At 62.3% G+C, this 113,012-nt stretch carries 113 protein-coding genes, 1 tRNA gene, 2 pseudogenes and 2 riboswitches (2 of these 118 cut by a window edge); of the genes and pseudogenes, 79 read left to right on the top strand and 37 right to left on the bottom strand.

The features are described from left to right. The 3 genes in view from NVV77_RS02110 to nagA are tightly spaced (each overlapping or abutting the next) and all read left to right on the top strand, a layout consistent with a single transcriptional unit that may run on beyond the window. Positions 1-522, top strand: the 3' portion of a protein-coding gene (locus NVV77_RS02110; protein ID WP_295410258.1) for a GntR family transcriptional regulator. The gene continues 264 nt to the left of window position 1, outside the view; 522 of the gene's 786 nt are visible here — the last part of the coding sequence; the start codon falls outside the window, past its left edge; the stop codon is at positions 520-522. Further along, on the top strand, positions 519-1,550 hold the full coding sequence (locus tag NVV77_RS02105; RefSeq protein WP_295410256.1) for an SIS domain-containing protein: 1,032 nt from the start codon (positions 519-521) through the stop codon (positions 1,548-1,550). The genes NVV77_RS02110 and NVV77_RS02105 overlap by 4 nt, the downstream gene beginning before the upstream one ends. Next, positions 1,547-2,707 (top strand): N-acetylglucosamine-6-phosphate deacetylase, encoded by a 1,161-nt coding sequence (gene nagA / locus NVV77_RS02100; RefSeq protein WP_295410253.1) that lies wholly within the window; start codon positions 1,547-1,549, stop codon positions 2,705-2,707. Before NVV77_RS02105 ends, nagA begins: the two co-directional genes overlap by 4 nt. 178 nt (positions 2,708-2,885) lie before the next feature. Here the strand turns inward: nagA and NVV77_RS02095 are convergent, their stop codons facing one another. Continuing rightward, a complete protein-coding gene (locus tag NVV77_RS02095; protein ID WP_295410251.1) occupies positions 2,886-3,626 on the bottom strand; it encodes an SDR family oxidoreductase in 741 nt (246 codons plus the stop codon). A 402-nt stretch (positions 3,627-4,028) separates the two neighbouring features. Here NVV77_RS02095 and NVV77_RS02090 point away from each other — a divergent pair, with 402 nt between their 5' ends. The 3 genes from NVV77_RS02090 (at position 4,029) to NVV77_RS02080 (ending at position 7,011) form a co-directional block, all read left to right on the top strand. Beyond that, on the top strand, positions 4,029-5,495 hold the full coding sequence (locus tag NVV77_RS02090; protein ID WP_295410249.1) for a hypothetical protein: 1,467 nt from the start codon (positions 4,029-4,031) through the stop codon (positions 5,493-5,495). A 149-nt stretch (positions 5,496-5,644) separates the two neighbouring features. Next, positions 5,645-6,865: a hypothetical protein gene (locus NVV77_RS02085; protein WP_295410246.1), complete on the top strand. Its 1,221-nt coding sequence runs from the start codon at positions 5,645-5,647 to the stop codon at positions 6,863-6,865. Further along, entirely contained in the window at positions 6,748-7,011 is a 264-nt protein-coding gene (locus tag NVV77_RS02080) for an OmpA family protein (protein WP_295410244.1), read from the top strand. Before NVV77_RS02085 ends, NVV77_RS02080 begins: the two co-directional genes overlap by 118 nt. Positions 7,012-7,014: 3 nt before the next feature. On the opposite strand, the gene NVV77_RS02075 is transcribed toward NVV77_RS02080, so the two are convergent. Beyond that, the gene (locus tag NVV77_RS02075; RefSeq protein WP_295410241.1) at positions 7,015-8,067 is read right to left on the bottom strand and encodes an alpha/beta hydrolase; all 1,053 of its coding nucleotides are present in this window, start codon (positions 8,065-8,067) and stop codon (positions 7,015-7,017) included. Positions 8,068-8,192: 125 nt separating this feature from the next. On the opposite strand from NVV77_RS02075, the gene dapA reads away from it, so the two are divergent. Further along, positions 8,193-9,068 carry a 4-hydroxy-tetrahydrodipicolinate synthase gene (gene dapA / locus NVV77_RS02070; RefSeq protein WP_295410594.1) on the top strand — a complete coding sequence of 292 codons (876 nt, stop codon included), beginning with the start codon at positions 8,193-8,195 and terminating at the stop codon, positions 9,066-9,068. A gap of 5 nt (positions 9,069-9,073) precedes the next feature. Then, positions 9,074-9,574, top strand: a complete 501-nt coding sequence (gene smpB / locus NVV77_RS02065) for an SsrA-binding protein SmpB (RefSeq protein ID WP_295410238.1) — start codon at positions 9,074-9,076, stop codon at positions 9,572-9,574. Between the two features lie 174 nt (positions 9,575-9,748). Here the strand turns inward: smpB and NVV77_RS02060 are convergent, their stop codons facing one another. Beyond that, positions 9,749-10,300 (bottom strand): NYN domain-containing protein, encoded by a 552-nt coding sequence (locus NVV77_RS02060; protein ID WP_291420536.1) that lies wholly within the window; start codon positions 10,298-10,300, stop codon positions 9,749-9,751. Positions 10,301-10,524: 224 nt separating this feature from the next. On the opposite strand from NVV77_RS02060, the gene rpoZ reads away from it, so the two are divergent. The 7 genes from rpoZ to era all read left to right on the top strand — a co-directional run bounded on the left by rpoZ (position 10,525) and on the right by era (position 16,833). Beyond that, positions 10,525-10,893, top strand: coding sequence for a DNA-directed RNA polymerase subunit omega (gene rpoZ, locus NVV77_RS02055; RefSeq protein WP_056309918.1), 369 nt, complete (start codon positions 10,525-10,527; stop codon positions 10,891-10,893). A gap of 146 nt (positions 10,894-11,039) precedes the next feature. Further along, positions 11,040-13,325: a bifunctional (p)ppGpp synthetase/guanosine-3',5'-bis(diphosphate) 3'-pyrophosphohydrolase gene (locus NVV77_RS02050; protein ID WP_295410234.1), complete on the top strand. Its 2,286-nt coding sequence runs from the start codon at positions 11,040-11,042 to the stop codon at positions 13,323-13,325. Further along, positions 13,312-13,902 (top strand): orotate phosphoribosyltransferase, encoded by a 591-nt coding sequence (pyrE, locus tag NVV77_RS02045; RefSeq protein WP_295410232.1) that lies wholly within the window; start codon positions 13,312-13,314, stop codon positions 13,900-13,902. The genes NVV77_RS02050 and pyrE overlap by 14 nt, the downstream gene beginning before the upstream one ends. Before the next feature lie 31 nt (positions 13,903-13,933). Beyond that, positions 13,934-14,353, top strand: coding sequence for a holo-ACP synthase (gene acpS / locus NVV77_RS02040; RefSeq protein WP_295410230.1), 420 nt, complete (start codon positions 13,934-13,936; stop codon positions 14,351-14,353). 31 nt (positions 14,354-14,384) lie between these two features. Beyond that, the gene (gene lepB, locus NVV77_RS02035) at positions 14,385-15,209 is read left to right on the top strand and encodes a signal peptidase I (RefSeq protein ID WP_295410228.1); all 825 of its coding nucleotides are present in this window, start codon (positions 14,385-14,387) and stop codon (positions 15,207-15,209) included. After that, positions 15,206-15,910, top strand: a complete 705-nt coding sequence (gene rnc / locus NVV77_RS02030; RefSeq protein WP_295410226.1) for a ribonuclease III — start codon at positions 15,206-15,208, stop codon at positions 15,908-15,910. Before lepB ends, rnc begins: the two co-directional genes overlap by 4 nt. Beyond that, on the top strand, positions 15,910-16,833 hold the full coding sequence (era, locus tag NVV77_RS02025) for a GTPase Era (protein WP_295410224.1): 924 nt from the start codon (positions 15,910-15,912) through the stop codon (positions 16,831-16,833). The genes rnc and era overlap by 1 nt, the downstream gene beginning before the upstream one ends. Positions 16,834-16,843: 10 nt before the next feature. Here the strand turns inward: era and NVV77_RS02020 are convergent, their stop codons facing one another. Continuing rightward, the gene (locus tag NVV77_RS02020) at positions 16,844-17,182 is read right to left on the bottom strand and encodes an antibiotic biosynthesis monooxygenase (RefSeq protein WP_295410222.1); all 339 of its coding nucleotides are present in this window, start codon (positions 17,180-17,182) and stop codon (positions 16,844-16,846) included. Positions 17,183-17,273: 91 nt separating this feature from the next. Here NVV77_RS02020 and NVV77_RS02015 point away from each other — a divergent pair, with 91 nt between their 5' ends. The 6 genes from NVV77_RS02015 (at position 17,274) to NVV77_RS01990 (ending at position 23,036) form a co-directional block, all read left to right on the top strand. Next, positions 17,274-17,717: a MarR family winged helix-turn-helix transcriptional regulator gene (locus tag NVV77_RS02015; RefSeq protein ID WP_295410219.1), complete on the top strand. Its 444-nt coding sequence runs from the start codon at positions 17,274-17,276 to the stop codon at positions 17,715-17,717. A 6-nt stretch (positions 17,718-17,723) separates the two neighbouring features. Then, positions 17,724-18,368: a Pr6Pr family membrane protein gene (locus NVV77_RS02010; RefSeq protein ID WP_295410217.1), complete on the top strand. Its 645-nt coding sequence runs from the start codon at positions 17,724-17,726 to the stop codon at positions 18,366-18,368. A 1-nt stretch (position 18,369) separates the two neighbouring features. Further along, positions 18,370-19,077: a DNA repair protein RecO gene (recO, locus tag NVV77_RS02005; RefSeq protein ID WP_295410215.1), complete on the top strand. Its 708-nt coding sequence runs from the start codon at positions 18,370-18,372 to the stop codon at positions 19,075-19,077. A gap of 55 nt (positions 19,078-19,132) precedes the next feature. Continuing rightward, entirely contained in the window at positions 19,133-20,119 is a 987-nt protein-coding gene (locus tag NVV77_RS02000) for an ABC transporter substrate-binding protein (protein ID WP_295410212.1), read from the top strand. 136 nt (positions 20,120-20,255) lie between these two features. Beyond that, entirely contained in the window at positions 20,256-22,556 is a 2,301-nt protein-coding gene (parC, locus tag NVV77_RS01995) for a DNA topoisomerase IV subunit A (RefSeq protein WP_295410210.1), read from the top strand. 171 nt (positions 22,557-22,727) lie between these two features. Continuing rightward, positions 22,728-23,036, top strand: a complete 309-nt coding sequence (locus NVV77_RS01990) for a Dabb family protein (protein ID WP_295410208.1) — start codon at positions 22,728-22,730, stop codon at positions 23,034-23,036. Between the two features lie 133 nt (positions 23,037-23,169). Here NVV77_RS01990 and NVV77_RS01985 read toward each other — a convergent pair whose 3' ends face one another. After that, entirely contained in the window at positions 23,170-23,901 is a 732-nt protein-coding gene (locus NVV77_RS01985; protein WP_295410206.1) for an arginyltransferase, read from the bottom strand. Between the two features lie 59 nt (positions 23,902-23,960). Beyond that, complete coding sequence (locus NVV77_RS01980) at positions 23,961-24,476, bottom strand: RDD family protein (RefSeq protein WP_295410203.1); 516 nt, start codon at positions 24,474-24,476, stop codon at positions 23,961-23,963. A gap of 146 nt (positions 24,477-24,622) precedes the next feature. Between NVV77_RS01980 and NVV77_RS01975 the strand changes: the two genes are divergently transcribed. After that, positions 24,623-25,561 (top strand): DMT family transporter, encoded by a 939-nt coding sequence (locus NVV77_RS01975; RefSeq protein WP_295410201.1) that lies wholly within the window; start codon positions 24,623-24,625, stop codon positions 25,559-25,561. A 7-nt stretch (positions 25,562-25,568) separates the two neighbouring features. On the opposite strand, the gene hemB is transcribed toward NVV77_RS01975, so the two are convergent. Continuing rightward, positions 25,569-26,582, bottom strand: a complete 1,014-nt coding sequence (gene hemB, locus NVV77_RS01970; RefSeq protein ID WP_295410200.1) for a porphobilinogen synthase — start codon at positions 26,580-26,582, stop codon at positions 25,569-25,571. 178 nt (positions 26,583-26,760) lie between these two features. Between hemB and NVV77_RS01965 the strand changes: the two genes are divergently transcribed. Then, entirely contained in the window at positions 26,761-27,150 is a 390-nt protein-coding gene (locus tag NVV77_RS01965) for a hypothetical protein (RefSeq protein ID WP_295410197.1), read from the top strand. On the opposite strand, the gene NVV77_RS01960 is transcribed toward NVV77_RS01965, so the two are convergent. Next, complete coding sequence (locus tag NVV77_RS01960) at positions 27,147-27,878, bottom strand: helix-turn-helix domain-containing protein (RefSeq protein WP_295410195.1); 732 nt, start codon at positions 27,876-27,878, stop codon at positions 27,147-27,149. The genes NVV77_RS01965 and NVV77_RS01960 overlap by 4 nt on opposite strands. A 128-nt stretch (positions 27,879-28,006) precedes the next feature. Here NVV77_RS01960 and NVV77_RS01955 point away from each other — a divergent pair, with 128 nt between their 5' ends. The 4 genes from NVV77_RS01955 (at position 28,007) to NVV77_RS01940 (ending at position 31,199) form a co-directional block, all read left to right on the top strand. Beyond that, the gene (locus NVV77_RS01955) at positions 28,007-28,414 is read left to right on the top strand and encodes a hypothetical protein (protein WP_295410192.1); all 408 of its coding nucleotides are present in this window, start codon (positions 28,007-28,009) and stop codon (positions 28,412-28,414) included. Between the two features lie 238 nt (positions 28,415-28,652). Beyond that, positions 28,653-29,162, top strand: coding sequence for a winged helix DNA-binding protein (locus tag NVV77_RS01950; protein WP_035081594.1), 510 nt, complete (start codon positions 28,653-28,655; stop codon positions 29,160-29,162). A 232-nt stretch (positions 29,163-29,394) separates the two neighbouring features. After that, positions 29,395-30,708: a L,D-transpeptidase family protein gene (locus tag NVV77_RS01945; protein WP_295410188.1), complete on the top strand. Its 1,314-nt coding sequence runs from the start codon at positions 29,395-29,397 to the stop codon at positions 30,706-30,708. A 281-nt stretch (positions 30,709-30,989) separates the two neighbouring features. Next, complete coding sequence (locus tag NVV77_RS01940) at positions 30,990-31,199, top strand: hypothetical protein (protein ID WP_295410186.1); 210 nt, start codon at positions 30,990-30,992, stop codon at positions 31,197-31,199. Here the strand turns inward: NVV77_RS01940 and NVV77_RS01935 are convergent. Together NVV77_RS01935 and NVV77_RS01930 are read right to left on the bottom strand one after the other, a co-directional pair. Then, positions 31,196-31,648 carry a BA14K family protein gene (locus NVV77_RS01935; RefSeq protein WP_295410183.1) on the bottom strand — a complete coding sequence of 151 codons (453 nt, stop codon included), beginning with the start codon at positions 31,646-31,648 and terminating at the stop codon, positions 31,196-31,198. The genes NVV77_RS01940 and NVV77_RS01935 overlap by 4 nt on opposite strands. A 135-nt stretch (positions 31,649-31,783) precedes the next feature. Further along, entirely contained in the window at positions 31,784-32,230 is a 447-nt protein-coding gene (locus tag NVV77_RS01930) for a BA14K family protein (RefSeq protein ID WP_295410181.1), read from the bottom strand. 185 nt (positions 32,231-32,415) lie between these two features. After that, positions 32,416-32,499, top strand: a riboswitch (ZMP/ZTP riboswitch). A gap of 121 nt (positions 32,500-32,620) precedes the next feature. Between NVV77_RS01930 and glyA the strand changes: the two genes are divergently transcribed. From glyA to nusB, 4 genes are all read left to right on the top strand, one after another. Further along, positions 32,621-33,919, top strand: a complete 1,299-nt coding sequence (gene glyA / locus NVV77_RS01925) for a serine hydroxymethyltransferase (RefSeq protein WP_295410179.1) — start codon at positions 32,621-32,623, stop codon at positions 33,917-33,919. 20 nt (positions 33,920-33,939) lie between these two features. After that, positions 33,940-34,419 (top strand): transcriptional regulator NrdR, encoded by a 480-nt coding sequence (gene nrdR / locus NVV77_RS01920; RefSeq protein ID WP_295410177.1) that lies wholly within the window; start codon positions 33,940-33,942, stop codon positions 34,417-34,419. A 70-nt stretch (positions 34,420-34,489) separates the two neighbouring features. Further along, positions 34,490-34,963 carry a 6,7-dimethyl-8-ribityllumazine synthase gene (ribH, locus tag NVV77_RS01915; protein ID WP_295410174.1) on the top strand — a complete coding sequence of 158 codons (474 nt, stop codon included), beginning with the start codon at positions 34,490-34,492 and terminating at the stop codon, positions 34,961-34,963. Further along, entirely contained in the window at positions 34,964-35,455 is a 492-nt protein-coding gene (gene nusB, locus NVV77_RS01910) for a transcription antitermination factor NusB (protein WP_295410173.1), read from the top strand. A gap of 318 nt (positions 35,456-35,773) precedes the next feature. On the opposite strand, the gene NVV77_RS01905 is transcribed toward nusB, so the two are convergent. Continuing rightward, positions 35,774-36,223, bottom strand: a complete 450-nt coding sequence (locus NVV77_RS01905; protein ID WP_295410171.1) for an outer membrane protein assembly factor BamE — start codon at positions 36,221-36,223, stop codon at positions 35,774-35,776. 162 nt (positions 36,224-36,385) lie between these two features. Here NVV77_RS01905 and NVV77_RS01900 point away from each other — a divergent pair, with 162 nt between their 5' ends. The 7 genes from NVV77_RS01900 to iolG all read left to right on the top strand — a co-directional run bounded on the left by NVV77_RS01900 (position 36,386) and on the right by iolG (position 41,865). Next, the gene (locus tag NVV77_RS01900; protein WP_295410170.1) at positions 36,386-36,910 is read left to right on the top strand and encodes a ubiquinol-cytochrome C chaperone family protein; all 525 of its coding nucleotides are present in this window, start codon (positions 36,386-36,388) and stop codon (positions 36,908-36,910) included. Further along, on the top strand, positions 36,907-37,452 hold the full coding sequence (locus tag NVV77_RS01895; protein ID WP_295410167.1) for a DUF177 domain-containing protein: 546 nt from the start codon (positions 36,907-36,909) through the stop codon (positions 37,450-37,452). The genes NVV77_RS01900 and NVV77_RS01895 overlap by 4 nt, the downstream gene beginning before the upstream one ends. Positions 37,453-37,534: 82 nt before the next feature. Next, the gene (gene plsX / locus NVV77_RS01890; protein ID WP_295410165.1) at positions 37,535-38,605 is read left to right on the top strand and encodes a phosphate acyltransferase PlsX; all 1,071 of its coding nucleotides are present in this window, start codon (positions 37,535-37,537) and stop codon (positions 38,603-38,605) included. Continuing rightward, entirely contained in the window at positions 38,602-39,579 is a 978-nt protein-coding gene (locus NVV77_RS01885) for a beta-ketoacyl-ACP synthase III (RefSeq protein WP_295410163.1), read from the top strand. The genes plsX and NVV77_RS01885 overlap by 4 nt, the downstream gene beginning before the upstream one ends. A gap of 209 nt (positions 39,580-39,788) precedes the next feature. After that, positions 39,789-40,100: an integration host factor subunit alpha gene (locus NVV77_RS01880; protein WP_035081618.1), complete on the top strand. Its 312-nt coding sequence runs from the start codon at positions 39,789-39,791 to the stop codon at positions 40,098-40,100. A 27-nt stretch (positions 40,101-40,127) separates the two neighbouring features. After that, the gene (locus NVV77_RS01875; protein WP_295410161.1) at positions 40,128-40,583 is read left to right on the top strand and encodes a MerR family transcriptional regulator; all 456 of its coding nucleotides are present in this window, start codon (positions 40,128-40,130) and stop codon (positions 40,581-40,583) included. Between the two features lie 244 nt (positions 40,584-40,827). Continuing rightward, on the top strand, positions 40,828-41,865 hold the full coding sequence (iolG, locus tag NVV77_RS01870) for an inositol 2-dehydrogenase (RefSeq protein ID WP_295410159.1): 1,038 nt from the start codon (positions 40,828-40,830) through the stop codon (positions 41,863-41,865). Between the two features lie 116 nt (positions 41,866-41,981). Here the strand turns inward: iolG and iolB are convergent, their stop codons facing one another. The 9 genes from iolB to NVV77_RS01825 form a co-directional block, all read right to left on the bottom strand. Beyond that, the gene (iolB, locus tag NVV77_RS01865) at positions 41,982-42,782 is read right to left on the bottom strand and encodes a 5-deoxy-glucuronate isomerase (RefSeq protein WP_295410157.1); all 801 of its coding nucleotides are present in this window, start codon (positions 42,780-42,782) and stop codon (positions 41,982-41,984) included. Next, the gene (locus NVV77_RS01860) at positions 42,727-42,978 is read right to left on the bottom strand and encodes a hypothetical protein (RefSeq protein ID WP_295410155.1); all 252 of its coding nucleotides are present in this window, start codon (positions 42,976-42,978) and stop codon (positions 42,727-42,729) included. The genes iolB and NVV77_RS01860 overlap by 56 nt, the downstream gene beginning before the upstream one ends. A gap of 95 nt (positions 42,979-43,073) precedes the next feature. After that, a complete protein-coding gene (gene iolE / locus NVV77_RS01855) occupies positions 43,074-43,991 on the bottom strand; it encodes a myo-inosose-2 dehydratase (protein WP_295410153.1) in 918 nt (305 codons plus the stop codon). A 264-nt stretch (positions 43,992-44,255) separates the two neighbouring features. Then, a complete protein-coding gene (gene iolD / locus NVV77_RS01850) occupies positions 44,256-46,103 on the bottom strand; it encodes a 3D-(3,5/4)-trihydroxycyclohexane-1,2-dione acylhydrolase (decyclizing) (protein WP_295410151.1) in 1,848 nt (615 codons plus the stop codon). Positions 46,104-46,312: 209 nt separating this feature from the next. After that, the gene (iolC, locus tag NVV77_RS01845) at positions 46,313-48,214 is read right to left on the bottom strand and encodes a 5-dehydro-2-deoxygluconokinase (RefSeq protein ID WP_295410148.1); all 1,902 of its coding nucleotides are present in this window, start codon (positions 48,212-48,214) and stop codon (positions 46,313-46,315) included. 91 nt (positions 48,215-48,305) lie between these two features. Further along, positions 48,306-49,145: a MurR/RpiR family transcriptional regulator gene (locus NVV77_RS01840; protein ID WP_295410146.1), complete on the bottom strand. Its 840-nt coding sequence runs from the start codon at positions 49,143-49,145 to the stop codon at positions 48,306-48,308. An 80-nt stretch (positions 49,146-49,225) separates the two neighbouring features. Beyond that, positions 49,226-49,471, bottom strand: coding sequence for a hypothetical protein (locus NVV77_RS01835; RefSeq protein ID WP_295410144.1), 246 nt, complete (start codon positions 49,469-49,471; stop codon positions 49,226-49,228). Then, positions 49,471-50,196: an EamA family transporter gene (locus NVV77_RS01830; protein ID WP_295410142.1), complete on the bottom strand. Its 726-nt coding sequence runs from the start codon at positions 50,194-50,196 to the stop codon at positions 49,471-49,473. Before NVV77_RS01830 ends, NVV77_RS01835 begins: the two co-directional genes overlap by 1 nt. 99 nt (positions 50,197-50,295) lie before the next feature. Next, positions 50,296-50,444: riboswitch (FMN riboswitch) on the bottom strand. A gap of 177 nt (positions 50,445-50,621) precedes the next feature. Next, positions 50,622-52,625 carry an aldo/keto reductase gene (locus NVV77_RS01825; protein ID WP_295410140.1) on the bottom strand — a complete coding sequence of 668 codons (2,004 nt, stop codon included), beginning with the start codon at positions 52,623-52,625 and terminating at the stop codon, positions 50,622-50,624. A gap of 160 nt (positions 52,626-52,785) precedes the next feature. On the opposite strand from NVV77_RS01825, the gene NVV77_RS01820 reads away from it, so the two are divergent. Both NVV77_RS01820 and NVV77_RS01815 read left to right on the top strand, forming a co-directional pair. Beyond that, on the top strand, positions 52,786-53,700 hold the full coding sequence (locus NVV77_RS01820; RefSeq protein ID WP_295410593.1) for a helix-turn-helix domain-containing protein: 915 nt from the start codon (positions 52,786-52,788) through the stop codon (positions 53,698-53,700). Between the two features lie 11 nt (positions 53,701-53,711). Next, entirely contained in the window at positions 53,712-55,850 is a 2,139-nt protein-coding gene (locus NVV77_RS01815) for a CHASE2 domain-containing protein (protein ID WP_295410138.1), read from the top strand. Here the strand turns inward: NVV77_RS01815 and NVV77_RS01810 are convergent. The 5 genes from NVV77_RS01810 to NVV77_RS01790 all read right to left on the bottom strand — a co-directional run bounded on the left by NVV77_RS01810 (position 55,779) and on the right by NVV77_RS01790 (position 61,060). Next, positions 55,779-56,462 carry a GntR family transcriptional regulator gene (locus tag NVV77_RS01810; RefSeq protein WP_295410136.1) on the bottom strand — a complete coding sequence of 228 codons (684 nt, stop codon included), beginning with the start codon at positions 56,460-56,462 and terminating at the stop codon, positions 55,779-55,781. The genes NVV77_RS01815 and NVV77_RS01810 overlap by 72 nt on opposite strands. Before the next feature lie 85 nt (positions 56,463-56,547). Continuing rightward, entirely contained in the window at positions 56,548-58,068 is a 1,521-nt protein-coding gene (locus NVV77_RS01805; RefSeq protein ID WP_295410133.1) for an MmgE/PrpD family protein, read from the bottom strand. A 27-nt stretch (positions 58,069-58,095) separates the two neighbouring features. Beyond that, the gene (locus NVV77_RS01800; protein WP_295410132.1) at positions 58,096-59,583 is read right to left on the bottom strand and encodes a tripartite tricarboxylate transporter permease; all 1,488 of its coding nucleotides are present in this window, start codon (positions 59,581-59,583) and stop codon (positions 58,096-58,098) included. A gap of 3 nt (positions 59,584-59,586) precedes the next feature. Next, the gene (locus tag NVV77_RS01795) at positions 59,587-60,114 is read right to left on the bottom strand and encodes a tripartite tricarboxylate transporter TctB family protein (protein WP_295410130.1); all 528 of its coding nucleotides are present in this window, start codon (positions 60,112-60,114) and stop codon (positions 59,587-59,589) included. Then, the gene (locus NVV77_RS01790) at positions 60,104-61,060 is read right to left on the bottom strand and encodes a tripartite tricarboxylate transporter substrate binding protein (RefSeq protein ID WP_295410128.1); all 957 of its coding nucleotides are present in this window, start codon (positions 61,058-61,060) and stop codon (positions 60,104-60,106) included. Before NVV77_RS01790 ends, NVV77_RS01795 begins: the two co-directional genes overlap by 11 nt. Positions 61,061-61,365: 305 nt before the next feature. Between NVV77_RS01790 and NVV77_RS01785 the strand changes: the two genes are divergently transcribed. Further along, positions 61,366-63,024: a Na+/H+ antiporter gene (locus NVV77_RS01785; RefSeq protein WP_295410127.1), complete on the top strand. Its 1,659-nt coding sequence runs from the start codon at positions 61,366-61,368 to the stop codon at positions 63,022-63,024. A gap of 38 nt (positions 63,025-63,062) precedes the next feature. On the opposite strand, the gene NVV77_RS01780 is transcribed toward NVV77_RS01785, so the two are convergent. Continuing rightward, positions 63,063-64,043: an aldo/keto reductase gene (locus NVV77_RS01780; RefSeq protein ID WP_295410126.1), complete on the bottom strand. Its 981-nt coding sequence runs from the start codon at positions 64,041-64,043 to the stop codon at positions 63,063-63,065. Between the two features lie 303 nt (positions 64,044-64,346). On the opposite strand from NVV77_RS01780, the gene NVV77_RS01775 reads away from it, so the two are divergent. The 11 genes from NVV77_RS01775 (at position 64,347) to NVV77_RS01725 (ending at position 77,009) form a co-directional block, all read left to right on the top strand. Next, a complete protein-coding gene (locus NVV77_RS01775) occupies positions 64,347-65,732 on the top strand; it encodes a M20/M25/M40 family metallo-hydrolase (protein ID WP_295410125.1) in 1,386 nt (461 codons plus the stop codon). 3 nt (positions 65,733-65,735) lie between these two features. Beyond that, positions 65,736-67,535 (top strand): adenine deaminase C-terminal domain-containing protein, encoded by a 1,800-nt coding sequence (locus tag NVV77_RS01770; protein WP_295410124.1) that lies wholly within the window; start codon positions 65,736-65,738, stop codon positions 67,533-67,535. Between the two features lie 13 nt (positions 67,536-67,548). Next, complete coding sequence (locus NVV77_RS01765; protein ID WP_295410123.1) at positions 67,549-67,899, top strand: DUF2200 domain-containing protein; 351 nt, start codon at positions 67,549-67,551, stop codon at positions 67,897-67,899. 239 nt (positions 67,900-68,138) lie between these two features. After that, positions 68,139-69,482 carry an ABC transporter substrate-binding protein gene (locus NVV77_RS01760; RefSeq protein ID WP_295410121.1) on the top strand — a complete coding sequence of 448 codons (1,344 nt, stop codon included), beginning with the start codon at positions 68,139-68,141 and terminating at the stop codon, positions 69,480-69,482. 76 nt (positions 69,483-69,558) lie between these two features. Further along, the gene (locus NVV77_RS01755) at positions 69,559-70,560 is read left to right on the top strand and encodes a DUF2804 domain-containing protein (RefSeq protein ID WP_295410118.1); all 1,002 of its coding nucleotides are present in this window, start codon (positions 69,559-69,561) and stop codon (positions 70,558-70,560) included. 138 nt (positions 70,561-70,698) lie between these two features. Then, the gene (locus tag NVV77_RS01750; protein WP_295410116.1) at positions 70,699-71,628 is read left to right on the top strand and encodes a carbohydrate ABC transporter permease; all 930 of its coding nucleotides are present in this window, start codon (positions 70,699-70,701) and stop codon (positions 71,626-71,628) included. Further along, complete coding sequence (locus tag NVV77_RS01745; RefSeq protein ID WP_295410114.1) at positions 71,625-72,488, top strand: carbohydrate ABC transporter permease; 864 nt, start codon at positions 71,625-71,627, stop codon at positions 72,486-72,488. Before NVV77_RS01750 ends, NVV77_RS01745 begins: the two co-directional genes overlap by 4 nt. Further along, the gene (locus NVV77_RS01740) at positions 72,485-73,489 is read left to right on the top strand and encodes a DUF2804 domain-containing protein (protein ID WP_295410112.1); all 1,005 of its coding nucleotides are present in this window, start codon (positions 72,485-72,487) and stop codon (positions 73,487-73,489) included. The genes NVV77_RS01745 and NVV77_RS01740 overlap by 4 nt, the downstream gene beginning before the upstream one ends. After that, positions 73,483-74,496, top strand: coding sequence for a DUF2804 domain-containing protein (locus tag NVV77_RS01735; RefSeq protein ID WP_295410110.1), 1,014 nt, complete (start codon positions 73,483-73,485; stop codon positions 74,494-74,496). The genes NVV77_RS01740 and NVV77_RS01735 overlap by 7 nt, the downstream gene beginning before the upstream one ends. 33 nt (positions 74,497-74,529) lie before the next feature. After that, the gene (locus tag NVV77_RS01730) at positions 74,530-75,582 is read left to right on the top strand and encodes an ABC transporter ATP-binding protein (protein WP_295410108.1); all 1,053 of its coding nucleotides are present in this window, start codon (positions 74,530-74,532) and stop codon (positions 75,580-75,582) included. After that, positions 75,579-77,009 (top strand): NAD-dependent succinate-semialdehyde dehydrogenase, encoded by a 1,431-nt coding sequence (locus tag NVV77_RS01725; protein WP_295410107.1) that lies wholly within the window; start codon positions 75,579-75,581, stop codon positions 77,007-77,009. The genes NVV77_RS01730 and NVV77_RS01725 overlap by 4 nt, the downstream gene beginning before the upstream one ends. On the opposite strand, the gene NVV77_RS01720 is transcribed toward NVV77_RS01725, so the two are convergent. After that, positions 76,996-77,607: a TetR/AcrR family transcriptional regulator gene (locus NVV77_RS01720; RefSeq protein WP_295410105.1), complete on the bottom strand. Its 612-nt coding sequence runs from the start codon at positions 77,605-77,607 to the stop codon at positions 76,996-76,998. The genes NVV77_RS01725 and NVV77_RS01720 overlap by 14 nt on opposite strands. Before the next feature lie 115 nt (positions 77,608-77,722). Between NVV77_RS01720 and NVV77_RS01715 the strand changes: the two genes are divergently transcribed. The 8 genes from NVV77_RS01715 to NVV77_RS01685 are packed head-to-tail and all read left to right on the top strand — an operon-like array spanning position 77,723 to position 86,047. Next, positions 77,723-78,880: a CoA transferase gene (locus NVV77_RS01715; protein WP_295410103.1), complete on the top strand. Its 1,158-nt coding sequence runs from the start codon at positions 77,723-77,725 to the stop codon at positions 78,878-78,880. After that, positions 78,877-80,043, top strand: a complete 1,167-nt coding sequence (locus tag NVV77_RS01710) for an acyl-CoA dehydrogenase family protein (protein WP_295410100.1) — start codon at positions 78,877-78,879, stop codon at positions 80,041-80,043. The genes NVV77_RS01715 and NVV77_RS01710 overlap by 4 nt, the downstream gene beginning before the upstream one ends. Before the next feature lie 5 nt (positions 80,044-80,048). Further along, positions 80,049-81,119: an acyl-CoA dehydrogenase family protein gene (locus NVV77_RS01705; RefSeq protein WP_295410098.1), complete on the top strand. Its 1,071-nt coding sequence runs from the start codon at positions 80,049-80,051 to the stop codon at positions 81,117-81,119. Further along, positions 81,116-82,303: an acyl-CoA dehydrogenase gene (locus NVV77_RS01700; RefSeq protein ID WP_295410096.1), complete on the top strand. Its 1,188-nt coding sequence runs from the start codon at positions 81,116-81,118 to the stop codon at positions 82,301-82,303. Before NVV77_RS01705 ends, NVV77_RS01700 begins: the two co-directional genes overlap by 4 nt. Next, positions 82,304-83,317, top strand: coding sequence for an enoyl-CoA hydratase/isomerase family protein (locus NVV77_RS21845; RefSeq protein ID WP_367178577.1), 1,014 nt, complete (start codon positions 82,304-82,306; stop codon positions 83,315-83,317). Further along, positions 83,212-84,357 carry a 3-hydroxyacyl-CoA dehydrogenase NAD-binding domain-containing protein gene (locus tag NVV77_RS21840; RefSeq protein ID WP_367178583.1) on the top strand — a complete coding sequence of 382 codons (1,146 nt, stop codon included), beginning with the start codon at positions 83,212-83,214 and terminating at the stop codon, positions 84,355-84,357. The genes NVV77_RS21845 and NVV77_RS21840 overlap by 106 nt, the downstream gene beginning before the upstream one ends. Beyond that, positions 84,354-85,103, top strand: a complete 750-nt coding sequence (locus NVV77_RS01690) for an electron transfer flavoprotein subunit beta/FixA family protein (protein ID WP_295410094.1) — start codon at positions 84,354-84,356, stop codon at positions 85,101-85,103. The genes NVV77_RS21840 and NVV77_RS01690 overlap by 4 nt, the downstream gene beginning before the upstream one ends. Positions 85,104-85,108: 5 nt before the next feature. Then, positions 85,109-86,047, top strand: a complete 939-nt coding sequence (locus NVV77_RS01685) for an electron transfer flavoprotein subunit alpha/FixB family protein (RefSeq protein ID WP_295410092.1) — start codon at positions 85,109-85,111, stop codon at positions 86,045-86,047. 12 nt (positions 86,048-86,059) lie between these two features. Here the strand turns inward: NVV77_RS01685 and NVV77_RS01680 are convergent, their stop codons facing one another. The 3 genes from NVV77_RS01680 to NVV77_RS01670 all read right to left on the bottom strand — a co-directional run bounded on the left by NVV77_RS01680 (position 86,060) and on the right by NVV77_RS01670 (position 87,850). Continuing rightward, entirely contained in the window at positions 86,060-86,731 is a 672-nt protein-coding gene (locus NVV77_RS01680) for a DUF1345 domain-containing protein (RefSeq protein WP_295410090.1), read from the bottom strand. Between the two features lie 18 nt (positions 86,732-86,749). After that, positions 86,750-87,379 carry an SH3 domain-containing protein gene (locus NVV77_RS01675; protein WP_295410088.1) on the bottom strand — a complete coding sequence of 210 codons (630 nt, stop codon included), beginning with the start codon at positions 87,377-87,379 and terminating at the stop codon, positions 86,750-86,752. Positions 87,380-87,478: 99 nt separating this feature from the next. After that, positions 87,479-87,850 (bottom strand): hypothetical protein, encoded by a 372-nt coding sequence (locus NVV77_RS01670; RefSeq protein WP_295410086.1) that lies wholly within the window; start codon positions 87,848-87,850, stop codon positions 87,479-87,481. A 155-nt stretch (positions 87,851-88,005) separates the two neighbouring features. On the opposite strand from NVV77_RS01670, the gene NVV77_RS01665 reads away from it, so the two are divergent. Continuing rightward, positions 88,006-89,001, top strand: a complete 996-nt coding sequence (locus tag NVV77_RS01665) for an SH3 domain-containing protein (RefSeq protein ID WP_295410084.1) — start codon at positions 88,006-88,008, stop codon at positions 88,999-89,001. Between the two features lie 112 nt (positions 89,002-89,113). Beyond that, positions 89,114-89,190: transfer RNA gene (locus NVV77_RS01660), tRNA-Pro, on the top strand. A 59-nt stretch (positions 89,191-89,249) separates the two neighbouring features. Here NVV77_RS01660 and NVV77_RS01655 read toward each other — a convergent pair. The 4 genes from NVV77_RS01655 to NVV77_RS01640 all read right to left on the bottom strand — a co-directional run bounded on the left by NVV77_RS01655 (position 89,250) and on the right by NVV77_RS01640 (position 93,810). Beyond that, a complete protein-coding gene (locus NVV77_RS01655; protein WP_295410082.1) occupies positions 89,250-90,527 on the bottom strand; it encodes an O-antigen ligase family protein in 1,278 nt (425 codons plus the stop codon). Continuing rightward, a complete protein-coding gene (locus NVV77_RS01650; RefSeq protein WP_295410079.1) occupies positions 90,524-92,047 on the bottom strand; it encodes an undecaprenyl-phosphate glucose phosphotransferase in 1,524 nt (507 codons plus the stop codon). Before NVV77_RS01650 ends, NVV77_RS01655 begins: the two co-directional genes overlap by 4 nt. A 78-nt stretch (positions 92,048-92,125) precedes the next feature. Further along, positions 92,126-93,253, bottom strand: coding sequence for a glycosyltransferase family 4 protein (locus tag NVV77_RS01645; RefSeq protein ID WP_295410077.1), 1,128 nt, complete (start codon positions 93,251-93,253; stop codon positions 92,126-92,128). Positions 93,254-93,258: 5 nt separating this feature from the next. Beyond that, positions 93,259-93,810 carry a polysaccharide biosynthesis/export family protein gene (locus NVV77_RS01640; RefSeq protein WP_295410075.1) on the bottom strand — a complete coding sequence of 184 codons (552 nt, stop codon included), beginning with the start codon at positions 93,808-93,810 and terminating at the stop codon, positions 93,259-93,261. 152 nt (positions 93,811-93,962) lie between these two features. On the opposite strand from NVV77_RS01640, the gene NVV77_RS01635 reads away from it, so the two are divergent. Together NVV77_RS01635 and NVV77_RS01630 are read left to right on the top strand one after the other, a co-directional pair. Continuing rightward, the gene (locus NVV77_RS01635) at positions 93,963-96,269 is read left to right on the top strand and encodes a Wzz/FepE/Etk N-terminal domain-containing protein (RefSeq protein WP_295410072.1); all 2,307 of its coding nucleotides are present in this window, start codon (positions 93,963-93,965) and stop codon (positions 96,267-96,269) included. 184 nt (positions 96,270-96,453) lie between these two features. Next, complete coding sequence (locus NVV77_RS01630; protein ID WP_295410069.1) at positions 96,454-97,488, top strand: polysaccharide deacetylase family protein; 1,035 nt, start codon at positions 96,454-96,456, stop codon at positions 97,486-97,488. Between the two features lie 121 nt (positions 97,489-97,609). Here NVV77_RS01630 and NVV77_RS01625 read toward each other — a convergent pair whose 3' ends face one another. Beyond that, positions 97,610-97,822, bottom strand: a complete 213-nt coding sequence (locus tag NVV77_RS01625; protein WP_295410067.1) for a DUF2842 domain-containing protein — start codon at positions 97,820-97,822, stop codon at positions 97,610-97,612. Positions 97,823-97,900: 78 nt separating this feature from the next. On the opposite strand from NVV77_RS01625, the gene NVV77_RS01620 reads away from it, so the two are divergent. From NVV77_RS01620 to NVV77_RS01585, 8 genes are all read left to right on the top strand, one after another. After that, positions 97,901-98,962 (top strand): COX15/CtaA family protein, encoded by a 1,062-nt coding sequence (locus NVV77_RS01620; protein ID WP_295410065.1) that lies wholly within the window; start codon positions 97,901-97,903, stop codon positions 98,960-98,962. A gap of 148 nt (positions 98,963-99,110) precedes the next feature. Further along, positions 99,111-99,575, top strand: a complete 465-nt coding sequence (gene rplM / locus NVV77_RS01615; protein WP_295410062.1) for a 50S ribosomal protein L13 — start codon at positions 99,111-99,113, stop codon at positions 99,573-99,575. A 1-nt stretch (position 99,576) separates the two neighbouring features. After that, entirely contained in the window at positions 99,577-100,059 is a 483-nt protein-coding gene (gene rpsI / locus NVV77_RS01610) for a 30S ribosomal protein S9 (RefSeq protein ID WP_295410059.1), read from the top strand. 49 nt (positions 100,060-100,108) lie between these two features. Further along, positions 100,109-100,777 (top strand): hypothetical protein, encoded by a 669-nt coding sequence (locus NVV77_RS01605; protein ID WP_295410057.1) that lies wholly within the window; start codon positions 100,109-100,111, stop codon positions 100,775-100,777. A 169-nt stretch (positions 100,778-100,946) separates the two neighbouring features. Then, entirely contained in the window at positions 100,947-102,320 is a 1,374-nt protein-coding gene (locus NVV77_RS01600; protein WP_295410055.1) for a dicarboxylate/amino acid:cation symporter, read from the top strand. Positions 102,321-102,446: 126 nt separating this feature from the next. Continuing rightward, positions 102,447-102,713: a metalloregulator ArsR/SmtB family transcription factor gene (locus tag NVV77_RS01595; RefSeq protein ID WP_201772915.1), complete on the top strand. Its 267-nt coding sequence runs from the start codon at positions 102,447-102,449 to the stop codon at positions 102,711-102,713. After that, on the top strand, positions 102,710-103,372 hold the full coding sequence (locus NVV77_RS01590; RefSeq protein ID WP_295410051.1) for an SdpI family protein: 663 nt from the start codon (positions 102,710-102,712) through the stop codon (positions 103,370-103,372). The genes NVV77_RS01595 and NVV77_RS01590 overlap by 4 nt, the downstream gene beginning before the upstream one ends. A gap of 50 nt (positions 103,373-103,422) precedes the next feature. Further along, entirely contained in the window at positions 103,423-103,788 is a 366-nt protein-coding gene (locus NVV77_RS01585; protein ID WP_295410049.1) for a hypothetical protein, read from the top strand. Between the two features lie 9 nt (positions 103,789-103,797). Here NVV77_RS01585 and NVV77_RS01580 read toward each other — a convergent pair whose 3' ends face one another. After that, positions 103,798-105,120: a glycosyltransferase gene (locus NVV77_RS01580; protein WP_295410046.1), complete on the bottom strand. Its 1,323-nt coding sequence runs from the start codon at positions 105,118-105,120 to the stop codon at positions 103,798-103,800. 417 nt (positions 105,121-105,537) lie between these two features. On the opposite strand from NVV77_RS01580, the pseudogene NVV77_RS01575 reads away from it, so the two are divergent. The 5 genes and pseudogenes from NVV77_RS01575 (at position 105,538) to NVV77_RS01555 (ending at position 110,023) form a co-directional block, all read left to right on the top strand. Next, a pseudogene (locus NVV77_RS01575) lies at positions 105,538-106,760 on the top strand (LL-diaminopimelate aminotransferase). Between the two features lie 52 nt (positions 106,761-106,812). Further along, the gene (locus tag NVV77_RS01570; RefSeq protein WP_295410045.1) at positions 106,813-107,967 is read left to right on the top strand and encodes a methyltransferase domain-containing protein; all 1,155 of its coding nucleotides are present in this window, start codon (positions 106,813-106,815) and stop codon (positions 107,965-107,967) included. A gap of 76 nt (positions 107,968-108,043) precedes the next feature. Beyond that, positions 108,044-108,385 carry a hypothetical protein gene (locus NVV77_RS01565; protein ID WP_295410043.1) on the top strand — a complete coding sequence of 114 codons (342 nt, stop codon included), beginning with the start codon at positions 108,044-108,046 and terminating at the stop codon, positions 108,383-108,385. Continuing rightward, complete coding sequence (locus NVV77_RS01560; RefSeq protein WP_367178582.1) at positions 108,280-109,014, top strand: ABC transporter substrate-binding protein; 735 nt, start codon at positions 108,280-108,282, stop codon at positions 109,012-109,014. The genes NVV77_RS01565 and NVV77_RS01560 overlap by 106 nt, the downstream gene beginning before the upstream one ends. A gap of 25 nt (positions 109,015-109,039) precedes the next feature. After that, a complete protein-coding gene (locus NVV77_RS01555; RefSeq protein ID WP_295410041.1) occupies positions 109,040-110,023 on the top strand; it encodes an ABC transporter substrate-binding protein in 984 nt (327 codons plus the stop codon). Here NVV77_RS01555 and NVV77_RS01550 read toward each other — a convergent pair. Then, a complete protein-coding gene (locus NVV77_RS01550) occupies positions 110,017-110,832 on the bottom strand; it encodes a hypothetical protein (protein ID WP_295410039.1) in 816 nt (271 codons plus the stop codon). The two genes, NVV77_RS01555 and NVV77_RS01550, sit on opposite strands and share 7 nt — an antisense overlap. 232 nt (positions 110,833-111,064) lie before the next feature. Here NVV77_RS01550 and NVV77_RS01545 point away from each other — a divergent pair, with 232 nt between their 5' ends. Further along, positions 111,065-112,405, top strand: a complete 1,341-nt coding sequence (locus NVV77_RS01545) for a homoserine dehydrogenase (RefSeq protein ID WP_295410591.1) — start codon at positions 111,065-111,067, stop codon at positions 112,403-112,405. A 32-nt stretch (positions 112,406-112,437) separates the two neighbouring features. Then, positions 112,438-113,012: pseudogene (gene glpX, locus NVV77_RS01540) on the top strand (class II fructose-bisphosphatase); it runs 411 nt beyond the window's last position.

Genomic DNA, 113,012 nt, shown 5'->3' with positions numbered 1-113,012 from the left:
ACGCAACGCGTCGAGCAGTCGCTTTCCCAGCTGACCTCCTTCACCGAAGACATGGCCCGCCGCGGCATGGCCGTGCGCGCCGAATGGCTCGATCGTGGTCTCTATATCCCCTCGCCGGAAGAAACGGTCATTCTCGGCCTCTCCTCGGGCGAAAAGGTCGCGCGCATTTCGCGTCTGCGTCTCACTGGCGATATGCCGCTCGCCATCGAGCGCGCCAGTCTCTCCGGCTCAATCCTGCCTGATCCAGCAGCAATCGGGGATTCGCTCTACAAGCACCTCGATCTCTCGGGCAATCGTCCGGTCCGCGCCATCCAGCGCATCCGCGCTGCCCATCTCAACGACGATGATGCGCACTTGCTGCAGGTGCCGGTCGGGTCCGCGGGCCTTCACATCGAGCGCACGTCCTACCTGGCTTCGGGCCGCGTTATCGAATTCACCCGCTCCATCTATCGGGGCGATACGTACGACTTCGTCGCCGAGCTCCGGCTGGGCGAAGCACCTGTCAATGGAGCGATAAAATGACGACCAACCAAACGCATATGCGCCGCGAAGTGGATGAAATCCCACAGGTTGTGTCCCGCTTCCTCACCGAAGCTGCTCCGACCCTCGACGCCGCCGCCACGCGCCTGCGCGAAGTCGATCCGTCCGTTGTCGTCACCGTGGCCCGCGGCTCGTCTGACCATGCCTCGGCTTATCTGAAATATGCCATCGAGCTGACGCTCGGCCTGCCGGTTGCATCCATCGGTCCGTCCATCGCCTCGATCTACGGCAAGGATCTGCGCCTTTCCAACGCCGTGGCCATCGCCATTTCCCAGTCCGGCAAGAGCCCCGACATTGTCGGCATGGCCCAGTCGGCCCGTCGCAGCGGCGCGACCACCATCGCCATCACCAATACCGCCGGCTCGCCCATTGCCGAAGCCAGCGATTTCACCATTGATCTGCATGCCGGCCTCGAAAAGAGCGTCGCGGCCACCAAGAGCTTTGTGACCTCCGTGGTCGCTGGCCTTGCGCTGCTGGCGCGCTGGAGCGGCGATGCTGATCTCGCCCGCGCCGTTGCCGCCCTGCCGGAAAGCCTCGCCAAGGCCGTCACCTGCGATTGGTCCGAATTGATCACCGCACTAGACGGTCATAACGCGCTCTATGTTCTGGGCCGCGGCCCGGGCTTTGCCATTGCCAATGAAGCTGCGCTGAAATTCAAGGAAACCTGCAATATCCAGGCCGAATCCTATAGCGCTGCCGAAGTCATGCACGGCCCCGTCGCGATCGTGACCCCGGGCTATCCCGTCCTCGGTCTTGCCGCGCGCGACGCTGCCGAAGCCTCGGTTGCCGACATGGCGCACAAGCTCGCAGGGCAGGGCGCTCTCGCCTTCCTCACCAGCACCCGTGCTGGCGCCGCCAAGCCGCTGCCTTTCGCGGCGACCGGTCATCCGATCACCGACCCGCTGGCGCTGATCGTCTCCTTCTATGGTTTCGTCGAGGCGCTTTCCCGCCATCGCGGTCTCAATCCCGACGTGCCACCGGCCCTCAAGAAAGTCACGGAAACGGTATGAGCGATCTTCTCGCCATCACTGGCGCCCGCATTTTCGACAGCGCCACCTGGCATGACGATGCAGCATTGCTGATCGAGTTCGGCTATGTCGCCGGCATCGTCCCGGCGAGCGAAATTCCGGCCAATGCCGAGCGCGTCACCCTCGACGGCGGCATGATCGTGCCCGGCTTCATCGACCTCCAGGTCAATGGCGGCGGCGGCATCCTTTTCAACAACGACACCTCGCTCGGCGCCATCCGCACCATCTGCGCCGCCCACGCCCAGTTCGGCACCACGGCACTCCTGCCGACGCTGATCACCGACACGGCCGAGGTCAACGAAAGGGCCATTGCTGCCGGCCTCGCGGCCGAAGAGGCTCGCGTGCCGGGCTTCATCGGACTGCACCTTGAGGGCCCGCACTTGTCGCTGGCGCGAAAGGGCACGCACGATCCGGCCCTGATCCGCCCCATTGACGATTCCGATCTCGCCCGTCTCAAGCGCGCCGCTGAAACGCTGCCCAATCTCATCTGCACCGTTGCCGCCGAAACGGCGACCCCGCAGCAGATTGCTGTTCTCTCCGAAGCTGGCGCCGTGGTCAGCATCGGCCATTCCGACGCCGACTACACGACCGCCGTGGCGGCTTTCGAAGCCGGCGCCACCATGTCGACGCATCTCTTCAATGCCATGAGCCAGATGGGCAATCGCGAGCCCGGCGTTGTCGGCGCTACGCTCGACAACCCCAAAGCTTTTGCCGGCCTCATCGCCGACGGTATCCATGTACACCCCGCCAGCATCGGGGCCGCCCTTCGGGCCAAGCGCGGCCCGGGCAAGATCTTCCTTGTCACCGACGCCATGTCGCAGACCGGCACCGACATCCAGACCCTGACGCTCAACGGCCGGACCATCACCCGCGCCGACGGTGCCCTGCGTCTCGCCGATGGCACACTGGCCGGCGCCGATCTCGACATGATCGATGCCGTCAACTTCATGGTCGACACCATCGGGCTCGATTTCGACGAAGTCCTCCGCATGGCTTCGCTCTATCCCGCCGAAGCCATGGGCATCGAAGCCACCTATGGCACGCTACAGCGTGGCGCCGTAGGCAGCTTTGCACACCTGTCCGATGACAGGCAGGTCAAGGCAACCTGGATCGACGGCGTACAAGTTTTTCACGACTGAGGCAGAACCCTTTGGGCGGGGATCAATCCCGCCCGATATAGGGCATGTTCGTCGCCATCACCATCATGAACTGCACACTTCGACCCGTCCCGCAGGGCAAATCGCTCCGGTGGAGCGATTTGAGGTGAGAAGGCCATGAGAGCCGTGCTCGAATGGCAGCTGCCTTGTGTGCGGCGAGCTACCCCCTTCCCACATAGGGCATGTTCGTCGCCATCACCGTCATGAACTGCACATTGGCGCTGAGCGGCAGCCCGGCCATATAGGTCACCGCCTCCACGACATGCGTCACATCGAAGGTCGGCTCGGGCATCATCGAGCCATTGGCCTGCAGTGAGCCCGAATTCATCTGGCTCGTCATATCCGTCGCCGCATTGCCAATATCGATCTGCCCGCAGGCAATATTGTACGCGCGCCCATCGAGCGAGATCGCCTTGGTCAGCCCGGTGATCGCGTGCTTCGAGGTCGTATAGGACGCCGCCTGCGGCCGCGGCACATAGGCCGAGATCGAGCCATTGTTGATGATGCGCCCGCCCTGCGGGTCTTGTTCGCGCATCAGCCGGAAAGCTTCACGGGCCACATAGAAGGCGCCGTTGAGATTCGTATCGATCATCTCGCGCCAGGTTGCCACGTCGAGATCGCCGAACGGCTTTGCCGGCGCAAAACGCCCGGCATTGTTGAACACGAGGTCAAGGCGGCCCTGCTTTTCCCGAATCCCTGCAAAGAGATTCGCGACCTCTTCAGGCCGAGTCACATCGCAAACGGCACCATCGACCTGTCCATCGCGTGTGATTTCGTCGAGGAGTTCTGCACGCCGTCCGCAAATGGTCACCGTCCATCCGGCCTTCGCTAGCCCCAGCGCGACAGCCTTGCCGATGCCCGATGTGCCCCCGGTTACAAGGGCGAATCCGTTCGATGTCATAGTCACTCCTCCACAAGTCGGTCACGGTTGTGCCATGTGTCGGGCAGTGGGGTACGTGTGTCAAATTCCCGCCTGCGACGGGTCCCTCGCGCCATTGTGACGGCGGAAACCCCTGAATTCAGGCCTGTTTTAAGAGCCTCTTCAGAAGTCTTAACAGGTGGTTTCGATCTGTGTGCTGAATCTGCAACATCCGGATCGCAACCATATTGTGGCGAGCGTGAATCCAGCTTTGTTCGATTGCGTCCGATGTTTGCATGCGTAGAGTGGGTCTTGCGAATCCATGCATGGGATCGTTTGTCGGTCGCAACGCGACGGCAACACACTGCACCACGAATAGTGTGGTCGCGTTACGACAAACCGCTGGGTAACCGGCACCAAATGACTGACTTTGGAGGTCAACTAATGAAACTCAAGAGCCTTATCCTCGGTTCTGTTGCCGCTGCTGGTCTCTCGACCGCCGGCTTTGCTGCCGATCTTGGCGTTCTCACCTCGCTGGACGTTTGCGATGCGCTCGGTCTCTCCGGCCTGACCATCTCGTCCGACACCAACTGCCTGCAGCTCTCGGGCGGCGTGACCTATGAATTCCAGTGGGGCGACTTCAACCAGGAAGTTGCTGTTGCTGGTACTTTCGACGGCAACCGTAACATCACTCGCGGCAACGCTTATGTCGATCTCGCCGGTGCTCGTTTCGACCAGGATTGGGAATCGAAGGTTGAAGCTTGGCTCAAGGCTGTTGGCACCGCTGACTCTGACTTTGGTCCTGCAAAGGCCGTCATCAAGCTGAAGGGCGTCGAGCGCTACCAGAGCTGGAATGAAGGTGCACAGGCTGCCCGCAATGTCACGCCGGCTCCTGGTGCCGCCCTGTTCCCTGGCGTCCAGACTCATGGCGATACCAAGGCGTTCTCGATCGACGAAGCTTATGTTTCGGTCGGCGACACCACCGTGATCATGGCTGGTAAGAAGGGCTCGATCGCCAACCTCGGCGACGACGAACCGTTCAACTTCCTCGGTCTCTTCAACTCCGACGCTATCGATGGCAAGGGTGTTGGCATTGACGGTGACTATGATGGTCTCGGCGGTCACGTCATTCAGGTCGTTTCCGATCTCGGCAACGGCGTGAACGTCGGCGTTGGCCTCGAAAACCTCGGCGGTCGTGCTATCACCAGCACCGATTCCAGTGGTGCCCTTCTCGCTGGCACCAACACCGGCAGCACCGCTGGTACCCTCGTTGGCGTGCTCTCCTACGCTGGTGAAGGCGTCACCGCACACATCACCGGCGCTGCTTTCGGCGTGCTCGATGGCAACGTTGAATCGTGGGCAATCCACTCCGGCGCAACCGGCACCTTCGATGCCTTCAAGGTTCGCGGTGCGGTTTCCTACTGGAACAACCACAAGTTCAGCACGGCTGACGTCCTGAACGCTCTCGTCAGCGTCGAAGGTTCCTTCGATCTGTTCAAGATCGCCCTCTCGGGTGAAGTTGCCAACGTGACCGACGTTCCGGTCAACTACACCGACTACGGCTTCGGCGGTTCCGTCGGTGTGAATGTTACCGAAGGCGTGTCGATCAACCTCGGCGCTCGTTACTTCTTCGACGACATCGGACCTGTCGGCAACGACAAGTCGACCGTTCAGGTTGCTGCCCAGATCGTTGCTGCCGTCACCGAAACCATCAAGGTCACCGGTGAACTCGGTGGCTACTTCGGTAACGCCATCGCTGACAACGCTGCCTTCGCCAACGACTCGATCGTCTACGGCGCGGCCGAACTGGCTTGGGCTCCGGGTGGTGGTTTCACCTCGTCCGTCAAGGGCGAAATCAACTCCGAATCCGCCTACAAGGTCACCTTCAAGGCTGCCAAGTCCTTCGAATAATTCGAAGCTTCGGTTTCCGAACGGAAAGGCCCGGCTCACGCCGGGCCTTTCTGCTTTTGGGAGCAACTCTTGCTTTCTCCGCCGCGCCGCTTTTGCCCTCGCGGCAAATCATCTAACGTCCCGGCAATGCGGCACTTAATGGAATCGATATGAAGAGGCACCTTCGTCACCTCGTGACATCAGGCATGATCGCGCTTGGCCTGGTTTTGGCCTCTGGCCCTTCATCCCTTGCGCAATCCTCCGTCGTTGCCGTGCCGCCGCCGCAAGTCGCCGACTATTGGGTCAGCATTTCGCGCCAGCCGGGCGGTACGCTGGTTTTTGACGGTTATGCGCCCAGTGCCGCTGTGCGTGATGCCCTTGGCCTCCACGCCGGTGCCGACATTTCCTGGCTCAAGCTCGGCTCTGGGGCGCCCTCGGGCTATGATGCCGCGACAGCCTTCGGCCTCGATGTGCTCGGTCGTTTCTCGGAAGGCCGTTTTGCCCTGCGCGGTTCCGTCCTGTCGGTGAGCGGCGTCGCGGCAACCCAGGCAGATTTCATCGCCCTGCATCAGACGCTGGCAGATCAGGTTCCGCCGGGGCTCATCCTCGCCATGGCTGAAATTTCTGCGCCGCATGTCGAGTCGTATGCCTTTTCGCTTCGCCGCCAGCCCAATGGCAACGTGCTGCTCTCCGGTTTTGTCCCTGAGCCCGAGCTCGAGCAGCGCCTTCTTCTGGCAGTGGGCGCGCGTGCCAGTTCCACCCTGCGCTTCGGTTCGGGCGAACCTCTGAATTTTGAAGCCAGCATCGACAAAGTCCTGCCGCTCTTCGCCCTACTGAAAGAGGGAGAAATCAAGCTCGATAGTGGTGCCTGGTTCTTTTCAGGCACGCCGCTAACCGCTGCCGATGCCGAGTCCATCCGGGCGACCTTCGCTCGTGATCATCTGAGCGAAACGGGCTGGGGGCTTGCCCTTGCCGCGCCCGCGCCAAGCGCTCCGGCCGTCCCGGAGCAGACGCAGGTTGCATCGAGCGCGCCAGAACCCGTTGTGGCCGAGCCGGCGCCGGCCGAGGAAGTGGCTCAACCTGCAGCTGAGCCCGTCGAGCCCCCGTGGTCGAAGCTGCGCCGCAAGCTCAAGTCGCTCCTGCACCGTCTGGCTCGCCCGAAACCCTGGAGCAGTGCCGAACCACGCTCGCAGCGCTCTCCGCTCAAAACGGCATTCTCTTCCGCTCAGGCGCTGCCGTTCTTGCCGAGGGGACGGAGGCGATCCTCGCGTCTATGGCGGACGCGATCAACCACTGCCCGGGCGCCGCCATCGATGTCGCCGGCCACACCGATTCTGACGGTGAAGCCGCTGCGAACCTGGCGCTGTCCGTCGCGCGCGCCGAAGCGGTGATCACGGCACTGATCGGTCTGGGTGTCGGCCCGGAACGCCTCTACGCCATCGGTTATGGCGAATCCCAGCCAGTTGCCGACAACGCAACGGCCGTCGGCAAGGCACAAAACCGTCGCATCGTCGTTTCGGTGCGCCAGGGCGCCTGAGGTTCAGGCTGCCTTGCTCCGAACTTGCGCGCCCACCTTGAAAACGAAGCCGGCAACGGCTTCGATTTCATCGTGCTGGTCGAAAAGGGCAGGGGAGCCCTGTCCTGCAATGGTCAGCGCCAGCGCATCCAGCCGCCGCCGGACCATTTCCTCATAGGTCTCGCGCCGCAATTGGTCCGTCAGTTGCGTGCGCAGGATCATCAGCGGAACGCCATTCAACGCGTCGAAGAGTGGCCATTGCGGCGTGAGTACATCGTTGAAACTGATGGCCTCCAAAGGCGCCAGCAAGCGCTCATCGAATAGCGGCAGCGCTCGTCCACGCTTGTCGATGGTATGGCTACGCTGCGCCAGGGCGTCGAGCGCCTCCTCCGAGAGTTCAGGATAGTCGCCCGCCAGCATGCGGCGGAATCCCGCCGCGACGCGCTTGGCGCCCCTCAACCCGTCGATGTGCTTGAGATTGTTACGTAATCGCACAATACCGCGCGAATCGACCATCGGCCCGGCATCGAGCAGGATGGTGCCTGCCACCAGCAACGGATGTGCGGCGGCCAGCGCCATGGCAACCTGCCCACCATGGCCCTGACCCAGAACAATCGCTCGCCCTATGCCCAAGGCTGCCAGAATATCGGCGACGTCACGCGCATCGCTAAGCGAGTTGTAGTCTTCGGCCTTCGTCCGGTCATCGGCGCGGCCGCGACCCGGCAGGTCAATCAGTACCATAGGCCAATTGCCCGTCCCCAAGCGCCTGAAATAGCTAGCGAAATCAGCAAAATCGCTCATGTTTCGCTGCAGGCCCGCGAGGCACACGAGCGGTATTTTCCCCCGGCTCAGGGGCGCGGTGACATGCACTGCCGCCCGCACTGTGGCGTCGCGCGTTTCGATGAATTGCACCGGAAAAGCAGCAAAAGGCTTGTGATCGGGCGGAACGACGCGGCGTTTGCGCAACATGGATTTATCCCCGGGCCCTCGGGCTCGGCTCTGTTGTGCCCGTCCGAAGGCATGACGATCAAGCCCCTGATGTTTTTGCGCCGCAGCTTTTTGCGCAGAGCGGCTCAAGCGCGCCATTCGTCTTGTGACAGATTGAACTTGAAAGTATGGTGCGCGTCTCCGAAGGCCCCTTCGGCCACAATCCCGATCATGCGCAGCCCGGTTTTCCGGGCCAATTGAGGAATACCGACAAAATGTTGCGAGGTTCGATCACGGCACTCATCACTCCCATGCGCGATGGGGCAGTGGATGAGAAAGCCTTCGCAAGCTTTGTCGAGTGGCAGATCGAGCAAGGCTCGCATGGCCTCGTTCCTGTCGGCACCACGGGCGAAAGCCCGACCGTGAGCCACGAAGAACACCGCCGCGTCGTCGAAATCTGCGTCGAAGTGACCAACAAGCGTGTGCCGATCATCGCGGGCGCTGGCTCCAATTCGACTGCCGAAGCCGTTTCACTGGCCAAGTTCGCCGAAGAAACCGGCGCCGATGCCGTGCTTTCCGTCGTGCCCTACTACAACAAGCCGAACCAGGAAGGCCTCTTCCAGCACTTCTCGGCTGTCGCCAAGGCTGTCGGCATTCCGGTTATTCTCTATTCCGTGCCCGGCCGCACGATTGTCGACCTGACCGTCGACACCATCGCGCGCCTTCGCGACGCGCATTCCAACATCATCGGTGTCAAGGACGCGACCGGCAATCTCGAACGCGCCACCATGCAGCGCGTCAAGCTCGGCAAGGATTTTATCCTGCTCTCGGGCGACGATAGCACCGCATTGGGCTTCAACGCCCATGGCGGCCATGGCTGCATTTCGGTGACCGCAAACGTGGCACCGCGCCTTTGTTCGCAGATGCAGGAACTCTCGCTGGCCGGTGATTTCGCCGGTGCCCGCGACATCAACGACAAGCTGGCTTTCCTCCACAAGGACCTGTTCATGGAGCCCAATCCGGCTCCGGCCAAGTATGTGGCGAACCGCTTGAATCTCTGCGCCAATGAAATGCGCTTGCCGCTGACCCCGATCAGCAAGCCGACCCAGGACGCGATGGACTTTGCAATGAGCCATGCAGGGCTTATCTAAGCTTTATGGCTACACCCAAAAACGACAAGAACAAGAACGGATGGATCAGCCACGGCCTCGTGGCTGAGAACCGTCGCGCGCGCTTTGATTATGAGATCGGCGATACTCTCGAGGCCGGCATCGAGCTGACTGGCACCGAGGTCAAGTCGCTGCGTATGGGCAAGGCACAGATCGCCGAGTCCTATGCTTCCCCCGAAAAGGGCGAACTCTGGCTGATCAATTCCCACGTCCAGGAATACCTGCAAGGCAATCGCTTCAACCACCAGGAAAAGCGCCCGCGCAAACTCCTCGTGAGCAAGAAGCAATTGGCCCGCCTCGATCAGGAAGTCGCCCGCGCCGGCCACACGATCGTGCCCTTGAAACTCTATTTCAACGATCAGGGCCGGGCGAAGCTGCTCATCGGCATCGGCAAGGGCAAGAAGAATTTTGACAAGCGCGCCACCAGCCGCGACCGCGACTGGAACCGTGACAAGGCCCGCATCATGAAGGAAGGCGGGCGGGGCTGAGAGCCGCGCTCGTTACTTCAGACTTCTCTTCAAAATGCACCGCGTCATTCCCGCGAAAGCAGGAATCTCTGTTTCCGTGCAATGGGATTCCCGCTTTCGCGGGAATGACGCGGTGGGAACAAGGGAGGCTGGGCCACACCCTATCAAAGGGGGGCGCGCATCACATGTTCCCCGTCAAGCCTCCACTGGCCTCTGCACCTGCGGGCGGCCCACGGTCTTTGCCAATTCCGCCACATCGAGGAAAAAGTCTGCCTGCCGCCGGAGATCGTCCGAGATCATCGGCGTCGACGTGGTCAGCGTCGAAACCACCGTCACCCGCTTGCCCTTGCGCTGCAGCGCTGCGACCAGTGCGGTAAAATCGCCGTCGCCGGAAAACAGGATGAGGTGGTCGAAATAGGGGGAGAGCTCCAGCGCATCGACGCAAAGCTCGATGTCCATATTGCCCTTCACCTTCCGGCGCCCGAGAGCGTCGGTGAATTCCTTGGCCGGCTTGGTGACGACCGTATAGCCATTATAATCGAGCCAGTCGATCAGGGGCCGGATCGAGGAATATTCCTGATCCTCGATCAGCGCGGTGTAATAATTGGCCCGCAAAAGATAGGCCTTGCTGCTGAATTCGCTGAGCAGCTTGCGATAGTCGATGTCGACGCCAATCGCCTTCGACGTGGCATAAAGATTGGCGCCATCGATGAAGAGCGCAATCTTCTCCCGTGGATCTACGGCCATGCTTTTCAAATTTCCTTAATGAAATGAGTTGGTTGCAATCACACTGCGCCCATCTGCCCCGGGGCGCGGCGAGGCAATCTCGCCCTGATGCTTATCTTAAGTTCTCTATCCGTATATTTTCTCGGGATCGGCAGTGCAAGAGGAGTCGCTTTTGGGGTCAAGCTTGCTATCCCGGTTAACGTGGTGTATGCGGAGACTTTCTCCCCACAATTTTGGAGACGTTCGTGGCACGCGTCACCGTTGAAGACTGCATCGAAAAGGTCGACAATCGCTTCGACCTCGTGCTCATGGCCGCTCATCGTGCGCGCATGATTTCCTCAGGCGCCCAGATCACCGTATCGCGCGACAACGACAAGAACCCTGTCGTTGCCCTGCGTGAAATCGGCGATGGCACCATTTCGCCCGATGACCTGCATGAAGACCTGATCCACTCGCTGCAGAAGTATGTCGAGGTCGACGAGCCCGAGAGCCATGCTGCTCCGCTCATCGAGAGCGCCGGCGACGACGACTCGATCAACTTCGATACGATCAGCGAAGAAGAACTGCTGCGCGGCATCGAGAGCCTCGCGCCGCCGGAACGCCGCGACGACTAAGTCGATCGGCTGGCACCAGCAAACTATGAAACACCCTCGGCTTGTCCGGGGGTGTTTCGTTTACTGCACTTCGAAACTGTCCTTCCGTCTCTTCCTATTTTCATTCAACGCGCTAAGTATGGAATCTTCCGAGAGCGGCGACTTCCATGATGCGTCAGTATGAGCTCGTCGAACGTGTTCAGGCCTATAACCCGAACGCCGACGAGCAGTTGTTGAATAAGGCCTATGTCTACGCCATGCAGAAGCATGGCTCGCAAAAGCGCGCCTCTGGCGACCCCTATTTCAATCATCCGCTCGAAGTCGCAGCCATTCTCACCGAATTGAAGCTCGACGATGCCTCGATCGCCGTGGGCCTGCTCCACGACACTGTCGAAGACACCGACGCGACCCGCGCCGAGATCGACCAGATTTTTGGCGCCGAGATCGCCACCATCGTCGATGGCCTGACCAAGATCGAACGCCTCAACCTCGTCAGCCGCGAGGAAGCCCAGGCCGAAAACCTGCGCAAACTCCTGCTCGCCATCAGCCAGGACGTGCGCGTCCTCCTGGTGAAGCTCGCCGATCGCCTGCACAATATGCGCACCCTGCAATACATGCGCGCCGACAAGCAGCAGCGCATCGCCCAGGAAACCATGGATATCTATGCCCCGCTCGCCGGCCGCATGGGTATGCAGGACATGCGCAACGAGCTTGAAGATCTCTCCTTCCGCATTCTCCAGCCCGATCACTACAAGGCGATTATCGAACGCCTTGAGCATCTGCAGGCCGAGAACAAGGAAACCATCGACACCATCACACGCGAACTGACCGAGCGCCTGTCGGCCGAGGGCATCACTCCGCGCGTCAAGGCGCGGGTGAAGTCGCCCTATTCGATCTTTTCGAAAATCCAGCGCAAGTCCATCGCGCTTGAACAGCTCTCCGACATGATTGGCTTCCGCGTCATCGTCGGGTCGACCGAGGAGTGCTACCGCACCGTCGGTTTCATTCACACGACATGGAAAGTCGTGCCCGGCCGCTTCAAGGACTATATCTCGGTCCCCAAGCACAACGATTATCGCTCGATCCACACCACGATCGTCGGCCCCAGCCGCCAGCGCGTCGAGCTGCAGATCCGCACCGAGGAAATGGACCGCATTGCCGAATTCGGCATCGCGGCGCATGCCCTCTACAAGGATGGCTCCTCGGCCAATCTCGGCCGCATCGAGAACGAGTCCCAGGCCTATGGCTCGCTGCGCCAGTCGATCAGCCACCTGACCTCGGGCATCTCCGCCGAAGACTTTCTCGAATACACCAAGCTCGAGCTCTTCCAGGACCAGGTCTTCTGCTTCACCCCGCGCGGGCGCCTCATCGCCCTGCCGCGCGGCGCGACGCCCATCGACTTCGCCTATGCGCTCCACACGGACATCGGCGATACCTGCGTCGGCGCCAAGATCAATGGCCTGATCCTGCCGCTCGTCACCCAGCTCCGCTCCGGCGACGAAGTCGAAATCCTGCGCGACCAGAACCACCGCCCGCCGAGCAACTGGATCGGCATTGCGGCCACCGGCAAGGCCCGCGCCGCCATTCGCCGCGCCGTGCGACAGTCGACCATGCAGCGCGCTTATGCCCTGGGCGAACACGTCCTCAACATGATGCTCGAACGCGAAGGCGTCATGCTCGACGATAGCGAGAGCAAGACCCTCGCCGAAGAACTCGGCCAGGTCGGCAAGCGCGAATTCCTCGTCGCCGTGGGCGAAGGCAAGATCGGCAGCGAAGATCTCGGCAATGCCCTCGCCAAGGTGAAGGGCATCCGTAAGCGCCGCCGCAAGCTCGACCTGCCCGTGGCCGACACGGCCGATGGCTGGTTTGCCCTGCGCGCCACCGATCAGTTCAAGTTCCGCGTGCCCGGCGGCCAGCATGCCGGCCCCAATGCCAAGGCAGCTCTCGCCCAGCTCGATTTCCACACCCCCGTCACCATGTCGGGGGAGGGGGTCGTCCCCGGCGATCGGCTCGTCGGCATTCTGGAACCCAATGCGCCACTCACCGTCTATCCCATCCATTCCGACGCGCTGATCGAAAAGCACGACGGCGATGTCGCCTGGGTGGATGTCCGCTGGGATGTCGCGGCGACTGAAGACAAGCTCTACGCCACCGTCATCTCGATGGAATCGGTCAACCGTCCCGGCTCGCTGGCACAGATTTCGGCTGCCATTGCTTCGTGTGAGGCCAACATCAACAATCTGGTCATGCGGATGATTTCGCCCGACTTCCACCAGATGATTTTTGAAATCGAGGTCCGCGACCTTGCGCAATTGACCGATGTTCTGGCAACGCTCAAGCGCAGTCCCGGCCTTTCCGCCGTCCAGCGGGCTGGCCTGAGGGAAGCGAGCATGATCTCGACCCTCGAATGGGACGGCAAGATAGACAGGAGTGCGCGCCGTGACGAAAGATGAAGTGCTGGATACTTTCCGCAAGTGTGGCGCGCTGCTCGAAGGCCACTTCATCCTGTCCTCAGGCCTCCGCTCGCCGCTGTTCCTGCAGAAGGCCAAGGTGTTTCAATACGCCGCCGAGACCGAAAAGCTCTGCAAGGCACTGGCCGAGAAGATCAAGGCTGAAGTCCCCGGCGTCACCAAGGTCGTCTCGCCGGCCATCGGTGGCATCATCCCCGGCTACGAAACCGCCCGTCAGCTTGGCCTGCCCGCGCTTTACACCGAGCGCGTCGAAGGCCAGTTCGAACTGCGCCGCGGTTTTGAGATTTCGCCTGACGACAAGGTGATCGTCGTCGAAGACATCGTCTCGACCGGCCTCTCCATCCGCGAATGCGTCGCCGCCCTCCGCGGTATCGGCGCCAATGTCGTGGCCGCCGCTTGCCTCATTGACCGCTCGGCCGGCGAAGCCGATGTGGGCGTGCCGCTGGTCTCGCTCATCGAATTCAAGGTCCCGGCCTATCCGGCAGATCAGTTGCCGCCCGAACTCGCCGCCATCCCGGCTATCAAGCCCGGCAGCCGCGGCATTCAGGGCGTGAAATAGTGGCCCGGAGCCGCGAACGAGGAGCAAGAAAATGATCATCGGCCTCGGCTCCGACCTCATCGAGATCCACCGCATCGGCGCTGCGCTCGACCGCCATGGCGAGCGCTTCACCCACCGCTGCTTCACCGAACTCGAACGCGCGAAATCCGACCGCCGCGCCCAGCGCGCCGCTTCTTATGCCAAGCGCTTTGCGGCCAAGGAAGCCTGCTCCAAGGCTCTCGGCACCGGCCTTAGTTTCGGCGTTTATTGGCGCGACATGGGCGTTGTGAACCTGCCCTCGGGCAAGCCCACGATGAAACTCACCAATGGCGCCCTGCGCGCCCTGGAGCGCCTTGTCCCGGCGGGCCACGAGCCCCATATCCACATCACAATTACCGACGACGCGGGCCTGGCGCAGGCTTTCGTCATCATCGAAGCGCTGCCGGTTGACCCTGCAAGGGCAAGCGTCTAACGCTCTCGTCAGCGCTGATCCTGGAATTGCAATGACCCAATCCGCCCAAAAACCTGCCAAGAAATCCGCCGCCAACGAGTGGTGGGATACTTTCGTGGTCATTGTCGAAGCGCTGCTGATCGCCATCGTGCTGCGCTTCTTCCTCTATCAGCCCTTCTCCATCCCCACTGCCTCGATGCAGCAGACGCTGATGATTGGCGACTACTTCGTCGCCAACAAATTCGTCTGGGGCTATGGCAAGCATTCGTTCTCGCTCGGCCGCTATGGCGATTTCGCGCTGCTCGATTTCGAACTGCCGATCTCTAACCGGATCATGGGCCGCGACCCGAACCGCGGCGACATCGCCGTGTTCCGTCCGGTTCCGCAGAACATGGAATACATCAAGCGCGTCGTCGGCCTGCCGGGCGATCGCATCCAGATGATCGAAGGCCGCCTCTATATCAACGGCACCATGGTTGAGCGCGAAGAGCTTGGCAAAACCATCGATACCGACAGCAATGGCGATGCCCGCGAAGTGACCGTTTATCGCGAGACCTTCCCGGAAGGCACGACGCACATCATCCAGGAAATCTCCGACAACGCGCCGCTCGACAACACGCCTGAATATGTCGTGCCCGCCGGCCACTTCTTCATGATGGGCGACAACCGCGACCGCTCCGCCGATAGCCGCGTCCTGAGCCAGGTCGGCTATGTGCCCGCGGTCAATCTCATCGCCAAGGCCGAAGCCCGCTTCTTCTCCATCAAGAACAATATTCCGCCCTGGCAGATCTGGCAGTGGCCCGCCAACGTCCGTTGGGACCGCATGATGCAGGGCGTCGATAGCGACAAGCCGTTCTTCACCACGGAAGCGCTGTGAGCCGGCGCGACAAAAGCCACGAAAAGCTTCAGGTCCGGATCGGTTACAATTTTGCCGATCCGGACCTTCTCGCTCGTGCGCTGACCCATTCGAGCGCCGTTTCCCCCGGCAAGCGCGTCGAACGCTCCTATCAGCGCCTCGAATTCCTCGGTGACCGCGTGCTTGGCCTCGTCGTCGCCGACATGCTTTATCAGCGCTTCCCCAAGGCGAACGAAGGCGAATTGAGCCGCACGCTCAATACGCTCGTGCGCAAGGAAACCTGCGCCGTCATCGCCCGTCAGCTCGACGTTGGCCCCGAATTGATCCTTGGCGACAGCGAAGCCCGCACCGGCGGCGCCGAAAAGGAAGCCATTCTGGGCGACGTCACTGAAGCCATCATTGGCGCCATCTATCTCGATGGAGGCCTCGAAGAAGCTCGCACCTTCATCGAGCGCCATTTCGAAGAATTCATCGCCGATGGCCAGACGCATCGCGCCGATGCCAAGACTACGCTCCAGGAATGGGCCCAGGCCCGCGGCCTTGAGCCGCCGACCTATGCCCTGGTCGAGCGCACCGGCCCCGACCACGCCCCCGAATTCACCATCGCCATCGATCTAGCGGGATTTGACCGCATCTCGGCGACCGGCCCCTCGAAGAAAATCGCCGAACACAAGGCTGCCGAGGACTTCCTCAAGCGCCAGAAGGTTTGGAAGGAAAGCTGATGACCGAACCCGCCGATCTCACCAACACCTCCTGCGGCTTCATCGCTCTTGTCGGTGCCCCGAACGCCGGCAAGTCGACCCTGCTCAATTCCCTCGTCGGCACCAAGGTTTCCATCGTCACCCACAAGGCGCAGACGACGCGTAGCCAGGTTCGCGGCGTCCTGACGCTGGATCAGGCCCAGCTCGTCTTCATCGACACGCCCGGCATTTTCGCGCCAAAACGCCGTCTTGAGCGCGCCATGGTCGATAGCGCCTGGGGCGGGGCAGGGGATGCCGATCTCGTCGCCTTCATCATCGACGTCGATCGCGGCATCACCCCCGATATCGAAATCCTCCTTGAGGGCCTCGAAAACATCAAGCAGCCGCGCGTGCTGATCCTGAACAAGATCGACACGGTGAAAAACGAACGCCTGCTGACGCTCTCGCAAACGCTCAACGAGCGCCTGCGCTTTGAAGCCACCTTCATGCTCTCGGCCCTAAAGGGCCACGGCGTGCAGGACTTCATCGACTGGTGCGTCAAGCACATCCCGCCCGGCCCCTGGCATTTCCCCGAAGATCACCTCACCGATCTTACCATGGCCATCACCGCCGCCGAGATCACGCGCGAAAAGCTGTTCCTGCGTGTGCACGACGAGATCCCCTACAACTCCACGGTCGAAACGGAATCCTTCAAGATCCAGAAGGACGGCTCCTACAAGATCGACCAGGTGGTCTACGTCACCCGCGACAGCCACAAGAAGATTGTGCTCGGCGCCGGCGGCCAGACCATCAAGTCCATCGGTGCGGAAGCCCGCAAGGAACTGATGGAAATGTACGAGGTGCCGATCCACCTCTTCCTTTTCGTCAAAGTCCGCGAAAAGTGGGCTGATGATCCCGAGCGCTATCAGGAAATGGGCCTCGAATTTCCGCAGAACAAGAAGTAGCCGTGCCCCCTCAGGGCACGGCCGCGTAGTTCGACATATTCGCCTCGATGCCGAGGGCGCTGAGGAACTGGGCGGGATCAAAACCACTCATCCCCCGCTTTTCCATCATGGCGGTCTTGGCATTGGCAAAGGCCGCCTCGCTTTCCCATTCCACCACCGTCACCACATTGAAGCGCTGCGCGCCGGAATGGTGCTCCAGCACCAGGTTCTGCAGGCAGCCCTTCTGCTTGTCGAGAAAATCCTTGGTGTCCTGCACCTGTGCCATGAAGGCTTCGCGGGCCTCTGCCGGCACGGCAAAACTGTCGATACGAAAGACAGAAGCATTCTTGGCTTGCGCTGGGGTGTTCATCTCTGGTCTCCATGCTGAGGTCGTTCAACTGATCCGTTGAATTGACAGTATGCTGTCAAAACGGTATTGTGCTGTCAATATGAATTCATCCATGGCGCTGAGCGCCCTGTTCCTCGATATTTTCCGTGCCAATGCCCTGCTCGTGGCGTCGGGCGATGACCTCGTCGCGCCGCTGGGCCTCACCAGCGCCCGCTGGCAGGTGCTTGGCACGGTCGCCATGGCGCCGACACCGCAGCCGGTCGCCCACATCGCCCGCGACATGGGTCTCGCCCGCCAGAGCGTCCAGCGTCTCGTCAACGAATTGGTCGATGCTGGCCTTGTCGACCTCAAGGACAATCCGCACCACAAGCGCGCCAAGCTCATTTGCCTCAGTGAGGCAGGTCGCCGCTCGTTCGACGTGATCCATAAATTTCAGCGCCCTTGGGTCGATGGGCTTGCGGAAGGGCTCGAAACGGAAAAAATAGCCATCGCTGCCGAGGTGTTACAGAGCTTGCGCGCAAGACTGGAACAGCGACTTGGCGATCAGGCGGAGTGAGCGCGAATGACCCAGACGCAGACTGATTGGCTGAGCCGCCTCATCGCCCTTGCGATCGCCCTGGGCGCATGGGTCGGCCTTGGCATCACCCTCGAAGGGCAGGTGGTCAAGTTCGGCTCGTTCTTCGTCTCGCTCTGGGTGCTCTCCGGCTATTTCACCATCCTCACCAATTTCCTCGTGGCCGTCGTTTTCACAGTCCTCGCGCTCGGCGGTCGCCACAGCATCCATCCGCGCTTCCTCGCCGGCGTCATGCTGGCCATCGTGCTTGTCGGGGTCGTCTATGGCGTCCTCTTGCGCGGTCTGCAGGAACTGACGGGCGTCGAACTCATCTCCAACATGCTCCTCCACCAGTTGATCCCCCTGTTGGTCCCGATCTACTGGTTTTTCTTCACCCCAAAGCTCACGCTTCGCTGGACCGATCCAACGCTCTGGGCCATCTATCCGCTGGTCTATCTCGTCTATGCCCTGGCCCGCGGCTTCTCCGAAGGGCACTTCGCCTATCCCTTCATCGATGTCGGCACCAACGGCACGGCCCAGGTCGCCGTCACCGTTCTCATTATCACCGCACTGTTCCTCATCGTCGGCCTCGGCGTCGTCTGGATCGATCGCCGGATTGGTGCAAGTGCAAATCCCGCGGGCGTGACAGCCTGACGTGGAATGGACCGGTCAAGCCCTGCTTATTGGCGTCCGCCGCCACGGCGAAACCAGCCTCATCGCCGAGGCCATGGTGGCAGGCCGCGGGCGCTGCTTGGGCCTCGTCCGCGGCGGCCGATCCTCAAAACTCGCGCCCGCCCTGCAGGTCGGCAATACCATCCAACTAACCTGGCGCGCCCGCCTCGAAGACCATCTGGGCACCTTCACCGTCGAACTCATGCAGAGCCGCGCTGCCGACCTCATGGCCGACCGCTCAAAGCTCTACCTCACCCAGCTCGTCTGCGACCACCTGCGCCTGCTGCCCGAGCGCGATCCCCACGACCGCCTCCTGGGCGAGGCTCTGTCGCTCATCGACAACCCACCCGACGGCCCCGCGCTGGCACGCTTTGAACTCGCTCTCCTCGACGAACTCGGCTTCGGCCTCGATCTCTTTAGCTGCGCCGCCACCGGCGCCACGACCGATCTCACCCACGTCTCTCCCAAAACCGGTCGGGCCGTCTCCCGCGCCGCCGCCGCCCCCTATCTCGATCGTTTGTTGCCGCTCCCCAGTTTCCTCCACGAACGTGGCAATGCCTCCCCCGACGACATCCGCGACGCCTTCAAGCTGACAGGCCATTTCCTCGATCGCCACATCTGGTCCGCGCGCCAGATCGACCATCCATCCGTCCGCGAAGCGTTGATCGATATCCTCAGCAGAGACCATTGACGTAAAAATATGATTTGATAAGTCAGCTTTATATCGACCAATACCGGAGCTGACGATGATCAGGTTTGCTGGCGCCATGGCGGCGCTTGTTTTGATGGCCTTGCCGCTTGTCGCTGCCGAAACGCGCACCTTCGAGGCGGCAAACGGCGCCGTGGAAATCCCCGCCGATCCGCAGCGCATCGTTTCGCTGCACGATCTCAGCATCACCCTGCCGCTCGTCGAGTTCGGCGGCGTCGACAAGATCGCCGGCAGCCATGGCCGCGTCGACGACGCCGGTGAGCCCTATATCCGCACCGTCAACACTCTCTACGGCGTCGACTACGACAATTCGGACATCGAATTCGTCGGCATCTTCAACGAGATCGACCTCGAAAAGATTGCGCTGCTTGAGCCAGACCTCATCATCGGTCGCGCCGGCAACGACGACAAACTGCTCGAAAACCTCAACAAGATTGCCCCGACGGTATTGATCGACGTCGTCGGCCTCGATTATTTCGGCCGCATGCACGCAGTCGCCGATGCCGCCAATCTCACCGACGAATACGATCGCCGCCTGGCGCTCTACCAGCAGCAGATCGCCGAATCCCGCCGTCTCGTCCCCGACGCCGCCGACATCTCGGTCTCCATCATCCAGCCCTGGCCCAAGGACGGCTACATCAACGGCTCGCGCACCTACTACGCCCTCTCGCAGGTGCTCGACGATATCGGCTTCGCCAAGCCCAAGGTCATCGCTGACATCACCGACGCGAGCGGCGACGCCGAGTTCAGCCCCGAATTTCTCCCCGAGCTCGACGCCGATTTCGCCTTCAGCACCTATGAGATCGCCTCAAGTGAGCAGGCGAGCCCCCAGCTGATCCGCGAGGCTTTCGAGGCGCTGATCCCCGGTTTCTGCGACATCGTACACTTCTGCCGCAACCATCAGCTCGTCATCCTGCCCCGCTCGCCGATCTACGCTTCGTCGTTCCGCTCGCTCGAAATCGCCAATGACTCCGTGCTGACCCATATTGCCGGCCGCGAATTCGTCCCATTTGCCCAAAACTGACCGCATGCGCCGGTCGGGGCATTTTTGCCCCGGCCAAACCTGCGGAAACCGGGGTAAAACCCCGCAAAACCTGCCTTTCCGAGCCGGCTGGACTATACTCTGCTCCTGATTCGTTCTCTTGCAGATTGAGCCACGCATGTCCGACGCCGATACCTTGCCGCCCGCCGACGATCAGCGCATCGTTGATCTCAAGCAGGCGCTCGAAGAGCGGTATCTGAGCTATGCCCTCTCGACCATCACCCAGCGCGCGCTGCCCGATGCCCGCGACGGCCTGAAACCCGTCCATCGCCGCATCATCCACGCCATGCGCCTGCTGCGTTTAGACCCCGGCCAGGGCTACAAGAAATCCGCCCGTATCGTCGGCGATGTGATCGGTAAGTTCCACCCGCATGGCGACCAGTCGATCTATGACGCCCTGGTCCGCCTCGCGCAGGATTTCGCCCTCCGCTATCCCCTCGTCGATGGCCAGGGCAATTTTGGCAATATCGACGGCGATAGCGCCGCGGCCATGCGATACACGGAATCGCGCATGACCGAGGTCTCGATGCGCCTCCTTGAAGGCATCACCGAGAACGCCATCGACTTCCGTCCCACCTATGACGGCGAAGACGAAGAGCCTGTCGTGCTCCCGTCCAACTTCCCGAACCTGCTCGCCAATGGCTCCACCGGCATCGCCGTGGGCATGGCGACCTCCGTGCCGCCGCACAACATCGTCGAGCTCTGCAACGCCGCGCTAAAACTGATCTACAATCCCGAAGCGACGACGGAAGACCTGATCCACGCCGATCTCTCCGCCCCGCCCAGCATGGACGATCTCGTCCGCGGCCCGGATTTCCCGACGGGCGGGCACCTGGTTGAATCCCGCTCCTCCATCGTCCAGTCCTACGAAACCGGCCGCGGCGCCTTCCGCCACCGCGCCGTCTGGAGCAAGGAAGAAAAGGGCAGGGGCGTCTACCAGATCGTCGTCACACAGATTCCCTATGGCGTGCAGAAATCGCGTCTCGTCGAAAAGATCGCCGAACTGCTCCTCGCCAAGAAGCTGCCGCTCCTCAAGGACGTCCGCGACGAAAGCGCCGACGACATCCGCCTCGTGCTCGAGCCGCGCGCTGGCACCGTGGATGCCGTCATCCTCATGGAACAGCTCTTCAAGCTCACCGAACTTGAACTGCGCTTCCCGCTGAACCTGAACGTTCTCGACAAGGGCACGACGCCCCGCGTCATGAGCCTTGCCGATGCCCTGCGCGCCTGGCTCGACCACCGCAAGATCGTTCTCGTCCGCCGCAGCGAACATCGGCTCGAACAGATCGCCAACCGCCTCGAAGTGCTCGAAGGCTATATCGTCGCCTATCTCAATCTCGACGAGGTGATCCGCATCATCCGCGAGGAGGACGATGCCAAGAAGAGCCTGATGGCGACCTTCGACCTGACGGACAACCAGGCCGAAGCCATCCTCAACATGCGGCTCCGTTCGCTGCGCAAGCTCGAAGAGCTCGAACTGCGCAAGGAGCACGAGAACCTGACGGCCGAAAAGGGCAAGCTCGAAGCGCTTCTGGCTTCCGACAAGAAGCAGTGGGGCGAAATCTCGCGCCAGGTCGAGGCGCTGAAAAAGGCCTATCCGCTCTTCGAAGCCGATGGCGTAACTCCGCATCCGCTTGGCGCCCGCCGCACCGTCTATTTCGATGCTCCGACTGCCGACGCCGCCGAAATCACCGAAGCCTTCATCGAGCGCGAGCCGATCACCGTCATCCTCTCTGAAAAGGGCTGGATCCGCGCGCCCAAGGGCCACAATGCCCCGGTCGACGAAAAGGGTTTCAAGACCGGCGACCGCCTGAAGCTCGCCCTCAATTGCGAAACCACCGACAAGCTGCTGATGCTCACCACCGGCGGCAAGGTCTATACGCTCGGTGCCGATAAGCTCCCCGGCGGCCGCGGCCAGGGCGAGCCGGTCCGCATCATGGTCGATATGGAAGAGGGGCAGGACATTGTCGACCTCTTCGTCTATCGCCCCGGCACCAAGCGCATCGTCGCCTCGTCGGCCGGCTATGGCTTCATCGTCCCCGAAGACGACCTGATCGCCAATACCCGCAAGGGCAAGCAGATCCTCAACGTCTCGCTGCCCGAAGAAGCGCGCCTGATGGTCCCCTGCGATGGCGACCGCGTCGCCGTCATCGGCGAAAACCGCAAGCTGTTGGTCTTCCCCATCGCCCAGCTCGCCACCATGTCCCGCGGCAAGGGCGTACGCCTGCAGCGCTACAAGGATGGCGGCATCTCCGACATCAAGACCTTCTACGCCGCCGATGGCCTCACCTGGACCGATAGCTCGGGCCGCACCTATTCCAAGCCCACGGAAGAACTCACCGACTGGCTGGCCGACCGCGCCACCGCCGGCCGCCAGCCACCGACAGGCTTCCCGAAGAATAACAAATTCGTCGGGTGAGGGCCGGACGCGCCCACCGTACGTCACCCTCGGGCATGACCCGAGGGGACCATACTTCGCGGTCTCGCTGACAAAGTAAAAGGCCCTCGGGTCAGGCCCGAGGGTGACGCGGTGAGGGATGCCTCACCGAATGAACTTCCGGTCCCAACCGATTCACAGGACTCAACAAAAATGATCCGCCACTGCGTCCTCGTCCGTTTCCGTCCTGAAGTAACGCAGCAAGATCGCACCGCTATCTACGCCGAACTTGAATCGCTACGTGAAGTCGTCCCGGGCTTCCTCGGCATGAGCGCCGGCCCCAACGTTTCCCCCGAAGGCCTCCACAAAGGCTTCGTCGATGGCTTCACCATGGAATTTGCCGACGAAGCCGCCCGCGACGCCTACCTCATCCACCCCGACCACAAAGCCGCCGGCGCAAAACTGGTCGCCGCCCTGGAAGGCGGTCGGGACGGTTTGATCGTGTTCGATATGGTGGTTTGAGAGCCTAAGCCCTCGTCGATCAGCGCACCCACACCCACAGCGTCATCCCCGCGAAAGCGGTGATCTCTGTTTCCCGCATCAGAAGAGAGATTCCCGCTTTCGCGGGAATGACACTGAGCATGTACGGAAAGCCTTAGTCCTCGACCCGGCACCACCCTGCATGCCCGCGCTGCACTTCCAGCGGGCGATACTGCGCCTTGTAGGCCATCTTGGGCGAGTCCTTCACCCAATAGCCGAGATACACATAGTTCAGCCGCGCCGAGCGCACCTGCGCAATGTGGTCGAGAATGAGAAAGGTCCCGAGGCTGCGATGTGTCAGGTCGGGATCGTAGAACGAATAGACCATGGACAGCCCATCGGGCATCACATCGGTCAGCGCCACGGCCACCAGCGTCTGGTCGGGATGGTCGCGCAACCGATACTCCACCAGCACCGACTGCACCGGCGTATCCTCGACCATGTATTCATAGTCCTGATACGACATCTGCGTCATGCCACCCCCGGCATGGCGGGAGTCCAGATAGCGCTTGAACAGTTCGTATTGCTCCACCGTCGCCGTCGTCGGCCGTACGGTGATGGAAATATCGGCATTGGCGCGCAACACGCGCCGGAACCGCCCGGAAGCCGCAAATTCCCCCGCCACGATTCGCACCGACTGGCAGGCATTGCAGCCCTCGCAGGCCGGCCGATAAATCAGGTTCTGGCTGCGGCGGAAACCGTTGTCGCTCAGCACATGATGCAGCGCCGACGCCCGGCGCCCGCTGAGATGCGTGAACAGCTTACGCTCCATGTGGCCCGGCAAATACGGGCACGGCATGGCCGCTGTAAGGAAGAGTTGGGTAGTTTCTGGCGACTGGTCGGTCATCTACGACCCATGGCTACAATCCGGCGATTGTACCCCTCCCGTCACCCGCCTGCAATATTTCAGTAAAATGCGCTGCTACGGGCGTTCTGCCAGTGCCGGATCATCGGCGAGCGACGCACCATCAGCGTGCCGACCACGAAATCGTGGATCATCTGCCGGCGCGGCGTGAACAGCGCGAAGAGCAGCGAGATCGGCCAGCAGATCCAGAACGTCAGCCAGAAGACCAGCGGGTGAAGGATTGCCATCCAGCCATCAAGCGGCTGCCCGCGTGTCGGGGTAAGAACGATATCCATCATCTGCATGCCAATCGTGGCGCGCCGCGGTGAGCCAAGCGTTGCCGCATAATAGAGCACGATCACCGCCGGCACGACAAAGACCAGTGCTGCCCAGGCAAGCCCAAAGGTCAGAAAGCCCAATATGCCGCCGACAATGGTCGCGGCCAGCACCAGCCCGCCCATGATGGCAAGGTCGATGAAGTAGGCCATCACCCGTCGCGTCAGCAGGCCGTCGAACAGCTCCGGCGCGGTGGCAGGGTCGGGCAGATAGGGGCGGGGTTGAGCATATTCCTGGGTCATAATGCTGAAATTGTCACGACCTCGCCGCAATGCAAGACCTCTTGCGCAATTCTCCTGTGCTTCGGCCCGTGACCGGCCTATCCTTGACCCAATCCTGCCCCTCGCGAGTCGCCTGCCCTGCCGCGCTCGCTCCTTCGGAACCTCACATGTCGACGACTTCCGCCCCCGCGCCGCTGACCGATCAGCCATTGCGCGGCCTTGCCCTCATCATCGGGGCAACTCTGCTCTTTGCCTATAACGACACGACCAACAAGCTGCTCATCACCGAGTACAATGTGCCCATGGTGGCGGCCATCCGCTATATCGGCCATTGCCTGCTCATGCTGGCGATTGTTGCGCCGCTCCATGGCCGCGAAATGGTCCGCACCCAGCGCACCGGCCTCGTGCTCATCCGCGCCGGCAGTCTCGCCATCGGCTCCCTGCTCGTCAGCCTGGCGCTCCAACGCATGCCCGTCGCCGAAACCACGGCCATCGTCTATCTCTGCCCGGTTCTCGTCGTTTTGCTGTCCGGCCCGCTGCTCAAGGAAAAGGTCGGCCCCATGGCCTGGGTGGCGGCGGTCATCGGCTTTGCCGGCGTCCTGCTCATCGCTCGCCCCGGTGGCGGGCTCGATCCGCTGGGCGTGATCTTCGTGCTGGGCAACGTGGTCGTGTCCCTGACCTACAATCTGCTCTCGCGCGTTCTCGCGCGCACAGAGCGCACCATGGCCATGCTGTTCTATTCCGCTCTGGTCGGCGCCATCGGCTTCGGCATTTTCCTGCCCTGGACGATGCACGGCGTCGCCCCCACGCCGCTACAAGTGTTCCTCTTCATCGGCCTCGGCGTCTCCGCCTGGCTCGGGCACTATCTTTTCACCCAGTCCTATCGCTACGCCCCGGCGGCCCTCGTCGCCCCGATGACCTATATGCACCTGGTCTGGGCCGGCATTTTAGGCTGGCTGGTCTTTGGCCACGCCCCCGAGCCAATCGCACTTGGCGGCATGGCGCTCGTGGCTCTCGCCGGTATCGTCAGCGCCTTCCGCCCGCGCCGCGGCGAACGTCCAGCCCAATTGGCCGCCGAAGATGGCACGACGGAACGGGCAGGCTAGGGCGCTTTTAGCGCCCCAGCTTCCGCGCCATTTCCAGTGCGTAATAGGTGAGAATGCCATTCACCCCGGCACGCTTGAAGGCCCAGAGGCTTTCAAGCACCGCCGCATCGCGATTGATCGCCCCGGCGGCGCCCGCCAGCTCGATCATCGCGTATTCGCCACTCACCTGATAGGCATAGATTGGCACGTTGAAAGCGTCCTTGGCCCGACGGATGATGTCGAGATAGGGCATGCCCGGCTTGACCATCACGCTATCCGCGCCTTCCTCGATATCCTGCGCAATCTCGCGCAAAGCCTCGTCGGAATTGGCATAGTCCATCTGATAGGTGCGCTTGTCGCCCTTGAGCCGGCTACCCGAGCCCACGGCCTCGCGGAACGGCCCGTAAAAGCACGACGCATATTTCGCCGCATAAGACATGATCTGCACGTGCTCCAAACCCTCGGCATCGAGCGCCGTCCGAATGGCCGCCACGCGCCCATCCATCATGTCTGAAGGCGCAATGATATCCGCGCCCGCCTTGGCCTGAACCAGCGCCGATTTCACCATCGCCGCCACGGTTTCGTCGTTGAGGATTTCCCCATCACGCACGAGCCCGTCCTGCCCGTCGCTCGAATATTCATCCAGCGCCACGTCGGCAATCAGCCCGATATCCGGCACTGCCGACTTGATCGCGCCCAGCGCTCTGCACATCAGATTGTCCGGATTGTAAGCCTCGGCGCCGCTTTCCGACCGCAAATGGTCCGGCGTATTCGGAAAAATCGCCAGCGCTGGAATGCCCGCATCCCGCGCCGCCTTCGCCGCCTCCACCATCAGGTCGATAGAAAGCCGCTCCACCCCAGGCATGGTCTTGATGGCAGTCTTCTCGTTCTGCCCTTCAATCACGAAGAGCGGCCAGATCAGATCGCGCGGCAAGAGTTCCGTTTCCCGCACCATATCCCGGCTCCACGCCGTCCGCCGCAACCGCCGCTGCCGACGGCCATCGAGAAAAGACATGTCATGCTTGGGCCAGTTCTGCGTCATTCTTCTGTTCCTTGCCGCATAGCCCCGACATCCACCGGACCGGCACCTCCCCAATGATGGGGAGGTGGGAGGGGGTGGGGCCACGCACCGCTCTCAACTCTTCCCGCTCATACCAGCCGCGTCGCTTACCTCCAAGCCGCCGCTTGTCGCAGCCCCTCGCGCTCGCTACTAAGAAGCCATGTCGTTCAAATCACCCCAGCTCGGCCTCTATATCCGCGTCGTCGCTCTGCTGAGCCTGGCTCTGGGCCTCAGCGATGCCGGCCGCCTGCTCGGCGTCAATCTCGGCGCCACCAGCCCGGTCGCCGTTCTCGGCCCCGTGGGCTTTGTGCTCCTCGGCATCTTCTCGCTCGCGCGCCTCTTTGCCGGTGTCGGCCTCTGGCTCAAGGCAAGCTGGGGCGCCGTTCTCCTGGTTGGCTCCACCACTGCCGAATTGGCGCTCTATCTCGCCGGCAGCCCCGACATCCGCATGTCCGCCTTCGGCTTCGCCGTCCGCATCGTGCTGCTCGTCGCCATATCAGTCATCTTCGCGCTAAGCTTCCGCTTCACGCGCGCCCAGGCCGCTGACTAAGCAGGGTGAAACTGCTCGATGGTGATCTCCTCGGCCAGCGCATCCTGCGGCGCACCAAAACTCGTGACCGTCGTGAACCAGCGCGTCACCTGATCGCCCATCCGGAATTCCAGTGGTAGCAGCACCTGCCCAAGCGTACCTTCCGGCCGCAGGCTCAAGCCGTCGACGCCCTCATGCCTTCGCACCCGCATGAGCACCCGCGCCACCGGTGCGCTCGGCCCATGCCGCCTTACGCCTTCGCGCAAGCGATGCATCAGATAGGCCGCCACTTCCGCCCAGTTGACGATGGCCTCGCGCACCGCGCCCGGCTCAAACACGAGATCGGCCAGGTTAAGCCGCACCTTCGGCAGCGTCTCCACCCCGATCAGCACCAGCGCCGCCCCATTGGCTTCCAGAATATCAAAGGCCGCATCGAGCACGATGGCAGGGTAGGGCCCATGTGCCTTCAGCAATAGCTGCGCCGCCTGCCTAAGCTCGGTCATCTGAGGACTTAGCCAGTCATTGTCCCCATAGTGCGGCGCAAACCCGGCCGCCACAAGCAGACCATTGCGCTCCCGCAGCGGCAGGTCGAGCGCCTCGGACAGCCGCAGCACCATGGCAGCGCTCGGCCGCGCCCGCGCGGACTCCAGAAATGACAAGTGCCGCGGCGATACTTCCGCCGCCATGGCCAGCGCCATCTGGCTCATTCCTCGTTGATTGCGCCAATCGCGCAGGGCCGTCTCAAACATGGCTTGTCTCCTTGGCCCCAACCTGCCGCAGGATCCGCCGCAATTCCATTACCCCGCAGGTAATTGTCTTCATGACCTCCCGCGCGCCACCCTCAAGCCATCGACAACCCGTTCCTTGGAGAACCACTATGGCGACCGCCACCCAGCCCCTCATCCTCCGCGATCCCGGCCTCATCTACCGCTTCGACGCCGTGCTCTCCCTCACCATGTGCGTAGGCCTTCTCGTCCTCGCCACCCCGCTCACCACTCTCATCGGCTGGGCCCCCATGCACACGGTCCTTCTCGGCGTCGGTATTTTCCTGCTGCCCTGGGCCCTCTTTAACTGGACCATCGGCGCAGCCACGGGCCCCGACAGGATTTCCCTCCTCGCCAACCTCCTCGGCGACGGCCTCTGGGTCCTGCTGAGTGTTTTGCTTCTTGTGCTTTATTCGGCTCAAATGACCGCGATCGGAGTAACCTTCATCATCGCCCAGGCGCTGGCCGTATCGGTCATTTTCGCCATCAAGCTGGCCGGCCCCAAGACCCTGCGAGCCTGACATCACGTATGCGGGCGGTCGCACGGGCCGCCCGCCGAACGCTGGTCCGAGAGCCGTTTACGCCTCGGAAAGGTTACAACTTTATGCACCGGTGTGACGAAGCGTTAAGCCAAATTCTCATTGCTTTCCAGTAAGATGCCATTAAGCGTGCTGTTTAGGGCGATCTTAGTTCGGCCGTCGTAGTTTGGCCTCATGAGATGCGAAAAATCGCACGCAGAGAAAAAACAGTGAGGCAAAAATGGCAACCAAGTCGAACGCAGCTGAGGCCCTGATCCCGAACCGTCCGGAAGGTCTCAAGCCCCTCTATCTCGAAGCCGTCTCCCGTGTGGAACGTCTCCACCGTCGTCTTCTCGACCTGATCAAGGACGAGTTCGATCGTATGGGTTGGGACGATATCAACCCGGTCCAGGCGCTGCTGATGTTCAACATCGGCGACAGCGAACTGACCGCCGGTGAGCTGCGCTCGCGTGGCTACTATCTCGGCTCCAACGTTTCTTACAATCTCAAGAAGCTGGTCGAGACCGGTTACATCTTCCAGGAGCGCTCGCGCACCGACCGTCGTTCGGTCCGCATTCGCCTCACCCCCAAGGGCGAGGAAGTCGCGGAAGTGATCGACGAACTCTATGATCGTCACCTGAAATCCATCGACAAGGTCGGCGGCCTCGGCGACGAAGAGTTCGATAACCTGAACAAGGCTCTGGCCCGTCTGGAACGCTTCTGGGTCGACCAGATTCTGTACAAGCTCTGATTGCATGCGGAGCGGCGCTGCGCGTCAATTGAAACAGCATGCGGGTGTAGGCTTGTGTTGCCTCCACGCCACACTCTCTGCGGAGACGCCGGCCCATGGCCGGCGTTTTCTTATTTGTGCCGCAAATCCAAGGCACCCGATTACGTGGTTTTTAAACCATTCCTCGACTATGGATGGGGCTGCCCTCATGGTTCACAAGGCGTTGACAGCCGTTGTGGAACAGGTGCCGGCAATGATAATCGCGCCTATGTGGCGACAGATTCCTTCGGGTGACGATATGCGGGTTAATCGACGTTCCTTTCTGCAGACCATGGCCATTGCCGGCGCCAGCACGGCGCTGCTGCCAAGCTTGGCAACGGCACAGGAAGGCGAGTCGATCTGGGACATGTTCGCCCGCAATCGCGTGCTGAAGGATGCAGATCAGGGCGGCGCTACTGCCGCGGCCGAAGCGCTGATCTCCACCAATGAGCCGATCCTGTCCTTTGACACGGTCTACAACCTGCAGCTCGCCATCTCGCAGTACGAGCCTTTCGTGGCTGCCGGCGGCTGGGAGGAAATCCCGCAGGAGGCTTATGGCCTCAATCTCGGCAAGTCTGCGCGCCACGTCGTCAATCTCAAGCGCCGCCTGATTTCCTCGGGCGACATGGGAATGGTCGAAAACGTCAACGAGCTGTTCGACGCCCCGACCGATGCCGGCGTCCGCGCCTTCCAGGCCCGTCATGGCCTCGTCGTCAACGGCCAGGTCGATGAAGCCACCTGGTACGCCATGGCCGTTCCGGCGCAGCAGCGCCTGCAGCAGCTTTACCTCAATTACACGCGCGTCCAGAACATGGCCGCCAAGCTCAACCCGCGCTATGTGGTGGTGAACATCCCCGCCGCCACCATCGAGGCGGTCAATGACGGCATGGTTGAGCAGCGTCACACGGCGGTCGTGGGCCGCGTCGAACGCGCCACCCCGATCATGGCCAGCAATATCAGCCAGATCAACTTCAACCCCTATTGGCACGTGCCCAAGTCGCTGGTCCGCCAGGACCTGACCAAGTACATGCTCGAAAACCCAAATTACCTGACCGAGCAGAACATTTTCATCTACGACGGCTCGGGCAACAAGGTCGATCCGCAGTCGATCAATTGGGCTGCCATCACCGATGCGCAGGTCAACTACATGTATCGCCAGGAGCCCGGCGCCGCCAACTCCATGGGCCACTGCAAGATCAACTTCTACAACCCCTACGATTGCTACCTGCACGACACCCCGACCAAGGCACTCTTCAACGAGAACGCCCGCTTCCACTCCTCGGGCTGCGTCCGCGTCGATGGCGTCAACCAGCTGGTCAACTGGCTGCTGCGCGACAATGGCGATTGGGATCAGCAGAAGGTCGACTCGACCTTCGACTCGCTCCAGCGCCTCGACGTCGAGTGCAAGGCGCGCGTGCCGATCCACACGACCTACATTACCGCCTGGGCCAACCGCCAGGGCACCGTCAGCTTCCGCGACGACGTCTACAAGTTCGACGAACAGGGTAAAGTGTCGTTCGACGCTTGAGGGCTAAGCTCGAATGGCGACAATGCTGAACAAAAATCCCCGCGAAAGCGGGGATTTTTGTTTGCAGGGCAGGGACTAGCGGAGACCTACACCCAACTCGATGTCACCCCGGCGAAAGCCGGGGCCCATCCTGAGATGTTCTTGTTCACGTCCATCGTGCGTTAGGGGCCGAGCCGCGGTGACATCCGGTGAAGCAACGCCCAGCGGAAAGGACATCCGCATATTTCCGACTCCGCGCCGTCCCGAATCCCTGCTAAACTCCTCACAGTGATGGAGGTCCCATGTCGGGCGGGGTTCTTTTTGAATTCGTGCAGATGGGTCAGGTCATGCGCGTCGCCGCGATAGACGAGGTGACGGGCACCGAAGTGTTTGTCATCACCCCCGTCAGCGCAACGCGCCTGCAAATGGAGCGCGTTGCCCTTGCCAAGCTCAGGCGCAAGCTGGGCGACCCCGAACCTCCTCCGCCACCACCGACAGGCCGCTACGCCTAGAGATTGCAGCGGTGACGAATGCCGTCATAGCCCAGGAAAGTGTCGGTTTCTTCGTCGTAGGACCTGTAGCGGTTGTAGCAGGCCTGCACATGGGCGTCGTAATTGTTGCCACCATAGACCACGACGCCACCACGCGTGTTGTTATTGCCATTGGCAATGATCGACCCGATCGCGGCGCCAAAGGTGAAACCGAGAATCCCCGACGCTATATTGTCGATGGAAGACCGGCGCGAATAATAGAAATTGTTATAGTCGCGATCGTCCCAGCCGCCGCCGTAGAAGCCTTGGCAGTCAGGGTCCCATGGGTTCCGGTCGCAATAGGTTTCGATCACCTGGTACCGTTGGCCAAAGCTCATCGTCACCGATTGGGCCTGCGCCGGAACGACAGCGCTCAAAGCCAAAATACCGCTCATTGCAAGACCACTCGCAAGGCCAGCTAGCTTTCTCATTTCTCCACTCCCGGGCCGAAGCCCGCCAATGCTGATTGTGGAGTCAATGTCCGGGCAGGGCAGGTGGTTGCAAACTATCGAATGTCTGCCGCCCCTGCGCAGGCCGGGGCCTGTGAAGCCCCGGCGCGCCAAACACTAGAGCGTGCAGGGGTGGCGAATGCCGTCATAGCCGAGGAAGGTATCGGTCCGTTCGTCATAGGACTTGTAGCGCTGGTAGCAGCGCGCCACGTGGCCGTTGTCGCGTCTGGTAAAGGTCGGAGGCGGGCTCGTATTGTGGCTCTTGTTGCTGTTGGCAATGGCGCCGCCGATGATCGCGCCGATCGCAAGGCCCAGAATCCCGGCCACCAGCGGATCGAGGTCGCTGCGGTTGCGATAGTAGAACGCGTCATAGTCCCGCGCGCTCCAGAACCACCAGCCGTTGCAATCGGGGTCCTGCGGGAAGCGCTGGCAATAGCCTTGGACAACCTGCTGCCGCTGGCTGAAGTTCAATGAGTTGTCCTGCGCCTGCGCCGGCGCAAAGCTCGAAATGGACAATAGGCCGGTCATGGCAATGGCGGTCAATTTGGTCACGAGCGGTTTCATTGATCCCTCCTGGATGATCGCACTCTGTTGGCAAGAGAATGGACAGAGCTTCTCTAGAAAGGGTTCGCTGGCGTGGTGAAAGTACCGCGCCAGAACTCGGTAAAATTCAATATTTTGAGTGTTGATAGTAGGATGGCATGTCGCTCTTGGGGCCTTCACACGGCTGCCGCTTTCAGCCATATTCACCGCGTTCGCGCGACTGGCGAGAAAGAGATGGGCAACCATCGGGAAACGCGAACTTCATAGAGCCGCTCGCCTGGGCAACCCATCCACGATCAGGGGGAGCCCCATGGATCCAGTACATATGTATCGGACTTGGATTTGCGCTACTCGCCGTGATAAAGGCACCGCCATGCCGGTCACCCTGATCCTTTGTGAGGAAATCGTCGCATGAGCGCTGCCACTTCTACCCCGCTCTTTCCCCATTTCTTTTCCGCCTCGGTTGCTCAAACCGACCCGGAAATCGCCAAGGCCATTCAGGACGAACTCGGTCGCCAGCAGAGCGAAATCGAGCTGATCGCCTCGGAAAACATCGTTTCCCAGGCCGTGCTCGAAGCCCAGGGCTCGGTGCTGACCAACAAGTATGCCGAAGGCTATCCCGGCAAGCGCTACTATGGCGGCTGCCAGTATGTCGACGTCGCCGAAAGCCTCGCCATCGAGCGCGCCAAGCAGCTCTTCGGCACCGCGTTTGCCAACGTCCAGCCCAATTCCGGTTCGCAGGCCAATCAGGGCGTCTATCAGGCCCTGATCCAGCCCGGCGACACCATCCTCGGCATGTCGCTCGATGCCGGTGGTCACCTGACCCACGGCGCCAAGCCCAACCAGTCGGGCAAGTGGTTCAACGCCATCCAGTACGGCCTGCGCAAGCAGGACGGCCGCGTCGATATGGACCAGGTCCGTCAGCTCGCCCGCGAGCACAAGCCCAAGATGATCGTTGCTGGTTTCTCGGCCTATTCGCGCATCATGGACTGGGCCGAGTTCCGCGCCATCGCCGATGAAGTCGGCGCCATCCTTTTCGTCGACATGGCCCACGTTGCCGGCCTCGTCGCTGGCGGCGTCTACCCCAGCCCGTTCCCGCACGCCCACGTCGCCACCACGACGACCCACAAGACCCTGCGCGGCCCGCGCGGCGGCCTGATCCTCACCAACGATGAAGACATCGCCAAGAAGATCAATTCGGCCATTTTCCCGGGCATCCAGGGCGGCCCGCTGATGCACGTCATCGCCGCCAAGGCCGTGGCCTTCAAGGAAGCGCTGCAGCCCGAATTCAAGCTCTACGCCCAGCAGGTCGTGGCCAATGCCCAGGTGCTCGCCGAAACCCTCGTCAAGGGCGGCGTCGACATCGTCTCGGGCGGCACCGACAACCACCTGATGCTGGTTGACCTCCGTCCCAAGGGCCTCACCGGCAAGGCGACTGAAAACGCCCTCGGCCGCGCCCACATCACCTGCAACAAGAACGCCGTGCCCTTCGATCCGGAAAAGCCCGCGATCACCTCGGGCGTGCGTCTCGGCACCCCGGCCGGCACCTCGCGCGGCTTCGGCACGGCCGAATTCAAGCTTGTGGGCGAATACATCATCGAAGTGCTCGATGGCCTCAAGACCAATGGCGATGACAACAACGGCGCCGTCGAAGCCGAAGTCCGCGCCAAGGTTAAGACGCTGACCGACCGCTTCCCGATCTACGGCTGATCTGAAAGGGCCACATAAGGATGCGCTGCCCCTATTGTGGCAATGACGATACCCAGGTGAAGGATAGCCGCCCGACCGAAGATTCGGGCGCTATCCGCCGCCGCCGCGTGTGCAATGCCTGCGGCGGCCGCTTCACTACCTTTGAGCGCGTACAGTTGCGCGATCTGACGGTGGTCAAGAAAACCGGCCGAAAAGTCCCCTTCGATCGCGAAAAGCTCACTCGCTCGGTCAACACGGCGCTACGCAAGCGCTCGGTCGATCCTGAGCGCGTCGAGCGCATGATTTCGGGCATCGTCCGCCAGCTCGAAAGCCTTGGCGACGTTGAAATTACCTCCGATCAGATCGGTGAATATGTTATGGTCGGCCTCAAGGGCCTCGACCACGTCGCCTTCGTCCGCTTCGCCTCGGTCTACAAGAATTTCGCCGGTCCCGACGATTTCCGCGATTTCCTCGCCGAGCTTGATTCCGACGCGAATACGCCCCTTCCCGAGGACGATTGATCTAGTCTCGCCTTGCTCGCCGTTGCGGGCCGGACTATGGGGTTGGGTAGCAAAGGCAAGGATGTCTGCTATGGATTCTTACGGCGAACGCTTTTCGATCGAGCCCAATTCGGCTGAGGGGCTCCATTTCCTCATCGTCGAGGGCAGGGCCTATCCCGGCATCGCCGATGAGATGAAGGCTGGCGCCAGCGCCGCCCTCAAGGCCGCCGGCGCCACCTTTGACGTCATCGCCGTCCCCGGCGCCATGGAAGTGCCCGTCGGCGTCGCCATGGCTCTCGAAACCGACAATTATGATGGCTACGTCGCCCTCGGCTGCGTTATCCGTGGCCAGTCCAATCACTACGTGTCCGTCGCCAGCGAAAGCATCCGCGCCCTTGCCGAATTGGCGGTGGTGGATGCCTTGCCGCTTGGCATCGGCATTCTTACGGTCGAGAACGAAGGCCAGGCCTGGACCCGCGCCCGCGTCGCCGATGGCGATCGTGGTGGCGATGCCGCCCGCGCCGCCCTTGCTCTCGCCGCTCTCAAGGCAAAGTTGAACGCATAAATGACTGATACGCCCCCCATCCCGAACAATTCGCGTCCAGCCAACCAGCGCGGCGCCGCCCGCCTCGCGGCTGTCCAGGCGCTCTACCAGATGGATGTGGGGCGCCAGACGCTGGAAGACACGCTGGCCCAGTTCAGTGCCTTCCATCTCGGCCGCGAAGTCGAGGGCGAACAATACCTGCCGGCCGATGCCGATTTCTTCGGCCAGATCGTGCGCGGCGTCACCAAGAACCAGCTCGAGATCGACCCCGCCATCGACAAGGCCCTGGCCGAAGACTGGCCGATCGATCGCATCGATTCCACGCTCCGCGCCATCCTCCGCGCCGCCGCCTTCGAACTCCTGCGCCGTAGAGACATCCCGGCCCGCGTCGTCATCACTGAATATGTCGACGTCGCCCGCGCCTTCTTCGAAGAAGACGCCTCCGGCATGGTCAACGCCGCGCTTGATTCCATCGCGCGGAGCGCTGGTGTGGATCTGGAAAAGAAGAGCTGACCGCCAGGTCGCCCTGACACAGGCCTTCGCACAAAACTTTGACGCACTCGGTGCGACACCCTCCCCTTGACGGGGAGGGCGGGGGAGGGGTGTTCACGCGCTAGGACCTTGGCTCTCACACCCCCTCCCTGCCTCCCCCATCAAGGGGGAGGTGAAGGTACGGTGAGTTTGAATGGGATAGTGCCTCACACTCGATGCAGCACCTCCCCCTTGATGGGGGAGGCTGGGAGGGGTGATGTGAGCCCCGATGCAACTGCCCCAAAACAAAAAGCCCCGGCAAAACCGGGGCTTTTCCAATTCTCTGCGTTCCGAAAAACCTCAGAACGACTGCAAGATCTGATCGATAAACGTGCGGTCTTCGCCATAAGACGGGGTACGGCGGCTTTCCACCGCGACGACCTTGCCATCAGCAGCGGTGTAGACGGCCTTGTCCACGACCTTCTTGTTCTTGTCGAAATAAATCGCGAGCACGGTGCGCTCGAGCGCGGTGTTCATGCCGAACGAGGTCTGCGCCACCTTGGTCTGCACATAGTACCAGGCGGTCTGGTCGCCAAAGGTATTGGTCGACTGCGGCGAGCCGAGCACCAGCGTCACCAGATCCTGGCTCTGGCCCACGCGAATCTGCTGCATCGCGCTATCGGAAATTTCGTAGCCCTGCGTCCTCTTGGTGACGAGCGACGTGCTGCTCGTGCAGGCGGCCAGCGCAACAGCCAGCAAGGCTGCAGCGGCGATCGGTGCGAAGGGAGCGGAAGCAATACGCATGGGCATGAATTTGACTTTCCCGATGGCTCTCGACTATAGGCGTGACAACAAGGCGCGTGCCCTTTGGTCGCCGGAATGTGTAGCTGTCAACCTGGCTTTTTGGCAAGCTGACATTGGGTCGGCTGACTTTGCATGTGTTTGACCCATCCCGAGGCTGAGCGCAATCCCATGATCCTGTCTCTGTTCCGCAAAAACACGGCAACCGACGCTGTTTATGGCGTCTATCGGGCCATTGTGGCGCAATCCCGGCAACCTGTCTTCTATGCCGAATGGGGCGTGCCCGATACGGTCACCGGCCGTTTCGACATGATCAGCCTCCATATGGCGCTGCTCTTCCGGCGCCTGCGCGGTGCCGAGGCCACCAAGAATTTCAGCCAGGCCGTCTTCGACCTCTTCTTCAAGGATATGGACCGCTCCCTGCGCGAAATGGGGGCAGGGGACCTCGGTGTCCCCAAGAAAATCCAGAAGATGGGCAATCTCTTTTTCGGCCTTCTTGCTGCCATCAATGAAGCTATGGATCGCGGCGACAAGGAAGCCTTGGCCACCGTGTTCTCGCGCAATATCTATGGTGGCGCCGGCATGGAGCATGCCCGCACCCTCGCTGGCTACTTCATGGCGCAGGACAAGGCCCTGGCCGACCTGCCGGTTGAGACCATCACCGGCGGCACAGTGACATTCGGAAATGCCGCATGAAAGACCAGCCTGAGCCCCTTTTCGACGCGATCGTTCGCATCGACAAACTGCCCACAGCCGGGCGGTCCGTCAGTGTCGATGCCGATGAAGCGACCCGCGCCCGCATCGCCGAGGAAATGAAGCTGATCGCAGTCGACCGCTTCGTCGCCGAACTCACCGTCGCCCCGCTGCGCGGCGGCCTGAGGGCACAGGGGCGCCTCAAGGCGCGCATCGTCCAACCTTCCGTCGTCAGCTTCGAACCGGTCACGCAGAACATCGATGAGGAAGTCGACCGCGTCTTCCTGCCCGTCGGTCAGACGGCACATGCGCCCGCGCCCGGCACAGAAATTTTCATCGACCTTGAAGATGACGATTTTCCCGATCATATCGACGGTCCGGAGGTCGACCTGAGCGCTCTCCTGATCGAAACCCTGGCTCTGGCCATCGATCCCTACCCGCGGCGCGAGGGCGAAGACCTCTCAACGCTCGGGGTCGATGCCACCGAAGACGATAGCGGTCCTTTTGCGGCCCTGCGTCAGCTCAAGGACAAGGGCGAAACTTGAACCTTCCTGGGCGGGGCTTGCACCCACTTCCCTATGGGATATGTTGGAATGCCTGCCCAAGCGGGCCGAAAAACGGGCTGAAATGACCGAATATATAACGATTTCCGTGGATGCCATGGGGGGCGACCACGCCCCGCGCGCGGTTATCCATGGCGCCGATCTGGCCTTGCGCGAGCGTAAGAACACCCGTTTCATCTTCCATGGCCGCAAGGAGCAGATTGACCCGCTCCTTGAAGAATTTCCCCGGCTCAAGGCCGCGAGCCAGGTGCGTCACTGCGAAGAAGTGATCGCCATGGACGAAAAGCCCAGCCAGGCCCTCAGGAAGGGCCGAAACGTCTCCTCCATGTGGATGGCGATCCAGGCCGTTAAGGACAAGGAAGCCGATGTCGCCATATCCGGCGGCAATACTGGCGCCCTGATGGCCATGGCCACCTTCTGCCTCCGCCCCATGGAAGGCATTTCTCGCCCCGGCATCGCCGCCATCTGGCCCACCGTCCGCTCCGACATCATCGTGCTGGATATGGGCGCGACCATCGGTGCCGATGCGCGCCAGCTCGTCGACTATGCCATTCTGGGCTCCGCCCTGGCCCGTTCGCTCTTTGATTCCGAAAAGCCCACCGTCGGTCTGCTCAATATCGGCACCGAAGAGGTAAAGGGCCTCGATTACATCAAGGAAGCCAGCAAGATCCTGCAGCAGGCCTCCGGCGCCGGCTTCACCTATCACGGCTTTGTCGAGGGCGACGATATCGGCAAGGGCACGGTCGACGTCGTCGTCACCGAAGGCTTTGTCGGCAATGTGGCCCTCAAGACCGCCGAAGGCACCGCCCGCCAGGTCGCCACTTATCTGCGCACCGCGCTCAAATCCAATTGGATCAGCATGCTCGGCGCCTTCTTCGCCTCGTCCGCCCTTACGGCCCTGCGCCGCAAGATGGACCCCCGCGCCGTCAATGGGGGCGTCTTCATGGGCCTCAATGGCGTCGTCATCAAATCCCATGGCGGTACCGACGAAGTCGGGTACAAGAGCGCCCTGGGCCTTGCCTATGAAATGGCGCGCAGCAACCTGATCGAAAAGATCAGCGACAGCGTGAAGCGCTTCCCCGTCCATGTTGCAGCTTCCGAGCTGCCTTCTGATTCCGAGGCCAAGTCGGCGTGACCAGAGTTCGTTCAATTGTCCGCGGGGTCGGTAGCTACCTGCCCCAAAAAATCCTGACCAATGAAGAGTTGGCCAAGACCGTCGACACGTCCGACGAGTGGATCCAGCAGCGCGTCGGCATCAAGGAGCGCCATGTCGCCGCGGAAGGCGAATTCACCTCCGACCTCGCCGTCGCCGCCGCCCGGGCCGCACTCGACAATGCCGGTATGACGCCGGAAGACATCGACCTCATCATCGTCGCCACCACGACCCCGGACTATACCTTCCCGGCCGCCGCGACCCTCGTACAGATGAAGCTCGGCATCCATCACGGCTTCGCCTTCGACCTGCAGGCCGTCTGCTCGGGCTTTGTCTATGCCGTCACCACGGCCGACAGCTACATCAAGAACGGCCTCGCCAACCGCGTCCTCGTCATCGGCGCCGAAACCTTTACGCGCCTCCTCGACTGGACCGACCGCACCACCTGCGTGCTCTTCGGCGACGGCGCCGGCGCCATGATTCTCGAGCGCGTCGAACTGGCCGATGGCGAGCCTGAGCGCGGCGTTCTCTCGTCCGCTCTGCGCTCCGATGGTCACCATTGGCAGAAGCTCTATGTCGATGGCGGCCCGTCCACCACCGGCACCACGGGCCATGTGCACATGGCTGGCGCGGAAGTCTTCCGCCACGCTGTCGGCAAGATCACCGACGTCGTCTACAAGGCGCTGGAGCAGGGCGGCTACACGGTAGACGATCTCGACTGGTTCGTGCCGCACCAGGCCAACAAGCGCATCATCGACGGGGCAGGGGCCAAGCTCGGCCTGCCGCCCGAAAAGGTCGTGACCACCGTCGACATCCACGCCAATACCTCCGCAGCCTCCGTGCCGCTCGCTCTGAGCGTTGCTGTGGCCGATGGACGCATCAAGCAGGGTGATCTCGTCATGCTTGAAGCCATGGGCGGCGGATTCACCTGGGGGGCCTCGCTCATTCGCTGGTAGTCGGGCATTGAGCCGATTGACCTCAAGCGTTTCAAGGCGTTAGTGTCCTGCCGGGTGGAGGAGCCTGACGTTAAGGCCAGGCGAATTGACGATTGGCCGCGTCGATCAAAGGAAGGTTTTCCTGCCAATCTGCGGAGGCTGATTGGCGACAGCGGAAGAAAAAATATCACGCTGGCCCGGGAAGCCAGTCCTGAACCACGGGGGTGCGAATGACGCAGAAGACGGTAACGCGGGCAGACCTGGCGGAAGCTGTTTATGGCTCTGTCGGCCTGTCGCGAACCGAGTCGGCCGAACTGGTCGAACGTGTTCTCGAACTCATCACCGACGCCCTGATCACCGGCGCCAATGTGAAACTCTCTTCATTCGGCTCCTTCCAGGTGCGCTCGAAGAACGAGCGGATTGGCCGCAATCCCAAGACCGGCGAAGAGGTGCCTATCCTCCCCCGGCAGGTTCTTGTGTTCAAACCCAGCAACGTGTTGAAGTCCAAAATCAACAAGTCTATGGTCGCCTCTGAAAAGTAAGGCTTTCTTACTGGAGGGGCAGGCGGTTTGGACAAGTCTCCAGACGCATTCCGGACAATCTCAGAGGCCGCGGAAGAGCTCGATCTTCCTCAGCACGTCCTCCGATTCTGGGAAACCCGCTTCGCCACCATCAAGCCCCTGAAGCGCGGCGGCGGCCGCCGCTACTACCGCCCCGAAGACGTCCTGCTGCTCCGCGGCATCCGTCACCTGCTCTACGATCAAGGTTTTACGATCAAGGGCGTCCAAAAGATCCTCAAGGACCAGGGTCCGCGCTATGTCATCGCCGTCGGCGAAGGCAAGGGCCTGGACGAGATCATCCCTCTCATCGAGGAAGCCCAGGCTGCAGCCGACGAGGCCGAGATCGAAGAGGCCGTTCTTACCGCCGACCCCAGCCTAGACGAAGAATCGCGCGAAAAACTCTCCGAAGTCCTTCGCGAGCTTCTCGAGTGCAAACGCATCCTCGAACGCGCCCGCGAACACTGACCCTTCACCTCTCCCAGTAGACCTCATGGTGAGGTGCGAAGCGCAGCGTACCTCGAACCACGAGGGCGTGGCCCCCACGATGGAACCGCGGTGCCTCAGCCCGCGCCTCCCTCCCCTTTGTGGGGGATCAAGGGTGGGGGTTAGGCAAGCCCGAATCCCATCACTCCTGCTAGAATTCTCATTCCATCCGACCCAAAAATCGCCTATTCATTCCATACCAATTTTCGGGTGGAGGAACCCCGCTATGACCGTTCGTTTTGGCCTGCTCGGCGCCGGCCGCATTGGCAAAGTTCACGCTAAGGCCATCGGCTCCAATGCCAAGGCGAAACTCGTCGCCGTCGCCGATCCCATGGCCGATGCAGCGAACGCCATCGCCACCCAATACGGCGCCGAAGTCCGCACCATCGACACCATCCTCGCCTCTGCCGACATCGACGCCGTCGTCATCTGCACCCCCACAGACACGCACGCCGACCTCATCGAGCGCTTCGCCCGCGCCGGCAAAGCCATCTTCTGCGAAAAGCCCGTCGACCTCGACATCGAGCGCGTAAAAGCCTGCATCCGCGTCGTCGACGAAACCGCCGCCACCCTCATGGTCGGCTTCAACCGCCGCTTCGACCCACACTTCCAGGCCGTCAAGGAAGCGATCAGCACCGGCCAGATCGGCGACGTCGAAATGGTCACCATCATCTCGCGCGACCCCGGCGCCCCGCCGGTCGACTACATCAAGCGCTCCGGCGGCATTTTCCGCGACATGACGATCCATGACTTCGACATGGCGCGCTTCCTCCTCGGCGAAGAGATCGACGCCGTGACCGCCCAGGCCTCCGTCCTCGTCGACCCCGCCATCGGCACCGCCGGCGACTTCGACAGCGTCTCGGTCATGCTCTCCACGGCCACGGGAAAACACGCCACGATTTCGAATTCCCGCCGCGCCACCTATGGCTACGATCAGCGCATCGAAGTCCACGGCTCTAAGGGCGCCGTCGCCGCCGAAAACCAGCGCCCGGTCTCCATCGAAATCGCCAACGCCACCGGCTACACCCGCCCGCCGCTGCACGACTTCTTCATGACCCGCTACACCGAAGCTTACGCGAGAGAAATCAGCAGCTTCATCGATTTCGTTGAATCAAAATCCCCGGCCTCGCCCAGCGGCACCGACGGCCTCATCGCCCTCGCCCTTGCCGACGCCGCCCTGAAATCCGCTAGGGAAGGCCGGACGGTCAAGGTCAGCGAAATCACCGGCGTGATGGCCGACAAATCGGTCTTCCAGGGCCGTTGATCGCCTCCGCGAGCACCATCACAATCACAGTGTCATCCCCGCGAAAGCGGGGATCTCCGTTTTAGGAAGAAGGATTCCCGCTTTCGCGGGAATGACGCGGTGGGGGGCGGCAAACCCTACTTCAGCATCCACTCATGCTCCGGCGCATTGTGGAATTTCCACACCCGCTTCGGCCCGGCCATGACGTTGAGATAGTAGAGGTCATACCCCGCCGTCGTCGCCACCGGATGATACCCCCGCGGCACCAGCGTAACGTCCCCATCCTCAACCGCCATCGCCTCATCAAGGCTCCGGTCGTCCGTAAACACCCGCTGAAACGCAAAACCCTGCGGCGGGTTGAAGCGATGGTAATAAGTCTCTTCCAGAAAACTCTCGTGCGGAAGATTGTCCTGGTCATGCTTGTGCGGCGGATAGGACGACGTATTGCCCTGGGGCGTGATCACCTCCACCACCAGCAGCGCGTTCGCCGAGCCATCATCCTCGGGCATGATATTGTAGACATGCCTGATATTGGCGCCCTTGCCGCGCGTGATCCGCGGATGCGTCCCCGGCGGAATGACCTTGGCATGGAAATCCCCGCCGCCTGGCGCCGAGCACACAGCCAGCTCCAGGTCCGTCGTGGCATCCACAGCCCAGTTGCGCCCCGCCGGCACATAGAGCGCCCAGGGCGCCCCCTCGAAGGGCGTCATGCGCTCCCCAAGCTCGCCAAAGTCCTCGCCGTCCACGGCAAAGCGCCCCTTGCCGCCGACGATGACGAGGCAAACCTCGCGCTCGCCCGTCTCCTCGCCATAAGCCTCTCCGGCCGCGAGCCGATGTAACCCGAAGCCGACATGGCCCCACCCCGCCGAAGCGGGCGTTACGTCATGAATCCGACCGGTCTTCGCTGTCGGTCGGACCAGCAGGTGGGACTTCGTCATTCTTGGGCTCCTCCTTGGGGAAGGCATAGAAGAAATTATAGAGCGCATAGGCCAGCGCCGCGCCGACCAACACGATCCACAGCGTCTCCTTGGTCCATATCGCCTCCCAGGCGAGCCAGACGGTCAGAAACACCACGACGGCAACCCGCCGCCACAGCGGCCGAAACCAGTTGAGATCGTTTTCTTTCAGAGCCATGCACCAATCCTTCTCAGTTGCCGCAAGCTCTAGCATTGGACCGAAAAGTGCGCAGCGGTTTTCGGACGAATCCGATGCGCACTACCGTTCAAAACTTAAGCGCTCGGAAAACCTTGCGTCTCGACGGTATACCCAGCCGCCGTCATCACCCGCATCAGTTCCTTGTGGCCCACCTGCGCCATTTTCAGCGGCGGATTAGCCGTCGGATCCTGCTCGGCCTCGACAACGAACCAGCCCTCATAGCCATGATCCGCCAACCGCTGCACGATGGCGCCAAAGTCGAGCGAGCCATCCCCCGGCACCGTAAAGGCGCCCAGCGCCACGGCATCCAGAAAACTCTGCTTCGTCCGATCCAGTCCATCGACAACCGACCGTCTGATGTCCTTCACATGCACATGGTTGATCCGCCCATGGTGCTTGTCGATCGCCCGCAGCGGATCACCACCAGCAAAGGCGAGATGTCCCGCATCAAGCAGCAGTGGAATGCCTGCGCCCGAAGCCGCCATAAACGCATCCAGCTCCGCCTCGGTCTCAACCACAGCCGCCATATGGTGGTGATAGCTCAGCGGCATGCCCTGCTCGGCGCACCATTCGCCAAACGCGGTGACCTTCCGCCCATAAGCCTTCATCTCGTCGTCGGAAAGCTTCGGCTTTTGCGCCAGCGGAATCTCCCGCTTGCCCTGGATCGATCGACCCACTTCGCCATAGACGATGCAAGGCGCGTTGACCGCCTTGAACAGCTCGATCATCGGCAGAATGCGGTCCTTATTGGCAGAGAGATCTTCCTCGACCAGCGTCCCCGAAAACCACCCGCCACATAGCGTCACGTCAGCGGCACGCAGGATCGGCAGCATAACCTCCGGATCATCCGGAAACCGCCGCCCCTTTTCCATCCCGGTAAACCCGGCCGACCGCGATTGCCTGAGGCACTCTTCGAGCGACACATCATCGCTCAGCTCCACCAGATCGTCGTTCCACCACGCAATGGGCGACATCCCAAGTTTGGCTTTCATTCTTTTGGTCTCTCCTCGTCCACCGCACCTTCCCTCGCCCCTTGCGGGAGAGGGACCGACTTTTCGCGTTCAGCGAAAAGTCAGGGTGAGGGGTATCTCTCCTCCGCAGAGGAATTCGTCTTCGTCAAAGCGTTCCCCTCATCCGGCGCTACGCGCCACCTTCTCCCCGATGGGGAGAAGAACAGATCGGCGCTCACCTCTTATTCCTCTCCCCTCTCGGGGAGAGGGTGGATCGCGCAAAGCGCGAGACGGGTGAGGGGGCCCTCACCCAATCCGCTGCGCCTGCAACGCCTTCAAATACCCCTCGCGCGCCGCATTCACTTGGGCTCGCTCACTGACCTCCGGCACCGCCACATCCCACCAGGTCCCACCGGCAACGGTCGTCACCAGCGGATCGGTATCAATCACAATCACCGTCGTCCGATCCGCATCCGCCGTCTCGGCCAACGCCGCCTCAAGCTCGGCAATCGACCCGACCTTGCGGCTCACCGCCCCCATCGCCGCCGCGTGCGCGGCAAAGTCGATGTTCGGCAGCGTCACGTGCTGTGTGTCCTTCAGCAGATTGTTGAAATTCGCTCCGCCGGTCGCCATCTGCAGCCGGTTGATGCAGCCATAGCCCGCATTATCCAGCAGCACGATGGTGAGCTTCGCCCCCAGCATGATCGACGAAACGATCTCCGAGTTCAGCATCATATAGCTGCCGTCCCCGACCATCACGACCACGTCGTCCTCCGGCCGCGCCAGCTTCACACCCAGCCCGCCGGCAATTTCGTAGCCCATGGTCGAAAAACCATATTCGAGATGGTAGCTCCCCGGCGCATCCGCCTTCCAGAGCTTGTGCAATTCGCCCGGCAAACCGCCTGCGGCGCACACCAGCGTCGCCTTCTGCCGCGCCCGCTGCACCGCCCCGATCACCTGCGCATCAGATGGCAATTCCACATTGGTCGGCGCGGTCGCAGCATCGGCGTCCAGCAGCCATTTATCCTTTTCCCGCATGGCCTTATGGGTCCAATCGGAATCAACCTGCCAACCCATCAGCGCCGCATCCAGCGCTTCAAGTCCCACGCGAGCATCCGATACCAGCGGGAGCGCCTCATGCTTGCCTGCATCGAAAGGCTGCACATTGAGCCCGACGATCTTCACCGCCTCGTTCTTGAACAGCGACCACGAGCCGGTGGTAAAATCCTGCAGCCGCGTGCCGACCGCGATCACCACATCGGCCTCTTCCGCCAGCACATTCGATGCCGACGAACCGGTAACCCCGACGCTACCCATATTCAGCTCATGCCCATGGGGCAGGGCGCTCTTGCCCGCTTGCGTCTCCATCACCGGAATGCCATGCTCCTCGGCAAAGGCCGCAAGGCTCTCGCTCGCCTCGGAATACAGCACGCCGCCGCCCGCAATAATGACGGGCTTCTTGGAAAGCTTGATCGCCGCCGCTGCCGTCGCAAATTCATCGGCATCCGGCATGATCCGCCGCGGTACCCAAACCTTTTCGGCAAAGAAGCTCTCGGGATAGTCATAGGCTTCCGCCTGCACATCCTGGCAAAGGCTCAGCGTCACCGGCCCGCATTCTGCCGGATCGGTAAGCACCTGCATGGCCCGCCGCAGCGCCGGAATGATCTGCTCCGGCCGCGTAATCCGATCGAAATAGCGGCTGATCGGCCTGAAACAATCATTGGCCGAAACCGTGCCGTCGCCCCAGTCTTCCACCTGCTGCAAGACAGGATCGGGCAACCGATTGGCAAAGACATCGCCCGGCAGCAGCAGCACGGGCAGCCGGTTCACATGCGCCAGCGCCGCCGCCGTCACCATGTTCAGCGCCCCCGGCCCGATGGAGCTGGTCACCGCCATGAACCGCCGCCGAAAACTGGCTTTCGCATAGGCAATTGCCGCATGCGCCATGCCCTGTTCGTTCTGCCCGCGATAGGTCGGCAGGGTATCCCTAACGCCATAAAGCGCCTCGCCCACCCCGGCCACATTGCCATGCCCGAAAATGGCAAAAACCCCGCCAAAGATCGGCACGGTTTCGCCAGCAATGACCGTCTTCTGCGCCGTAAGGAAGCGCGCAACAGCCTGCGCCATGGTCAATCGAACAGTTTTCTGGCTCATGGCCACTCCTCGTATTCCTCGGTGTCATTCCCGCGAAAGCGGGAACCTCCGTTTTATCTTTTGGGCTGGGTTCACCCCCTCCCATCCTCCCCCATCAAGGGGGAGGTGCTGCATCGTGTGTTTGGCTCCGTCCCTCCACACCCACGGGCTCAACACTTCCCCTTGATGGGGGAGGAGGGAGGGGGTGACGGCGCCCACAAATCTATCGGCTAAGCCCCATCCCAGGCCGCCACCAATCCCGCAAACCGCTGCGCCATCATCGCCACGGCCTCATCATCGCCAATCCGCCCATCAAGCCAGGCCCGCGCCGCATCGCCAAAGATCGTCCGCCCCACGGCAAAACCCTTCACCGACCTGGCCGTCTTTGCCGCCGCAAATCCCGCCACCAGTTCCGACTGTGGCGCATCGAGCCCCAGGAGCACAACACCCCGGCAGAACGGATCATTGGCCTCAATAACGGCATCAATCTGCCGCCAGGCCTCAACCCCCGGCTGCGTCTCGAGCTTCCACCAATCCGGCTTGATCCCGGCCGCATAGACATCCGTCAGCGCCCGCGCCGCCGTATCGTCCTTCAGCGCGCCATGCTTGCTGGAAATGATCTCCACCAGCAATTCACGGCCCACCTTGCGCGCCGCGTCATAAGCGGCCCGTAGCTTGGCAATCTGCACCTCGCGCAAATCTGCCGCATCGTCCGGATGGTAAAAGCACAGCACCTTGATGCAGTGATCCACCGGCCACTCCACCAGCCGCGATCCCAGATCCTGCGAAAACTCGAACTGCAAAGGCCGCGAGCCCGGCAATTCAATCGGCTTCGCCACCCAGAAATTCGGGATCGCGCTCGCCGCATAAAGCGCATCGCGCCCATACTTGTCGTCCAGCAGCATCCCAAACCCGTCGCGACCATCAGCCACCTGCACCGCCGCCTTCACCGCCAGCACTTTAAGATCCGGTATCCGCGCCAGCTTCTGCGCATCGCCCCCGGCCATATCCTCAAGCTGCGACCGATGATCGATCGCCAGCGCCTTCATGCTGGGGATTTCGCGCCGCCGGGTGGTCGCCCAATGCACATGGTTGATTTCGGCATCCTTGCGCAGCGCCCGTTCCTTGCTGCCATGCTCAAGGAAATAGGAAAGCTCCGTCCATGTCGGAATCTCCGGCGCGCAGAGCAGCCGGCTCACCGCAAAAGCCCCGCAGGCATTGGCCCAGGTCGCGCTCGTCGCATGCGGCTCCCCGCGCAACCAGCCACGCAGGAATCCGCTCATAAAAGCGTCGCCGGCCCCCAACACATTGTAGACCTCAATCGGAAATCCCTTGCCGACAATCCCATCCTCGAGATCATCAGGAATAGGTCCGTCATAAACGATGCACCCCATCGGCCCACGCTTGAGCACAATGGTCCCATTCGAAAAGCTGCGGATGGTCTTCAGCGCCGCCGTAAGGTCGCTCTCGCCCGAAGCAATAAGAACCTCTTCCTCGGTCCCAACAATCAGGTCGCAGTCAGCCAGAACCGTCTGCAGGTGCTTGGAAACCTCATCCGAAGCGATATAGCGGCTGTCGCCCGCATCGTGCCCCGCCAGCCCCCAAAGGTTCGGTCGATAGTCGATATCGAACACGATCCTTGAGCCATTCGCCTTGGCGATCCGCATCGCCTTGCGCTGCGCCGCATCGCTATTAGGTTTGGCAAAGTGCGTGCCGGTTACCAGCACCGCCTTGGCCGACCGCACGAAATCCTCGTCGATATCGCCTTCGTCCAGCGCCGCATCGGCGCAATTGTCGCGATAGAAAATCAGCGGAAACGATTTGTCATTCTCGACCGACAGCAGCACCAGCGCCGTTAACCGTTCAGGGTCGGTCACAACCCCCTTGGTCTCGACGCCTTCTCGCTGCAACTGCTCGCGAATGAAGCGCCCCATCTGCTCATTGCCGACGCGCGTGATCAGCGCCGACTTCAGCCCCAGCCGCGCCGTGCCAACCGAAATATTGGTCGGGCACCCGCCCACCGATTTCGCAAAGCTGCCGATATCCTCGAGCCGCGTACCGATCTGCTGGCCATAAAGGTCCACCGAGGCCCGGCCAATGGTGATCACATCGAGCGTCTTATTCGTGCTCACCCAAAATCCTCCCGCGGCGGCTTGTATGGGAGGAATTGAAACACATCTTCCAAATCAGTTCAAATATAGAATTTCTGTTCCATCACAAAAATCACCCCCGCCGCCGCTCCTCGGCAATGGCCACAGCCAGCGCCATGGCGAAAGCCATGCTGGCCGAGAGTGAGCGGAACCCGGCATGGTCAGCCTCGACCAGTTCGAACCAGATCGTCGAACATTCCGCCAGCGGCGAGAACGCCGAGTCGGTTAGCGACACCACCGGTATCCCACGCGCCGCCAGCGCCGAGGCCTGCGCAATCGTCTCCGATGCATAACCCGAAAAGCTCACCGCAAAAGCCGCGTCACCCTCATCGGCCAAAGCAAGCAGATCGTCATCGATCCCCGACGCCGTCCCGGCGATCTGGCAGCGGATTTTGAGCTGGGAGAGCGCATAGGCCATGTAAGTCGCAATCGGGTAGCTTCTCCGTCGCGCAATCAGGTGAATGGTGCCTGCCGATGCTAACAGTCTGCTAGCGGATTCGAACTTTTGCGGGTCGATTGCGGCACTCAAATTGTCGAGGCTGCGATGCGCCGCACCGATGAACGAGTTGAGGATTGCAGCCGACCCGGCAGCCACCGCATCCCCGCCTTCCAGCTCCACCAGCCGGTCTTCATAGCTCGAATTGCGCTCCCGCAGCCGCGCCCGAAACACGGCCTGTAGCGCCGAAAATCCATCAAAACCAAAGGTTTGCGAGAAACGAACCAGCGTCGAAGGTTGTACCTCGGCATCCGTCGCTATACTCGCCGCCGTGCCAAAGGCGATCTCATCAGGATTATCCAGCGCAAAGGCCGCCACCTGCGCCAGGCGCTTGGGCAGTTCCCGCCGCCGCTCCAGGATAAGTGCCCGCAGCGCCTCGAAATTCTTCGGCGCGCCCTGAATCTCTCCCCGGTCCATGCGAGTCCCTCAAAATAGCAACGCCGGCAATATCGCATTGCCGGCGTCATATTTGGAAGAATTATTCTACGTTTGGAACGTTACGCGGTTGCGAGCTTGGAAGGCCGATCTCGCCCTTCAACGAGATAAAGGAAAAGCGACGCCAGGATAATCAGCGCAGCACCCGGCCAGAACCAGACCGACGGCACCTGACCGAGCACAACCCAGCCGACGATCGCCCCCAGCGGCACCTTGAGGTCACCGAATGGCTGCAGGAAGGTCGCATCGGCGGCGCGGTAGGCAAAGCTCAGCAGATACTGCGCCGCGGCCGTCAGGGCGCCGAGCATCAAAAGCAGCAGCAGGCCGGTGCCCGAGGGCAGGGCCAGCGGAAAGCCAGGGCCGCGCCAGCCGGCAAAACCCACGAAAAGACGGTGACCAGCAGCAGAATGGCCAGATGGTTCGGGGTGATCAGCACCAGCAGTGAGATGGTCAGGGTCTCGGGGCTTTCACCCTTCTGCGTCAGGTACTTGGTAAGAATGTCAGTCGTTGCCCACAGGGCGGCCGCCACAATCGGCACGAAGGTTTGCCAGGTAAACCCGTCTGCACCAACGCCCGAGACGATGATCGCGCCGGCAAACCCGGTCAGGGCCGCAGCGATCCGCGCGGTGGAAGCCTTCTCACCCAGAAACACGGTCGAGCCGAGAATGATGAACAGCGGCCCGGTGGCAAGCAGCGTCACCATCTGCCAGATCGGAACGCCCGAGGCAAAACCATAGACAAAAACGTGTACGCCCAATGCCGAGGCAAAAGCGCGGATTTCATGGGCAAGGGGATGGCTGGTACGCAGGTTCTTGAACCCAATGTGCAAGATGATCGGCAGCGCCAAGATGGAGGCAATGACATATTGCCAGAAAGCCATGCCAGTCGAGCTCATGCCAAACCCGCCATATTCGATCGGTGTCGGCAGAACCGATTGCAGCGTGTTGGAGCCGGCAAAAGCCAGGCTTGCGGCCAGCATGAAAATAGCGCCCGAAGTGGCGCTGGCATGTGAAGAAGAGGAAATCTGGTTCATATGTCGTCCTTTCCGTAACCAGTTTCCCCAGGGTTACGGGAAGGCGACGCAAAACTCTGCCCGCGCAAAAACGCGAGCATAGTCAGGCGCTTGAGGCCAACCCATTCTCTTTCATCCGGACTATGACCGTCGGCTCCGGAATCACACCGGATCTGCTGACCCTTCGACCTTTCGGTCAAAAGCGCTCGCGGGCTCAGCGTCGCCGCCTTACCGCCGGTGGGGAGTTTCACCCCGCCCTGAGAATTGCATGAGATCGTAATCTCACGATGGATAACATAGGGCAGGGACGTTGCCCTGGCAACTCGGCCAGAGGGTACAAACTGTCTTCCCAGGGTGAACAGTCGAAACGAATATGCCAGTCATTCTCCCGCAACGAAAAAGGGGCCCGTCGCCGGACCCCTTGATCTCTTTGGCTTTTTGGCGACTTAGCCTTCGAGCCACTTCACCTGTTCCGGCGTCAGCTTGATCTCAAAGGCCTTGAGGCTGTCTTCGAGTTCGACTAGGCGGCGCGGCCCGATCAGCGGCACGCTGGGGAAGGGCTGGGCCAGCACATAGGCCAGCGCCACATGGATCGGATTGTGGCTAATCTGCTTGGCAAGCTCGATGGCCCGATCACGGCGACCAAAGTTTTGCTCGTTGTACCAGACCCTTACCAGTTCCTCGTTGTCGGTCTTGTCCCGCCCGGCAAGGTCGGTGAAGAAGCCACGCGCCTGGCTCGACCAGGAGAAGTTGGTCACCTGACGGTCGATCAGCCACTGCTTGAAGTCCGGCGTCGACGAGGTGACGCAGCCGGCCCAGATCGGGTCGAGCATTTCAGCGAGAGCAAAGTTGTTGCTCAGCGCCTGCGGCTTGGTCTTGCCGGTGCGCTCGGCATAGGCAATCGCCTCGTCCATGCGCTCCTTGGTCCAGTTCGAACCGCCGAACGGCCCACGAATGCGGCCAGCTTTCACCTCGGCATCCATGGCATCGACGAACTCACCCACCGGCACATCAAGATTGTCGCGGTGCATGAAATAGACGTCGACATAGTCCGTCTGCAGGCGATCCAGCGTCTGGGTCAGCTGCTTGGCGATGACGTCGGGATAGACGAGAGGCGAGTGCGCACCCTTGCCGATCACCACGGCTTCCTCACGCACGCCACGGCTCTTCTGCCATTCACCGAACAGCTTTTCCGTATAGCCGCCGCCATAGATGAAGGCGGTATCGAAGATATTGCCGCCCTTTTCCCAGAACGCATCGAGCAGGATCGCGCCCGAGGAGAAGGTCTTGAAATCCTCAAAGCCCAGCGCAACCGCCGAAGCCTGCTTCTTGAGCCCCGGAATGGAACGCTTCGGAATGACGCCGGTATTCGGCCCAAGCTTGCGATTGTCCAACGTCTTGACGCGGTTGGTGTATTTTTCGACCGAATATTCGATGCCCGCATCGCGGCGCCACTGGTCGAGCACGCGCGCATTGCCAAGGCTATCCGCCCAGCTCATGCCCGGCACCGGAAACTCCTGCTTGCCTTCGAGAATGGCGAGCGAGGCGGCATCGGCTTCAAACGAATAGACATGCGCCGTCTCGTTGACGCTGACCGTCTCGGTCTTGCCACCCCTAGTGATGTCGATGCGGCCAAGACCTTGATCGCGATTGCCATTGGCAAACCAGAAATCCGGCACTTCGATCCGGCCTTCCGAACCATGGATGCGCAGCACATTGTCGAGGTTCGCCATCACCGCGCAGGAAACCTGCGCCACAATGCCATTCTCGAACGTCAGGATGGCGGCCGCCCAGTCGTCGGTGCCTTCCTCGTTGAGCTTGGCAGTGCCCGACACCTTCACCGGATCAGCAAACGGTTTTCCCAGCGTCGCGCCGGCAATCAGCCGCGCCATCGACACCGGATAACCGCCCACATCCAGAATGCCGCCGCCGGCCAGCGCCGAGGCGAACAGACGGTGCTGCGGCTGGAACTTGCCCATCGAGAAACCGAAGCTCGACTGGATCATCCGCACTTCGCCAATGGCGCCGGACTTGATCAGATCGAGCAACTGCTTCACCTGCGGATGCAGGCGATACATGAAGGCTTCACCAGCAAAAGTGCCGGCCTTCTTGTGCGCATGGAACACGGCGTCGATTTCGTGCGCCGAAAGCGCTAGGGGCTTTTCGATAAGCACATGCTTGCCGGCTTCCGCAGCCTTGATCGCCCATTCGGCGTGGCCGGTATGCGGTACGGCGATATAGACTGCGTCGATGTCCTTGTCGGCCAGCAGCGCGTCATAGCCATTGACCACCCGCACGCCCGGAAAATCCGTGGCAAGGTTCGGCTTGCTGGGGTCGCGCGTAGCGATAGCTGCCAGCACGCCGTGCTTGGAGCCGTTGACCCCGCCGCGGAATGCCTTGGCAATGCTGCCGGGCCCGATAATGCCCCAGCGAATCTTCTTGTCGGTCATGGTCTGCTCCTCAAATATCCATCGGCCAAGACAGGCGGCGCGGCAGGTTTCAAAACCCCGCGCATTCTCCTCCCTTGCTCTTGTGCCGAGCGATACCTAAGCTATCCACTCCTCATGAGCCGTCGCTCTTATCGGGTATTTCAAATTGGCGGATAGTAAGATGGTGGAGCGCGGCTATTACGAGCCGGCCCTCGACGGCGTGGAGAACCTTCCCACCGAACTCAACATGTTCCATGCCTCGCCCCTGCTGATGCGCTCGGCGCATTGGCATGCGCAGGTCGAGGTGAACTATATCATTCGCGGCTGGGCCCACTATGCCATGAGCGGCTACGAGGTCCGTTTCGGCGCCGGCGATCTGGCCCTCTTCTGGGGCGGCCAGCCGCATCGACTAGACGACGCATCCGAAGACCTCGTCTATGCCGGCGGCCACCTGCCTCTCGTGCACTTCTTCCGGCTGCGCTTGCCGCAGGGCGTGCAGGCCGGTCTGATGCAGGGCGCAGCGCTGGTCACACGGGCCACTGACGCCTCCGATCCAATCAATTTCGTCCGCTGGAATGATTATGTCCGTTCCGGTGATCCGCTGAAAATCAGCATGGCGGTGGACGAATTGCTGCTGCGGATCGAGCGCATTCGCTTCGCGCCCTACGAGCTGTCCTCTGGCCACCATGCCGGGTCGAACAGCCAGGCGACCGACCAGCACATCTCGCCCATCGTCGTGCGCATCTGCGACTATATCGCCGACAATTTCCGCGAGGATATCGACTCGGTCGACATCGCCGTGGCCGCCGATGTTCATCCGAAATACGCCATGACGGTCTTCAAGAAATGCACCGGCATGACGCTCAACGACTATGTCAGCCTCATGCGCCTCTCCTACGCTCAAGCCCTCTTGATGCGCGACGATGCCAATGTGTTGCAGGTTGCCATGGATAGCGGTTTTGGCTCGCTCAGCGCCTTCAACAAGCTCTTCCGCAAGATCGCCGGCATGTCGCCCAGCGATTTCCGCCGCGATCTGCGCTCTCGCCCTAGCTCGGTCCTGCCGCAACGCGTCGCGGCCTGCACGCCCTATAATTGAGGGCAGGGGCCATGGGCAGGGGGCTTGCGGCGCTTACTCTGGGTCTTCTCGTCATTCTCGGTCTCGTCGCGCTCCGGGTCGCCGATCCCTATCCGGTCCAGGTTGCCCGCGAGACCAGTTTTGATGTCTTCCAGCAGCTAAAGCCCCGCACTGCGCCCGACGGCTTGCCGGTCCGCATCATCGATATCGATGAAACATCCATGGCCGAAGTCGGCCAATGGCCCTGGCCCCGCGAAACTCTCGCGCGCCTCTCCGAGCGCTTGACCGAACTCGGCGCCGCCGCCATAGCCTTCGATATCCTCTTCAGCGAGGCCGAGCGCGGTTCCGACGCTGACGAGAATTTCGCCAAAACCCTGGCAGCCGGCCCCACCATTCTGGGCCTCGCCCAAAACGGCAGCGCGCTCCCCGTCACCATGCCAGCCAAGGCCGGCCTCGCAACAACCGGCAGCGATCCGCTTGCGGCCGTGCCCGAACTTGGCGGTGCGGCCCAACCCCTGCCTATCCTTGCTGAAGCCGCAAGCGGCCTCGGCGTCGCCAGCCTGGACCGCCAGGGGGCAGGGGTCGCCCGCCGCCTGCCGCTCCTTTGGCGCATCGATTCCGGCGCCGTTCCCACGCTCTCCGTCGAAGCCCTGCGCGTCGCCACGGGCGTGCCGACGCTGGTCGTCATGGGCGACAATGTCGATGGCCGCACTGTTGATGCCGTCCGGGTAGGAGACTTCTCCATACCCACCGGCCCAACCGGCGACCTCCGGCTCTACTATCGCGAGCTTCCGCCCGAGACCTACATTCCAGCCACTGACGTCCTTGACGATGACTACGCCGCCCTTGCTCCGCTCATCGCCGGCCACATCGTCTTCATCGGCAGCTCCGCCAGCGGCCTCAACGACATCCGCATCAGCCCCCTCGGCGCCCCAGTTCCCGGCGTTTCGATCCATCTGCAAGCGCTTGAGCAAATCCTCACCCAGACCTTCCTTGACCGCGCCGACTGGGTCTCCGGCCTGGAACTCCTGCTCCTCGCAGCCTCCTGCCTTGTCATCGTTCTGGCCGTCGTCGTCTCCGGCCCTCTGGTCGGGCTCGGCGTCTCGCTCGCTGTCGCTGCCGCCTCGGTCTCCTTCAGCTGGTGGAGCTTTTCGAGTCCCGGTCTCCTCATCGACCCGAGCTACCCGCTCTTCGCGGCCCTCGTCAGCTACGCCACCATGGCTTTCCTGCGCTTCACGGTCACCGATTTCGACCGCCGCCGCATCCGCCGCGCCTTTGGCTACTATGTCGAACCCTCGGTCCTCACCCAGATCGAAGCCGACCAGAGCCTGCTGCGCCTCGGGGGTAACGTGCGCGAATTGACCGTGATGTTCTCCGACGTCCGCAATTTTTCCGCCCTCGCCGAACGGACGACACCCGAGCAACTGGTCAGAATTCTCAACGGCCTCTTCGGCGCCCTCGGCGGCGCGATCATCCGCCATCGCGGCACCATCGACAAATTCATGGGCGACTCGGTCATGGCCTTTTGGAACGCCCCGGCCGAGGAAAAGGAGCACGCCCTTCTCGCCGGCCGCGCCGCCCTCGCCATGCGCGCCGCCCTGCGCGATCTCAATCGCGGCAGCAACGACCCCATCCATATCGGCATTGGCATCGCCACGGGCCCCGCTCTCGTCGGCAATATGGGTTTTGAGAAACGCTTCGACTATTCCTGCGTCGGCGACACCGTCAATGTCGCGAGCCGCATTGAAGGCGCCTGCAAGCCGGTCGGCTACAGCATCCTCGCGACATCAGGCATGGCCGCGGAAACCCCAGGCCTGGCTTTCCTCGATGCGGGGCAAGTGGAGCTCAAGGGAATGTCCGGCCGTGAGCCCATCAAACTGCTCGTCGGCGATGAAACGGTCAAAGCGAACCCAGCCTTCGAAGAATTGGCAACGCTTCACGCAGAACTTGTTTCCGCCCTCACGCGCGGCACTCTCGACACAAATCTGCTGAAGCGCTGCGAGGCTTTATCCGAAAAGATCGAACCGGAACTGGTCCAGTTCTACGCCGCGTTGCCCCCTCGCCTCGCGGACTTTCCAGTGGCCGAGCCGGACATGCCCTCAGGCATTCGCCTGGGCGATGAGGCCGTGGCGAGCCGAGGCAATGTGCCGGCGCATCAGGATTTCCGATAGTTCCGCATCCCTATCGGCAATCGCCTCGACGATCCGCTCATGCTCCGCCAGTGCACGCTGCGCCCGGCCCGGCACGATGCGATGCTGCATGCGGTAGAGCCGGAAGAGCGTGTAATATTCGCCGCAGAGCAGGTCGAACAGGTGCTGGTTCCTCCCGATCCGCGCGATCATGAAGTGAAAGTCCGAATTGGCCGTGGCCTGCCAATAAACCATGGCGTCGGGCTTGGAGAGCGCGTCGCGGTGGTGCGCCAGCATGGCGCGAAGCTGGTCAATCTCCGCCTCGGTCGCATTCTCCGCCGCATGCCGCGCCGCCAGCCCCTCCAGCACTTCGCGTATGGTGAAAAGCTCGAGCGCATCGCCCGGCGTCGGCACGACAACCCGCGCCCCTTGCCGAGGCGCACGGGTCACCAGCTTGCGCTCCTCAAGCCGCCTTATGGCCTCACGCAGTGGCCCACGGCTGACGCCATATTGCGCAGCAAGCCGCGGCTCGCTGAGCTTGGTGCCGGGCGCGAGAGTGCCAATGACAATGGCCTCGCTCAGTTGCTCGAACAACTGATCGGTCAGCAGCCGGTCGTCTGGCATCTCGATTGTCTCGGCGTCCTGATCCATCATGCTCCAGCGTCGCTATAGTCCAAGGGCCGGCCTCCATAGCGCATGGATCGCGCCACGCAAAGCGGCGCGATCCGGCTTGTGTCCCTTAGAGACCGTGATCGAAAATGCCCTGTCCGGTGGGCTTCGACGGGGTCACGCTGCCCTGCGGCAGCGCCGGAATAAGCACATCGAGCTTGCCCGCAGCGAGGCTCGAAAAGCCCTTGGCCGCTTCAAGGAAAGCCTTGCGGTCGGCGTCGGCCAGCTCGCCCTTGGTCAGCGTCTCGAACTTGCCGGCATAGTCCGGCCAGGTCCATGGATGGTTGCCATTGGGATGAGCATCGGCCACGCCACGCTCGCCCGTGATCACACGGCCGTCGTCCAGGGTGACAATGATCTTGCCGCCAAAGGCGCGCTTGTCCGGATCGGGATCGAGGTAGCGCACTGTCCAGGATGGCTCTTCCACCGTGCGGATCTTGTGCCACAGTGCCACCGTCGACGGCGTCCGTGCACGCTCGCGCGAATAGGAGTCGACATGGTGCCATTTGCGGTCTTCGAGCGCGACCGCAAGGATATACATGATCGAGTGATCAAGCGTTTCGCGTGATGCTTCCGGATCCATCTTCTGCGGATCGTTGGCGCCGGTGCCGATCACATTATGCGTGTGATGGCTGGTCTCGAGCAGGATATCCTTCACCTTCGAGAGATCACCGATCTGGCCCGAAAGGTCGATCGCAAGGTCGATCAGCGCCTGTGCCTGATACTCGGCCGAATGCGCCTTGGTATAGGTCTCCATGATGCCGCGCGGGCTTTCGCCGGGGGCGGGCAGGGACACCTTGTAGGCCTCACTCTTGCCGCCGAGCATCCAGGCGATCACCGAATCTTCGCCCTCATAGATCGGCGAAGGCGAAGCCTCGCCACGCATGGCGCGGTCGATACATTCAATGGCGAGCTTGCCCGAGAATCCCGGAACATAGGCCTTCCAAGAGCTGATCTCACCCTTACGCGACTGGCGCGTCGAGAAACTCAGGTGCACCGCCTGGTTGACCGCCTGGAAGATCACTTCCGTCGACAGCCCCAGCATGGCGCCGATGGCCGCCGTGGTCGCCGGTGCCAGATGCGCCACGTGGTCCTTCTTGTACTTATGCAGCGAAATCGCCTTCACCAGCGCCACATGCACTTCATAGGTGACCGCAATGCCACGGGCCAGGTCGGCACCACCGATCCCCATCTGCTGCGCCACAGCGATCAGCGGCGAGATCGCATCGCCCGGATGCGAATAGTCGGCCGCAAGGAAGGTGTCGTGGAAATCGAGTTCACGCACGGCCGTTGCATTGGCCCATGCCGCCCATTCCGCATCGACGCGCACGCCGCTGCCCAGACCATAAACCGTCGCGCCACCCTTGCGCGGATGCGCCAGCGCCATGGCGCGGGCCGCGGCAACCGGCGCCCGGTTGATGGCCGCAAGGCCCACGCTGGCATTATCGACGATACGGCAGGCGATCATCTCGATCACGTCGGCATCGAGCGGCCCACAATTGGCGGCAACCTCGGCAATGTGCCAGGCAAGCTGGCTCTCGCGCGGCAGGTTGGCGGCGGATGGATGAACTTTTACGTCGTAGGTCTTCATGGTCGGAAGATTTCCCTATTCAGGCTTTTAGGCGTTGGCGCGCAGGCGCTTGAGGAGGATGGGCAGTGCCAGGAGGAGCACGGCCAGGGTGATGAAAATTGCCGAGAGCGGCGTTGAAACGAGAACCAGCGGATTGCCCTGGCCGGCGGCGAGGGCCGTCCGCAGCTGCGTCTCCGCCATCGGCCCGAGAATGAGCCCGATCAGCACCGGCGCGATGGGGAAGTCATAAACCCGCATCACATAGCCGGCGAGACCGACGACCAGCATGATGGTCAGATCCATCCATGATCCCGCGAGCCCCCAGACGCCGATCATGGCGAACACCAAAATACCGGCATAAAGCTGTGGCCGCGGAATGCGCAGCAGCTGTACCCAGATGCCGACCAGCGGCAGGTTGAGCACCAGCAGCATCACATTGCCCACATAGAGCGAAGCAATGAGCCCCCAGATCAGCGCCGGGTTGGACGTGAAGAGAAACGGTCCCGGCTGCAGGCCATAATTCTGGAACGCCGCCAGCAGCACCGCGGCCGTCGCCGAAGTCGGCAGGCCCAGCGTCAGCAGCGGCACCAGAATGCCAGCCGCCGCAGCATTGTTGGCCGCTTCCGGCCCGGCCACGCCTTCAATAGCGCCCTTGCCGAATTCTTCGGGATACTTGGTGAGCTTCCGCTCCAGCGTATAGGACAGCATGGTCGGGATTTCCGAGCCGCTGCCGGGGAGGGCGCCCATGGGGAACCCAATCGCCGTGCCACGCAGCCATGGCTTCCAAGACCGCGCAAAATCCTGCTTGGTCATCCAGAGCTGGCCCTTGATCGGGGCCATCACGCCCGGCGTCGAGCGATAGCGGCTGGCGACATAGAGGATTTCACCCACCGCAAAGAGCGAGACCAAAACCACGGTCAGCGCAATGCCGCGCAAAAGCTGCATATTGCCAAACGTCAGGCGCGGTTGCCCCGTCATCGCATCGATGCCGATGACGCCAATGGCAATGCCGAGGAACAGGGACACGAACCCACGCGTGCGCGATGTGCCCATAACCACGGCCACCGAACAGAAGGCCAGCGCCGTAATGGCAAAATAGTCTGTCGGCTTGAAATAGAAGGCCAGCTCAGCCACGGCCGGCGCGGCGAATGTCAGCGCCAGCGTCGCGATTGTACCGGCCACAAACGACCCGATTGCCGCCGTTGCCAGCGCCGCCGCGCCACGCCCGGCCCGGGCCATCTTGTTGCCCTCGAGCGCGGTCATCATCGACCCCGCTTCGCCCGGCGTATTGAGCAGGATGGACGTCGTCGACCCGCCATACATCGCGCCATAGAGAATACCGGCGAACATGATGAAAGCGGAAGTCGGGGCGAGCGCTGTGGTCACCGGCAGCAGCAGCGCAATGGTCAGCGCCGGGCCGATGCCGGGCAGAATACCAATAGCGGTGCCGAGCACCGAGCCGACCAGCGCCCACATGAGATTTGTCGGCTGCAGCGCAACGCTGAAGCCATGCAGCAGAAGCTCGAAAGTTTCCACGTCCTACACTCCCAGAGGCGGGAAGAACCGGCCCAGTTGCAGCCCGAGCTGGTTGAAGAGGAACCAGGCAGCGCAAGCCAGTATGGCGCCGCAGATGAGGTCGAGCCACCAGCGGCGCGAGCCAAAAGCATTGGCAACCAGCACGAAAGAAAGCGTCGCGGTAAATGGCATGCCCAGCGGCCCCATGGTGACGATCGGCAAGGCGACGGCGACGAGGGCCGTCAGAAAAGCCCGCTTGTCCATCTTGGTCGAGCCGTCGGCATCTTCAGCGTCCTGCGCCTCAAACGTCTCACCGCGCCAGATTTGCAGCACCAAAATGGCGCCGAGAATAAGCAAGCCCCCGCCGGCAAGCGTCACGAACAGGCCCGGCCCCACGGCAGCATAGCGCGCGCCCTGCGGCAGTCCGAAACCGGCATAGAGCCACACCGCGCCCATCGCCATCAGGCCGATGCCGATCCAATAGGGTTTGGGAGAAGCGGGGGCAGCCGCTGGGCTGCCCCCTTCAGTCGTGTTGCGCTCGTCAGTTGACAAGGCCGGCGTCCTTCAGGATCTGGCCCTGACGCTCGGTTTCTTCGGCAATGAAGGCGCCGAATTCGTCACCGGCGAGGAAGTAGTCTTCCCAGCCCTGCGCTTCGAGAACGGCCTTCCACGCATCGCTCTGCGAGAGCTTGGTGAAGTTCTCGACCCAGACGGCATAGTTGTCGTCCGGAGCGCCCGGAGCGGCCAGAATACCGCGCCAGTTGGCCATCTCGACGTCATAACCGGCTTCGTGGAAGGTCGGCACGTCAGGCAGGTTGGGGCGACGCTCGGCAGAGGTCACGCCGAGGATCTTGATGCGACCCTGTTCGGCGAACTGGGCAAATTCCGAAGTGCCCGAAACACCGGCAGTCAGCGTGCCATTGACGATGGCCGTCACGGTTTCAGCGCCCGAGGTCTGCGGAATGTAGTTGAGGTCGGCAACCGGAATGTCACCGGCCTGTGCCAGCAGTGCGAGCGAGATGTGGTCGACGCCACCGGCAGAACCGCCGCCGAGAGCTGCCGCACCCGGATCAGCCTTGATGCCGGCAACGAGGTCGGCCAGCGTGTTGTACGGCGAATCCGCCGCAACGGCGATCACCAGATATTCAGCGGTCAGGCGGGCAACCGGGCGGAATTCGGCGAGATTGATCGGCGAATTGTTGAGCTTGATCGCGCCCACGGTGATGGCACCGAACACAGCCAGCGCATCGGGCTGACCCGTCGAGGTGCCGAGGAATTCGGCGAGACCAACCGTACCACCGGCGCCACCGGTATTGGTGAAATTGACGCCGCCGGTATAGATGCCGGCATCATTGAGCGCCTGGAACGCCTGACGACCCGTGCCATCCCAGCCACCGCCGGGATTGGCGGGCAGCATGACATTGACCTGGGCGCTGGCTGCGCCAGTTCCCAGCACCGCCGTCATGGCCAGCGCGGCGAGCGTCTTGGTAAACTTCATTCTGATCCTCCCGAGCGCCCGTTTTGCGGCATCATGCCGTCTCCTCCGGTTGCGCTCAAAACTGTCGACAGATTTTGCCCATAAACCTCACCACATTGGAGATTGGGCGTCAACATTCTTAATTCTGCTGACAGAATGTGAAATGCGACCTTTGTCGGAGATGGCGCCTGCCGCCGCACTTCTCACCCTGACGACGCCAAATTTGCCGGATTTGCTTCTGGCCTAGATGCAACCGTGATCTATTTGCTTTAGTGGGGCTCACCGCCCCGCTGCCGCGAGAGACGGGTTCGCTTCCGGGAGCCATCATGTTCGCCGAAACCCTCGTCGTCATCATCGTTGCCATCGGCATCTCCGCCTTCGCCGAGCGCAGCAATTTTCAGCCGGCCTTGCTGGTTGCCATCGTCGGGCTCGGCGCCTCGTTCATTCCCGGTCTCCACCGCCTCGAACTCGAGCCCGAGATCATCCTCGGCATCGTCTTGCCGCCGCTGCTCTTTTCTGCCGCGTCCGATTTCTCCTTCACCAGTTTTGCCAAGCGCCTCGGCTCAATCGTCAATCTCGGCGTGTTTCTGGTCTTTGCCTCCGCCGTAGCAGTGGCAGTCGTCGCCACCTGGACAGTCCCCGGCATGCCGATCACCGCAGCGCTCGTGCTCGGCGCCATCGTCGCGCCACCCGATGCCGTCACCGCCATTGCGATAGGCAGCAAGGCCGGCCTGCCATCAGGTCTCATGACCGTGCTGAAAGGCGAGAGCCTCATCAACGACGCCGCGGCCCTGACCCTTCTCGCCGTAGCCGTGGCAACCACGGCTGGCACGCATGCTTTCATCGACAACACGGCTCTCTATTTCCTCTACGCTTCCGTGGTGGGGGTGATACTGGGCCTCGTCATCGGCCACGGCGCCCAATTCGCCCGCCGACGCCTCGCCAATCCGTCCCTGGCCACCGTCGTCTCGGTCATCGTGCCCTTCGCGGCCTATCTCGTCGCCGAAGAGCTGCACGCCTCGGGCGTACTCGCAGTGGTCGCCGCCGGCTTCGCCCTCGGGCATCACGGCACCCAGTCCGGCTACGAAGAGCGCATGCAGGAACGCCAGTTCTGGCGCACCATCGACACGCTGCTCGAAACCTTCGTTTTTGCCTATATCGGCCTGCAACTGCGCTTCGTCATCGACGACGCATTCGACGCCGGGCTCGACATCAGCGACCTGCTCCTCGCTGGCATCGCCATTTTCGTCACCACTGTTGTCGTGCGCTTCGCCTGGGTCTTTGTCACGGCCGTCATGGCCCGCCGACGTCACCGTGCCGTCATGCAAAGGCTGGCCGAACCACGTAGACGACCCGAGCGCCGTCCGCCTCCGACGCCGGAAACGCCGCTGACCTGGAAAGAAAATGCCGTCCTCTCCTGGACCGGTATGCGTGGCGTCGTCACGCTTGCGGCTGCTGCCGGTATTCCCTTCATGACGGTATCAGGCGAATCCTTCCCCTACCGGGAAGCCATCGTCGCGCTGGCCTTCCTCGTCACCATAGCGACGCTGCTTGTCCAGGGGATCTCCTTGCCCTGGCTCATCGAGCGCCTCAGCCTCGAAGACGGCGACGACAAGGCCTATGCCGAAGAGCAACACCAGTTGGCCCGTCGCCTGGCGCACGAGGCCAACGCCGATGCCCTGGCAGAATTCCGTCTCACCCATACCTCACCCCGATCGCAGCGCCTCGCTGAAGCCATGGCCAGGCGCGCCGATCGCGCCTCCGAGGAGGAAGAGGAGGAAGAAGCACAGGAGCGGGGCTGGGGTTTTGATCCCGACGAAGCCTATCAACTCGGCCGGCTTTTGCTCGACGCGCGCCGCAAGCGCCTGATCGCCGCCCGCGATGCGCGGGAGCTGGACGATATGGTCCTGCGCGAAGTCCTCGAACAGATGGACCTCGAACAGGCTCTCATGGACGGCATGACCAAGGGTGTAAGCCGCCTCTAGCCGGGGCCAGACGGCCCCAGCAACAATTCGATTTCCTCTTAGCGGTCGATACGCGCCTGATGGATCGGTGCGTATCGGTCGCCCTGAATGACGATCCCCGAAACGGCCGCCTCGATCTCCGCCAATTCCTGCGCACTGAGCTCGACACTCGTGGCGCCGATATTTTCCTCAATCCGGCTCAGCTTGGTCGTGCCAGGGATAGGCGCCATCCACGGCTTCTGGGCCAGCACCCAGGCAAGCGCCAGTTGCGCCGGAGTGATGTTCTTATCCCCGGCAATGCGGGTCACAGTGTCGGCCAACACCTGATTGGCCTTGCGGCTCTCAAGATCAAAGCGCGGCACCGTATTGCGGAAATCCTTCTCGACGAAGGTGGTGTTGGCGTCGATCGTCCCGGTGAGAAATCCCTTGCCGAGCGGGCTGAAGGGCACAAAGCCGATCCCGAGTTCTTCGAGCACGGGGATGATCTGCTCCTCCGGCTCACGCCACATCAGCGAGTATTCGCTCTGCAGCGCTGCAACCGGCAACACGGCATTGGCCCGGCGGATATTGGCGACGCCAGCTTCCGACATGCCGAAGTGCTTCACCTTGCCCTCGGCAACCAGCTCTTTCACCGTCCCGGCCACGTCCTCCATCGGCACATTGCGGTCCACCCGGTGCTGATAGAGGAGGTCGATATAGTCGGTCCGCAGCCGCCGAAGTGAGCCTTCCACAGCCTTGCGAATACGCTCGGGCCGGCTGTCCGGCACGCCGCTGCCGTCGATATCGAAACCGAACTTGGTAGCAATCACCACCTGGTCGCGGATCGGCTCCAGCGCCTCGCCAACGACTTCCTCGTTCTTGTACGGCCCATAGACTTCGGCTGTATCGAAAAACGTGATCCCGCGCTCGAAAGCGCCCCGGATCAGCTTCACGCCCTCGGCCGTCTCCAGCGGCACGCCATAGGACTGGCTGATGCCCATGCAACCAAGGCCGATCGCCGAAACTTCCAGACCGCCTTTGCCAAGAATACGCTTCTTCATTTTGGTTCCTCCAAAAGCCATGCGCCATATCGGCGGCTCGCTTATCGCTCACCACCTTCCATCAGCACTCTAGGCCTTCCGCGTCGCGCGATAATCCGCAAAAATTTGCGAGCCCTTGTGAGTGGAATTCATCAATTGTCTATCGTCATCCCCTGTCCATAACGGACGTTTGTCGTTGCAAACGCTTGGGTCTTCTCCCAATCTGGCTTGGTTCCCTGAGCGCGTCCCAAGGCCCCGCTCGCTCTTATTGTTCGCTCCATCCGCCTCCGCCGATGCAGCGAAAACACCAAGCCGATTTCATCCATGACCACACTTGATGCCGTTCTCGCCCAAGCCGATCAGCAACTCGATGCCAGCCTCGAGCGGCTCTTCGAGCTGATCCGCATTCCCTCCGTTTCCACCGAACCCCAATATGCCGCCGATTGCCGCCGTGCTGCCGAATGGCTGCGCGATGAACTTTCCAGCCTCGGTTTCGATGCCACGGTCCGCGACACGGCCGGTCACCCCATGGTCGTCGGCCACGGCCCTGTCACTTCAGGCCCACACGTCCTCTTCTACGGCCATTACGACGTGCAGCCCGTCGATCCGCTGGCCCTCTGGAATACGCCGCCCTTCGAACCCACGCTGGTTCCCCAGCCCGATGGCGAAACCTTCATCACCGGCCGCGGCGCCTCCGACGATAAGGGGCAGTTGCTGACCTTCATCGAAGCCTGCCGCGCCTGGAAGGCGGTCACTGGCAGCCTCCCCATCCGCATTTCCATGCTCTTCGAAGGCGAAGAAGAAGCCGGCTCGCCCTCGCTCGGGCCATTCCTCGCCGCCAATGCCGATGACCTCCGCGCCGACACCATCCTCGTCTGCGACACCGACATGTGGGACCGCGGAACCCCGGCCATCACCACCATGTGGCGCGGCTTCGTCTCCGAAGAATTCGAGGTAACCACCGCCGACCGCGATCTCCATTCCGGCATGTTCGGCAGCGCCGCGCGCAATGCCGTGCAACTCATCTCCACCATTCTCGGCCAGCTCCGCAGCGACGATGGCAGCGTCGCCATTCCCGGCTTCTACGACGGCGTCACCGAACTCCCCGAAGCCAACAAAGCCGAGTGGGAGCGTCTTCCCTTCGACGCCGAAAAGTTCCTCGGCGATATCGGCCTTTCTATCCCCGCCGGCGAACAGGGCCGCTCGGTCCTCGAACAGGTCTGGGCCCGCCCGACCGCCGAAGTCCACGGCGTCTGGGGCGGCTATTCCGGCGACGGCTTCAAGACCGTCATCCCCGCCAAGGCGGGCGCGAAAATCTCCTTCCGCCTCGTTGACGGTCAGGACCCCAACCGCATCCGCGAAATCTTCCGCGACTTCGTCCGCGCCCGCATCCCGGCCGATTGCTCGGTCACCTTCAAGGCCTATGGCACCGCCGCCGCGCGATCCATGCCCCTCGACGGCGTCCTGCTCACCAAGGCCAAGCACGCCCTGACCGAAGAATGGCAGCGCGAAACCGCGCTGGCCGGCACCGGCGGCTCGATCCCGATCCTTGGCGAGTTCAAGGAACGCCTCGGCATGGACAGCCTCCTCATCGGCTTTGCCCGGTTCGACAACCGCATCCATAGCCCCAACGAAAAATACGACCTATCGAGCTTCCACAAGGGCATTCGCTCCTGGGTGCGCATCCTCCACGCTTTCTCCGAGGCCTGAACCATGGCGATTACCCGCTTCTCCGTAGCCCCGCTTCATAGCCAGATCACCACGCTCGCCGCCGTCGCCGGGGGCAGGGCGCCCGCCGATCTCGTCATCACTGGCGCGCGCATGCTCTCGACCTATTCCGAGCGCATCGCCAGCGACAAGGAAATCTGGCTCTCCGGCGGCCGCATCGCCGCGGTCAAACCGGCCGGCTCCTACAAGCTCGGCCCGGCCCCGAAGGCGCTCTACGACGCCAAAGGCGGCATCATCGCCCCCGGTCTCGTCGATCCCCATATCCACATCGAAAGCTCGATGGTCACCGCCTGCGCCTATGCCGAGGCGGCCCTGCTCAATGGCACCACGACGATCTTCTGCGACAGCCACGAGATCGGCAACGTCATGGACGTGGCCGGCGTCGAAGCCATGCTCGAAGACGCCCGCCTCGCCCCTCTCTCGATCTTCCTCACCGTCCCTTCAACGGTCCCCGCCACCTCGCCCGAACTCGAAACCGCCGGCGGCGACCTGACCCCCGAAAAGATCGGCGCCCTCTTCGACAAGTGGCCCGAAGCCGTAGCTCTCGGCGAAAAGATGGACTTCGTCCCCGTCGCCATGGGCGATCCGCGCAGCCACGCCATCATCGCCGAAGCCCTCAAGCGCGGCCGCCCGGTCTCCGGCCACATCTACGGCCGCGAATTCGTCGCCCCCTATGCCGCCGCTGGCGTCACCGATACCCACGAAGCGATCGACCGCGATATTTCCGACGACTTCGTCGATGCCGGCATCTGGGTCTTTCTCCGCGGCGGCAATCCGGCGACGCCATGGAATTCCATCGTCGAAGCCATCAAGCCGATCACCGAACTTGGCGCCAGCCACAAGCGCTACTGCGTCTGCACCGACGATCGCGACGCCGACGATCTCCTCAGCTTCGGCTTGGATTGGGTCGTGCGCGAAGCCATCCGCTGCGGCGTCAAACCCGAACAGGCTTGGTCCATGGGCTCGCTCCACGGCGCCACCCGCTTCGGCATGGGCGATGAAATCGGCGGCCTCGGCGGCGGCCGCCGCGCCGATCTCGTCCTCCTCGATGATGATCTGAAGCCGGTCAACACCTGGTATGGCGGCGCGCTGATGGTCGAAGACCGGAAGGTCACGCCCTTGCTGGAAGACACGCTCAACCAGCGTTATCGCTACCCCGACGCGGCCTACAACACCGTCCACCTTCCCAAGTCGCTAAAACTCGTGCCCGACCTGCCAAGCGGCGCCGTCACCGCCAATGCCATCGGCATCGAAATGCCCGGTATCATCCTGCCGCATCGCAAGGTGGACATCGCCCCGGCCAATGACTGGGAAACCATCCTCGAACGCGACAATCTCAGCTTTGTCACCGTCATCGAGCGCCACGGTAAGTCCAATGGCGGCATCGCCTATGGCCTCCTGCACGATTTCGGCATCAAGAACGGCGCCGTCGGCTCCAGTGTCGGCCACGACAGCCACAACATCATCCTGGCCGGCACCAACGAAGCCGACATGCAGCTCGCCCTCAAAACCATCGAAGCCGCCAATGGCGGTATCGTCGTGGTCGAAGATGGCAAGGTGCTCGCCTTCGTCGCCCTCCCGGTCGCCGGCCTCATGTCCGACAAGCGCGTCCACGAAGTCGCGACCGAAAACCAGGCCCTCAAAAAGGCCTGGCAACAGGTCGGCTGCACCATCCCCTATATGGGCTTCAACCTCATCCCGCTCTCGGTGATCCCGGAAATCCGCATCACCGACAAGGGCCTGGTAAAAGTGCCCGAAATGACCTTGGCGCCGCTCTTCGACTAGAAAGGAAACGACCATGGCCGGCCACCGTGTCTTCTCCATCAGCGTCGCGAGCGTTTATCCGCACTACATCACGAAGGCGGAGAAGAAGGGGCGGACCAAGGCCGAGGTCGACGAACTCATCTGCTGGCTGACCGGACACAGCCAGCAGACCCTCCATGAGGAACTGGAAAAGAAGACCACCTTCGAGGATTTCTTCAACCACGCTCCGCAGCTGAACCCGGCAAGATCACTGATCAAGGGCGTCGTCTGCGGCATCCGCGTGGAAGAGATCGAAGACCCGATGATGCGCGAACTCCGCTACCTCGACAAAATCATCGACGAACTCGCCAAGGGCAAGGCGATGGAAAAGATCAAGCGGAGCTAGCCGAAGTTCCGAAAATCACAGCTCCGCCAAACATCTGGCGGCCTTCGCCGGGATGCCCGTAGCCGCCGCATGACGGGGAGACGTCCCCGTGACGCGGCGACGCTGGCCCCCAAAAATCTTCGCACTCATCCTCCTCACTTAAGGAAATGTCGCCGATTGACTCTTTACCGGCCGACCAGTAAGTAAATATCCGCCCGGCGAGGAGCGAGCGGGCATGCTTTTGCAACTGGGAGGAAATAATGACAGTCTGCACAGTGATTGGACGGCGGGCACTGCTCGCGGCCAGCCTCGGTCTGATGGTTTCGGGCAGCGTTGGCGCCGTTCTGGCACAGGACAATCTCTACGGAACGGCGGAAGCCCCCGTTGAAATCCGCATGATCGCCAACGAAGCATTCGCCGGCCAGTGGCAGGATGCGATGGTCACCGAGTTCAACAAGCACTATCCCGGCATCAAGGTTGTCATTGACGGCGTGCCCTATCCGGAACTGCTCGCCAAGAGCATGCTCGATGCGACCGGTCCAGAGCCGACCTACGACATCATCATTGCCGACGATCCCTGGATTCCCCAGCTCGCAGAAGCTGGCGTGCTGCTCGACCTGAAAAAGGACGCCGCGCAGTGGACCGATGCCGGCTATGACTGGGACGACTTCAACGCTGCCCCGCTCGCGGCCAGCGAATGGAACGGCGTGCAATATGGCGTGCCGCTGCGTTCCAATCTCCTGCTGATGTTCTACAACAAGTCGCTTTACGACAAGGCCGGGGTGCCGCAGCCGACCCCTGAGCTGACCTGGACCGACTACATGGCGCAGGGCGAAAAGCTGGTGCAGGACACCAATGGCGACGGCCAGATCGATGCCTGGGGCGTCGATACCTATTTCAATCGCGACGTGCTGACCCCCACCATCTGGCAGACCATTCTCAACTCCAATGGTGGCCAGTTGCTCGATGAGAACAACAAGGCGGCTTTCAACAACGACCTGGGCAAGGCAGCGCTGCAGACCCATATCGACCTGCTCAAGTTTGCCCCGACCGGTGGCTCCAGCCACAGCTTCAACGAGTCCCTGCAGGCGTTCCGCCAGGGCCAGGTTGCCACCATGTTCATGTGGGGCAGCGTGTTCAAGGGCACGGCCGTCGATCCCAAGACAACGACGCTGACCACCGATCAGGTTGGCATTCAGGTGATGCCGGTCGGCTCCGAGAGCGCCGGCGCGCACCGCGGCATCTGGAGCGGTGCCGTCAACAACAAGAGCCGCAATCCGGCTGCTGCCTGGGCACTGCTGCAGTGGCTGAGCTCGAAGGAAGGCGAAGTCTGGCACTCCAATACGCTGGGCGTGTTCCCGGCCCGCAAGTCGACACTGGCCAGCACGCCTGAGCAGGAATGGCTGACGCCGGTCTTCGCCGCGCTGCAGATGGGCTATGAAATGGTCGACACCGGCCACATGTGGCGCCCGCGCGATCCCAAGTCCGATGCCGTGCAGCAGGTCTTGGCTGACGAAACCTCGCGCGCCATTTCCGGGCAGATCGACGTTGCCGGGGCTCTGGCCAGCGCCGAGCAGAAGATCAACGAGATCATGGGGAACTAACCTATCTTCCGATCCAATGAGCAAGGGCGTGCCAGTCGGCGCGCCCTTATCTTTGTCCGGCATAGTGGAAACCGTGATGTCCGATCAGCTCGTAGAACGCGAGATTACCGCGCCTGTCGATATCTGCCTCCCCGACGGTCGGCTCAATCCGGCGGCGGTCGGCTGGAGTCGTTTCCCGCAACATCGCCCAAATCTCAGCGGTTGGGGTCGCAACAAGCGTTTTGAATATTGGTGCATCATCGCGCCGGATCTCATCGTCTCGGCCAATATTTCGCACCACGACTACCGGGCAAATGTTTCAGCAACGGCGGTGGATCGGGAAACAGGGGCCAAGGCGGGGAAGGGCGCCAATCTCTGGCTGCCACGCGCCAACATGCTCAGCGACCCGACTCACGGCGTCTCGATGCGGGCGGATGCGCCAGGCCTCACCCTGCGCCTCGAACCCAATACCGCGGGCACACGCCTCATCGCAGAAACCGCCGACATGCGTTTCGACCTGCAAGCGCACACCCCGGCCGGTCACGAAAGCATGGGGGTATTGGTCCCCTGGTCATCGAGCCGCTTCCAATACACCCGCAAGGACAATTGCATTCCGGTCGAGGGCCTCGTCGAAACCCCCGGACGGCAATACCAGCTCAGTGCCGACACGACCCTGGCTCTTTACGATCACGGCCGCGGCCGCTGGCCCTACCGCACGCGCTGGAATTGGGGCGCCGGCAGCGGCTACTGCGATGGCCGCCAGCTTGGCATCAATATCGGCGGCAAATGGACCGACGGCACGCCATCGAGCGAGAATTTCGTGCGCATCGATGGCCGGATCAACAAGATCAGCGAGCATCTGACCTGGCACTACGATCCCAAAGACTGGCTAGCACCGTGGCGGGTCACTGGAGCGCGCGTCGACCTGACCTTCACGCCAAATCACCACCAACTCTACCTGTTCGATCGTTGGGTGATCATGGCCCGCGCCGACCATTGCTTCGGCCACTTCAACGGCACGGTTGTTGCTGACGACGGGACCACCGTGCCGGTCCGCGAAATCTTCGGCATGATCGAGGAAGTGGAGCGTCGTTGGTAGGCGCCGTTTTGGCGCATTGACACTTTACCGGCCGTTCGGTAAGTAAATGCCCAACAACAGACTTGTTGCGGATTGCCAAGGATTTTGCGCCCCAGAATGGCGCCCGGCAATACCTACATTATGAGGGGAGGGTACCGGGTGGCCATCACAGCCATGGACAATCAGACTACGCATCGGCGTAGTCGCACAAGGGCTCGCCTGGCGGATTTTTCCAGCCGCTGGTCCTTCATGCTGCCGGCGGCGATCATTCTCTTCGCGGTTCTGGTGTACCCGATCTTCTATACCCTGCAGATCAGCTTCTCGCGGCTCGATCTCGCCTCCTTCACGGCCTCGCAATGGGTCGGTTGGGACAATTACAGCACGGTTCTGCGCGATGACCGCTTCTGGCAATCGATGCAGGTGACCGGCATCTACCTGCTGTTCGCCCTGCCCATTCAGATGGTCCTGGGTTTTGGTATTGCCTACCTCATCAACGCGCCCTGGAAGGGGCGGGACGTGGTTCGCGCGCTCTTCATCATCCCCATGGTCGTCGCCCCGGTCGTGGCCGGCGGCGTCTGGCGCATGATTCTCGATCCCCTCTGGGGCCTGATGAATTATTGGCTCGGCCAGATCGGTATCGGGCCCATCGACTGGCTGGGCACGCCCAGCCTTGCGATGGCGACCATCGTCATCATCGATACCTGGCGCTGGACGCCCTTCGTCATCCTGATCGCCACGGCCGCCCTGCTGTCCCTGCCCAAGGATGTGTTCGAGGCCGCCGATATCGACGGCGCCAACTGGTGGACCAAGCTCTGGTCGATCGCCTTGCCGCTGCTGCTGCCGATCATTGCGGCCACCTTCGTCGTGCGCTGGCTCGGGGCGGTGAAAATGTTCGACATCGTCCTCGCCGCCACCTTGGGCGGGCCTGGCGGCGCTACCAATGTGATCAATCTCTTCATCTACGAGCAGGCCTTCCGCACGCTGCGCTTTGCTGAATCATCGGCCATGGCGGTCATCGTTCTGGTCATCACCATGGTTCTGACAGGCGCCTTCCTGTTTGGCATTCGCAAGCTGGAGGACGTGCAGTGACCCTCGACGCAACCCCGGCCTCCACGCATCGTTTCCGCCGCAATCTCGCCCGCCAGCTCCGCATCTGGAGCGGGGTTGTCATTGCGCTGGTATTCCTCTTCCCGATCTTCTGGATGGTGCTGACCTCGTTCAAGATGCCCAAGGACATCTTCACCACCCCGCCAACCTTCTTCTTCCAGCCCACCATCGACACCTATGTCGAATATATCTGGCGGGCCGATATCCCCCGGCGGTTGCTCAATACGGTGATCGTTTCCTTTGGCTCGGCGCTGATTTCCATCGTCGCGGGCGGCATGGCCGGCTACGCCCTGGCGCGGTTGCGCATTCGCGGCGCCGGATTTTTGGGGACGCTGCTGCTGCTGTCGCGCGGCGTTCCGCCTATCGCGCTGGCCGTGCCGATGTTCCTCGTGGCGCGCAAATTCGGACTGACCGACAAGCACATCACGCTGATCCTGGCCTATTGCACCTTCCTCATTCCCTACGTCATGTGGCTGATGCGCGGCTTCTTTTTGGCCCTGCCCAAAGAGCTCGAAGAATCTGCCATGATCGATGGCTGCTCCCGCTTCGGCGCCTTCATCAAGATCATCGTGCCCATCGCCATGCCGGGCATTCTCTCCACCCTGATCTTCAGCGTCATCCTGGCCTGGGAAGAACTGCTCTTCGCACTGGTCCTCACCAACCGCAACGCCTCCACCGTGCCCGTCGCCATGGCCGGCATTGCCGGCGACACCGTCAACGGCGCCAATTGGGGCGCCTTGACAGCGGTGGGTACGCTCATGGTCGTGCCGGTCGTCATCTTTGCCCTCCTGGTGCAGAAGTGGCTTGTCCAGGGCCTTGCCGATGGGGCGACCAAGGGATGAACGCCATTCATCGTATCGAGCGTGAAATCACGCAGCCGGTCGACATGTGCCGCCCCGATGGCCGGCTGAACCCTGAGGCCGTCGGTTGGAGCCGCAAGGCTTTGCACCGCGCAAATCTAAGGGGCTGGGGGCGCAACAAGCGGTTCGAATACTGGTGCATCGTTGCGCCGGATTTCCTGATCACCGCCAATGTCTCCCACCACGATTATCGGGCCAATGTGGCCTCGACCTATATCGACCGGAACAGCCACGCAAAGCTCGCCCATCGCCAAAATGTCTGGCTACCGCCGAGAGACACCATGAACGATCCGCTGAGCCGCGAGCGCGTGGCCGGCAAGGCCAAGGGCCTGACCGTGGTGCTCGAACCCAATGCAGAGGGCACCCGCATTCTGGTCGAGGCAGAGCGCCTGCAAGCGGAACTGCAGGCCTTCGAGGCGCCGGATCGGGAATCCATGGGCGTGCTCGTGCCCTGGGACAACAAGCGCTTCCAGTACACCAGGAAAGACAACTGCATCCCGGTAGAAGGCGTAGTGGTCGTCGACGGCGTCGAGAAGCGCGTCTCCCCCGAAACGACCCTTGCCATTCACGACCATGGGCGCGGCCGCTGGCCTTACGACACCCGCTGGAATTGGGGCGCCGGCAGCGGCACCACCGACGGGCACGAGATCGGTCTCAATTTTGGGGCAAAATGGACCGATGGAACGCCATCGACCGAAAACAGCCTCCGTCTCGATGGGCGCGTGCACAAGATCAGCGAAGATCTGCGCTGGACCTATGACCGGGACAACTGGACGGCGCCCTGGCGCATCAAGGGTGAGCGGGTAGACATCGTCTTCACCCCGCGGATCTACCACCATCACAAGTTCGACCGGATGATCATCTCCGCCCAGGGCGATCAATGCTTCGGTCATTTCAACGGCGAGGTGATCGCCGATGGCGGGAAGGTCGTTCCCGTCCGCAATATTTATGGTTTGGTCGAAGAGGTACATCGCAAGTGGTAGCTGGTCCCGTTCAACCCGAGCGCGAGCTCGATCAGCCCGTCGACATTGCTTTGCCGAATGGGCGCCTCAATCCCGCTGCGGTGGGCTGGAGCCGGCATCCCATGCAGGGCATCAACCTCAAAGGCTGGGGCCGCAACAAGCGCTTCGAATATTGGTGCATCACCAGTCCCGACCTGATCGTCGCCCTAAACATTTCGCATGGCGATTATCGCGTCACGCTGGCCTCGTTTTTCTATGATCGCGCGACCGGAGAGGCCGTGCCTGAGGCGGAAATTCACTGGCTGCCGAACAATGACCGCGCCAGCATGCCGGGGCAGACCGGCCGCGACGACGCCGTGGGCAAGGGCGAGCGCATGCAGATCGCTATGCGCATCAACAAGACCGGCACCCGCCTTACCGGCGAGACCAGCCGGCTCAAGGCCGATATTCAGGTACACGAGGCGCCAGGCCACGAAAGCCTCAACGTGCTGGTGCCCTGGGACGACAAACGGTTCCAGTTCACCCGCAAGGACAATTGCCTGCCGGCCTCCGGTTGGGTCGAGCTCGATGGCCGCCGCTACACGCTCGACGTTGGTTCTGCCTATGCGACGCTCGACCATGGGCGCGGCCGCTGGCCCTATTCCATCGTCTGGAATTGGGCATCGGGCAGTGGCCGCAGCGACGGTCACGAACTGGGCCTGCAGTTTGGCGGCAAGTGGACCGAGGGCACGCCCTCGACCGAAAACGCCCTCAAGATCGACGGGCGCTTGCACAAGATCAGCCAGGAACTGGAATGGCGCTATGATCGCGCCGATTTCATGAAGCCCTGGAAAATCCTGGGGGATCAGGTCGATCTGACCTTCACCCCCGAATATGACCGCTATTCCAATTTCGACCGGCTGATCGTGCGCAGCAAAGAACACCAGTGTTTCGGCACCTTTGCCGGCACGGTGACGGACAATGACGGCAAACGCTATCGAGTTGCCGATGTCTATGGCTGGGCCGAGGAAGTGGCGCGGCGGTGGTAGGCAGAGCGATACGAACAGACCGGGAGATCCCTAATGAGCGCAGTTGAAATCCGCGACGTTCAAAAATCCTATGGCGGCCATCCGGTCCTGCATGGCGTTTCCGTTGATATTCCCGATGGGGAATTCGTCGCCCTTGTCGGCCCGTCCGGCTGCGGCAAGTCCACCTTGCTCCGCATGATCGCGGGCCTGGAAGATATCACGGCCGGCGAGATCGCCATTGGCGGTAAGGTCATGAACGACTTTGCGCCCAAGGATCGGGACATCGCCATGGTGTTCCAGAATTACGCGCTCTATCCGCATATGAATGTCGCGGACAATATGGGTTTTGCCCTCAAGCAGCGCGGGTTTTCGCGCGAGGTCATCAAGGAGCGGGTGGCCGACGCCGCGCGCATTCTGGGCCTCGAAAGCCTTCTGGCGCGAAAGCCGCGCCAATTGTCGGGCGGCCAGCGCCAGCGCGTTGCCATGGGGCGCGCCATCGTCCGGCATCCCAACGTCTTCCTCTTCGATGAGCCGCTCTCCAATCTCGATGCGAAACTGCGCGTGCAGATGCGCAGCGAGCTCAAGGAATTGCACCAGCGCCTCGGCACCACCACCGTCTACGTGACGCACGACCAGATCGAAGCCATGACGCTGGCGGATCGCGTCGTCGTCATGAACGCCGGTCGCGTCGAACAGATCGGCGCGCCGCTCGATCTCTATGATCGGCCGGGCAGCCTGTTCGTCGCTGCCTTCATTGGCTCCCCGCCGATGAATTTTCTCGCCGGCACCGTCAATGAGCAGGGCCAATTGCAGGTCGAAGACGGCCTCTCCCTCGCCATCCCCGGCGGCGGCCTGCAGCCCGGCCAGCGCCTCACAGTAGGCGTGCGTCCGGAACACCTCGAACTGGCCGAGACCGGCTGGCCCGCAACGGTGTCGGTGGTCGAACCGACCGGGTCTGAAACGCAGATCATGACGCGCCTGGGCAATCAGGTCATCCGCGTCCTCATCCGCGGCCGCACCGATCTCAAGCCGGGCGCGGTGGTGCATCTCGGCGCTGATCCAGCCCATATCCACCGCTTCGACACGATGACGGGACGGCGTCTGTGACCTATCCCGATACCGCGCTCTTCATCGACGGCGCCTGGCGTCCTGCGATCGATGGTGCCCGGCAGGACGTCGTCAATCCCGTCCATGGCGGCGTCATCGGCCAGCTTGCTCTGGCCGGTCGCGCCGATCTCGATCTGGCTCTGGCCGCCGCCGCCCGAGCCTTTCCCGCTTGGCGCGACCTGGGCCCAATGGCCCGTTCCGACCTGATGCGCCGCGCGGCAGGCCTGTTGCGCGACCGGGCCGAACAGGTCGCCGCGACAATGACGGCGGAGCAAGGCAAACCTCTCGCCGAAGCACGCGCCGAGATTCTGGCCGCCGCTGGCACCATAGAATGGTTCGCCGAAGAGGGCCGTCGCGCCTATGGCCGCATCGTCCCCGGCCGCGATCCCAGAGTCATGCAGCAAGTGATCAAAACCCCGGTCGGTCCAGTTGCGGCCTTCACGCCGTGGAATTTCCCGATCAACCAGGCCACACGCAAGATTGCTGCGGCGCTGGCAGCGGGCTGCACCATGATCGTCAAGGGTCCCGAAGAGGCGCCCGCCAGTTGCGCGGCCCTCGTTGCTGCCCTGGCTGATGCGGGCCTGCCGGCAGGCGTGCTCAATCTCGTCTATGGCGTGCCGTCCGAAATCTCCGCCTACCTGATCCCGCATCCGACGATCCGCAAGATCTCGTTCACCGGCTCGACCGACGTTGGCAAGCAGCTGGCGAGCCTTGCCGGCCTTCACATGAAGCGGGTGACCATGGAATTGGGCGGCCACGCGCCCGCCATCGTCATGGACGACGCCGATATCGAACAGGCAGCCACGGTTCTGGCCGCCGCCAAATTTCGCAATGCCGGACAGGTCTGCATCGCGCCCACGCGCCTTCTGCTGCACGAAAGCATCTACGACCGTTTTCGCGACAGCTTTCTCGAGCGCGCGCAACGCATTGTCGTCGGCGATGGCGCTGAGCCCGGCACGACGATGGGGCCACTGGCCAATGCTCGTCGCGTCGAGCACATGGAGGCCCTGGTCGCCGACGCGGTCGACCGCGGCGCCCGCCTGACCCTGGGTGGTCATCGCATCGGCAATGCGGGCAACTTCTTCGCACCCACCGTGCTCGAAGACATACCGCACGATGCCCTGGTCATGACCACCGAGCCGTTCGGTCCCATGGCCCTCCTTGCGCCATTCTCACGCTACGAGGACGCCGTCGCCGAGGCCAACCGCCTGCCTTACGGGCTTGCCGCCTATGCCTTTGCCACCCGGCAGTCGACGATTGGCGCCCTGTCGCGCGATATCGAGGCCGGCATGCTCTCGATCAACCATCAGGGGCTGGGCAGCCCCGAATTGCCTTTCGGTGGCATCAAGGATTCCGGCTATGGCTCGGAAGGCGGCTCCGAGGCGCTCGAAGCTTATCTCGATACGCGCCTCGTCACCGTGGCCTGAGGCCGTTGTAGATCAGCTGGAAATATTCCTCGGCGAAGTCGCGCGCTGCCAGTCGCCCGCCGGGCCGATACCAGCGCGCCATCCAGTTGAGCATTGAAAGCACCGCACGGGCGGCGATTGCCGGGTCCGCCATCACCAGCTCGCCGCTGGCGCTGGCATCGGTCATCAGCCCGCGGATCATGGTTTCATATTCGTCGCGCACCGACACCTGGCCCGGCGCCAGCGTGCGGCTGAGGCCGCCAAAGCCGTGCAGCAGCGTGACAAAGGATTCGTAATTGGCCTCGAAGAAGCTGGCATGAGCCACCATCATCTGCCGCAGCCGATCGTTGAACGGTGCGGTGCCTTCGATTTCGGCCTGCACATGCTCGCGCAGGCGACTCAGCAGATCGATGACGATCTCGTCGTAGATGACCTGCTTGGTCGGAAAATAGTGATAGACCGCGGCCTTCGAAATGCCGACGGCCTTGGCCACATCCTGCAGGGAAGCCCCTTCGAATCCCTTTTCGGCAAAAAGCCGCGCCGCATGTGCGAGAATGGTCTCGCGAGGCGCCGTGATGGTTGCCGGACGTCCGAGGGCGCGTTTCCCGGTTTTTTCCATATAATTCGATCCTCGCGATTGACGGGTGCTGATCCAGTGTCGTATTACCGGCCAGCCGGTCAATAAACCGTTATTGTTACATGACTGGTGTATAACGACGCAATCGGGTGTGCAAATGGCCGACCTGCCGCTGCTGGGTGTCAAGGTTCTGGATCTGTCGAGGGTGCTTGCGGGCCCATTGTCGGCAATGGTGCTGGGCGACCTTGGCGCAGACGTGATTAAGGTCGAGCGCCCCGGCCGGGGCGACGACACCCGCGATTGGGGCCTGCCGCTCGCTGCGGGCGACACCACCTATTTCTACGGCTTTAACCGCAACAAGCGCTCGATCACGCTCGATCTTGCCAACGAGAGCGATCGCCGGTCGCTGTTGCAGCTGGTCAAAGAGGCCGATGTGCTGGTGGAAAATTTCAAGGCCGGCGACATGGAGCGCTTCGGCCTCGGTTACGATCATCTCAGCACGATCAATCCACGCCTCATCTATTGCGCCGTCGCCGGCTATGACCGCCAGGGTCCTGAAGCGGCGCGGCCGGGCTACGACCTGGTGATCCAGGGCGAAAGCGGGCTGATGTCGATCAATGGCGAAGCCGACGGTCCCCCGCTCAAGCTCGGGATCGCCGCGGTGGATCTTTTCACCGGCATGTCCGCGGCCCAGGCCATGCTCGCGGCTCTTTTCCAGGCGCAGCGCACGGGGAAGGGGAGGCGCATCGATGTCGCCCTCCACGATCACGGCATTGCGCTGAGTTCCTACTACGGTTTGGAGGCGCTTTTGCGCCAGGCCGACCCGCCGCGGGTCGGCAGTGCCCATCCCTCCATCGTGCCCTATGGCGTCTTCGAGGCAGCCGATGGCCCGCTGGTCATCACCGTGGGCAACAATGAGCAATATCGCAATTTCTGCCTGAAGGTGCTCAAGCGCCCCGATCTCGCCGATGATCCGCGTTTCGCCACCAATGTGCAGCGCGCCGCCAATCGCGCGGTGCTGCTGGCCGCTCTTGAGCCCGAAATCGCCCGCCACCGGCGCGCCGATCTTCTGCCGGCTCTGGCCCAAGCCGGCATTCCGGCCGGCGAGGTCAAGGGCCTCCACGAGGCCCTCAGCGGTGCGCGTACACAGCAATCCGGCATGGTGGGCAGCTACGAGCATCCGGCGGGCGAACCGGTCTCCGTCCTCTCCTCGCCCTGGCGCTTCGATGGCGAGCGCCTGCCGGTGCGCCGGCCGCCCACGCTAGGCGAACACAATGCCGATCTCCTGCATCCGGATGGAGCATTTTCCAAATGAGCGCGCTTTACTCTACTGAGCTCAAGGCGTTCCGTCAGGAATTGCGGGCCTTCTTCACCAGCCAGATCCCGGAGCGTATCCGCGCCAAGATCAGCGCCGGCCAACCCTTGGCCCGCGCCGATTTCGTGGAATCGCAGCGCATCCTCAATGCGAACGGCCTCGCCGTGCCTCATTGGCCCGCCGCCTGGGGCGGCCGCGATTGGGATCGGGTGCGCCTCCATATCTTCACCGAGGAATTGCAGCGCGCCGCCGTGCCACTGCCCCTGCAGTTCAACTGCAACATGCTTGGCCCCGTCCTCGCTGCCTTCGGCTCCGAGGAACAGAAACAGCGTTTTCTGCCGCGCGCCGCCAATCTGGATGACTGGTGGTGCCAGGGCTTTTCCGAGCCCGAGGCCGGGTCTGATCTTGCAAGCCTGCAAACCAGGGCGGTGCACACGCCCCAAGGTTATCGCGTCACAGGCCAGAAGACCTGGACCACCTATGCCCAATATGCCGACTGGATTTTCTGCCTGGTGCGGACCGATCCCGACGTCCGCAAGCAGGCCGGGATTTCGTTCCTGCTCATCGATATGCGGTCTCCCGGCATCACCGTCCGCCCGATCATCACCGTCGAAGGTCATCACGAGGTCAACGAGGTCTTCTTCGACGACGTTCTGGTGCCCTTCGATCAGCGCGTCGGCGAAGAAAATCGCGGCTGGGACTATGCTAAATACCTGCTCACCAACGAGCGCTCCGGCATTGCGCGCATCGGCCTGACCAAGGAGCGGGCGGCCCGCGCGCGTCGGCTGGCCGCGGCCACGCCCTTCGGCTCCGGCACCCTGCTCGACCATGCCCCTTTCCACCAGCGTCTGATCGAACTCGAACTCGACCTCAAGGCCCTGGAAATCACGCTGGTGCGTCTCGCGTCACGCGCTGGCGGAGGCGAGGGCGATCCGGCGGCCTCCATCGTCAAGCTCAAGGGTTCGCAATTGCAGCAGCGTGCTGCCGAACTGTTGATGGACGTAGCCGGCCCCGCCGGGCTGCGCGCCATGACCGATGACATCGACGACGATGCGCCAAGTCTGGCGCTCGCGACCTATCTCAACGCGCGCAAAGTCTCGATCTATGGCGGCGCCAACGAGATCCAGCGCAACATTATCGCCAAGCAGGTGCTGGGGCTATGAACGCGATGCTGACGCAGTCAGATGAACAGCGCATGCTGGTCGACATGGTCGATGGCCTGCTGGTGGCCGAAGGCCATGCCTGGTCAAACTTTGCCGAACAGGGCCTGCTCTCCATGCCCTTCGCGACGGGGAGGGGGGGGCTCGATTCATCGGCCGCTGATCTCTCGCTGGTCATGGGCGCGCTGGGCCGCGCCGACGTCGACCTGCCATTCCTCGCCAGCGCCATCATCGGATCCCGGCTGGTGCGCAATCTGGCGAGCCCCGCTCAGCGTCTCGATTGGGCTCCGAAAATCGCCGCGGGCACTATGGTCCTCGCCTTGGCTCATGCCGAGCCGGGACAGCATTTCGACGCCGCCCCCGTCGGCGCCATTGCCGAGCCGACTGCCTCCGGCTTTTCGCTGACCGGCCAAAAAACCATGGTCCTGGGCGGAAAACACGCCACCCATTTCCTCGTCAGTGCCGCTGGGCCTTCTGGTCTCAAAGTCTTTCTGGTTCCCGCCGACGCAGCAGGCGTAACCATGTCGCCTCATTGGCTTGGCGATGGCGCAGAACTGACCCTGACAGGTGCGGAACTCTCGTCGTCGAATCTGCTGGACGGCCCGGACGCTGCGACGTTCCTTGCCGCCGCCCTCGACCACGGCCTTGCGGGCCTCGTCGCTGGCGCCGTGGGTGCCATGGAGCAGCTCCACCACCTGACGATCGACTACCTCAAGACGCGAAAGCAGTTCGGCGTCGCCATCGGCAGCTTTCAGGCCCTGCAGCATCGCGCCGTCGACATGCTGATCGAGCTCGAACAGGCCCGGTCCATGCGCGACCACGCCACGGCCGCCCTTGATGCAGACCCCACGATCCGCCGCCGGGCCGTTATCGCTGCCAAAGCCTATATCGATGGCGCGGCACGGCTTCTTGGCGAAACCGCCGTCCAGCTTCATGGCGCCATCGGCATGACGCTGGAAAGCCCGGCCGGTCGCCTGTTCCGGCGCCTCTCCACCACTCAGATGCAGCTGTGCGACCGCACCCAATGCCTGCACGAACTTTCGCTCAGTCCGGCGAGCCTGCTTGAGGAAGACGAATGACCTCCACCGCTGCCTTTGCCTGGCATGACCCCCTGCGTCTTGAGGACCAGCTAACGGAACTGGAGCGCCTGCTGCGCGATGCCGCCGCCCGTTTCGCGGCCGAACGTCTGCAACCGCGCATAGAGCAGGCCTATCTCGACGAAACCGTCGACGCCGGCATCTTCGCCGAAATGGGCGCGGCCGGTCTCCTCGGTACCACTGTTCCTGAACAATACGGCGGCCTCGGCGCCAGCTATGTCGCCTATGGCCTCGTGGCCCGCGAAATTGAGCGCGTGGATTCGGGCTATCGCTCGATGATGAGCGTGCAGTCTTCGCTCGTGATCCATCCCATCCTTGCCTATGGCAGCGAGGCGCAAAAGCAGCACTTCGTGCCCCGCCTGACCTCGGGGGAATGGATCGGCTGCTTTGGCCTGACCGAGCCCGGCGCCGGTTCTGACCCCGGTTCCATGCGCACCCGCGCCACGCGCACCGCCAACGGCTATCTCCTCAATGGCGCGAAAACCTGGATTTCCAATTCACCCATTGCCGATGTCTTCGTCATTTGGGCCAAGTCCGATGCCCATGACGGCGCCATCCGCGGCTTCGTCCTCGAAAAGGGATATCCCGGCCTCTCCGCTCCCCGCATCGATGGCAAACTGTCACTGCGCGCTTCGGTGACCGGTGAAATCATCCTCGAAAATGTGGAAGTGGGCGAGGACGCCCTGCTGCCGCATGCCTCTGGGCTGTCTGGCCCCTTCGGCTGCCTCAATCGCGCCCGCTACGGCATTGCCTGGGGCGTCATGGGCGCGGCTGAGGATTGCTGGTTCCGCTCCCGCCAATATGGGCTCGACCGCGAACAGTTCGGCAAGCCTCTGGCCGGCATGCAGCTTTACCAGAAGAAGCTCGCCGACATGCAGACCGACATCGCCTTCGGGCTGCAGGGCGCCTTGCGCGTCGGCCGGCTGATGGACGAGGGCGAAATGGCCCATGAAATGGTGTCCCTGATCAAGCGCAACAATTGCGGCAAGGCGCTCGATATCGCGCGCCTCGCCCGCGACATGCACGGCGGCAACGGCATTCAGGCCGGCTACCAGGTCATGCGCCACGCGCAGAATCTTGAAACGGTGAATACCTACGAAGGCACGCACGACATTCACGCGCTGATCCTGGGCCGCGCCCAGACCGGCCTGCAGGCGTTTTTCTAGGTGCAGATCGTCCTCGACAGACCGGTCCGCTATCGTCGCGAGGGTACGCTGGCGGTAGCAACGCTCGACAATCCGCCGGTCAATGCCCTCAACCACGCAACCCGCGCCGGCATTCTCGCCGCGATCGAGGCCGCCGAAACCGATCCCGAGGTGACCGCGCTCATTCTCGAAGGTTCCGCCCGAGCCTTTTCCGCGGGCGCCGACATCGCCGAATTCTCCGCTCCGCCGCAGGCCCCCAGTCTTGCCGACCTCAATACCCGCCTCGCGGCCTGCACCAAGCCCACGATAGCCCTCATCGCCGGCGTGGCGCTTGGCGGTGGACTGGAACTGGCTCTGGCCTGCCGCCATATTCTGGCGTCGCCGCAAGCAAGCCTCGGCCTGCCCGAAGTCAAGCTCGGCCTCATTCCGGGCGCCGGCGGCACCGTGCGCCTGCCACAGCGCATCGGTCTCGTCCGAGCCCTTGCCCTGATCGGAGACGGCGAAGCAGTCACCGCCACCGCCGCATTCTACCTCGGCCTCCTCGATGCCATAGTCCCGGCCGCCGCCGACGCGTTGGAGGCCGCCCGGGTCATGCTCGCCAATCGGCCCCAGCAACTCATCCGGGAATCGGCCAGCGACCTCGCCGCCTTCGAAGCCGCGGCCAACTCCTTCCTGACCCGACACAAGGGGCAGGCCGCCCCTTGGCTGTGGTCGATGCCTTGCGCAATGCCGCAACCCTGTCCCCCCAAGAGGCTCTGGAGCGCGAGCGCCAGTCCTTCGCGATCCTGCGCGCCAGTCCTGAATCCGCAGCACTCCGCCATCTCTTCTTTGCCGAGCGTGTCGCTGCCAAGGTCGATCGGTCAACGGGCGCCACTGACATCAAGACCGTCGGCGTCATCGGCGCCGGCACCATGGGCCGCGGCATCGCCATGGCCTTCGCCAATGCCGGCCTCGCCGTCCACCTCTTCGACGCCGACCCCGAGGCCCTGGCGCGCGGCCTCGATGCCATCGCCGCCACCTATGGCAGCGCGGTAAACCGCGGCAGCCTGTCGGCACAAACCGCCGACCAGGCTCGCTCGGCCATCCAGCCCCACTCCGAACTACCACAACTGGCCGATTGCGATCTCGTCGTCGAAGCCGCCTTCGAAGACCTTGCGGTCAAGCAAAGCATCTTTGCCGCGCTCGACGCCATCATGCGCCCCGGCGCCATCCTCGCCAGCAATACCTCCTACCTCGACATCGACACCATCGCCTCGGCCACACGCCGACCCGAAGCCGTGCTCGGGCTGCACTTCTTCTCCCCAGCGCAGGTGATGAAGCTCGTCGAAGTGGTCCGTGGCGCTGCGACCGCACCCGACGTTGTCCAGACCGCTGTGGCGCTCGCCAAACGCCTCGGCAAGGTGCCAGTTGTCGTCGGCGTCTGCCCCGGCTTTGTCGGCAATCGCATGCTGGGTGCCCGCAACGCCGAGCTTGTCGACCTGCTTCTGGCCGGTGCATCGCCCATGCAGGTCGATGCCGCCTTCACCGCCTTCGGCTGGGCCATGGGCCCCTTCGCCATGCAGGATATGGCCGGCCTCGATATTTCCTGGCGCAACCGCCGCGCCCAGGGTGAAAGCCTTCCTGTCGCCGACGACCTCTGCGCCGCCGGGCGCTTCGGGCAAAAAACCGGGGCAGGGTACTATCGCTACGAAACCGGTTCACGCACACCCATGCCCGACCCTGAAGTCGCGGCACTGATCGGCCGCATTGCCGCCGAACGGGGCGTAGTTACCCGCTCCATATCCGACCGCGAGATCATCGAACGCACGCTCTATCCAATGATCAACGAGGGTTTCAGAATCCTCGAAGAGGGCATTGCGGCGCGCGCCTCCGACATCGACCTCGTCTGGGTCCATGGCTACGGCTTTCCTCGCGCGCTGGGCGGCCCGCTCCATTGGGCGCACCGGCAGGATCTAGGCGCCATAGTCGCCTCCCTCTCAGCCTGGCATGACGAGACCGGCAAGGCGATCTTCCAGCCTGCCGCAAGCCTTGTTGCCCTGGCCCAATCCACCTCCAATCGCGAGACCTCATCATGAAAGTGCTCGTCACTGCCAAGCGCGTCATTGACCCCGTCATGCGCATTCAAGTGCGGTCCGATGGCTCCGGCATCGAAACCACGGGCGCCCGGATGATCATCAACCCCTTCGACCAGATCGCGCTCGAAGAAGCCTTGCGGCTCAAGGAAAAGGGGCAAGCGAGCGAAGTTGTTCTCGTGACGATCGGCCCCTCCGTTTCACAGGACATCCTGCGCACCGGTCTCGCCATGGGCGCCGACCGCGCCATTCTGATCGAAAGCAACGACCGGCTCGAACAGCTCGCCGTCGCCAAGCTCCTGCGCGCCGTCGCTGAACAGGAACAGCCGGGCCTCGTGCTCATGGGCAAACAGTCCATCGACAGCGACGCCTCGCAAACGGGTTCGATGCTGGCTGCGCTCCTCAATTGGCCGCAGGCCACCTTCATTTCCGAACTCACTCTCGCTTCGGGCAGGGCGGTGGCAGTCCGCGAAGTCGACGCTGGGCTCCAGACCCTCGACCTGCCGCTTCCCGCGGTGATCACCACTGATCTCAGGCTCAACGAGCCGCGCTTTGCGTCCCTGCCCAATATCATGAAGGCACGCAGCAAACCGCTCGCCGTCGTTCCCGCAGACAGTTTCGGCGTCGAACTCTCGTCGCGGCTAAAAGTCCTCTCAACTCGCGAACCGCCCCGGCGGCAGCGTGGAACCATGCTCGAAACGGCCGGCGAACTCGCCGGCGTGCTCAAGACACAACTCAATCGCGGGTGAGAAAAATGGCCAGTCTGGTTTTGGCAGAAGTACAGTCCGGCGACTTGGGTCCGAGCGTTGCCCGCGTCGTGTCCGCCGCTGCCCACTTGGGCGCACCCGTAGATGTTCTGGTCACAGGCTCACAGGCCGCCAAGGCAGCTGCCGCAGCGACATTGCTCACGGGGGTACGCAAGGTTCTCGTTGCCGAACACCCGCAATTGTCCGGCTCGGTGTCCGAGCCTTTGGCGGCGCTGCTGCAACAATTGTCGGGCGACTATGACGCCTTCCTCGCGCCCGCAAACGCCGTGGGCAAAAGCGTGATGCCGCGTCTCGCAGCCCTGCTCGACGTGTCGCAGATATCCGAAGTCACCACCATCATCGACCGCAATACCTTCGAGCACCCGGTCTATGCCGGCGCGGCCATCGAGACCGTCTCGGTCTCCGAGCCGCGGCTGATCCTGACCATTCGAGCCTCTGCCTTTGCGCCCGCCGAGGTCGGCAACGCGAGCGCGCCGATCGTGCCGGTCGCCTTTACGCCGCTCGCCGATGCGCCGCGTGTGCTGGCCGAGACGGTGACCGCCTCGGACCGCCCTGATCTCGGCACAGCGCGGGTCGTGGTTTCGGGCGGTCGAGCCTTTGCCTCGCGCGACGCGTTCGACTCCCTGCTGGCTCCCCTGGCCGAACGGTTGGGCGCTGCCATCGGCGCTAGCCGCGCCGCCGTCGATTCCGGCTACGCCCCCAACGATCTGCAGGTGGGCCAGACGGGCAAGGTCGTGGCGCCCGACATCTACCTCGCCATCGGCATTTCCGGCGCCGTCCAGCACGTCGCCGGCATGAAGGGCGCCCGCATCATCATTGCCATCAACAAGGATGCGTCCGCCCCTATCTTCGAGATCGCGGACTATGGCCTCGTGGGCGACCTCTTCGACATCGTGCCGCAGTTGACAGAGGCGCTGACGCGGTGAGCCAGTCGGCCCCTAGCTATAGAGGCTGCCCACTGTGTTGATCGCGAACGCCAGGATGCCGAGGTTGAACAGGAAAGCTACGCCTCCTTGAGCCAGCGCGATCCGGCGCATATGGGTGCCCTCTATGGTCACATCCGAGGTCTGGAAGGTCATTCCCAGCGTGAAGCTGAAATAGAAAAAATCCGAGTAGTCGGGCGTGCCGCCACCAGGAAAGTTCAGGCCCGCCCGGTCCCGCCCATCCCGCTGCTGATAGTAGAGATGGGCGTAGTGGAAGGCGAAAACCGTGTTGGCGAACACCCAGGCGAGCGCCAGCGAGCCCAGGATCAGCGGGACCTCGATCCAATTTGCGTCCGGATGCGCGATCAACGCTCCCACGGCAATCAGCACGATGAGCAGAACCAGCACGGTGATCGCCAGCAGGCCCGCACGATTGGCATCGTTGGCCGCCGAAGTCGAACGCATCGTCGCAACGTCGTCGTTGAGCAGTGGAAGCGCCGAAACGAGGAAGACGAGCGTAGCAACGTCGAAACTGGCAAGAACACCGATCTGCAGTTCAATCCCGGCCAACACTGCCAGCAGGAGCAGGCCAACCAAGGTTGCGGCAAACAGGACGAAGCGCGGCGGCGCAACGTGGCGCCCCATTACTCTGGCGAGTCGGGCGGGCAAGACGGGCTTTTCGAACACTCCCTTTGGCACGAAAGCTCAGTCCCCGGCATAGACGATGTCAAAAATCGAATAGCGCTCCTGGCCGTTGTCCAGATCGACCTCGGTTACGTCCTCCACCTGGCTCGACGTCATCGTGGTGCCCGCCGGCTCAACCGGCTTGCCATCCCGGAATTCCAGCAATCGCTGTTCCCCGTTCGGCAGCGTTATGAAAATGCTGGCGAGACTTTTCTCGGGCACCCGGATGACGCCGAATGGGCAGGACGTGACGTCTGGAAAACTCTTGAGAACACAGGGGAGATCGCCGGTCGCGTTGTAAGGCGTGCCCTCCACGAGGGCGTCCCCTTCCGTCGGCGGGGCGCTCTCGATGAGGAAGCGTCCAGCCACCCACCCTTTGACGGTGATGCCGTCGGGCGATTCGACCCGGCACCATCGGGCATCGCCCTGGCCCTCGCAGCCAAGATTCCGCAAGACCGTTCCGTTGGCGATCTGGATCACCACTGGTGCCGATGCCGACGCTTCGGATCGAACGTTGAGACTGCCTGTTTCGCTCACCCCGCTTACGGCCCAGAAGTCCGGACCGGCGACCCCGTTGTCAGCGCCCTGCGCAGCACACAAGCCCGGCACGGCAACAGCGATCAGCAGCGAAAGACAAGACACCTTGAGCATTCGTATCTCCTGGTCACGATGTCGGCCGGTTAGGATCTGGAGTGCGGGCGCAGCGGTGACGCCAACAAAACGACGTACCGCACTCCGGCTACCGGCTCCCTATTTGCATGCCGGATACTTGGCCCGATCCGCTTCGCTGACATCGACGGGGCACTCACCATCGGCGGGCGGAGCATAGTCGTCGGCAATTTGGCAGACGCCGTTGGCCCCGTGCTGGCCGGTATAGGAGACGTCGGGCGTACCATCCGGATTGATGGTCAGCGAGATCGTCGTGTGGTTGTGCTTGGCCTCGTAGTAATTCTCGTTGAAGACCTGAAGCTTGGCTTCCGTCCCGTTGATATAGATGGGCCCGCCCTCATCGGCGTGAACCTCGATGTCCCCGGGGCAGGTGGCGTTCACAAGTGGAATGGCGGCCCATGCAGGCGCGCCGAGCAGCATAAAGGCGAAGGCGGTCGTAGCAATCCGTTTCATCGGTGGCTCCTTTCTGCAACCGCGCCACTATCACGCCTGCAAGACACTCAGCTCAAACAAAAAATTGCATTCAGGTCCGTTGCATTTGTCATCGCGCCACCTCGCCTTCCGTGTAAAATTCTGAGAATTCCGAGATCGTAGAAAGGAATAGACAAATGTTCCCGATTTTCCGACGCGTCTTGTCTATGGCTGCCTTGGCTCTGTTCCTCGGGTCGGCGCAGCTGGTCGCCGCCCAGGACGCACGCACCGTGGAGGTCCGCTTTCCGCGTGGCCAGAGCGGAACCACCGTTTCGCAAAGCATCTCCGGTTATCAGTCGGTCAACTACGTGCTTGGCGTGTCCGCCGGCCAGCGCATGAACGTGCAGCTCGATACCGACAACCCGAGCAACTATTTCAACATTACCGCGCCGGGCGCATCCGAAGCCCTTTTCAACGGATCGATTTCGGGTACGTCCACATCGTTCGATATTCCCTCCAGCGGCAATTACACCATCAGCGTGTACCTGATGCGCAATGCCGCACGTCGCGGCGAGGCCGCAGATTACGACCTGACGATCTATGTCGAAGGCAGGCCAACCGCCGCCGCACCGGCCCCGGTCCAGAACGATTTTGCCGACGGCCTGGCGGGCGGGCCCGACTTCTGGCAGGTGCATGGCCTGTCCGGCGGCGACACGCTCAACGTGCGTTCCGCTCCCTCCACTGGCAGCAGCGTCCTCGGGCGGCTCGTCGAAGGTGATATCGTGCGCAATCTGGGTTGCCAGATGAATGGCAGCACCCGCTGGTGCAGCATTGAGAGCAATAGGGGCCTTAGCGGCTGGGTGGCAGGACGATATCTCCACGAGTCGATGAACCAGGCGCCGCAGCGTCCTGCTCCGCAACGTCCTACGACCTTGCCGGCCCCGGTTCCGTCAGTTCTTCCGGCACCCCTGCCGGTCGTGCCGGTGGATAGCGTTTCCACCGCGAATATGCCCCGCTTCTGTGTCGGCGAAGCCTCCGCCCAGTTCGGCGTACGTCCGCAGGAGATCACCGCCAACATGGCCTTCCAGACGGGCAACATGTACGTCTCTCAGGGCTATTTCGATCGCGACGGCGATACGACCTTCTTCAATTGCTATTTCCAGCTCAACGGCAGCTTCATCGCTGTGAACTGAAGGAACCAGCACACCAAACTGTGCGCTTCCACACGCAAATTGCCCTTTGTTTCCATTCTCGGAAAAATCAGGGTTGCGTCAAAACACCTGTTTGTCTATGTCTCCGCGCAGTCGGGGCGTAGCGCAGCCTGGTAGCGCATTTGTCTGGGGGACAAAGGGTCGTCGGTTCAAATCCGGCCGCTCCGACCATTTCACCAAATCTGCCGAAATGCCTGCTGGCCGCGATCAACTCGCGGCCTTTCGCTTTTCTAGACCAGCATCTGCTCGCGGCGCGCGGAAACCCGCTGCTCATTCGCGATGGCCGTCGAGAGCCCCCAGATCAGCCCGATCAGCAGGAAGAAGTGGCGCCAGTGGTCCGAGTCGATGATTACCGACTCGGCGACGACCATCGTAAATGTCGCCATCACCGGAATGGCCATGAGCCGATACGGGGAAGGGCGCAGCAGCATAACCGTGCCTTTCCAGAGCGTCGTGATGATCATCAAGTAGTAGAGCAGCCCGCCGCCCCAGCCATAGACGTGAATCACGGTGATGTAGACGTTGTGCGGCTCTTCGATGATGCGCAGGTTTCGGAACTCGCCGGGGCCAATGCCCCACGGATTGTCGAGTGCCAGTTCCAGTGCATAGCCCTGCCGCCCAAACCGGCCCGTCTCGCCCGTATCATAGTTCTGAGACGACGCGCGCAGTTCGAAGAAATTGGCAACCGCAGGCACCGAGAGCAGCCCGCCCAGCGCCACGATCAGCATGCCAGCGCCGATGAGCGTCATGAGCAGGATACGCACCTTGTCCCGCGCCCCGGCCTCCAGCAGGAAGACCAGCACCAGCGTGATCAGCGATGAGGCCGCAAAATGCCCCCAGCCACCGCGCGAAAAGCTGACGAAGACACCGACAAACAGCACGAAATAGACCCCGGCCGCGATAAATGATTGCAAGCCACGCCCGAGCAAAACGCGCTGCAGCGCAAACATGGCCGGCAGCACCAGGAAGGGCGCATAGACGTTCGGGTCCTTGAATGTCGCCTTGGCGCGATCATAGCGCAGGAAGAGATCGGCCCCCGGCATCAGCCGCAGATAGGCCAGCGTTCCGACAATAGCCAGGATCACTGCGATGACCGTATAGGCGCGCATGATCACGCGCATGCGCTTCTCGGTGGATTCGGCCAGATAATTGGCGACGAAATAGCTCGTCAGCATCAGGAAGATCGTCACCGCGGTGAAGATCAGCGCCTCACTGACCGGCGTGAAACGCACCTGAATGGCGGCAATCAGCGCAAAGGGGATGAAGCACAGCATGATCGCCAGCAGCCCGAAGGTCGAGCGATAGAGCCCGATACCGGCCATGATCGCCACTGGCAACACAGCCAGAAACATCACCTCATAGGGTGAGGGCTCGATCAGCACGATGCCGCCGGCAAAGATCCACAGCGCCACGACACCGTCGAGCAGCTTCAGCGCCTTCTGGCGCATGAAGTCAGCGCCGGCCCATCTCGATCCCAGCGCGGCATCGAATGTGCCGGAGACCGTCAATAGGCGTTCTCGCTCTTGGCAACGAGAGAAACGGGCGTCATCAGCACGATGTAGAGATCGAGCAGCAGGCTCCAGTTCTCGATGTAATAGAGATCGTGGTTCACGCGCTGCATGATCTTGTCGATCGTATCGGTCTCGCCGCGCCAGCCATGAATCTGGGCCCAGCCAGTCATGCCCGGCTTCACGCGGTGGCGCGCAAAATAGCCTTCCACGGCTTCATAATAGAGCTTGTTGTCGGCCTTGGCCTGCAGCGCATGAGGACGCGGGCCCACCACCGAAAGCTCACCCTTCAACACATTGAAAAGCTGCGGCAATTCGTCAATGGAAGTCTTGCGGATAAACTTGCCGACGCGCGTCACGCGCGGATCGCCCTTGGTCACAAGCTTGGCCGCACCCGCATCGAGCATATCGGTGCGCATCGAGCGGAACTTGTAGATGCGGATGAGCTGGTTGTTGAACCCATGCCGGTTCTGCACGAAGAAAACCGGCCCCTTGCTCTCAAGCTTGATGGCGATAGCGGTCGCAATCATGATCGGCGACAAGAGGATCAGCGCCGTGATCGCCACCAGCTTGTCGAACACCCACTTGAAGACGAGGTTCCAGTCCGAAATCGGCCGGTCGGCCATATCGAGCACTGGCACGCCGCCGACATAGGAATAGGCCCGGTCGGTGAACTTGAGCTTGCTCATATGCGCCGAGAGCCGGATATCCACCGGCAGCACCCAAAGCTGGGTCAGCATATCCAGCACGCGTTTTTCCGCCGAAAGCGGCATCGAAACGATGACGAGGTCGACCGGCGTCACCCGCGCAAATTCAATCAGGCTCGACACTTTTCCGAGCTTTGCCAGCCCCGCCACCGAATCCGGCGAACGCTCGTCATAGCGATCATCGAACATGCCCAGCAGTTCGATATCCTTGTCCGCGCCATTCTTGATCTGCTCGATCAAAACCTCAGCATCGCGCCCGCCACCCACAATGACCGTGCGGCGCTTGAGGCGTCCGAGATCAGTCCAGCGCTGCACCAGAAAACGCAGCGCCAGCCGATAAACAATGAGAAGCGCCGCTCCCGACAAGAACCAGCTGAAGAGCCAGACGCGCGAAACCATATCGCCCGCCTTGAAAAAGAAGATTGCGGCCGTCACCACGGCCATCACCGTGAGCCACACGGCCAGCACGCGGCCAAACTGCCCGACCACGCGCCGATAGGTGGTAATACGGTGCGCCCGCAGCAGGTTGAGCCCGATATTGGTCGCCAGGCACACGCCCAGCGTCACGAGCAGATAAAAGCCTTCCTGTCCGGATTCGACATAGGCGGCATGAATGCCATAGCCGAGAATGCCCAGCAGCAAGGCTTCGACGACCTGCGCGACGCCAACGATAATATTGCCCGAATAGGTGCGCTCTACTGGCCGGCTGGCGATTTCCGTGGCCGCAGCGGAAAGAACAGGTCCGGCCCCATCCCCATCGGGCCGACGCGCGGCATGGTCCTCAATGGCCTGCTTAGGATCGACACGAAACATCACACGCTACCGCAAAAACTCACTCACGCTGGGCCGGCATGATGCGCGCAATGCGTTTATATCAGGTGAAGCGGGTTCTTAGCCTTTTTCCTGCACGTCCCGGTAGAGCGCTTCGATTCGCCTCACCATGGTCTCGAGCGAGAATTCGCTGGCTACACGGCTGAGTCGCACCTGCATCTCCGCCCGCGCCGCCTCCGGCCGGTCGAGCACGGCCTGCATCGCCGCTGCCAGCGCCTCGGCATCGCCCGGCGGCACCAGCGTCTCCGCCGTCCCGGCAAAAATCTCGGGAATGCCCCCGACGCTTGTCGTCACCACCGGCAATTGCGCCGCCGTTGCCTCCAGAACCACATAGGGCAGGGACTCCGCCAGCGACGGCAGCACCGCAACACGCCCCTGCGCGAAGACAGCCCGAGCCGGTTGCGACCCAACCAACCGCACCCGCTCCGTCAGCGACAGCGCCGTGATCCGCTCTTCCAACTCGACCCGCTGCGGACCATCCCCCGCCATCACCAGCGTGGCCGGGGTTCCATCCTGCCGCCGCAGCCCCACCATGGCCTCGACCAGCGGAAAAATCCCCTTGAGCTCGCGCAACTCGCCGACAAACACAAAATCCGCCGCATCCTCGGCGATCGCCACCGGCTCGAACTCGCCAGCATCAAGCCCGTTATAAATGATCTCCGTCCGGCAGGTCGGCGGCGTGATCAACCTTCCATAGGTTTCCCGAGCAAAATTACTCTCAAAAATGATCGCCCCGGTCTCCCCGAGCAGGCGCCGCTCCAGCCAGTGAAACGCCTGTCCGCTCTTCGAGCGCGCCGAAAAGTGCAGCACCCCGCCATGCGGTGTGTAGAGCGCCACCGGCCGCTTGCGCCCGATATGCGCCAGCCGGGCATAAAAGCCCCCCTTGGCCCCATGGCCATGGAGAATATCTACGGCAAGATCCCGCGCCAGTTTCCGCACGGCAAAGGGCGTCGAAAGATCACCCCGTCCCAAAACGCGCGGCATAGGCATGGCATGCACGCCAAGATCGGCAAAATCCCTCAGCGCATCGAGTCGCCGTTCAGTCTGCGCATCGCTGGCGAGGGAATCAACGATCAGCCCGACACTATGCCCGCGTGCCTTGAGCCCGCGCGTCAAATCCGCGACATGCCGAAAGAGCCCGCCCACGGGCGCGCGCATAACCTGCAAGATGCGCAGGGGTCGTTCCATCCCGCTTAGAACCAGCGTTCGGAAATGACGATTGTGTCACCGGGATAGATGGGGAAGTCGAGGTCCGCCGGGCCGCGAACCATTTCATTGCCCTGGCGACGATAGACCGTCACCTGGTTGCGGTCCGCCGTTTCCGTATAGCCGCCGGCCGTGCTGATGGCCGCGCGTACGGTCATGTTCGGCACGTAGGAGAACTGCCCCGAAGTCCGCACTGCACCCTGGATAAAGAAGGGCCGATATTCCGCCACTTCCATCGCCACATTCGGGTTGCGCAGATAGCCATTGGCCAGGGCCCCGGCGATGCGCGATGCCGCAACACTCGTCGTCTGCCCGCGCACCTGCACCTGTCCCACGAGCGGGAAGGCAATCGCCCCGCTATCGCTCACGCGGTAGGTATTGCTCAGCTCCTGGTCGCCATAAACCGAAACGCGCACCACATCGCCCGTATCGAGCGTATAGGGGCCGTTTGGCTCGACGAAATAGCTTCCGGGGCGCGTCGTGGCGCAGCCCGCGAGCGGCATCATCAATGTCAAGGCGAGAATGGGAAGCCAGCGCATGGTCAATCCGCGCGTTTCGAGTGGCCCTTAGCATTCCCTGTCATGGTTAAGATTTTCCTTATGCCGGACAAGCTTGCTCCGAATTTGCCGCATCGATTAACCGATTTTTGACCACGAAGCCCGATAGTGCCACTGCATGCTGAGGATCTGCCGTGAGCGAATATGCCCCGACAATGCGCGATGCGCGAATTGACGTGACTGCGGTTCTCGCCGCGGTTGGCAAGCGCTTGCCGCGTATCATCATCGTCACGCTGCTGGTTTTGGCCGCTGCGTTTCTCGTCCTCACCATGCTGCCGCGGCTCTATGAATCCTCGGCCTCGATTCTCGTCGAGCCGCGCTCCAATGTTTATACGCGCTCGGCCAATGAGCAGGCGCCCGCCAGTGGTTCTGGCGATACCAGCGTCGTCTCCAGTCAGATCGAACTGATAAAGTCGCGCGATACGCTCCTCGGGGTCATCGACCAGCTCGACCTGCGTTCCAAGCCCGAATTCAACGGCAGCCAGTCCGGCTTCTCTCCGCTTGGCGTCGTCATGCAGCTTATCGGTCGCGGCTCGACGCCCATCAGCGTCGATGAGCGCGTCATCAATACGCTCTACGATCGCATGACCGTCATCCAGCAGCGCGACTCGCGCATCATTTCCATCCTGGTGCGCTCGACCGATCCGCAGCTTGCCGCCGATATCGCCAATGCCGTGGCCGAAGCCCACGTCGCCCGCCGCGCCCAGCTCTCGCTCTCCGACACTGCCGAAGCCTCCGATTGGCTGCGCCAGGAGATCGAGCGTCTCCGCACCGTCGTCGGCGATGCTGAAGCCGCCGTCGCCCAATATCGCGTCGATAACGACCTCTTCATCGGCACCAATAATACCAGCCTGCTCGATCAGCAGCTCTCCACTATCACCACCCAGATCACCTCCGCCCAGGAGCGCAAGAACACGGCGCAGTCGCGTGCCGCCGTCATTCGCGGTCTCCTGGAACGCGGTCAGCCCATCGAAAGCGTCGCCGACGCGCGCAATTCCGCAGTCGTGCAGCAGCTGAGCCAGGAAAAGGCGCGCCTTCAGGGTCAGCTCGCCCAGCTTTCAGCGACGCTCCTCTCCAACCACCCCAATATCCGGGCCCTCAATGCCCAGATCGCCGAACTCGACAATCGCATCAACCAAGAGGGCTATCGCGTCGCCGCCGCCCTCGAAGCCGAAGCCCAGGTCGAAGCCGATTTGGAAGCCTCGCTCCAGGCCGACCTCAGCCGCTTCAAGCAGACCGCTTCCACGGCAACGCAGGACACTGTCGCCCTCGACAGCTTGCAGCGCGAGGCCAAGGCCCAGCGCGACCTGCTCGAGGCCTACCTTATGCGCTACAACGAAGCCTCATCCCGCGCCGATGCCGGCTCGGCCTTGCCCGACGTGCGCGTCGTCACTGAGGCCGCGCCCTCCGTCACCCCAGCTTTCCCCAAGACCGCACTGATCCTCGCCGGCGTTGGCATCGTCACCTTTGCCGTGCAGTTCGGCGCCGTCGTTTTCGGCGAGCTGATGTCCGGCCGCGCCCTGCGTCCCATCGAGCCCTATGCCTGGGAACGCGCCGGCCGCGAAGAGCCTGCTGTCACCGCGCAGCCGGAGCAAGTCGCGCCGTCCGACGAGGAGGAGCCGGTCTACGAAGAACCCGCCTATGAAGAGCCCGTCGCCGAAGTCGACGAGGTTGAGACCGAGCCTGTCTACGAGGAGCCGGCCCGGCCCGCCGCCTTCGCTTACGTCGAACCCGATCCGGCGCAGGCCGCCTCGGAAAGCGCCCGTCGCCTCCTCCAGGAACTGGCCGACCGCCGCAACCAGCGCGACGCCGCCCGTGCTGCCATGGAATCGGCCCCGGCACCAAATCCTGTCACCGTCACGCCCATTCGTCCTCAGGCGCCGCGCCAGATCACCGGTATGATCCGCTATGCCGACCTCGCGGCCGATCTCGTTCTGGGCAAGACCCACCTCTTGCTCCTCGCCGATCACGGCAGTCGCGAACCCTCTCGCCGCATGGCCGATGCCCTTGCCGCCGATGGTCTGGCCAAGGGCCTCAGCGTCGTGCTCGTCGACGCCGGCAGCGGCCGCACCAGCGACGCGCCCGGCCTTTCCGACCTCAGCACCGGCCAGGCCGGCTTTGGCGATGTCGTGCAAAAATCCGCCGACCAGAGCTTTGCCGAAGTGGCCTGGGGGCAGGGCGACACCGTCGACCGCGCTTCCGCAAAGCCTTCCATTCTCATCGAAGCGCTTGGCGACATCTATGAAGTCGTCATCGTCCTGACTGGCCGCGTCGGCGCCCGCTCGACCCTGCCGGTCTTCGCTGATCTCGATGGTCGCGTCGTGCTCGTCACTAGCGAAGACGAAGACGCCGACACCGCCGAAACCCTGCGCAAACAGCTTCTCGACGCTGGTCTCCCACGCGTCGAAATCTCGGCTCTGGAAGACGCTGTTGCGGCTTAGTTTCTATCCATGATCCGGTGTGCGCCGTCACCCCACCCTCATTCCCTCCCCATCAAGGGGAGGGAGGCGCAGACTCAAGGCTCCCGGTCCGATCGTCTCCCTCCCCTTGTGGGGAGGGATCAAGGGTGGGGGTATCGGCAACCGCGGATATCCCACCAAAGCCTCCGCGAAAGGCGAAACGTCAATGAAATACGCCGCCATCCGCGCCGCCTTCGAACTGCTCTGGCTCTCCCGCCTGCCGGCTTTGTCGCGCGCACTCTCCGCGTCGCGCGGCGTCATCTTCACCCTGCATCGCGTCCTGCCCGAAAACCCACCCGCGTTCTCCCCCAACGCCATCCTGCAAATCCGCCCCGATTTCCTCGATTATGTCATCGAGCGCGTGCGCGATCTGGGCATCGACATCATCACCCTCGATGAAGCCGTCGAGCGCCTCGCAGCCCCCAAAAAGGGAAAGCCCTTCGTCGTCCTCACCTTCGACGATGGCTATCGCGACAATCTCGAATACGCCCTGCCGATCCTGCTCCGTCACGAAGCGCCCTTCACGCTCTATGTGCCCACTGCATTCGTCGACGGCGTGGGTGAGCTCTGGTGGCAGGCCATTGAAGACATCATCGCCCGCCAGGAGGCCGTCGCCTTCACCGAAAACGGCGAGGTCGAATATGTCGACACCGCGACTACGGCCCAGAAGAAGGACGCCTTCAACCGCCTCTACTGGCACCTGCGCAAATTGCCCGAACCCGAGCGCCGCGCCTTCCTCGCCGAGTTCTGCCACAACTACGGCTACGATCTCGAAAAGCAGTGCCGCGACCTGATCATGAGCTGGCAGGAACTGCGCCTGTTTGCCGGCGAGCGGCTCTGCACCATCGGCGCCCACACCGTGCATCACTACGAGCTGGCAAAGCTCCCCGAAGACGAAGCCCGCCAGGAAATGCTGCAGTCGGTAGAAGTCATCCAGGCCCAGTTCGGCATCCGCCCCGAGCACTTTTCCTATCCCCTAGGTGGCCCGCTCTCCTGCGGTCCCCGAGAATTCGCGCTGGCAAAAGACCTCGGCTTTAGAACCGCCATCACCACCCGCCCCGGCGGCCTCTACCCGCACCACCTCGAAACCCTGACCGCGCTCCCCCGCGTCTCGCTCAACGGCTACTTCCAGTCCGAGCGCTACGTCGACGTCTTCGCCAGCGGCGGCATCTTTACAGTTTTGGGCAAACTGACCGGCTGACGTTCGGCGCTCTATGCTCTGACTCTGTCGTCATTGCCGGGCTTGTCCCGGCAATCCATCTCGCCTCCGCATGGACCACCGGGACAAGCCCGGTGGTGACGATGATCACGAGAGTGTGCCGCTAAGCCTGCACGTCCGGCTTCGCCATCCAGCGAATGATCGCCATGGCCGGCAACAGCCAGCCCATCCCCGCCACGATGAAATACACAATCAGCACATACCACGGCAGCTCTGGCGGAAACGCCAGATAGACCGAGGTGGCGAGGCTCGCCCAGACGACGATGGAGAACACGCACAAAAGCGCGCCGATCAATTTGCGGTTGCGTTGGGTCATGTGCGGCATCTGGACTGTTGCGACTGGGCGAGGCTGGCATTACCACTCCGCCAGCCCCATCGATACCGGAATGTTGCCGTGACCACCCAGCACAATGCCGCACCAGGACAAATCAGCTATGCGAGCGACCTTCTCCGGCCGGTCCGCATCTGGCTCTACGCCCTTGCTAGCTTTGTCCTGCTGATCGTTGTGGTCGGCGGTATCACGCGGTTAACGGAATCGGGTCTTTCCATCACCAGTTGGAAGCCGATTTCCGGCACCATTCCCCCGCTCAACGACGCCCAGTGGCAGGCCGAATTCGAAGCCTATCAGCAGATTCCGCAATATTCGATCGTCCATTCCTGGATGGACATCAACGACTTCAAATATATCTTCTTCTGGGAGTGGTTTCATCGCCTCCTGGCGCGTGCGCTCGGGCTGATTTTCATCATCCCATTCGTCATTTTCCTCTTCCAGAAGCGTCTCTCGCGTAACCTTGCTTTGCCACTCTTTACCCTGTTCATCCTCGGTGGCTTCCAGGGCTTCCTCGGCTGGTGGATGGTCTCGTCAGGTCTTTCCGAACTGACCTCGGTTTCTCAATATAGACTTGCCGCCCACCTCTGCGCCGCCTCGCTGCTCTTCGTCGCGCTCATCTACGTGGCGCGCAGCATCGAACCCGGCCGCGTCCTCGGTCGCGTCAATCCGTGGCACCTGACCACTGCTATCATCTTGGGCGTGCTATTGATTTTTCAGATCGGGGCAGGGGCCTTCGTCGCCGGTCTCGATGCCGGCATGGGCTACAACACTTGGCCGCTCATGGATGGCGCCATCATCCCCAAGGGCCTCTTCGTCATGGACCCGGCCTGGCGCAACCTCTTCGAAAACGCCCTCACGGTGCAATTTATCCACCGTGGCATCGCCTATGTTATTGTCGCCTATATCGCCTACCTGATCTGGCGCCGCAGCAAGGATGGCGGTTTTGGCGGCGTCCACGGCTGGCTGCCGCGCATCGGCATCCTGGTTCTGCTTCAGGTCGGTCTCGGCATTGCGACCCTGCTCGCCAGCGTTCCGATCTCGCTGGCCGTCGGCCACCAGTCCCTGGCATTCATGCTCGCCGGCGCCACCGCCGCCTATATCGCCGACATGCGCAGAGTGCGGTAATATAATACCGCATTTGTAAGTCATTGAAATTGCAGCGCTATTTAAAGGCGCTTGACGACTTCCAGAATCCCCCTTAGAGACCCCTCCGAAACCTGTGATCCGTCCTCTGGATGAGGTCACAAACCAGAGTTTTCTAGGGATTTCAACAATGACCACTTACTCGGCAAAACCGAGCGAGATCGAAAAGCAGTGGATCCTCATCGACGCCGAAGGGCTGGTCGTGGGTCGTCTCGCTTCGATCATTGCTTCGCGTCTGCGCGGCAAGCACAAGGCCACCTTCACGCCTCACATGGACATGGGTGACAACATCATCGTCATCAATGCCGACAAGGTGAAGCTGACCGGCCGCAAGCTCGATCAGCACCGCTTCTACTGGCACACCGGCTACCCCGGTGGCATCAAGGACCGCACCGCTCGCGAGATCCTCGAAGGCCGTTTCCCGAACCGCGTTCTGGAAAATGCCGTTCGCCGCATGATGCCGGGCGGCCCGCTGACCCGCGCCCAGCTCAAGAACCTCCGCGTTTATGCCGGTTCCGAGCACCCCCACACAGCGCAGAACCCGAGCACGCTCGACGTCGGCGCTATGAACACCAAGAACGTCCGGGTGAAGTAATATGGCTGAAACCATCAACTCTCTCGAAGCTCTGGGCACTTCCGCTGCTGCTCCCGTTGCCTCCTCGGCTCCGGTTCACGTGCAGAAGCTCGACTCCCTCGGCCGCGCCTATGCCACCGGCAAGCGCAAGAACGCCGTCGCTCGCGTCTGGATCAAGCCGGGCAAGGGCAAGGTGACCGTGAACGGCCGCGAATTCGCTGCCTACTTCGCTCGCCCGGTTCTCCAGCTGATCGTCAAGCAGCCGATCGTTGCTACCGACCGTCTCGACCAGTACGACGTCAACGTCACCGTTGCTGGTGGTGGTCTCTCCGGTCAGGCCGGTGCCGTTCGTCACGGCATCTCCAAGGCGCTGAACTACTTCGAGCCGGGCCTGCGCCCGATCCTCAAGAAGGGTGGCTTCCTGACCCGCGACAGCCGTGTTGTTGAACGTAAGAAGTACGGTAAGGCAAAGGCCCGCCGCTCCTTCCAGTTCTCGAAGCGCTAAGCTTCACACAAAACTTCTTGGAAAGGGCCGGGCAACCGGCCCTTTTCTTTTGCCCGGACCGACCTACATCCACCCCGCCATGCCCAGCCTCGTCACCCGCTTCCATCTGCTGATTTTTTCGGTGACGCTGTCTATCACGGCCGTCGCGATCCTGCGCGTGCCGGCGGATTTTCTCTTTCCGGCCCACTGGCATGGCTTCAGCGCCGATTGGCTCTGGCCGCGCGATACCGCTCTGGCCGTCGCGCCGATCGTTCAGGCCGCGTTGCTGCTGGCCTTCTTCGTCCTCGGCCGCGCCCTCACGCGCAATCACATGGCCAAGGTCCGGCACATTCTCGATCCCGCCCTCAGCCTGGCCCTGGCTGTTCCCGCCGCCTACCAGTTCGGACTCTTGTTCATGGGCATAGGTTCGGATCTGGACCTCATTCGCGGTCTCGGCTTCCTCTTTGCCGCCGTCCTTATCCTCCTGGGGCTCGTCCTCTTCCACGCCGAGCGCCACAGCTATGGCGGCCTACGCATGCCCTGGCCCATCCGCTCCGATCGCGCCTGGATCATCGTGCATCGTTTGAGCGGCATCGCGGCGGGGCTGGCCGGAGCAGGGCTGGCGACCTTGTCGTGGATCGATGCTGGCCCTGGCGTGCTCGCCGTCGCCTTCGCCGCGAGTCTCTTCGGTCTCCCGCTCTTTGCCGCCCTGGTGAGTCTGGCCGTAAGTCGCGCCTGACAACTTCTATTCTCTCTTTCGGCCCTTCGAATGAGAAAATTCTTCTAACCCGGAAAGAAATGGAACGGCATGCGCTGCGGCAAAACTGTGGCGGGCGTATGGTCTGGTCAATCTGCAGGCACAGTGCTCAAGCGATGGGCAATGAAGCCGCCAGCCGAAAGGTCACCTAATGTCTCCCACTTCCGTCGCCGCGGCGCGCGCTCCCAAAGCGCCTAAGCCGTTTTACGCCAATTTCGGCTTCCAGGTCCTCGCGGCCATGGTCATTGGCCTTTTCCTCGGCTTCATCGCCCGCAATATGGGTCCCGATGCCGCCGGCAATGCCAATTGGCTGACCCAGACCCTTGCCACCGTCGGCTCGTCCTTCGTGTCGCTGCTGCGCGCGCTGGTGCCGGTTCTGGTCTTCACCGCCATCGTCGCCTCGATCGCCAACCTGCGCGAACTCAATAACGCGGCCAAGCTCGTCTGGCAGACCCTTCTGTGGTTCGCCATCACCGCGCTGATCGCCGTCGTCATCGGCATCGCCCTTGGTCTCATCATCCAGCCCGGCCTCAACACCGAAGTCGCCGCGGAAGCCGCCAAGGCGCCGTCCTCGACTGGTTCCTGGCTCGATTTCCTCAAGGGCCTGATCCCCTCCAACATTCTGGGCCTCCAGGCTTCCACCCGCGTCAACGATAGCGGCGCGACCACCAGCCTCTCCTTCAACGTGCTGCAGATCCTCGTGATCTCCATCGTTGTCGGCATCGCAGCCCTGCGCGTTGGCCCGGCCGCCGATCCCTTCATCGCCTTCACCCGCTCGTTCCTGAAGGTCATCCACAAGGTCCTCTGGTGGGTCATCCGCTTGACGCCCATCGGCACTATCGGCCTCCTCGGCAATGCCGTCGCCGTCTACGGTTGGGATGCGCTGGCCCAGCTCGGCTGGTACTCGGCCGCCATCTATATCGGCCTCGCTATCGTGCTCTTCGTCGTCTATCCGGTGCTGCTGCAGGTCCACGGCCTCAACCCGATCCGCTACTTCCAGAGCGCATGGCCGGCCATTCAGCTCGCCTTCGTGTCGCGTTCCTCCATCGGCACCCTGCCGGTCACCGAACGCATCACCGAGCAGAATCTCGGCGTGCCGCGTGAATACGCTGCCTTCGCCGTGCCGCTCGGGGCCACCACCAAGATGGACGGTTGCGCCTCGATCTACCCGGCAATCTCGGCCATCTTTGTCGCCCAGTTCTTCGGCATCTCGCTGGGCATCGAGCACTACCTGCTTATCGCCTTCGTGGCCGTCATCGGCTCCGCCGCCACGGCTGGTCTCACCGGCGCCACGGTCATGCTGACCCTGACCCTGTCGACCCTCGGCCTGCCGCTCGAAGGTGTCGGCCTGCTGCTCGCCGTCGACCCGATCCTCGACATGGGCCGCACCGCCGTCAACGTCGCCGGCCAGGCCCTGATTCCCACCATCGTCGCCAAGCGCGAAGGCATCCTGGATCAGGCCACCTACGACCGCGGCGAAAGCATCGACGCTCTCGACGACGCCCAGGCCGTCCCGGCTCAGTAAACGTCGCAACATGAATGTCGAAAGGGGGAGGCAATGCCTCCCCTTTTTTGTCTTCCGGTGCCCCATCCTTCGTCTTGACTCTAATTAGCGAAAGCACTAATTAGAAAAATATCGAAGGAGAACGCCGTGGGCATCAATGCTGTCTTTGAAGCTTTGTCGCATCCGGTGCGGCGCAAGGTTTTGGCGCTGCTGAAATCGGGGCCCAAAAGTGCCGGCGAGCTGGCCGATCATTTCGAGCTCAGCCGCCCCACGCTCTCGGTTCACTTCGCCAAGTTGAAAGAGGCCGACCTTGTCGCCGTCGAGCGCCAAGGCACGAGCCTCATCTATCACCTCAACACATCGGTCCTCGAGCAGGCGCTCGCCGATGTTCTTTCGCTGCGAGAAGAAAAATGAACCAGTTGCGTCTCGTCGGTCCCTTTGCTCTCGTCTCCGCCGCAGTCCTCGCTGCCGCGACCATAGCCGGCTACCTCATGGTGCCGCCCGAAACTCTCATGCCGGTCCATTGGGGTCCGGATGGCACGGCCGACGCTTTCTGGCCGCGCAACATCGCATTGCTCATGCCGCCGGCAATCCTGGCTGCGCTCTGGCTGACCTTCGCCTTGGTCTTGAAGCGGGGAGGGGAGGTGGACCGCGCCCGCCAGGGGCTTCGCGCCGCCTTTGCCGGCATCGGCATGCTGATGGCGGCCATCCAGATCGCCACCATCGCCATAGCCCTCGGCTATCCCGTGGATATGATCCGCGTCATCGCCGTCTGCATCGGCCTTTTGTTCATCGGCTTGGGCAATGTCATGCCAAAGTCCCAACCCAACAGCTATGCCGGTTTCCGCCTGCGCTGGACGCTCGAAAGCCCGGCCAATTGGGTTGCCACCAACCGCTTTGCCGGGGCGCTCATGATGCTCGGCGGCATCATTCTCACTATCGCCGCTTTGCTTATCGCGGAGCCGCTTTGGCTCCTGGCAATCATCGTGCTATGCACCGCCGCGCCGAGTCTAGCCGGCATCATTTACAGCTACCGTTTCGCCCGGCGCGAAAGTGCGGCACGGCCTCTTTGAGGCCTCCTCGCTCGCTAGGCGTGCGAGCAAACCTTTGGCAAGGAACGAAAATGGCTCAATCGCAGGGTGGCTGGGACGGTCGGCGCAGGGCGCTCGCCCTGGGCATGATCTCCAACGTGATCGGCGCCCTTGCTGCCGCTGGCGCAGCCATAGCGGCTTGGCTCACCACTACGGGTCAGTCGGACCTGACGCAATGGGCACTGATCCTGGCCGGCATCGGTGGGGTCTTCGTGGCCAAGGGCACGGTCATCCTGGCCATCGCAGAGAGCCGCCCCTATACGCCGCAGGATGGCGTGCTTGAGCTGCAGCAACGCCTGACCGCGCTCGAAAACCGTCTATCCGCCCGTAGCTCAGGTTTGGTCGGTCGCCTGGAACAGATCGAAGCAGATTTGGCAGACCTGCGCCCGCGCAGTTGATGCCTCTCGCTAGACGGCTTTCTTGAGCGAAAGCTTCTTGGCCTTCGACTTCCGCGCGACCTTGGCGGCCTTCGGCACGAAATTGTCCATCACGCGCTCGATCACCTTGATCGCCTTGTCGGTGCCGTCCTCGCTGCGGAGCTTTTCAGCCACCAGAGCGGCATTGCGACGATAGGATTCGTTGCTGTTGAGATCAGCCAGCGCCTCGGCCAGCAGTTCCGCCGTCAATTTGCGCAACCGGATCGGCTTCGGCCCGCAACCGAGTTCATAAACGCGCCGCCCCCAATAGGGCTGGTCCATGGCCTGCGGCACCACAAAACTCGGGCGCCCAAGATGCAGACCCGCCGATGTCGTGCCCGCCCCGCCATGGTGCACGACGGCACTGACATAGCGGAACAGCCGATCATGCGGCGCTTTCTCGATCGGAAAAATCGTATCCGGCAGGTCGCGCGGATCGATCCCGCCCCAGCCGCGCGCCACCACAGCACGTCCGCCCCAAAGCTCTACGGCTTCCTTCAGGATGCGCGTATTGCGCTCCGCGCCAAACGGCATCGAGCCGAAGCCGATATAAACCGGTGCCTCGCCAGCCGAAAGAAACGCCTCAAATTCCGGCGTCGGCTCCCAGTGGCTGCGATCCCGCAGGTTCCAGTAGCCCGTCACCAGCGCCGTCCGCGGCCAATCGCGCGGACGCGGGCTGACTGCCGTCGAATAGGCATAGAGCGTCGTCAGTGGCGAGCCATCGGTATTGGTGAAGACCCCGCCCATATTCCGCGCCTCGAGCCCCATCAGCTCGCGCCGCAGCCGGTTGCGCGGCAGGTTCCAATAGGCCTGCTGCATGGTCGCCGCGGTATAGGAAAGCTTGTTGAGCGTCGGCCCGAGATCGTCGGCGACGTAATACATCGAAAGCGGGAATTCGCTCGTCGAGTTGAGCGGCTGCAATGCCGTCATGATCGCCGGCACTTTCAGCGCCTCGGCGATATCGATGCCAAAACTCGTGTTCATGTTGACCACGATCGCCTCGGCACCCTGGCACATGCGCCATGCGGCCCGCGCCGCGGTGTCGACGATCTGCTGGCCCTGCCGCAAGAGGGAAGGGCCGTTGATGAGCATGGACGTGCTCATCGCATTTTCGAAGCGCGATTCCTTGAGGAAGGACTGGATCGAGGGTCCAAGCGAGTGAAACTCAAGGCCGTAATTGCCGACGAGGTCCTCAAACTCTTCGGTGGCGCCCAAGGCAACGGCATAGCCGCGCTCCTGCAGAGCCAGCGCAAGCCCGATATAGGGTTGGACGTCGCCTTGCGTGCCGATCGTCACCAGGGCAATGCGCTTCAAGTGTGGAACCTCATCATACGCCGCTATGCCCGAAGGTTGTTCCGCTTCGGGCCATTTACAAGACCTTGCAGAGGAATTATGAACGGCCTGTCGATTGTTGCATTTCTTACAAAAACGACCTTCGAAGGGCAAGAGACATGGTGTCTCCATTCACTGTTGCATGGGTTGGAGCTTCGCTCGCCGGCAAGGTGACTGCTATTGCCGCTGCCAATGCCTTCGCGGCGGCAAGCGCCCGATAGCTCTTCCCGCATGGCCACGGCGTGGCAGGGAAGAGCCGAATAGATCGTTACGGCCCCAAAAGGGTCCTTTTAACCCCTTCAAAACCATAATTCCGCGATAATCCACGCCGCATCATGGCGCAGCGCTCACCGCGCATCGCGACAGTTCTGGGTCTCAAAAAGACCTTCCGAGGAAAAAATGAGCGCCGACTTCCACAAAATCCGCCGCCTTCCCCCTATGTTTTTGCGCATATCGATCCGCTGAAAGCCAAGGCTCGCGCTGAGGGTGTCGATATTATCGATCTGGGCATGGGCAATCCTGACATGCCGACGCCCGAGCACATCGTGGCCAAGCTCCAGGAAACGGTGAAGGACCCGCGCACACATCGCTATTCCACCTCGCGCGGCATTCCGGGCCTGCGCAAGGCACAGGCGAGCTATTATGGCCGTCGCTTTGGCGTGAAGCTCAATCCCGACACGCAGATCGTCGCGACTCTCGGGTCCAAGGAAGGCTTCGCCAATATGGCTTCGGCCATCACCGCCCCCGGCGACGTGGTGCTGGTGCCCAACCCGACCTATCCTATTCACTCTTTCGGCTTCCTGATGGCCGGCGGCGTGGTGCGTTCGATGCCTGCCGATCCGAACGAGGATTTCCTGCGCTCGCTCGACCGCGCCGTGCGCCACTCGATTCCCAAGCCGATCGCCATCGTTCTCAACTACCCGGCCAACCCGACCGCCTACACGGCCGACCTCGATTTTTACACCGAGGTGGTCAAGTACTGTAAGGCCAACGACATCTTCATCCTGTCTGATCTCGCCTATTCCGAGATCTATTTTGATGAAGATGCACCGCCGCCCTCCGTGCTGCAGGTTCCGGGCGCCATCGATATCACGGTGGAATTCACCTCGATGTCGAAGACCTATTCCATGCCCGGCTGGCGCGTCGGCTTTGCCGTCGGCAATGAGCGCCTGATCGCTGCCTTGGCCCGCGTAAAATCCTATCTCGACTATGGTGCGTTCACGCCCATTCAGGTCGCCGCCACTGCAGCTCTTAACGGCTCGGACGACGTGATCGAGGAAGTGCGCAAGATCTACAAGCACCGCCGCGACGTCATGGTCGAGAGCTTTGCCCGCTCCGGCTGGGACATTCCAGTGCCAAAGGCCACCATGTTCGCCTGGGCGCCGATTCCTGCTCAGTTCGCCCATTTGGGCTCGCTCGAATTCGCCAAGCTCCTGATCAAGGAAACCGGCGTCGGCGTCGCTCCGGGCGTCGGCTTCGGCGAATATGGCGACCAGTACATTCGCCTCGCCTTCGTCGAAAACGAGCAGCGCATCCGTCAGGCTGCTCGCAACATCAAGAAGCTGCTCGGCGGCAAGGGCGACCAGAGCAACATCGTTCCGCTCGCCACCGCAACGAAGTAGTTTGCGTTTCGAGGGGGCGGCATCCGCCTCCTCGACACAATGGAATAGAAGCGTGGACGCAGATCCGAGCGCCGCAATGCAATGCGGTTATTACGATAGAGGCGTCTGCCGCTCGTGCACCTTCATGGGCATGCCTTACAATGCCCAGCTTGAGCGCAAGATGGCGCACGCCCAAGACCTGCTCGCCGCATGGCCGGAAGCAGTCTGGCTCCCACCCATGGCAAGTCGCCCCGACAGCTTTCGCAACAAGGCGAAAATGGTGGCCGGCGGCACGCCCGATGCACCCACCCTCGGTATTCTCGACACAACCCAACACGGCGTCGATCTCACCGGCTGCGGTATTCTTGCCCCCGGCCTGCGCGCTGCCTTCGAGCCCATCAAGGCTTTCATCTCCCGCGCCCGCATCACGCCCTACGACATTCCCAGCCGCCGCGGCGAACTCAAATACGTGCTGCTGACCGAATCCGCCGATGGCGAACTGATGCTGCGCTTCGTGCTGCGCTCAACCGAAGCCCTCGGTCGCATGCAAAAGCATCTGCCGGGACTGCTGATCGATCTGCCGCAAGCTGCCGTCATCACCGCCAACATTCTGCCCGAACACAAGGCAGTCCTTGAAGGCGACGAAGAGATCTCCCTCAGCGGCGGCGCGACCCTGTCCATGCGCCTCGGCGACCGCGTCCTACACCTGCGTCCCGCCAGCTTCTTCCAGACCAATACCGAAATCGCCAGGGGCCTATACCTTCAGGCGCAAGAATGGGTCGACGAAGTCGGCGCTCAATCCATCTGGGATCTCTACTGCGGGGTAGGGGGCTTTGCCCTGCAGGTCGCTGCGCCCGGTCGGCGCGTCCACGGCGTGGAGCTCAGCGAACCAGCCGTGGAATCCGCCCGGCTCAGCGCCGCCGAGATTGGCCTCAGTGATGTAACCTTCGCAGCAGGCGATGCGACCGCCCTTGTTGCGGGTGAAGCGCCTGACACTATCATCGTAAATCCGCCCCGACGCGGCCTCGGCGACCGGCTTTGCGAAACCCTCGAATCCTCGGGTGCAAAGACCATCATCTATTCGAGCTGCAACGCGGTCACCCTTGCCCGCGACATCGCCGCCATGCCCGCCTACGAGCCAAAGTTCGTCCGTCTGTTCGACATGTTCCCTCAGACCGACCACTATGAGGCAATGGTCCTGCTGACCCGCCGCCCCGCGTTAGACTGAGCCTGGCCACCAAATATTACATGACATCAGAAATCACCTTTTGTATGGAGAAGCACTTCCATACAGAAGGTGATCCATGATCCTCCGTTCGCTGGTTTTCGCCACCCTGCTGGTCGCCACGCCGACCTTGTCGCTGGCCCAAGACTTCCCCATCACGCTCGAGCATGCCTGGGGCGAGACGACGATCGACGCGGCGCCCAAGCGGATCGTCACCTGGGGCTGGGGCAATGAGGACGCCGTCATCGCCCTCGGCGTAACGCCGGTGGGCATTCCCTTCCACGCCTATGGCGGCGGCGAAGACGGCATCAAACCCTGGATCGAGGAAGCACTTTCCAAGGTCGAGGGCGAAAAGCCGACCGTGCTCGAAAATGGCTCCGAGCCCCCTTTGAGCAGATCGCCGCGCTCGAACCCGATCTGATCCTCGCCGTCTTCTCCGGCATCACCGAAGAGCAATACGCCCTGTTCTCGGCCATCGCCCCGACTGTCGCCTATTCCGGCGATGCGTGGTCCACGCCGTGGCAGGAAGTGACGACAACAATCGGCAAGGCTCTCGGCAAGGCCGATGAAGCCGAGGCTCTCGTCGCCGAAACCACCACCTGGCTCGAAGGCGAAGTGGCAAAACACCCCGCGCTCAAGGAAATCACCTTTGCCAGCGCCAATGACTACGATGGCTCCATCGCCGTCTATGCGCCGAACGACGCCCGCATGTCGTTCCTCACCGATCTCGGCATGACCCTCGACCCCAGTGTCGCCGAGAATGCGCCCAATGACGGCGCCTTCTACTATTCCCTCAGCTACGAACTGTTCGACAATCTAAAGGGCGACATCTTCGTCACCTACTACGAAGAGCAGTCCGCGCTCGATGAATGGCTCGCAAAGTCTTACGCGGCCAACTATCCCCCCATCGTCAATGGTGGCCTCGCCGCGCTCGTCGGCACCGAAAACGTCGCTGCCGTTTCTCCGCCGAGCGTGCTGTCCCTGCATTGGGGTTTCCCGACCTACCTCGATGTCCTGGCCTCTGCTGCCGACAAAGTCACCGGCAAGTAAGCCGTCGCAATCTAGGAGAAACACCATGCACCAGCTCACTGGCGCCCTTGCCCTCGCTGCAGCCCTAAGCATTTCCGTACAGGCCTTCGCCGCCGACACCTTCCCTGTCACCATCGAACACGCGCTCGGCTCTACGACAATTGAAGCCAAGCCCGAACGCGTCGTCACCTGGGGCTGGTCGGCTCAGGACGTGGTGATCGATCTCGGTGTTGCCCCGGTCGGCATTCCCTTCTTCGCCTATGCTGGCGGCGAAGACGGCCTTCTGCCATGGACCGAAGCGGCCATCGCCGAACACGGCTTTGCCATGCCCACCATTCTGCCCAACGTCACCGAACTGCCGCTCGAAGCCATCGCTGCTCTGTCGCCCGACGTGATCATCGCCCCCTATTCGGGCCTGACCGCCGACGAATACGCGCTCCTGAGCAATATCGCTCCGGTCGTGGCCTATCCTGACAAGCCCTGGTTTGCCGGCTGGCAGGACGTCGTAACCCTCACCGGCAAGGCCCTTGGCCTCTCCGCCGAAGCCGACAAGCTGGTCGCCGATACGCAGGCCTTCCTCGAAGCCGAAATCGCTAGATACCCCGATGCCAAGGGCACGGTCTTCGCCAATGTCGTCAATCGCAATGACGGCCAGGTCTCCGTCCGCCTCGAAGGCGACCCGCGCGTCCAGCTCTTCGTCGATATCGGCCTCGTCTCCGCACCCGAGCCGAGCGAAGCCATCCCCAACGACACGGGCATTTCCTATTTCGTCAGCTACGAGAATTTCGACAAGATTCCCGCCGAGATGCTGCTGAGCTTCTTCAATGACCAGAAGTCCGCGGACGAGTTCTTCAGCATGGACCTGATCAAGCTTTCCCCGCTGGTCGCCAAGGAAGCCTATACCAAGCTCATCGGCGACGAGATCACCATGGCAGTCAGCGGCGCTGTCACGCCCGTGTCCCTGCGTTGGGGTTTCCCAAAGGTCGCCGCCGAAGTCGGTCGCGCCGCTACCGCCGCCAAGGCTCAGTAGCGCTCGCTATTCACCTCATCGAGGGCGGCCCAGCCGTCGCCCTCGACGACATAGCGCGACGCCGCTTCGTCCCACGCATAGGTAACAGCATAGTCCGCTGCGCCCGGCGCATAGGCTTCTACGCCTTCGCACGGGTCTGTCGGGCCTTCCGCCGTGTCCGTCACAGTGATCTCGAAGGGCGCTGGCGTCCCCGCGCGCCCGTCCGCCTCATAACGCACCGATTGCGTCCGGCTCCCGGCGCAACCCAGATCGCTCAGCATCATCACCATGTCGACGAGCGTAAGCTTGCCCTCGACCAGTTCGACAATGCTCGTCGCATCATAGAACTGACCGGCATTGCCATGTTGGTTGCTGACGAGCAGCAGGCTTTGCCCTCCACCCACCGCCAGGCTGGCAGGTTCGGCAAAGCTCACTATCCGGTCGAACCCGACATCGACCACGTCAACCAGCTTCGGCTCGGCCGCAATATTAAACAGTGCCAGACCTGCCACCGCTCCCGCGGCGTCGTCGCCCTCGGCAAGGTCGATCAGCAGCGCAAGGTGTGGTCGCCCATCGACACTGACCTTTGCCGCCTCAATGGAGTTCACCCCAACCGGCGCAGTCAGCGTTATGGCGAAATCTTCGCCCTCTATATGGGGCAGGGCGACGTCACGATCGACGACCAAGATGTCGCCAACCTGGTGCGCTCCCGGCAGCGCCATCGCCACCAGATCGGCATAGGAAACGCCCGCCACAGCCTCGGCTTCCGGATTCGCGAGGACCGTCTGCACTTCCTGTGCATGCACCGCCAGCGCTGCCGCAAACCACATTGCGGCAATGCCTACAAAATTCCTATTGACCTCTAGGCAAGTTCCTATGCACATGTCGCGCACCATGAGCGATATCCAGTCTTTCCGCCAATCCGTCGAATCTTTCATCTCCGCCCGCGGTTGGACTCCGACCCGTTTTGGCCGCATTGTAGCAGGCGATCCGCTCTTCGTCTTCGACCTGCGTGACGGCCGCGAACCGCGCAGCGAAACGCGCGCGCGCATCCTCAAGGCCATGACCGAATTCGGCGAAACGGAGACCCAGACGCCGCTGCGCATCGGTGTTGCCGGCCTCGGCAATGTCGGCGCCACGCTCGTGCGCATCCTGCAAAAAGACGGCGCCGAGCTGAACAAAAAACTTGGTCGCCAATTGCAGGTGACCGCTGTTGCCGCGCGCTCGCGATCCCGCGACCGCGGCATTGATATTTCTGGGCTCGAGTGGTTCGACGACCCGGTCGCCCTCGCCAAGTCCGACAGCATCGATCTCTTCGTCGAACTCATCGGCGGCGAAGATGGCCCGGCCTTCGCCGCGGTCAAATCGGCCCTCGAAATCGGCCGTCCCGTCGTCACCGCCAATAAGGCACTTCTCGCCAAGCACGGCGTTCTGCTGGCAAAGCTCGCCGAAGAATCAGGCGCCCAGCTCGGCTTCGAAGCGGCTGTGGCCGGCGGCATCCCCGTCATCAAGACTCTGCGCGAAGGCCTGGGCTCCGCCCGCATCGCCAAAGTCTTTGGCATCATGAACGGCACCTGCAATTACATCCTGACCCGCATGGGCAATGAAGGCATCACTTTCGCCGATTGCCTTAAGGACGCGCAGGCATTGGGTTATGCCGAAGCCGACCCTACCTTTGACGTCGAAGGTTTCGACACGGCCCACAAGCTCTCGATCCTCGCCACGCTCTGCTTCGGCTACGAAATTGCGCCCGACAAGATGCGCATCGAAGGCATTTCGCGCATCACCCAGCACGATATCCAGGTCGCCGCCGATCTCGGCTACAAGATCAAGCTGCTGGGCATCGCCGAACGCACCGCAAGCGGCATCGAGCAGCGCGTGCACCCCACCTTCGTGCCCAAGGGCTCGGCCATTGCCGGCGTCGATGGCGTCATGAACGCCGTGGCCCTCGAAACCGACCACGTCCACGAGCTGCTGCTCGCCGGCCCCGGCGCCGGTGGCCCGCCCACGGCCTCTTCGGTCCTGTCCGACATCCTCGACATCGCCCGCGGCACCCGTGTGCCGCCGCTTGGCGTGCCGAGCGACGAACTGCTGCCCTATCGCGAGGCGCCGGCTCGCGCCCATGAAGGCGGCTTCTACATCCGCCTCGCCGCCAAGGATGTTCCCGGCGCACTCGCCGCCATCACCACCCGCATGGGCGAGAAGTCGATCTCCATCGATTCGGTCATTCAGCGCTCCGATCTGGCCGCCAAGGCCATCGCTCCCGATGGCTCGCCTTCACGCACCGTTGTGATGATTACCCAACAGACTTTGGAATCATCCGTGCGCGAAGCGCTTGCGCAAATCGCTGCAGACGGCTTCATAGTCGGCGAACCGCAACTCATTCGTATCGAGAAGCTCTGACACCCTCCCGGTGCCAGGCACCGGGAGAGAAAATGAAGCTCAGCAAGGCCGATGACGGCAGATCGCCGGCACACCTCCATCGCTCGCTGACCCTCGAAATGGTGCGCGTCACCGAACGCGCCGCCATCGCCGCTGCCGAGTGGCGCGGCAAGGGCGATGAAAAAGCCGCCGACGAGGCCTCCGTAAAAGCCATGCGGGCCGAGCTCGACCGCGTCTCCATCGCCGGCCGCATCGTCATCGGCGAGGGCGAAGAGTTCGAGTGCGATGATCTCTATGTCGGCCAGCCCGCCGGCACGGGCGAAGGCCCCGAGGTCGATATCGCCGTCGATCCCCTCGAAGGCGTCACCCTCTGCGCCAAGAACCAGCCCGATTCCCTCGTCGTCCTCGCCATGGCCGAGCGCGGTGGGCTCCTGAACGTTGCCCGCAACGTCTACATGCACAAGATCGCCATCGGCGCCGAATACCCCGCCGACACCGTCAATATCGAGTGGTCCGCCACCGAAAACGTCAAGGCACTGGCCAAGGCCAAGGGCGTGCCGGTCTCCGAAATCACCGCGATCGTCCTCGATCGCCCGCGTCATGCCGGCCTTCTCGAAGAACTCCGCAT

Source organism: Devosia sp., assembly GCF_024707125.1.
Taxonomy (GTDB): Bacteria; Pseudomonadota; Alphaproteobacteria; order Rhizobiales; family Devosiaceae; genus Devosia.
The sequence above is the reverse complement of the archived record's forward strand: the minus strand, read 5'-3'. Positions and strand labels throughout refer to the sequence as shown.

Coding starts and splice junctions, on each gene's coding strand:
- NVV77_RS01905 (WP_295410171.1), bottom strand. CDS start 36,223: ATGCCCATGCGTATTGCTTCCGCTCCCTTCGCACCGATCGCCGCTGCA.
- iolE (WP_295410153.1), bottom strand. CDS start 43,991: ATGAAAGCCAAACTTGGGATGTCGCCCATTGCGTGGTGGAACGACGAT.
- NVV77_RS01790 (WP_295410128.1), bottom strand. CDS start 61,060: ATGAAGTTTACCAAGACGCTCGCCGCGCTGGCCATGACGGCGGTGCTG.
- NVV77_RS01675 (WP_295410088.1), bottom strand. CDS start 87,379: ATGCTCAAGGTGTCTTGTCTTTCGCTGCTGATCGCTGTTGCCGTGCCG.
- NVV77_RS02050 (WP_295410234.1), top strand. CDS start 11,040: ATGATGCGTCAGTATGAGCTCGTCGAACGTGTTCAGGCCTATAACCCG.
- NVV77_RS01895 (WP_295410167.1), top strand. CDS start 36,907: ATGAAAGACCAGCCTGAGCCCCTTTTCGACGCGATCGTTCGCATCGAC.
- lepB (WP_295410228.1), top strand. CDS start 14,385: ATGACCCAATCCGCCCAAAAACCTGCCAAGAAATCCGCCGCCAACGAG.
- NVV77_RS01665 (WP_295410084.1), top strand. CDS start 88,006: ATGTTCCCGATTTTCCGACGCGTCTTGTCTATGGCTGCCTTGGCTCTG.
- NVV77_RS01590 (WP_295410051.1), top strand. CDS start 102,710: ATGAACCAGTTGCGTCTCGTCGGTCCCTTTGCTCTCGTCTCCGCCGCA.
- NVV77_RS02010 (WP_295410217.1), top strand. CDS start 17,724: ATGACCCAGACGCAGACTGATTGGCTGAGCCGCCTCATCGCCCTTGCG.
- NVV77_RS01545 (WP_295410591.1), top strand. CDS start 111,065: ATGACCGAATTCGGCGAAACGGAGACCCAGACGCCGCTGCGCATCGGT.
- rpsI (WP_295410059.1), top strand. CDS start 99,577: ATGGCTGAAACCATCAACTCTCTCGAAGCTCTGGGCACTTCCGCTGCT.
- NVV77_RS02060 (WP_291420536.1), bottom strand. CDS start 10,300: ATGGCCGTAGATCCACGGGAGAAGATTGCGCTCTTCATCGATGGCGCC.
- nusB (WP_295410173.1), top strand. CDS start 34,964: ATGACTGATACGCCCCCCATCCCGAACAATTCGCGTCCAGCCAACCAG.
- NVV77_RS01630 (WP_295410069.1), top strand. CDS start 96,454: ATGAAATACGCCGCCATCCGCGCCGCCTTCGAACTGCTCTGGCTCTCC.
- NVV77_RS01820 (WP_295410593.1), top strand. CDS start 52,786: ATGGTGGAGCGCGGCTATTACGAGCCGGCCCTCGACGGCGTGGAGAAC.
- NVV77_RS01775 (WP_295410125.1), top strand. CDS start 64,347: ATGACCACACTTGATGCCGTTCTCGCCCAAGCCGATCAGCAACTCGAT.
- NVV77_RS01780 (WP_295410126.1), bottom strand. CDS start 64,043: ATGAAGAAGCGTATTCTTGGCAAAGGCGGTCTGGAAGTTTCGGCGATC.
- NVV77_RS01955 (WP_295410192.1), top strand. CDS start 28,007: ATGGCGACCGCCACCCAGCCCCTCATCCTCCGCGATCCCGGCCTCATC.
- NVV77_RS01965 (WP_295410197.1), top strand. CDS start 26,761: ATGTCGTTCAAATCACCCCAGCTCGGCCTCTATATCCGCGTCGTCGCT.
- NVV77_RS01720 (WP_295410105.1), bottom strand. CDS start 77,607: ATGGAAAAAACCGGGAAACGCGCCCTCGGACGTCCGGCAACCATCACG.
- NVV77_RS01740 (WP_295410112.1), top strand. CDS start 72,485: ATGAACGCCATTCATCGTATCGAGCGTGAAATCACGCAGCCGGTCGAC.
- NVV77_RS02095 (WP_295410251.1), bottom strand. CDS start 3,626: ATGACATCGAACGGATTCGCCCTTGTAACCGGGGGCACATCGGGCATC.
- NVV77_RS01815 (WP_295410138.1), top strand. CDS start 53,712: ATGGGCAGGGGGCTTGCGGCGCTTACTCTGGGTCTTCTCGTCATTCTC.
- NVV77_RS01700 (WP_295410096.1), top strand. CDS start 81,116: ATGACCTCCACCGCTGCCTTTGCCTGGCATGACCCCCTGCGTCTTGAG.
- NVV77_RS01935 (WP_295410183.1), bottom strand. CDS start 31,648: ATGAGAAAGCTAGCTGGCCTTGCGAGTGGTCTTGCAATGAGCGGTATT.
- ribH (WP_295410174.1), top strand. CDS start 34,490: ATGGATTCTTACGGCGAACGCTTTTCGATCGAGCCCAATTCGGCTGAG.
- NVV77_RS01940 (WP_295410186.1), top strand. CDS start 30,990: ATGTCGGGCGGGGTTCTTTTTGAATTCGTGCAGATGGGTCAGGTCATG.
- NVV77_RS01930 (WP_295410181.1), bottom strand. CDS start 32,230: ATGAAACCGCTCGTGACCAAATTGACCGCCATTGCCATGACCGGCCTA.
- NVV77_RS01550 (WP_295410039.1), bottom strand. CDS start 110,832: ATGTGGTTTGCGGCAGCGCTGGCGGTGCATGCACAGGAAGTGCAGACG.
- NVV77_RS01650 (WP_295410079.1), bottom strand. CDS start 92,047: ATGTTTCGTGTCGATCCTAAGCAGGCCATTGAGGACCATGCCGCGCGT.
- NVV77_RS01950 (WP_035081594.1), top strand. CDS start 28,653: ATGGCAACCAAGTCGAACGCAGCTGAGGCCCTGATCCCGAACCGTCCG.
- NVV77_RS01585 (WP_295410049.1), top strand. CDS start 103,423: ATGGCTCAATCGCAGGGTGGCTGGGACGGTCGGCGCAGGGCGCTCGCC.
- iolG (WP_295410159.1), top strand. CDS start 40,828: ATGACCGTTCGTTTTGGCCTGCTCGGCGCCGGCCGCATTGGCAAAGTT.
- NVV77_RS01645 (WP_295410077.1), bottom strand. CDS start 93,253: ATGGAACGACCCCTGCGCATCTTGCAGGTTATGCGCGCGCCCGTGGGC.
- nrdR (WP_295410177.1), top strand. CDS start 33,940: ATGCGCTGCCCCTATTGTGGCAATGACGATACCCAGGTGAAGGATAGC.
- NVV77_RS01715 (WP_295410103.1), top strand. CDS start 77,723: ATGGCCGACCTGCCGCTGCTGGGTGTCAAGGTTCTGGATCTGTCGAGG.
- glyA (WP_295410179.1), top strand. CDS start 32,621: ATGAGCGCTGCCACTTCTACCCCGCTCTTTCCCCATTTCTTTTCCGCC.
- NVV77_RS01825 (WP_295410140.1), bottom strand. CDS start 52,625: ATGACCGACAAGAAGATTCGCTGGGGCATTATCGGGCCCGGCAGCATT.
- NVV77_RS01975 (WP_295410201.1), top strand. CDS start 24,623: ATGTCGACGACTTCCGCCCCCGCGCCGCTGACCGATCAGCCATTGCGC.
- NVV77_RS02080 (WP_295410244.1), top strand. CDS start 6,748: ATGGCGGACGCGATCAACCACTGCCCGGGCGCCGCCATCGATGTCGCC.
- NVV77_RS01860 (WP_295410155.1), bottom strand. CDS start 42,978: ATGGCTCTGAAAGAAAACGATCTCAACTGGTTTCGGCCGCTGTGGCGG.
- NVV77_RS01830 (WP_295410142.1), bottom strand. CDS start 50,196: ATGAACCAGATTTCCTCTTCTTCACATGCCAGCGCCACTTCGGGCGCT.
- NVV77_RS02090 (WP_295410249.1), top strand. CDS start 4,029: ATGAAACTCAAGAGCCTTATCCTCGGTTCTGTTGCCGCTGCTGGTCTC.
- NVV77_RS01880 (WP_035081618.1), top strand. CDS start 39,789: ATGACGCAGAAGACGGTAACGCGGGCAGACCTGGCGGAAGCTGTTTAT.
- NVV77_RS01690 (WP_295410094.1), top strand. CDS start 84,354: ATGAAAGTGCTCGTCACTGCCAAGCGCGTCATTGACCCCGTCATGCGC.
- NVV77_RS01770 (WP_295410124.1), top strand. CDS start 65,736: ATGGCGATTACCCGCTTCTCCGTAGCCCCGCTTCATAGCCAGATCACC.
- NVV77_RS01810 (WP_295410136.1), bottom strand. CDS start 56,462: ATGATGGATCAGGACGCCGAGACAATCGAGATGCCAGACGACCGGCTG.
- NVV77_RS01945 (WP_295410188.1), top strand. CDS start 29,395: ATGATAATCGCGCCTATGTGGCGACAGATTCCTTCGGGTGACGATATG.
- NVV77_RS01980 (WP_295410203.1), bottom strand. CDS start 24,476: ATGACCCAGGAATATGCTCAACCCCGCCCCTATCTGCCCGACCCTGCC.
- NVV77_RS01960 (WP_295410195.1), bottom strand. CDS start 27,878: ATGTTTGAGACGGCCCTGCGCGATTGGCGCAATCAACGAGGAATGAGC.
- NVV77_RS01840 (WP_295410146.1), bottom strand. CDS start 49,145: ATGGACCGGGGAGAGATTCAGGGCGCGCCGAAGAATTTCGAGGCGCTG.
- NVV77_RS01900 (WP_295410170.1), top strand. CDS start 36,386: ATGATCCTGTCTCTGTTCCGCAAAAACACGGCAACCGACGCTGTTTAT.
- NVV77_RS01755 (WP_295410118.1), top strand. CDS start 69,559: ATGTCCGATCAGCTCGTAGAACGCGAGATTACCGCGCCTGTCGATATC.
- NVV77_RS02105 (WP_295410256.1), top strand. CDS start 519: ATGACGACCAACCAAACGCATATGCGCCGCGAAGTGGATGAAATCCCA.
- NVV77_RS01785 (WP_295410127.1), top strand. CDS start 61,366: ATGTTCGCCGAAACCCTCGTCGTCATCATCGTTGCCATCGGCATCTCC.
- NVV77_RS01600 (WP_295410055.1), top strand. CDS start 100,947: ATGTCTCCCACTTCCGTCGCCGCGGCGCGCGCTCCCAAAGCGCCTAAG.
- NVV77_RS01670 (WP_295410086.1), bottom strand. CDS start 87,850: ATGAAACGGATTGCTACGACCGCCTTCGCCTTTATGCTGCTCGGCGCG.
- NVV77_RS01640 (WP_295410075.1), bottom strand. CDS start 93,810: ATGCGCTGGCTTCCCATTCTCGCCTTGACATTGATGATGCCGCTCGCG.
- NVV77_RS01985 (WP_295410206.1), bottom strand. CDS start 23,901: ATGACCGACCAGTCGCCAGAAACTACCCAACTCTTCCTTACAGCGGCC.
- NVV77_RS01705 (WP_295410098.1), top strand. CDS start 80,049: ATGCTGACGCAGTCAGATGAACAGCGCATGCTGGTCGACATGGTCGAT.
- NVV77_RS02000 (WP_295410212.1), top strand. CDS start 19,133: ATGATCAGGTTTGCTGGCGCCATGGCGGCGCTTGTTTTGATGGCCTTG.
- dapA (WP_295410594.1), top strand. CDS start 8,193: ATGTTGCGAGGTTCGATCACGGCACTCATCACTCCCATGCGCGATGGG.
- NVV77_RS01710 (WP_295410100.1), top strand. CDS start 78,877: ATGAGCGCGCTTTACTCTACTGAGCTCAAGGCGTTCCGTCAGGAATTG.
- rplM (WP_295410062.1), top strand. CDS start 99,111: ATGACCACTTACTCGGCAAAACCGAGCGAGATCGAAAAGCAGTGGATC.
- acpS (WP_295410230.1), top strand. CDS start 13,934: ATGATCATCGGCCTCGGCTCCGACCTCATCGAGATCCACCGCATCGGC.
- NVV77_RS02020 (WP_295410222.1), bottom strand. CDS start 17,182: ATGAACACCCCAGCGCAAGCCAAGAATGCTTCTGTCTTTCGTATCGAC.
- NVV77_RS01765 (WP_295410123.1), top strand. CDS start 67,549: ATGGCCGGCCACCGTGTCTTCTCCATCAGCGTCGCGAGCGTTTATCCG.
- NVV77_RS21840 (WP_367178583.1), top strand. CDS start 83,212: ATGGCCTTCGCCAATGCCGGCCTCGCCGTCCACCTCTTCGACGCCGAC.
- NVV77_RS01990 (WP_295410208.1), top strand. CDS start 22,728: ATGATCCGCCACTGCGTCCTCGTCCGTTTCCGTCCTGAAGTAACGCAG.
- iolD (WP_295410151.1), bottom strand. CDS start 46,103: ATGAGCCAGAAAACTGTTCGATTGACCATGGCGCAGGCTGTTGCGCGC.
- NVV77_RS01760 (WP_295410121.1), top strand. CDS start 68,139: ATGACAGTCTGCACAGTGATTGGACGGCGGGCACTGCTCGCGGCCAGC.
- NVV77_RS02085 (WP_295410246.1), top strand. CDS start 5,645: ATGAAGAGGCACCTTCGTCACCTCGTGACATCAGGCATGATCGCGCTT.
- NVV77_RS01835 (WP_295410144.1), bottom strand. CDS start 49,471: ATGCTCGGCGCCCTGACGGCCGCGGCGCAGTATCTGCTGAGCTTTGCC.
- smpB (WP_295410238.1), top strand. CDS start 9,074: ATGGCTACACCCAAAAACGACAAGAACAAGAACGGATGGATCAGCCAC.
- NVV77_RS01555 (WP_295410041.1), top strand. CDS start 109,040: ATGCACCAGCTCACTGGCGCCCTTGCCCTCGCTGCAGCCCTAAGCATT.
- iolB (WP_295410157.1), bottom strand. CDS start 42,782: ATGACGAAGTCCCACCTGCTGGTCCGACCGACAGCGAAGACCGGTCGG.
- plsX (WP_295410165.1), top strand. CDS start 37,535: ATGACCGAATATATAACGATTTCCGTGGATGCCATGGGGGGCGACCAC.
- NVV77_RS01625 (WP_295410067.1), bottom strand. CDS start 97,822: ATGACCCAACGCAACCGCAAATTGATCGGCGCGCTTTTGTGCGTGTTC.
- NVV77_RS01565 (WP_295410043.1), top strand. CDS start 108,044: ATGATCCTCCGTTCGCTGGTTTTCGCCACCCTGCTGGTCGCCACGCCG.
- era (WP_295410224.1), top strand. CDS start 15,910: ATGACCGAACCCGCCGATCTCACCAACACCTCCTGCGGCTTCATCGCT.
- parC (WP_295410210.1), top strand. CDS start 20,256: ATGTCCGACGCCGATACCTTGCCGCCCGCCGACGATCAGCGCATCGTT.
- hemB (WP_295410200.1), bottom strand. CDS start 26,582: ATGACGCAGAACTGGCCCAAGCATGACATGTCTTTTCTCGATGGCCGT.
- NVV77_RS01730 (WP_295410108.1), top strand. CDS start 74,530: ATGAGCGCAGTTGAAATCCGCGACGTTCAAAAATCCTATGGCGGCCAT.
- nagA (WP_295410253.1), top strand. CDS start 1,547: ATGAGCGATCTTCTCGCCATCACTGGCGCCCGCATTTTCGACAGCGCC.
- NVV77_RS01685 (WP_295410092.1), top strand. CDS start 85,109: ATGGCCAGTCTGGTTTTGGCAGAAGTACAGTCCGGCGACTTGGGTCCG.
- NVV77_RS02015 (WP_295410219.1), top strand. CDS start 17,274: ATGGCGCTGAGCGCCCTGTTCCTCGATATTTTCCGTGCCAATGCCCTG.
- NVV77_RS01805 (WP_295410133.1), bottom strand. CDS start 58,068: ATGAAGACCTACGACGTAAAAGTTCATCCATCCGCCGCCAACCTGCCG.